Raw genomic sequence first — 111480 nt, forward strand, 5'->3', positions numbered from 1 at the left:
GACACGACCATCATCCAGACGCGAGAACGGCAGGCCCATGTGTTCCAGCTCCAGAATCGCTTCCGGTCCGGTTTTACACATATATTCAATCGCGTCCTGGTCACCGATATAGTCGGAGCCTTTGACGGTGTCGTACATGTGCCATTCCCAGTTATCTTCATGGGTATTACCCAGCGCAACGGTAATACCGCCCTGCGCAGATACGGTGTGGGAACGGGTCGGGAAAACTTTAGATAACAGGGCGCAGCTCTGGCCGGCCTGGGAGATTTGCAGTGCGGCTCGCATTCCTGCGCCACCTGCGCCGATCACCACGGCATCGAACTCTCTGATTGGCAAACTCATTTACACACCCCACACCACAACAAATCCATAAATCGCATACCACAACAGCGCCACCACAATCACAAACTGCAACACCAGACGGGTTGGCAGCGATTTGACGTAGTCTGTTAACACCTGCCACATGCCAATCCAGCCGTGGATCAGAATCGAGAACAGCGTCAGCAGGGTGAACACTTTAGTGAATGCGGAAGCGAAGAAGCCACGCCACAACTCATAGGTCAGCGTGTCAGTCATCACCACAAAACCGAGGATGTAGACGATGTAGAGCGTAATCAGAATTGCGGTTGCCCGCAGCAGCAGCCAGTCCTGGATACCGTTGCGACCCAACGCGGATGCATTGCTTACCATACGAGGACTCCCGCCAGAATTGCCAGCACGACAGTGATTACAAAAGTCATATAAGCTGAACGCTTACCCACCTGCAGGGTTTCAGCCAGATAACCAAAATCCATCAACATATGACGAATCCCGCTCACCGCGTGATAGGCCAGCGCCGTTAAAATGCCCCACATGATAAACTTCGCGAAGAAGCCATCCATGATGGTTGCAGCGTGCTGGAAACCTTCCGGAGAGGAGAGTGAGAGACCGAGTAGCCACAGCAGGATGCCAAGAGCAACCAATGTGATTACGCCGGAGACGCGGTGAAGAATGGACGATATTGCAGTAACGGGAAACCGGATCGTCGAGAGATCCAAGTTGACAGGTCTTTGTTTTTTCACGGTTTTGCCCACACAGCTCTTTTTTATTTTGCTTCCTCCGGACCTGAGGCGGAGTCTAATCACAACGCGTGGCAGACTTTAACCGTCACCAAAAAAGCAACATCCAGTGTTAATTGACGCGGTAGAAACGCTGGGTGGCTCCTGGTGTCAGGGTGTTCCGGAGACCTGGCAGGAGTATAGGAGGATCACATTCTGATTACAATTCCCCTACAAACTCTTTGGTAAATTTTAGATGGAACAGTGATCCTACTCACGATTTTCACAATTGATACAATTTTAATTATCTGATTTGACAATAGTTCAACAATTCAGTTACAAACTAACGCTACAAATTCCTATGATGCACAAAAGTTATGGGGATACACTTTCCCCTAAGCGCAAGTTATGTAACATTGCGAACGTAAGCATTAAAAAGCATCAGGTTATTGGTTACCAAGAAGTTATGTCCTGACCGGATCTTTAACAACCGCGATATGCAGCATGTCCATGGCTCTACGGTTCCTGCTGGGAACGCGCCTCTCACTCTGTACCCTGCACCAGCCATAAGACAGCAGAGTGATGCTGTGAAGTTTTGCCAACCGCAACATGAACGCGTTTCAGGTGTCTAAAGATCTTTACCTGCCTAAGGCGCTATGGAGACGAAAATGACAGATAAAAAAGTGACGCTAACCCTACAAGATGAAACGTCCGTTGAACTGGATGTGCTGCAAGGCACGCTGGGCCAGGATGTGGTTGATGTCCGCGCCCTCGGCTCCAGTGGACTGTTTACCTTCGATCCGGGTTTCACGTCCACTGCATCCTGCGAGTCAAAAATCACCTTTATTGATGGTGATGAAGGTATCCTGTTGCACCGCGGCTTCCCGATCTCCCAGTTGGCGACCCACTCCAACTATCTGGAAGTGTGCTACATCCTGCTGAATGGCGAAGCGCCAAATCAAAAGCAGTTTGAAGAATTCCGTACCACCGTTACCCGTCATACCATGATTCATGAGCAGATTACCCGTCTGTTCCACGGCTTCCGTCGTGATTCACACCCGATGGCGGTGATGTGTGGCGTGACCGGCGCGCTGGCGGCGTTTTATCACGATTCGCTGGACGTTAACAATGAGCGTCACCGCGAAATCGCCGCGTTCCGCCTGCTGTCCAAAATGCCGACCATGGCCGCGATGTGCTACAAATACTCTATCGGTCAGCCGTTTGTTTACCCGCGTAATGACCTCTCTTATGCCGGTAACTTCCTGCACATGATGTTCGCGACGCCGTGCGAAGAGTACAAGGTAAATCCGGTACTGGAACGCGCCATGGACCGTATCCTGATCCTGCATGCTGACCATGAGCAGAACGCCTCGACGTCAACCGTGCGTACCGCCGGTTCTTCTGGTGCTAACCCGTTTGCCTGTATCGCCGCCGGGATCGCCTCCCTGTGGGGACCGGCGCACGGCGGTGCCAACGAAGCGACACTGCGCATGCTGGAAGAGATCAGCACCGTTGAGCACATTCCGGAATTTGTTAAACGTGCCAAAGACAAAAATGACTCCTTCCGTCTGATGGGCTTTGGTCACCGCGTTTACAAAAACTACGATCCACGTGCCACCGTGATGCGCGATACCTGCCATGAAGTCCTGAATGAGCTGGGTATGAAGGATGATCTGCTGGAAGTGGCGATGGAACTGGAACACATTGCGCTGAACGACCCTTACTTCATCGAGCGCAAACTCTATCCAAACGTCGATTTCTACTCCGGTATTATTCTGAAAGCGATGGGAATTCCTTCCTCAATGTTTACCGTGATCTTCGCGATGGCGCGTACCGTTGGCTGGATTGCGCACTGGAAAGAGATGCACGACGAAGGGATGAAAATCGCCCGTCCGCGTCAGCTCTATACCGGTTATACCGAGCGCGAATTCAACTCGCAGCTGGAAAAATAAGCGTTATATTTCAACGCAAAAACGGGGCCATCTGGCCCCGTTTTTTTTATAGCTGCCGTCAGGCACTCAGTGCTGACACCCCGGACACCAGTAAAAAGGCCGTGATGAGAGCGTGCCCTTCTCAATCACCGTGCCGCAGCGCCGGCATTTTTTGCCCTGCCGATGAAACACCTCAAACTGAAACGCCGCTTCCTCATGATATTTCTTCATCGTGCCACGCATCCGATAGGCATGGCGCGGCACTGAAAGCAGCGCCTCGCTGAAAGCAGTCAGCTGATGGTTACTGAGATCCTGCGCCCGATGCTGCGGCAGCAACTGTGCCAGCCAGAGAATTTCGGCACGCAGGTAATTGCCCAGCCCGGCCAGAAAAGCCTGATCCAGCAGCAGACCACTGAACTGCCGCCGCCGGAAACGGGGTGACAGCAGCCGCTCTTTCACCTCATCCACCGTCAGCGTACTGCTCAGCACATCGGGGCCGATGCGGTTAAGAAACGGGTGTGCTGCCAGCGTATCGGCGTTCAGTAACTCAATATCCGACGCGCTATACAGCAGAATAGCCCGATCGGCCGTCGCCAGCCGTACCCGTAACTGTCGGGTGGTCTGTAATTCCGTTTCGGGCGTGACGATGCGCCAGACGCCATACAGCTGATTGTGGCTGTAGAGCGTCAGGCCATTGCTGAAATGTGTCAGCAACGCCTTGCCGCGCGTCTCAATCGCCTGCACCTGTTCGCCAATCAGCGCCGGTTCGTAAGTTTTCAGCGCCGGAAAGGCAAACCACGCTTCGGTTAACGGCTGGCCGACAATCGCGGTCTCGAGCTGATCCGCCACCCGGCGGATCTCTGGTCCTTCAGGCATCGTGGATCCTCTTAGTGTGTGGCACCGCCAGCTATTTTCAGATCTTCACCGGTCTCCAGCGTCACCCGGACCGCAATTTCCAGTGCCTGAATCACACTGGCGACCGACATGCTTGGCGCACCAGGGTGCAACGCCGCCTGCTCCGGCAGGTAAGGGATGTGGATAAAGCCACCGCGCACCGGCGTCTGCTGCTGGGCCAGCCAGTGCAGCAGACCATACATCACCCGGTTACAGGTAAAGGTCCCGGCGGTCTGTGACACCGAGGCGGGAATCCCCGCCTGACGCAGCGCGGCCACAATCGCCTTGATCGGCAGACGCGAGAAATAGGCCGCCGGACCGTCAGCCACAATTGCTTCATCAACCGGCTGATGGCCGGCGTTGTCGGCAATACGCGCATCATCAACGTTGATGCCGATGCGTTCAACGGTAATATCGCTGCGCCCGCCCGCTTGTCCTACCGACAGAATCGCATCCGGTTTCACCTCCTCCAGCGCCTGGTAGAGCACATCCAGCACATCCGCAAACACCACCGGCAACTGACGGATGACGATCCGTGCGCCAGCAATCTCTTTGCCTTCCAGCGCACTGACCGCTTCCCATGATGGGTTAATGCTTTCACCGCCAAACGGTTCAAAGGCGGTCATCAGGACAGTTTTCATTCAGCCTCACAGGAACATCAGGAAATAGAGCAGGAAAATGTTAACGATTAACAGTAGCACACCGGTCGGGACCTGAGCTTTGATCACCGCGTTACGATCCGGCAGCTCCAGCAGCGCCGCCGGCACGATGTTAAAGTTAGCCGCCATCGGCGTCATCAGCGTTCCGCAGTAGCCGGAGAACATGCCGATGGCTGCCATCACCGCCGGATTGCCGCCGTGCTGCAGCACCAGAATCGGAATACCGACGCCCGCTGTGATAATCGGAAACGCAGCAAAGGCGTTGCCCATCACCATGGTCAGCAGCGCCATGCCACCGGCATAAACCGCCACCGCGATAAAGCGACTGTCGACCGCCAGATAGCTTTCGGTCAGATGGGAAATCGCACTGCCGACGCCAGCGCTGGTAAACAGCAGACCCAGGGTGGCGAGGATCTGCGGCAGGATAAATGCCCAGCCAATAGCATCCAGCAGCCGTCGGGTCTCCTGCATCGACTGCACCGGTTTCTCATGCGTCAGTTTCAGCGCCACCAGCCAGCCGATCAGGCAGCCGATCATCATCGAAAACAGCGTCACCAGCGTCGCGTGGTTACCAGGACCAAACACCGTATCCTGCAAGCCCGGGATATGGTTGAACGCCAGCACGCCCGCGACCGTCACCACCGGGATCGCCAGCGCAGGCAGGAACAGTTTATTGCGCAGGCGCAGCGCACTGGCCTGTTTCTCCTCATCACTGCGCTGATGATAGCGGCCCAGCTTTACCCCGCCTAAGCCGGCAATCAGCGCCATCACCACCACTGCGACTCCGACGCTAATGTTCAGCATCCGGGTGCCGGCGGCTGCCGAACCCATCCACTGCGTCATCAGTTGCGTGGTCCAGTCGCCAACCAGGAAAATCAGGCCATACAGCGCCCAGAACAGTCCGGTGGTTAAACGGCGCGGGTTGGCGCGATCGCCCCAGGAGAGGAGCGCCACCACCAGCAGGATCAGCCCTGCCAGCCACATCAGATATTGTTGCTGAAACATTACTGCCCTCCTTTGGCTTTCAGTGCCTGGCCGTTCAGCGCCTGTAATTCACGGGCTAACTGACGATCGAGCCGTACCAGGCGGGCCGAGTGGATCAGGAAGGCCGCCACTGCGGTCGGGATACCCCACAGGGCAATGTGCAGCGGTTCAGTCTGAATCCCGGCCGACTCATGCATAAAGTTGTGCATAAAGATAATCGCGCCAAAGGCGACGAAAATGTCCTCGCCAAAGAACAGCCCGACGTTATCAGTCGCCGCCGACATGGCGCGCAGACGATGGCGCACCTCTGGCGAGACGTCAGCATAACGGTTTTCCGTCGCCCCTTCCGCCATCGGTGCCAGCAGTGGGCGCACCATCTGCGGATGACCACCGAGGCTGGTCAGGCCGAGCGCTGCGGTCAGTTCGCGCACCAGCAGATAGACGATCAGTAAACGTCCGGCGGTGGCGGTTTTAATCTGGGCGATCCACGCCTGCGCCCGCTCTTTCAGCCCGTGACGTTCCAGCAGGCCGATCACTGCCAGCGGCAGCAACAGAATCAGCGGCAGATTACGGGTGTTGAGAAAGCCCGAACCGAGCTTTTCCAGAATGTCGGCCAACGGCATCATGGCCGCGAAGCCGGTGACGAAACCGGCGACAATAACCACCAGCACCGGATTAAACCGTAAAACGAAGCCGATAATGATGGCTGCAATGCCAAGCAGCGGCCAGAGATTTACCACGCTATCCATCTTTTCCCCTTAGAGTATGAAAAAGCCCGGGCACAGCCGGGCTAAGCATTATTATTCAGGCACTGGTGACGCTGATTTGCTGGGCGGCAAAGGCATCACGCAGCCGCCGGGCAAACTGCAACGCATGCGCCCCGTCGCCATGTAAGCAGACGGTTTGCGCTTTAACCGCGACCCATTCCCCGCTGATGCTTTTTACCTTGCCCTGCTGCACCATGCTCAGCGTCTGATCGATCGCCTGCTGTTCATCCTCAATCAGCGCTCCGGGCTGGCTGCGCGGCACCAGCGCACCGCTACTGAGGTAACCGCGATCGGCAAACACCTCTTCACGGGTACGGAGACCATAGTGAGCCGCCGCCCGAATCGATTCGCTGCCCGCCAGCCCGACCACAATCAGCTGGCTGTCCACCGCCTTAATCGCCCGGGCAATGGCGTCGGCCAGCACCGCATCGGCCGCCGCCTGGTTGTAGAGCATGCCGTGCGGCTTAACATGAACCAGCCGCACGCCTTCGCTTTCTACCAGGCTTTTCAACGCCCCAATCTGGTAGATCATCTGGGCATAGACCGTTTCCGGCGGCAGCTGCATCGCGCTGCGGCCAAAGTTTTCGCGGTCGGGAAAAGCCGGATGTGCGCCAATCGCTACTCCGGCTTCTTTCGCCCAGCAGATCGATTGCAGCATGGTCTGGGCATCGCCGGCGTGAAAGCCACAGGCGATGTTGGCCGAGCTGACCAGTTGCAGCAGCGCGCGATCGCTGTCGTAGCCTTCACCGAGATCGGCGTTTAAATCAATTTTCATCAGCGAGTCCCCATACCATCTGGTCCAGCGCACGCTGCTGATGCTGACGCGCCTGCATCGCCTCCGGCAGAGTGCAATGAATGAAGTGAATCGGTTCACCCAGCCGGATTTGCGCCAGGTGATAGAGGTCAGCCTCGATAATACAGGCGATACGCGGATAGCCGCCGGTGGTCTGGGCATCCGCCATCAGCACAATCGGCTGACCGTTAGGCGGCACCTGCACCACGCCCGGTACCAGCCCGTGCGACAGCAGTTCCCGCGGGTTTTCCCGGCTGAGCTGACGTCCCTCCAGTCGGTATCCCATCCGGTTACTTTGCGGACTGAGCTTCCACGCTGTGCGCCAGAACGCCTGCTGCGCCTCGCGGCTGAACTCATGGTATTCCGGACCCGGCAGCGCGCGAATGCGGTTGCCCCACAGCAGTTGCCGGACGCCAGCTTTGCGAGCAAACTGACGGGTCGGTTTGCCCAGCGGAAGGCAGTCGCCATCCTGCAGCGTGCGCCCGTGGAATCCGCCAAATCCGGCTTTCAGATCGGTGCTGACAGAACCGAGCATCGCCGGCAGATCGAACCCGCCCTGCACCGCCAGATAGCTGCGCATGCCGTGTACCGGCATCGCCAGCGACAGCACCTGTCCTTTTTTAACCGGGGTGCGCCAGCCGGTCCATACCGGATTACCGTCCAGTTCTGCGTTACAGCCAGCGCCGGTCAGCGCAAACCAGCCGTCGCGGGTGAACTCCGCCTTAAACTGGCCGAGCACCATCTCCAGCACCGCGCTGTCTGGCGCATTTCCCACCAGCAAATTAGCGGTGGTCATCGCGGGCTGATCCAGCACCCCACCGAGGCTGATACCGTACTGCCGCCAGCCGTGACGACCCGCATCCTGTATCGTGGCGGCCAGTCCGGCTCGCAGGATCCTCAACATATGCCCTCCTTCTGTGGCACGAAGCGCACGGTATCACCGGGTCGGAGCAGCGTCGGCGGTTGCTGCAGCGGATCAAACAGCGCGACAGGCGTCTGGCCGATGAGCTGCCAGCCGCCCGGTGACGCCAGCGGATAGACACCGGTCTGGCTGCCGCCGATACCGACCGATCCGGCGGGCACGGCGACGCGTGGTTCTGCCCGACGAGGAATATGCAGACGCGGATCCAGCCCACCCAGATAGGGAAAGCCGGGCTGAAAACCGATGAAATAGACCACGTAGTCGGTACTGCTGTGCAACTCCACCACCTGATGGATGGAGAGTCCGGCGTGTTCGGCCACTACCGTCAGATCGGGGCCAGCCTCGCCGCCATAAATGACCGGGATCGCCACCTGACGTGATTCCGGTATCTGCACTTCACTCTCTTCCCACCAGCGCTGCAGCCGCTCAATGGCGTCCAGCGCGCTCTGCTGTGGATCACGCAGTATCAGGGTGATGTTGTTCATGCCGGGGATCACCTCCTGAACGCTCGCGACCGCCTGCAGGCGCTGGTTCAGACCCCAGATTCGTTGCTGGCTGGCCAGCGAGATGGGTGGTTCCAGTTCCAGCACCACCGCGCGTTCACCCAGTAAATAACAACGTGCTCGTTGCAACAGCGACCTCCCGTTGAGCTGAAATCTCGCGTGCCAGACCGGTTCTGGCGCACGGCTCAGCCGTTTGCTTATCTACTCAAAGCAAACAGTTATGCGAAAGTGACGGAGATGTGTCAACAGATTTAGGTCCTGCGGCGGGGCGCAGGACCGGGAGTGGGATCAGGCAGGATTCGGAATATCGATGAAGGTCACATCCAGACCGTGGTGTTGTGCCAGCCAGTCGCCCAGCGCTTTGACGCCACCGCGCTCGGTCGCATGGTGTCCGGCAGCGAAGAAGTGCAGTCCCTGTTCACGCGCGCTGTGAATGGTCTGCTCCGACACTTCACCGGTCAGGTAAGCATCCACACCAAAAGCAGCAGCCTGATCGATAAAGCCCTGCCCGCCGCCGCTGCACCAGGCGATGCGGCGAATCAGTTCAGGTGCGTTGTCGCCACAGTGCAGTGGCTCACGTCCCAGCTTATCGGCAATGCGATCGGCCAGTTGCTGGCCGGTGAGTGGCTCGGCCAGTTCACCCCACAACACCAGCGGCATCACTTCGCCACGTACCTCGATATCCAGCAGCTTCGCCAGCTGCGCGTTGTTGCCTAACTGCGGATGGGCGTCGAGCGGCAGATGCCAGCCATAGAGATTAATGTCGTTGGCCAGCAGCGTACGCAAACGACGACGCTTCATGCCTTTTATCGCGGCCGGTTCGTTTTTCCAGAAATAACCATGGTGCACCACTATCGCATCTGCCTGACGTGCTACGGCTTCATCCAGCAGGGCCTGACAGGCGGTAACGCCGGTAATCACCGTTTTCACTTCGCTGCGCCCTTCAACCTGCAAACCGTTTGGGGCGTAATCACTGAAGTTGTGGCTCTCCAGCTGCTGATTGATCAGCGTCTCGAGTTGGTAATGATTCATCGTGGCTCCTTGATCGCCTCAGGCCGCGCTTTTCGCGCGCTCAAAGGCGTCTAATGTCTTTTTACGGGCGCTCTTATGTTCCACGATCGGTGGCGGATAATCGAGTTTCTTATGATTTTTCGCGGCCCACAGCAGCGGCTGATGAATATCGCTGTCCGGCACATCTGCCAGCTCCGGCAGATAGTGGCGGATAAATTCGCCCTGCGGATCAAAGCGTTCACCCTGCGTGGTCGGATTGAAGATGCGAAAATAGGGCGCGGCATCGGTGCCGGTCGAGGCTGCCCACTGCCAGCCGCCATTGTTCGCCGCCAGATCCCCATCAATCAGCTGCTGCATGAAGTAGCGTTCACCGTCGCGCCAGTCAATCAGCAGATCCTTGACCAGAAAACTGGCGGTAATCATTCGTAGGCGGTTATGCATCCAGCCAAGCGCGTTGAGCTGCCGCATCGCCGCATCCACAATCGGATAGCCGGTTTTCCCTGCTTTCCAGGCGTCGAAATGGGCTGCGTCAGTCTGCCATTCCACGTGTCGCGTCCAGCTAATAAAGGGCTGGTGCTTGCACAGCGTCGGATACGCCACCAGCAGATGACGATAAAACTCGCGCCAGATCAGCTCATTCAGCCAGCTAAACGCCCGGCTGTTGTCCAGCGCGTCAGGATGTTCATGCAGCACGCGGTGTAGGCACTGTCGCGGCGATAACAGCCCGGTCGCCAGATATACCGATAACCGGCTGGTGCCGTCCCGAGCCGGCAGATCGCGCTCGGCGGGATAATCCAGCACCGGCTGGGTTGCGAACTGCCGCAGGCGTTTCAGGGCTGCGGCTTCGCCGGGCGGAAACAGCGTCTGGTCAACGCTGTCGGTCGGATAATCAAACGGTGGAATCGCCGGGTTTTCCAGCGGCGCGCCGGGACGCGCTTTCGGCGCGGGCACACACTCCGGCAGGGTTTGCTGCAAGCGGCGGACAAACGCTTTGCTGAACGGGGTAAAAACTTTGTACATCGAGCGGTCACCGCTCTGTACGCTGCCAGGCGGCAACAGCAGGCTGTCATCAAAACCCTGACAGATCACGCCCGCCTGATCGAGACGCTTCTCGGCGTCCGCATCGCGCTGGCGTTCGTTGACTTCATACTGATAGTTGTAGAAAAGCTGGTCGACCTGCTGCTGCTGGCAAAAGCTGACCAGGTAATCGACCGCGTCACCGAAGGTCTCACACGACTGATAATGCAGAGCGATACCCCGCTCGGCCAGCGACGCCGCCAGCAGTTGCAGACTGGCATGAATAAAGGCCGCCTGTCGCGGCGCCATGTCGTGCTGCTGCCACTGTTTCGGCGTGGCGAGATAGAGCGCAATCACCTTTGCCTCGCTGTCGCGGCAGGCAGCATGCAGCGCCAGATTGTCGTTGAGGCGTAAGTCGTTACGCAGCCAGACCAGATGGGTGGTCATAACACTCCTGAATTATTGTCCGTAACGTAAACACAACGCTTCCGGATAGGGATCGAAATAGCGTTGCTCAGCCAGCCATGGATGCGGGAACTCCGCCATGTAGTGCTTCAGAATGGTAATCGGCACCAGCAATGGTTGGGTGCCCTGGCGGTAACGATCAATCAGCGTCGCCAGTTCCTGCCGCTGCGGTGAACTGAGCTGGCGGCGGAAATAACCCTGAACGTGCATCAGAACGTTGGTGTGATTACGACGCGAGGCGGGTCGTGACATCAGCGCCATCATGCGATTACGGTATTCGAAGGCGAATGCTTCCAGTGAGTCCCACTGGTTCATTGAGGCGACAAACGGCCCCAGCTCGCGGTATTTCTCCTGCGAATGGGCCAGCATCAGTAATTTATAGCGGCTGTGGAAGGCAATCAGACGGTGACGGGTCAGGCCGCTTTGCCACATCTGATTGAACTCATGCAGAGCGCAGATACGACCAATGAAATTTTCGCGCAGCGCAGGATCGTGCAGTCGCCCATCCTCTTCCAGCGGTAACCACGGCATTTCGCGCTGCAGGAATTCAGCAAAAATGCCGGTGCCGGCTTTGCGATTGTTGTTGGTGTCTGGCTCGTAAACCCGCACCCGCTCCATGCCGCAGCTGGGGGATTTGGCGCACAGGATATAGCCTGACAGATGATGCAACGATTTCACGCGCTCGGCCGACCAGTCACGCATCCGGTCAGTCACCTCTTCCCCGCCATCTTTGCTGAAGCACAGATGCAGTTCCTCATCACCCTGATTAACCAGGCGTAAGGCTGGGCGCGGCGTCGGCAGACCAATCGCCATTTCAGGGCAGATCGGCTCGAAACGCACAAAAGGCGTGAGGTCTTCGGTAGCGAAAGTAAGGCGCTTGTGTCCACCGTCAAATCTGACGCTTTCACCAAGCAAGCAGGCACTGATTCCGACCGGGATTTTTTCGCTCATACTTGTACAACCTCCGAAATCTTGTAGAGGTTTAAGTGTAGCGTAAATCAGCCAGGAAGACAGCGTTAAGCCAGGGAAAAGCGCGGTTGTTTTAAGAAAAAACGCAAAAAAAAAGCCTGGTCCAATGACCAGGCCGATTCAGCAGATATCCGTCTTACCAGAAAGCGCCGCCAGCGGCTTCTGCTTGCGCCAGCCATACCGGCTTGGCGCTGGTTTTGCACCACATCCGATGCAGATAGCTGTAGAAGCGAGCGCGGTCGCGACGGAACAGCATCACGGGTAACGCAACAACGCCGAGAAGGACCACCAGCGTGCGACGCAAAATGATTTTGGAACGTGGATAAACCTGATACATGGTTATCGCCTCCCGGAGAGTTATAAGGTTCGAATGTGATCTGTGTCTAAGATTACGCCTGATTGTGTAATTTTACTACTCATCAGACCACTTATTTACCCGAAAATATGTCGTTTAAGAATTAACCTGTAATTAAGTTACACAGATGTTATTTCGTGGTTACGCGCAGGTTTAAATCAGCCCGGCGTAACCGGCACGGACGGCAGAAAAATTTGTTGGTAAAGTAGCGCATCACTGTTTATTCAAGGCAGGTTTGCGTGACCACGGTTTTGATCGTTGAAGATGAAAAAGAGATCCGCCGTTTTGTGCGGCTGGCGCTGGAAAATGAGGCACTGAAAGTCTTTGATGCCGATACGCTGCAGCGCGGCTTGATTGAAGCCGCCACCCGTAAACCCGATCTGGTGATCCTCGATTTAGGCCTGCCGGATGGTGATGGTACCGACTTTATCCGCGACCTGCGCCAGTGGAGCGCGATGCCGGTGATTGTGCTGTCAGCACGCAGCGACGAGCAGGATAAAATCGCCGCGCTGGATGCCGGTGCTGATGACTATCTGACCAAACCGTTTGGTATCGGTGAACTGCTGGCTCGCGTCCGGGTCGCACTGCGGCGGCACAGCAGCCAGCAACCCGACGCCCGCGTCACCTTTGCGGATGTGAGTGTTGATTTTGCTGCGCGCCGGGTACAGCGCGGCGGCGAGGAGATTCATCTCACCCCGATTGAGTTTCGCCTGTTGAGTATTCTGCTGAATAACGCGGGCAAAGTGCTGACCCAGCGCCAGCTCCTGAGCCAGGTGTGGGGACCGAATGCGGTGGAGCACAGCCACTATCTGCGCATCTATATGGGGCATCTGCGGCAGAAGCTGGAAGCCAACCCGACCCAGCCGGTGCATCTGCTGACGGAAACCGGTATTGGCTATCGCTTTATGCCATAAAAAAAGGCGCCAGAGGCGCCTTTTTCATTGCCCGATTTCTCAGGCGTTTTTCAGTACTTCGCTGACAATCTCTACCGCTTCTTTCTCAATCTGCGCGCGGTGTTCCGCACCCAGGAAGCTTTCACAGTAGATTTTGTAGGCGTCTTCGGTGCCTGACGGACGCGCGGCGAACCAGCCGTTGTCGGTCATCACTTTCAGGCCACCAATCGACGCGCCATTACCTGGCGCAGCGGTCAGACGCGCGGTAATCGGGTCGCCCGCCAGCGTATCGGCGCTCACCATCTCAGGTGACAGCTTCGACAGCGCGGCTTTCTGGGCAGACGTTGCGGACGCCTGCAGACGGTTATAGCTTGGTGCACCAAAGCGCCCGGCCAGTTCATCGTAATGCTGCTGCGGGTTTTTACCGGTGACAGCAGTGATCTCTGCCGCCAGCAGACACATGATGATGCCGTCTTTATCGGTTGACCATGGCGTGCCATCGAAACGCAGGAAAGAGGCACCGGCGCTCTCTTCGCCGCCGAAACCAAAGCTGCCGTCATACAGACCATCAACAAACCACTTAAAGCCAACCGGCACTTCCACCAGCTTACGGCCGATGTCGTTAACCACGCGGTCGATCATCGCGCTGGATACCAGCGTTTTACCAACGGCGACATCCTGGCCCCACTGTGGACGGTGCTGGAACAGGTAGTTGATTGCCACTGCCAGATAGTGGTTTGGATTCATCAGGCCTGCCGGAGTGACAATACCGTGACGGTCATAATCCGGGTCGTTACCGAACGCCAGATCGAACTTGTCGCGGTAAGCCAGCAGACCGGCCATGGCGCACTCAGAGGAGCAGTCCATGCGGACCACGCCATCTTTATCCAGATGCATAAAGCGGAAAGTCTGATCGACAGCGTCATTTACCAGCGTCAGATCCAGCTTGTAGTGCTCAGCGATACGCTGCCAGTAAGCAATACCAGAACCACCCAGCGGATCAACACCAATTTTCAGACCGGCTTTCTGAATCGCCGGGAAGTCGATGACCTGCGCCAGACCTTCAACGTAAGGCTGGATCAGATCTTTCTCGACCACGTGGCCGCTGGCCAGTGCCTGATCGATTGGCAGACGTTTAACTTCTTTCAGGCCATCTTTGATCAGCTGATTCGCGCGATCTTCAACCACTTTGGTGACGTTGGTATCAGCCGGTCCGCCATTAGGTGGATTGTACTTGATGCCGCCATCTTCCGGTGGGTTGTGTGAAGGCGTGATCACAATGCCGTCGGCCAGTGCGCCACCGGCTTTGTTGTGCTCAAGAATGGCGTTAGAGATGGCAGGGGTCGGCGTATAGCCATTATCCTGCTGCACAATCACATCCACGCCGTTCGCCGCCAGCACTTCCAGCACCGACAGGATCGCCGGCTCGGACAGCGCGTGGGTATCTTTACCCACGTAGCACGGACCGGTGATGCCGTTCTTTTTACGCTCTTCTGCAATCGCCTGCGCAATCGCCAGAATGTGCATCTCGTTGAAGCTTTGACGCCCTGCGCTACCGCGATGGCCAGAGGTGCCAAACTTCACCGCATGTTCCGGGTTCGCCACGTCGGGCTGCAGGACATAATACTGTGAGGTTAATTGTGCAACGTTAATCAAATCGCTCTGCTGGGCGGGTTGCCCGGCACGGGGGTGATTGGCCATTGGCGCTTCTCCCTGACGCTTCAGTTTAAATGGTGCCGCAAACTTTCTCTGTCAGTTCCTGCGGGAACTGCATTGAGAGCATGATGTGTTCGATCATGCTGCATTTGCGACCGGTATTGGTATTGGTGATCACCCAGTACGGTGTGCCGGGTACGTGCTTCGGCTTAGTATGGGTGCCATTTTGCAACAGCGTATGCTCATCACCCGCAAAATAGACGCGGGTACGGCCCTGCAGTGATGCAGTTGCCTCAGCAAAGGCTGCGGTATCAAGACGATAGAGCGTTGACAAGATTAGCATAAAGCGATTAACCGCCCGCTTCTGCTCCGCATATTCATCAGAAAGCATCAGTTCACGCATCGCGCGTACCCGATCCTGCGGACGTGAGCCAGCCACGGCAGGCTGAGTCTCTTTCGCCGCACCGGACGCTGCATTTTGTGCCGGCGCAGCAGGTGCTGTCTGACCGGCCGTGAACTTCAGCATACGACGCAGAATATCGGATGCGCTTTCACCAATGTGTTGCGTGTGGCTGGCAATATAACGGTAGAGCTCTTCGTCAACTTCGATCGTTTTCATCTTATTCCGTACGGTTCTTTCTCATGACAGAACCACTTGTTTCCTGAAAAGCCCTAAGCAAAGTTTGGCGATTCGAAGGGTGAGCGGGTTCTAACATGAGGATTATAAAGTTAAATTCAGGCGGGTTGTTAGCAATCAAACGGTTTACGGGCAAAAGTCAGAATATGTCCTAATGCCGCCGGAACCGGCGCGCCTGAAAAGGTGAATCCATGATAACCTAAGCTTAGGTCTCAAACTTAAGAACTTTGCCATGATTTTGAACGCCCGTCTGCAAACTGAACAATCCCCGACTGATTCCCTGCCCATCCTGCTGATCCACGGCCTGTTCGGAACGCTGGATAACCTTGGCGTGCTGGCTCGCGGGTTAAAAGATGCCGCGCCGGTACTGCAGGTTGATGTCCGCAACCATGGATTATCACCGCGATCCGATCAGATGAACTACGCTGTGATGGCACAGGATATGTTAGAGACGCTGGATGCGCACGGCATCGATCGGGTGGCGGTAATCGGTCATTCGATGGGCGGCAAAATTGCCATGACCATGAGTGCGCTGGCGGCAGATCGTATCGAACGTCTGGTGATGATCGATATCGCACCGGTGGATTATCAGACCCGCCGCCACGACACCATTTTCGCGGCGATCCGCGCGGTAACGGAAGCGGGCGTGACTTCCCGCAGTGAAGCTGCGCAGGTGATGCGTGGCCTGCTCGATGAAGAGGGTGTGATTCAGTTCCTGCTGAAATCTTTCCAGCAGGGTGAATGGCGCTTCAACGTGCCGGTATTGTGGGACAACTACACCACCATTTCTGGCTGGCAGCCGGTTCCCGCCTGGCCGCATCCGGCGCTGTTTATTCGCGGCGGTGACTCCAGCTACTTGGATAATCAGTACCGCGAGGCGTTGATTACGCAGTTCCCGGCGGCTCATGCGCATGTGATCAGCGGCGCGGGACACTGGGTGCACGCCGAAAAACCTGATGCCGTATTACGCAGCGTCCGTCGCTTTTTTGCGCTTTAAAAGCAAATACCTGGCGGCAAATGTTTAGGATTGGCGTCCGGAGTTAGCGTGGAGTATGATGGCGCGCTAAAATTTTGCCGCCGGTCATTTTGCCGCGGTAACGGCCAATAATTTATAATCTGCGCGGCGAGCGTCTGGCGCCCGCACATTCAGTTTCACTAAGCCATGGCAAAAGAACACACTGACCGCACGACGCTCGATCTGTTTGCTGATGAGCGCCGCCCAGGTCGACCCAAAACCAGTCCGCTTTCGCGTGATGAACAGCTGCGCATCAATAAGCGCAATCAACTGAAACGTGACAAAGGGCGCGGGCTTCGTCGTGTCGAACTGAAAATGAACAGTGAAGCCGTCGAAGCGCTCAATACGCTGGCAGAACAGCGCAATCTCAGCCGTAGCGAATTGATTGAACAAATGCTGCTGGCGCAACTCAAACTGGATTAATGCGGGCAAAACGCACGCAGAGGCAAATGTCGAGGCTTTAACCGTTCCGCGGGTTTGTCTCGTCTGCTATTATTCGCTGAAATGTGCTGCGGCACACATCTCATCATCAGGATTTAAGAGGTTATTTTACTCATGGCACTCGTAGGCATCTTCTTTGGCAGCGATACCGGCAACACCGAAAACATTGCAAAAATGATCCAGAAACAGCTGGGTAAAGACGTTGCAGAAGTGCACGACATCGCGAAAAGCACTAAAGAAGATCTGGAAGCGTTTGACATCCTGCTGCTGGGTATTCCGACCTGGTATTACGGTGAAGCGCAGTGCGACTGGGATGACTTTTTCCCGACGCTGGAAGAGATCGATTTTAACGGCAAGCTGGTTGCCCTGTTCGGCTGCGGCGATCAGGAAGATTATGCCGAGTATTTCTGTGATGCGATGGGCACCATCCGCGACATCATTGAGCCGCACGGCGCAGTGATCGTAGGCCACTGGCCGACCGAAGGCTATCACTTCGAAGCGTCAAAAGGCCTGGCTGACGATACCCACTTCCTCGGCCTGGCGATTGACGAAGATCGTCAGCCAGAGCTGACCAATGCGCGCGTCGAGAAATGGGTTAAGCAGATTTTTGATGAACTGCAGCTTAAAGAGATCCTCGAAGCCTGAGGGTAGCCGACTCAATGTGAGCGCCAGCTCACATTGAGGCAACGGAAATTCCTATAGAAATAATAGCCACATTTTTTTAACTTTCTTCGTTTAATCTGTAGAATACCCGCATCGATCTTCCGCTTATTTTCTCTGGCAGCAGATAGGACTAAGCGAAATGTTAACAGACTCCTGCAGAAATCCTCCCCGGCTCGGTGACATATCCCATACAGCCCAGGGTGATTTAGGCACTCCCCTCGGTTTTCATTTCACTGCATCAGTTCTATAATGAGACGCAAATGAGAATGGGTATAGATCGACATTCAAGGCCAAGCGCCACAAAAGTGAATATAAGTAACAGGACAAAATCCGCATGACTGACAACAATACCGCATTAAAGAAGGCTGGCCTGAAAGTCACGCTGCCCAGACTGAAAATTCTGGAAGTGCTTCAGGAACCTGAGTGCCATCACGTCAGCGCGGAAGATTTGTACAAACGCCTGATCGACATCGGCGAAGAGATTGGCCTGGCCACCGTTTACCGCGTGCTGAACCAGTTCGATGATGCCGGTATCGTGACCCGTCACAATTTTGAAGGCGGCAAGTCGGTGTTTGAGCTGACCCAGCAGCATCACCACGATCACCTGATCTGCCTGGACTGCGGTAAAGTGATTGAGTTCAGCGACGAGTCGATTGAAACCCGTCAGCGCGAAATCGCCACCCGCCACGGCATCAAGCTGACCAACCACAGTCTCTATCTGTATGGTCACTGTGCACTGGGCGACTGCCGTGAAGATGAGACGCTGCACGATCAGTAAGTCTGACGCAGGCTGAAATAAAAAAACCGGTGAATTCACCGGTTTTTTTTTGTTCTTTTTTCGCTGTCGGCTCAGGCAACCAGCGTTTCCTGCAGATAACGCCAGCGCGGAATCGAGGTACTGTAATCCAGAATCGCCAGTGCGATGCGGCTCTGATTATTGCCGTTCAGCATCTGCATCTCCCGGTACTGTACGGTGACCTCTTTCTCCTGATGGGAAATGACCACGTGCTCGCAGGTTGCGATACGCATCCCTTCCCGCTGGCCCTGTAGCTGACGGAAAAGATCTTCCACTTCATTCAGGTTCAGCTGAGTTCCGCGCGGGGTAACCATGCGAAAATCGGGATGAAAATAGGACATCATCAGCTCGAAACTGTCATCAGAGCCGGCAGGTTGATTGAAAATACGTTCAATAAGTTGATGTAAAACGACGACACTGTGTTTGGCTTCCTGGGCGAGAACGGTCATTTTTTTTCCTTATATCACTCGCTGAGCTATGTCTGTGAGGGCATAGCCTACCTGAAAGCGGATAATTCACATCTGGTAATTGATTAATTTTTTTAAACTCAGATTTCTCTCACAACTTCGTAACAATCGCTGAAAAAGGCTTGCAGAATAAACCTCGGTGATGGCAAAAATCAGGACAATAAAAAAGGGCGATAAGTCGCCCTTTTGTCATTTTATCAGGTCAGCACCAACGATTATTCGCCGGCTTTAGTCCAGGTATCGCGTAAGCCAACGGTGCGGTTAAACACCAGCTGTGACGGCTTCGAATAGACGCTGTCCGCGCAGAAGTAACCTTCACGCTCAAACTGGTACGGCGTGGTGGCTTCCACATCGCGCAGGCCTGGCTCAACAAAGCCCTGTTTGATGGTCAGCGAGTCTGGATTGATCACCGACAGAAAATCCTCGGCTGCACCCGGATTTGGCACGCTGAACAGGCGATCATACAGGCGGAACTCGGCTGGCTGCGCGTGTTCTGCCGACACCCAATGGATCACGCCTTTGACCTTGCGGCCATCAGCAGGATCTTTACTCAGGGTATCAACATCGCTGGTGCAGTAGATGCAGGTGATGTTGCCGTCTTCATCTTTTGCCACCCGCTCAGCACGGATTACATAGGCGTTGCGCAGGCGAACTTCTTTGCCCAGCACCAGACGCTTATATTGCTTGTTGGCCTCTTCACGGAAATCCGCCCGGTCGATCCAGATCTCACGGCTGAAAGGCACTTCACGCGTGCCCATCTCCGGTTTAGACGGATGGTTAGGCATGGTGATGCTTTCGTAATGGCCAGCCGGCAGATTTTCGATCACGACTTTCAGTGGATCGAGCACCGCCATAGCACGTGGCGCATTCTCATTCAGATCGTCACGGATGCACGATTCCAGCGACGCCATTTCCACAATATTGTCCTGCTTGGTGACGCCAATACGGCGGCAGAACTCGCGGATTGACGCGGCAGTGTAACCGCGACGGCGTAAGCCAGAAACGGTCAGCATGCGCGGATCATCCCAGCCCTCAACGTGCTTCTCTGTCACCAGCTGCGTCAGTTTGCGTTTTGACATCACCGCATACTCAAGATTCAGGCGCGAGAACTCATACTGACGCGGGTGCACCGGAATGGTGATGTTATCCAGCACCCAGTCATACAGACGACGGTTGTCCTGGAACTCCAGCGTACAGAGTGAATGGGTAATTCCTTCCAGCGCATCGGAGATGCAGTGGGTAAAGTCATACATCGGATAGATGCACCACTTGTTACCGGTCTGGTGGTGTTCAGCGAATTTAATTCGATAGAGCACCGGATCGCGCATCACGATAAAGTTAGAAGCCATATCGATTTTGGCGCGCAGGCAGGCAGTGCCTTCGGCAAACTCACCGCTACGCATTTTCTCGAACAGCGCCAGGTTCTCTTCCACGCTGCGATCGCGATACGGGCTGTTTTTACCCGGCGCAGTCAGGGTGCCACGGTATTCGCGGATCGCTTCCGGACTCAGCTCATCGACATAAGCCAGCCCTTTATTGATCAGTTCGATGGCATAGTTGTAGAGCTGATCAAAATAGTTTGATGAGTAACAAACCTCACCGCTCCACTCAAAGCCCAGCCATTTGACGTCACGCTTGATGGATTCAACGAACTCCATATCCTCTTTGACCGGATTGGTATCGTCGAAACGCAGATTGCATTGCCCCTGGTAATCCTGGGCAATGCCAAAATTCAGACAGATCGATTTCGCATGACCAATGTGCAGATAGCCATTGGGCTCCGGCGGAAAACGGGTATGCACGCTGCTGTGCTTACCGCTCGCCAAATCTTCGTCGATGATCTGACGAATAAAGTTAGTTGGGCGGGCTTCAGCCTCACTCATCTCAAAAATCCTCAATACGAATAGCGGGTGATATGTACCACGAAGTAACGGAGTATGATCCACAAAGCGCCAGAGGGAAACAACCGTTTGTTCAGCCTTTAAAACAAAAAAGGCAGGAATCGCTTCCTGCCTTGTGGCTTCTGTTGCGGGGATTAGCCTTTCACTTGGTACAGCGGGGTTTCACCCGCCACGACCTTACCGCTGGCCAGTAACGTCAGGCCGGCAAAATCATCGCTGTTGCTGACCACCACCGGACTGACCATCGAGCGGGCATTGGCGTTCAGGAAATCCAGGTCCATCTCCAGTACCGGCTGACCGGCCGCCACGCTGGCGCCCTCTTCCACCAGACGGGTAAAGCCTTTACCCTCCAGCGCCACGGTGTCCAGCCCCATGTGCACCACAATCTCAACCCCGTTGTCGGTTTCCAGACAGAAAGCGTGATTGGTATTGAAGATTTTCACCAGCGTACCGGCTATCGGTGCAACCACCCATTTGTCGCTCGGCTTGATCGCCAGACCGTCACCCACCGCTTTGCTGGCAAAGGCTTCGTCCGGTACCGCATCCAGCGCAACGACGTCACCACTCACCGGTGCCAGCAGCGTGGCGATAACCCGTGATTCACTGTTCAGTACCGCCTGCGGCTTAACGGCTTCCGGTGCAGCTGCAGCTGCATTGCTGCTGGTGGCGGCTACCGGCCCTTTGGTCAGCACTTTTTTCATCGCCGACGCAATGCCTTCTGCCTGAGTACCGACAATAATCTGTACGCTCTGCTTGTTGAGGCGAATCACTCCGGACGCGCCGAGACGTTTAGCCACGCCCTCATTGACCTGCGCTGAATCATTAACGTTAAGACGCAGACGGGTAATACAGGCATCAATGCTGGTTAAGTTGTCTGAGCCACCCACCGCGCCAATATAGCGACGCGCCAGCGTTTCAGTTGCACTTTCACCGTTATCGGTTTTATCGACGTTGACGTCATAACCATCACTCTCATCACCAGCGACTGCCAGCTCACGGCCCGGCGTCATCAGGTTGAATTTTTTGATGGTGAAACGGAACACCACGTAGTAGATGACGAAGAACACCAGCCCCTGCGGGATCAGCATGTACCAGTGCGTTGCCAGCGGGTTACGGGTCGACAGCACCATATCCACCAGCCCGGCGCTGAAGCCGAAGCCGGCAATCCAATGCATGCTGGCCGCGATGAAGACGGAAATACCGGTCAGCACGGCGTGGATCAGATACAGCACCGGTGCCACGAACATGAAGGAGAACTCCAGCGGCTCAGTGATGCCGGTGAAGAAGGCTGCCACCGCTGCCGCCAGCATGATACCGCCAACTTTGGCGCGGTTTTCCGGCCGTGCACACTGGTAAATTGCCAGCGCCGCACCCGGCAGACCGAACATCATGATGGGGAAGAAGCCCGCCTGATAGCGACCGGTGATGCCGACAGTTGCCGATCCATCAGCCAGTGACTGTGCGCCGCCGAGGAATTTAGGAATATCGTTAATCCCGGCCACATCAAACCAGAACACGGAGTTCAGCGCGTGATGTAAACCTACCGGAATCAGCAGACGGTTAAAGAAGGCGTAGATACCGGCGCCGACTGAACCCAGTTTCTGGATATGCTCGCCAAAACTGACCAGACCGTTGAATACCACCGGCCAGATATACATCAGGATAAAGGCGACTAAGATCATCAGGAACGACACCAGAATCGGTACCAGTCGGCGTCCGCTGAAGAATGAGAGCGCTTTAGGCAGCTCGACGTGGCTGAAGCGGTTATAGACTTCCGCCGATAAAATACCGACCAGGATACCAACAAACTGGTTTTCAATTTTGCCAAAGGCAGCAGGTACCTGCTCCAGCGGTATTTTCTGAATCATCGCCACCGCAGCTGGCGAACAGAGTGTGGTCACTACCAGGAACCCGACGAAGCCGGTCAGCGCTGCTGCGCCATCTTTATCTTTGGACATCCCGTAAGCGATACCGATAGCGAACAGCACTGACATGTGTTCGATGATGGCGGCACCGGATTTGATAAACAGCGCTGCCAGCGCATTGCCTGCGCCCCAGCTGACTGGATCAATCCAGTAACCGACCCCCATTAATATCGCTGCCGCTGGCAGGGTTGCTACCGGCACCATCAGTGCACGGCCAACGCGTTGTAAGTAACCTAACATTTACCCTTTCCCCCTATGAGCCTGGCTTGTCGCTCTGCGCCGCTTAATATTGTTATGTCGGCTGCAAAGACCTTATGACACTTCATATCACGCAGCGAAGTGTAATGATAAATTAATTCGCCTCGCAAATTAAAACCACCATAACTGTGACTTTTATCACCAAAAAACATCGATTACTGCGGCAACATCTGGCTATACCCGCAAACTTATTTTATGATCCGAAATATTAAGGCGCACTCAGGCCGTGGCGGGATGACAGAATCCGTTTAGGCTGATGAGTAACGCATTGGATTCGCGCGCCCCCTTTTCCATTTTCCTAATTGAGGTGAAACATGAGACTGATTCCTTTAGCTACACCAACCCAGGTCGGCAAATGGGCAGCACGCCATATTGTGAACCGGATTAATGCCTTTAACCCAACGGCAGACAAACCCTTTGTGCTGGGCTTACCCACCGGCGGTACGCCGCTTGAAGCTTACAAGCACCTGATTGAGATGCATAAAGCGGGCCAGGTTAGTTTCAGGCATGTTATCACTTTCAATATGGATGAATATGTTGGCCTGCCAAAAGAGCACCCGGAAAGCTACCACAGTTTCATGTATCGCAACTTCTTTGATCACGTTGATATTCAACCAGAAAACATCAATCTTCTGAATGGTAATGCGCCGGATATTGACGCAGAATGTCGCCAGTATGAAGAGAGAATCCGCGCGCTGGGCAAAATTCACCTGTTTATGGGTGGCGTTGGCAACGATGGTCACATCGCCTTTAACGAACCGGCCTCTTCGCTGGCTTCACGTACCCGGATTAAAACCCTGACGCATGACACCCGCGTGGCAAACTCTCGCTTCTTTAACGGCGATGTCGATCAGGTACCAAAATATGCGCTGACGGTGGGTGTCGGCACCCTGCTGGACGCGGAAGAAGTGATGATTCTGGTTACCGGCCACGTTAAAGCTCAGGCGCTACAGGCGGCGGTCGAAGGCAACGTTAATCACATGTGGACCATCAGCTGTCTGCAGCTGCACCCGAAATCGGTGGTGGTGTGTGACGAGCCAGCCACCATGGAACTGAAAGTGAAAACCGTGAAATATTTCCGCGAGATGGAAGCGGAAAATATGAAAGGCGTGTAACTAAAAATTTGTCGTACCTGCTGTTGCCCCGGGCAGCGGCAGGTCAGGACGGGAGAGAAGAGATGTTCGCATTAGTTAATGGCCGGATTTATAGCGGCCACCAGATTCTGGACAATTACGCGGTGGTGATTGCCAACGGGCGCATTGACCGCGTGATCCCACGTGAGTCGCTGCCTGCAGACGTGGAGCAGCGTGATGTATCAGGTGCCATCATTGCGCCCGGCTTTATCGATCTGCAGCTTAATGGCTGTGGCGGCGTTCAGTTTAATGACGACATCGACGCGCTCAGCGTAGAGACGCTGGAAATCATGCAGCGCGCCAACGAAAAGTCAGGCTGCACCAGCTTTTTACCGACGCTGATCACCAGCAGTGACGAATTAATGCAGCGGGCGATCGAAACCATGCGCGCTTACCTGCAAAAACATCAGCATCAGGCGCTCGGGCTGCATCTGGAAGGTCCGTGGCTGAGCAAAGCGAAGAAAGGCACCCATAATCCGGCGCTGATCCGCCTGCCCGACGCCGCCCTGGTGCAATACCTGTGTGAAAATGCGGATGTGATCACAAAAGTGACGCTGGCCCCGGAAAATGCCGGCAGCGACGTGATTCGTCAGCTGACTGAAGCGGGTATCATCGTCTCCGCCGGGCATTCCAACGCCACTTACGAAGAAGCCAAAGCGGGCTTTTCTGCGGGCATCAGCTTCGCCACACACCTGTATAACGCCATGCCGACCTTTGCCGGTCGTGAACCCGGTCTTATCGGTGCGCTGTTTGATTCGCCTGATGTATACTGCGGCATTATTGCGGATGGTTTACATGTCCATTACGCTAACGTTCGCAATGCGAAGCGCATTAAAGGCGACAAGCTGATCCTGGTAACGGATGCCACAGCACCGGCTGGCGCGGCGATTAGCGAGTTTATTTTTGCTGGTAAAACAATCTATTATCGTGACGGGCTGTGCGTTGATGAAAACGGAACGCTGAGCGGTTCTGCCCTCACCATGATTGAAGCAGTACAGAACAGTGTGGAACATGTTGGCATTGCACTGGATGAAGCGTTGCGCATGGCGTCACTTTACCCGGCACGGGCGATGGGCGTGGAAAAGCAGTTAGGCTCGATCGAAGCAGGAAAAATCGCGAACCTGACTGTGTTTACGCGCGACTTTAAAATCATTAAGACGTTTGTCAACGGAGACGACGTCCTGAGCGAGTAAGCACTGAATGACCACTGGCGGCCAGTCACAAATAGGAAATGTCGATCTTGTTAAGCAACTCAATAGTGCGGCCGTTTACCGGCTGATTGATCAACAGGGGCCGATATCGCGCATTCAGATTGCCGAACTCAGCCAGCTTGCGCCCGCCAGCGTCACCAAAATTACCCGTCAATTGATAGAGCGCGGATTGATCAAAGAGGTGGACCAGCAAGCCTCCACCGGCGGTCGCCGCGCCATCTCCATCATCACTGAAACCCGCAACTTCCATACCATCGGCGTCCGACTCGGACGCAACGACGCGACCCTGACGCTGTTTGATCTGAGCGGAAAATCGCTGGCGCAAGAGGATTATGCGCTGCCGGAACGCACTCAGGAGACGTTGCAGCACGCGTTGTTCAACGCCATCAGCGCCTTCATTGAGCAGCACCAGCGCAAGATACGCGAGCTGATCGCGATTTCGGTGATCCTGCCAGGGCTGGTTGACCCGATTAACGGGGTGATCCGCTATATGCCGCACATCGCCGTCAGTCACTGGCCGCTGGTCGCCAGCCTGAAAGAACGCTTTAATGTTACCAGTTTTGTCGGTCACGACATCCGAAGCCTGGCGCTGGCTGAGCACTACTTTGGGGCAAGCCGCGACTGTGCCGACTCCATTCTGGTGCGCTTACATCGCGGCACCGGGGCCGGTATCATCGCCAACGGGCATATTTTTCTCGGCAGCAACGGTAACGTCGGTGAGATTGGCCACATTCAGGTCGATCCGCTGGGCGAACGCTGCCACTGCGGTAACTTTGGCTGCCTCGAAACCATCGCCGCCAACGGCGCGATTGAAAGTCGGGTACGTCATCTGCTGAATCAGGGCTATCCCAGCGTGCTGACGCTGGAGGCGTGCCAGATGCCGCAAATCTGTAAAGCGGCTAATCAGGGTGATGCGCTGGCCTGCGAAGTGATCGAATATGTCGGCCGCTACCTCGGTAAAGCTATCGCGATTGCCATCAACCTGTTTAATCCGCAAAAAGTGGTGCTGGCCGGTGAAATCACCGACGCAGAGAAAGTGCTACTGCCCGCGATTGAAGGCTGCATTAACACTCAGGCGCTCGCCGCCTTCCGCAAAAATCTACCGGTGGTACGTTCGACCTTAGATCATCGTTCGGCAATCGGCGCCTTTGCGCTGGCAAAACGTGCCATGCTTAACGGCATTCTGCTGCAACATCTTCTCGAAGAATAAGCTCAGCCTGCCACTCTGGCGGGCCACATCGGATCTGACTATGACCATTAAAAGCGTAATTTGTGATATTGATGGCGTGCTGATGCACGACAACACGGCGGTTCCCGGCGCACAGGAGTTTTTGCAGCGCATTCTGGCGAAAGAGATGCCGCTGGTGGTGCTGACTAACTACCCTTCGCAAACCGCGCAGGATCTGGCCAACCGTTTCGCCTCGGCGGGCGTAGAAGTGCCGGACTCGGTGTTCTACACCTCGGCGATGGCCACGGCAGACTTTCTTCGCCGTCAGGAAGGCAAAAAAGCCTATGTGATAGGTGAAGGTGCGCTGATCCACGAACTCTACAAAGCCGGCTTTACCATCACCGATATCAACCCTGATTTTGTCATCGTCGGGGAAACGCGCTCGTTTAACTGGGACATGATGCATAAGGCGGCTTTTTTTGTCGCCAATGGCGCGCGGTTCATCGCCACCAACCCCGATACCCATGCGCGCGGCTTTGTTCCGGCCTGTGGCGCGCTGTGTGCCGGTATCGAGAAGATTTCCGGTCGCCGCCCGTTCTACGTCGGCAAACCGAGTCCCTACATTATGCGTGCAGCCCTGAACAAGATGCAGGCGCATTCGGAAGAGACAGTGATAGTCGGTGACAATCTGCGCACCGATATTCTGGCCGGTTTTCAGGCCGGGCTGGAAACGGTGCTGGTGCTATCGGGCGTATCAACCTTAAGCGATATTGATGCCATGCCGTTCCGGCCGGACTGGATCTACCCTTCAGTCGCGGATATTGACCTGTTCTGATGCCTTTTTCTTATGACGCATCGGGCTAAAGCGTGATGCGTCCCCCTCTTTTCGACCGATTACCCGCCCTCTCTTTCGGCTAAAATTCAGCCAGAAAATGCATTTCATTATCGATTCAACAATAAAAACGTTGTTATATTGTCGTTTATTCAATTTTATCGCCATGACAACAATCTTTTTATCAGTAAATCGCGATTCCTCTTGCATTGAATGCACCAAATAGCGCATTTTCTTATACATCACGCAGCGTCAGGCTGCCGGACAAACGCAAAAGATAACATCGCCGTAAGGTGAGCTCAGGAGTCAGTTATGTGTTCAATTTTTGGTGTGCTGGATCTGAAAACCGATCCTGTTGAGCTGCGCAAAAAAGCGCTGGAATGTTCACGCTTAATGCGTCATCGCGGCCCGGACTGGTCTGGTGTCTATGCTGATGACCATGCAATCCTGGCGCATGAACGTCTCTCAATCGTTGACGTCAACAACGGCGCACAGCCGCTGTACAACGCCGACCACACTCATGTTCTGGCGGTTAACGGCGAAATCTATAACCATCAGGCACTGCGCGCAGAATTGAGCGATCGCTATCAGTTCCAGACCGGATCTGACTGTGAAGTCATCCTGGCGCTGTATCAGGAAAAAGGGGTCGATTTCCTCGACGATCTGGAAGGCATGTTCGCTTTTATCCTGTATGACAGTGTAAAAAACACTTACCTGATCGGCCGCGATCACATCGGTATCATCCCGCTCTATATGGGTAACGATGAGCATGGCAACCTGTATGTCGCGTCAGAGATGAAAGCGCTGGTGCCGGTCTGCCGTTCAATCAAAGAGTTCCCGCCGGGCAGCTACCTCTCCAGCACCGATGGCGAAATCCGTCGTTACTGGCAGCGTGACTGGATGGAATACAAAAACGTAGAGCACAACACCACCGACGCTGCGGGCCTGAAGCATGCGCTGGAAGAGTCAGTAAAAAGCCATCTGATGTCAGATGTTCCTTACGGTGTGCTGCTGTCGGGCGGACTCGATTCGTCAATCATTTCTGCCGTCACCAAGCGCTTTGCCGCTAAGCGGGTCGAAGATCAGGATAAAAGTGATGCCTGGTGGCCGCAGCTGCACTCGTTCGCAGTGGGCCTGGAGGGATCGCCCGATCTGAAAGCGGCTAAATCCGTGGCGGAACATCTCGGCACCGTGCACCACGAAATTCATTTCACCGTGCAGGAAGGTCTGGATGCAATTCGCGATGTGATTTATCACATTGAAACCTACGACGTCACCACCATCCGCGCCTCCACGCCGATGTACCTGATGTCACGTAAGATTAAAGCGATGGGCATTAAGATGGTGCTGTCGGGTGAAGGCGCAGATGAAGTCTTCGGCGGCTACCTCTACTTCCATAAAGCGCCGAACGCCAAAGAGTTCCACGAAGAAAACGTGCGTAAACTGCAGGCGCTGCACATGTTCGACTGCGCCCGTGCCAACAAGGCGATGTCAGCCTGGGGCGTGGAAGCGCGTGTCCCCTTCCTGGATAAAAAATTCCTCGATGTGGCGATGCGTATCAACCCGGCCGACAAAATGTGTGGCAGCAACGGCAAAATGGAGAAGCACATCCTGCGTGAATGTTTCTCTTCATACCTGCCGGAAAGCGTGGCATGGCGGCAGAAAGAGCAGTTCTCAGACGGCGTTGGCTATAGCTGGATCGACTCCCTGAAAGAGGTTGCTGCGCAGCAGATCAGCGATCAGCAACTGGCCACTGCGCACTTCCGTTTCCCGTTCAACACGCCGGGTTCGAAAGAGGCTTATCTGTATCGTGAAATCTTTGAAGAGCTGTTCCCGTTACCGAGCGCGGCAGAGTGCGTGCCTGGCGGCCCATCAGTGGCCTGCTCGTCAGCCAAAGCGATTGAATGGGACGAAGCATTCAAAAACATGGACGATCCATCAGGTCGCGCCGTGGGTGTGCATCAGTCAGCCTATAAATAACCGCGTCTGAACTGATGAAAAATGGGCCGTTTATGGCCCATTTTTTTTATCATCTGCGTTGTATTCACTGAAAAATTGTTGAATAAACCGCCAGCCTGGTTATAAGCCGGTCAAACAGCGGTTATCAGCAAAAAAACGGCAAAAAACTTGTTGACGCTGTTAAGTCAACTCCGCATAATGCGCCCCGCAACGCCGATGAAGGTAACGCGAAAAAAAGATGGCTACGTAGCTCAGCTGGTTAGAGCACAGCACTCATAATGCTGGGGTCACAGGTTCGATTCCCGTCGTAGCCACCATCTTTTTTTGCGGGAGTGGCGAAATTGGTAGACGCACCAGATTTAGGTTCTGGCGCCGCAAGGTGTGCGAGTTCAAGTCTCGCCTCCCGCACCATTTCATTATTCGGCAGCATGGATGGGGTATCGCCAAGCGGTAAGGCACCGGTTTTTGATACCGGCATTCCCTGGTTCGAATCCAGGTACCCCAGCCAATTTCGATGAATCTCGTGGCTGCGAGTGGACGAATGGGATATCGCCAAGCGGTAAGGCACCGGTTTTTGATACCGGCATTCCCTGGTTCGAATCCAGGTATCCCAGCCATCATCGAAATGCAGTACAATTTGGCTACGTAGCTCAGCTGGTTAGAGCACAGCACTCATAATGCTGGGGTCACAGGTTCGATTCCCGTCGTAGCCACCATATTATTGGGGTGTCGCCAAGCGGTAAGGCACTGGTTTCTGATACCAGCATTCCGGGGTTCGAATCCCTGCACCCCAGCCACACAAAAGACAATTTGAATTAACACCTATTGGGGTGTCGCCAAGCGGTAAGGCACTGGTTTCTGATACCAGCATTCCGGGGTTCGAATCCCTGCACCCCAGCCAAATTGCACAACAAAGCCCGCTTTTGCGGGCTTTGTTGTTTTTGTGCTTCCCTGTCCAATGACGGTCGATTGTAGCGGCCCGCCTTATAACGAGCCGTACAACGCTTTCAGGCTGATTTACAATCCCAGCGCATAGCGCAACACCTGACGCTTCAGCACCCCGGAATGCTCGGCAGCGATCAACCCAAGGTTACGTGCAAAGCGCAGCGGTGCCAGCTGATTGCTGAAGGCGAAATAGAACAGATCCATCCCGCCCTGCATCAGCATATTGTCGGTGCGACGCTGACGCTGATAGCGCTGCAATATCCGCTCAGCCGCCCAGTCTTCCGCCGCACCGCGCGCGGTCACCAGCACCTCAATTAACGCATCAATATCGCGGTAACCCAGGTTAACGCCCTGCCCCGCCAGTGGGTTGATGGTGTGTGCCGCATCGCCCACCAGCGCCAGTCCTGGCAGCACGTAACGCGCCGCATGACGCCGCACCAGCGGGAACCCGCCCGCAGCATGGGCTTTAAACCGCCCCAGACGCGCCGGGAAGTGGCTGGCAATCTCTTTCTCCAGCTGAGGCAGCGCCATCGCCTGGAGCTGGCGTATCCGCGCTGGGGCGTCATACCACACCAGCGAGGCGCGGTTGTCATACAGCGGCAGAAAGGCGCGTGGCCCCTGCGGAGTAAAATGTTGCCAGGTGGCATCGCCGGCCGGATGTTCACAGGTGACGCTGATCAGCAGGCAAGACTGCGCATAGCTCCAGCCGTGGATGCCAATCCCCGCCATCTGCCGCACCTGTGAGTTAGCGCCATCTGCGCCCACTACCAGCCGGGCATGCAACGTCTCGCCGCCGCTCAGGTCGACGCGCCAGCCGCCATTCTCCTGCTGCAAATTCTCCAGCGTGGCCGGACAGCAGAGCGTAACACCAAGCGCCTGCATCTCTTCCCACAGCGCCCGTTGCAGCACGCTGTTTTCCACCATAAAACCCAGTTCCGGCAGGCCGAGCGAGGCGGCATCGAAGCTGACCTGTGCGGTTTGCCACTCCCAGGTCTCCAGCTTGCGATACGGGGCGCATCGCATCGCCTCAACCCGCGACCAGACGTTAAGCTGCTTCAGTAACGCTACCGACGATGAGCCGATGGCCGAGATCCGCAGATCGGGATCGCTCTCTGCCGCAAACGGGGCCGGCTCAGCGCGCTCAATCACCGCCACGCGGAACTGCTGCTGCGTCAGCCCACACGCCAGCGCGGCTCCCACCATGCCGCCGCCGACGATCACCACATCAAACTGGTTATCCTGCATTGCTTATATCCTTCTTCTTTTCCCGCCAGCCTGCGCAACACGGGTCTGATTGAAGCAAAGTGTACCGGAAAATTCTGGCACGATCAGAAAAGCCCTTAGGCTGGTCACAACAGCATCAAAGCATTACAATACGCGCCCTGCACTCCACTGCACTGAATCAATGGCTAGTTCGATGACAAAAAAACTGCATATCAAAACCTGGGGATGTCAGATGAATGAGTATGATTCATCTAAGATGTCTGACCTGCTGAACAGTACGCACGGCTACACGCTGACCGAGGTCGCTGAAGAGGCGGATATTCTGCTGCTCAACACCTGTTCTATTCGCGAGAAAGCGCAGGAGAAGGTTTTCCACCAGTTGGGGCGCTGGAAAAAGTTAAAAGAGCGTAACCCGGATTTGATCATCGGCGTCGGCGGTTGCGTGGCATCGCAGGAAGGGGATCACATTCGCCAGCGTGCGCCCTGCGTCGATATCGTCTTTGGCCCGCAGACTCTGCACCGTCTGCCGGAAATGATTAACACCGTGCGCGGCAGCAAAAGCCCGGTGGTGGATATCAGCTTCCCGGAAATCGAGAAATTTGACCGTCTGCCCGAGCCGCGTGCAGAAGGTCCGACCGCCTTCGTCTCCATCATGGAAGGCTGCAACAAGTACTGTACCTTCTGCGTGGTGCCTTATACCCGCGGTGAAGAAGTCAGCCGTCCGAGCGACGACATTCTGCTGGAGATCGCCCAACTGGCGGCCCAGGGCGTGCGTGAAGTTAACCTGCTCGGCCAGAACGTTAACGCCTATCGCGGTGCCACTTTTGATGGCGGCATCTGCACCTTCGCTGAACTGCTGCGCCTGGTGGCGGCCATCGACGGCATCGATCGTATTCGCTTCACCACCAGCCACCCGATTGAGTTCACCGATGACATTATCGAGGTTTACCGCGATACGCCGGAGCTGGTGAGCTTCCTGCACCTGCCGGTCCAGAGCGGTGCTGACCGCATCCTGACGCTAATGAAACGGGCGCACACGGCGCTGGAGTATAAGGCGATTATCCGTAAGCTGCGCGCGGCGCGCCCGGATATTGAGATCAGTTCTGACTTCATCATCGGCTTCCCGGGTGAAACTCAGCAGGATTTCGAACAGACCATGAAGCTGATTGCCGATGTCAATTTCGACATCAGCTTTAGCTTTATCTACTCTGCACGTCCGGGCACCCCGGCGGCTGACCTGCCGGATGACGTCAGCGAAGAAGAGAAAAAGCAGCGTCTGTGGATTCTGCAGGATCGCATCAATCAGCAGGCGATGGCTATCAGCCGGCGGATGCTCGGCACGGTGCAGCGTATCCTGGTGGAAGGGATCTCCCGTAAGAACGTCATGGAAGTTTCTGGCCGCACCGAAAATAACCGGGTGGTGAACTTTGAGGGATCGCCTGAGATGATCGGTAAGTTCGTTGATGTCGAAATCGTCGACGTCTACACCAACTCGCTGCGCGGCAAACTGGTGCGTACCGAAGAAGAGATGGGACTGCGTATGGCAGAAAGCCCGGCTTCCGTTATCGCCCGTACCCGTAAAGAGAACGAGATCGGCGTAGGTCTGTTCCAGCCTTGATGCCTGCCATAATTGCGGCAATGCGCGCAGCATTGCCGCCAATTTCACTTTGTTGCACTTGGTTTCTGAAAGTGCCGCCCAAATATCTTTTCTTAAGCTTGCGCCCAGGCGTTACGGCATAAATAATTTCGTTATGGTGCATCCGGTTAAGCCCAACGGTGCGTCAGACACACCTCATAACTGGCCCTGAGTGACCCAAAGGATTCGTTTGAATATCGAAACTCGTGAAATCGCCCTTGAACCGGCCGATAACCGTCGTCTGATGAGCCTGTGCGGTCCATTTGACGATAATGTGAAACAGCTTGAACGTCGTCTGGGCATTGAGATCAACCGTCGGGACAACGTCTTTAAGCTGGTGGGGCGCGCACTCTGCGTGAATGCGGCGGCTGACATTCTGAAAACACTCTATGTGGATACCGCACCGGTACGCGGCGATATTCCGGATATTGAGCCGGACCAGATCCATCTGGCGATCAAAGAGAGCCGGGTACTGGAGCAGACCGCCGAAAGCGTGCCGGAATATGGCAAAGCGGTCAATATCAAGACCAAGCGCGGCGTTATCAAGCCACGCACGCCAAACCAGGCACAGTACATCGCGAACGTGCTCGACCATGACATCACCTTTGGTGTTGGCCCGGCCGGGACCGGTAAAACCTACCTGGCCGTCGCGGCGGCGGTCGATGCGCTGGAACGTCAGGAGATTCGCCGAATCCTGCTGACCCGCCCGGCAGTTGAAGCGGGCGAGAAGCTCGGCTTTCTGCCCGGCGATCTGAGTCAGAAGGTGGACCCTTATCTGCGTCCGCTGTATGACGCACTGTTCGAGATGCTCGGCTTTGAGCGGGTTGAGAAGCTGATGGAGCGCAACGTGATTGAAGTGGCTCCGCTGGCCTATATGCGTGGCCGTACGCTGAATGACGCGTTTATCATTCTCGATGAGAGCCAGAACACCACCATCGAACAGATGAAGATGTTCCTGACGCGTATCGGTTTCAACTCTAAAGCGGTCATTACCGGTGACGTCACTCAGATCGACCTGCCGCGCCACGTTAAATCGGGCCTGCGTCATGCGATTGAAGTGCTGTCGGAAGTGGAAGAGATCAGCTTCAACTTCTTCCACAGTGAAGATGTGGTGCGCCACCCGGTTGTAGCCCGTATCGTCACCGCCTATGAAGCCTGGGAAGCGGCCGATCAGAAACGTCGCGACCAGCAGGCTGAAGAGCGTAAACGCGAGGCGCTGGCCGCCCAGAGCGTAACGCAGGAGAGCAAATGAGCGAGGTGATTCTTGACCTGCAGATCGCCTGTGAAAACAGCGCCGATCTGCCCACTGAAAGCCAGTTTCACCGCTGGCTTTCAGCGGCGGTCACCCCTTTCCAGCCGGAAAGCGAAGTAACGGTGCGTCTGGTTGATGAAGCGGAAAGTCATGAGCTTAATCTGACTTATCGCGGTAAAGATAAACCGACCAACGTGCTCTCTTTCCCGTTTGAAGCGCCGCCTGGCATCGAACTACCGCTGCTCGGTGACCTGATTATTTGTCGTCAGGTGGTCGAGCAGGAGGCGGCTGAGCAGCACAAAAGCACTGAGGCCCACTGGGCACACATGGTGGTACACGGCACGCTTCATCTGCTGGGCTACGACCATATTGAAGACGACGAAGCCGAAGAGATGGAGTCACTGGAGACCGAGATAATGCTTGCTCTTGGTTATCCTGATCCGTACATTTCGGAGAAAGAAGACGCCTGACCTCCGGGTTCCGGCTATCCTGCTGCCAGCGCTGCGCTGGCAGCGTTAATTCCTCACCAGAGAGATCTTTAAAAACCGCCATGAGCGACGACCATTCTCAAAACAGCGATGCACCCAGTAGTAAAAAGGGATTCTTTTCCCTGTTGATCAACCAACTTTTTCACGGTGAACCGAAAAACCGTGATGAGCTACTGGAGCTGATCCGCGACTCAAATCATAAAGACCTGATTGACCAGGATACCCGTGACATGCTCGAAGGGGTGCTGGATATTGCGGAGCAGCGCGTGCGTGACATTATGATCCCGCGCTCGCAAATGATTACCCTGAAACGCAATCAGAACCTCGAAGAGTGTCTGGACGTGATTATCGAGTCGGCGCATTCGCGCTTCCCGGTGATCAGCGAAGACAAAGATCACGTTGAAGGGATCCTGATGGCGAAAGATTTACTGCCGTTTATGAGCAGCGAATCTGAACCGTTCAGCATTGAGAAAGTGCTGCGCCCGGCGGTAGTGGTGCCTGAAAGCAAACGCGTAGACCGGATGCTGAAAGAGTTCCGTTCTCAGCGTTACCACATGGCGATTGTGATCGATGAGTTCGGCGGCGTCTCCGGCCTGGTCACCATCGAAGACATTCTGGAGCTGATCGTCGGTGAGATTGAGGATGAGTATGACGACGAAGAGGATCGTGATATCCGTCAGCTTAACCGCCACACCTTTACGGTGCGGGCGTTAACCGCGATTGAAGATTTCAATGAGGTGTTCGGCACGCAGTTCAGCGATGACGAAGTCGACACCATTGGTGGCCTGGTGATGCAGGGCTTCGGCCATCTGCCCGCGCGCGGTGAGAGCATCGACATCGAAGGTTATCAGTTCAAAGTTGCGATGGCCGACAGCCGCCGTATCATCCAGGTTCATGTCACTATTCCGGATAATTCGCCACAACCTCAACTGGATGACGAATAAGTTTATGGCTTTAGCCTCACTTTACCCGCGTCAGCGGGTTCGCCTGCTGCTGGCTTTATTAACGGGTGCGTCTGGCACCCTCGCCTTCTCTCCTTACGATTTCTGGCCCGCCGCACTGCTGTCGCTGTGCGGCTTACAGCTTCTGACCCTTAATCGCACCAGCCCTCAGGCCAGTGCGATTGGCTTCGTCTGGGGGTTTGGCCTGTTCGGCAGCGGCATCAACTGGGTCTACGTCAGCATTGCGACCTTTGGTGGGATGCCTGGTCCGGTGAACGTCTTTTTGGTGGTGCTGCTGGCGGCCTATCTGGCGATCTATCCGGCGCTGTTTGCCGGGCTGCTCAATCGCCTGTGGCCGCGCACGACGTTATGGCGTCTGGCGCTGGCGGCGCCGGCATTATGGCAGATCACCGAGTTTCTGCGCGGCTGGATCCTCACCGGCTTTCCGTGGCTGCAGTTTGGTTACAGCCAGATCAATGGCCCGCTGAAAGGCGTAGCGCCGCTGGGCGGCGTGGAAACCATTACCTTTCTGCTGATGGTGGTCGCCGGTCTGCTGGTGTATGCCCTGCAACAGCGCAATGTAAAAAGCCTGGTCGCGGCCCTGCTGCTGCTGGCCTTACCCTGGCCGCTGCGCTACGTCCAGTGGGTTCAGCCGTTACCGGCCCGTGCAGTCGATGTGGCCCTGGTACAGGGCGATATTCCGCAGTCGATGAAGTGGGACCCGCAACAGTTGCTGAACACGCTGCGCATTTACAGCGGACTCAGCCAGCCGTTGATCGGCAAAACCCCGATTATCATCTGGCCGGAATCAGCAATTACCGATCTGGAAAGTAATCAGCAGCCGTTCCTGCGCTCGCTGGATGATGAGCTACGCGCGCGCGGCAGTGCTCTGGTGACCGGCATCGTAGACTCGCGCCTCGAGCAGAACCGCTATCACGATTACAACACGGTGATCGTGTTAGGCGGCAACGCGCCTTATAACTACTTCAGCGGCAATCGCTACCAGAAAAATCACCTGGTGCCGTTTGGGGAGTTTGTACCGCTGGCCGATCTGCTGCGCCCACTGGCACCGTTCTTCGATCTGCCAATGTCTGCTTTCAGTCGTGGCGCTTACCTTCAGCCGCAGCTCAGGGTGGCCGGTTACAACCTGACCAGCGCCATCTGCTATGAGATTGTGCTGGGCGAACAGGTGCGCGCCAACTTCCATCCCGACACCAATTTCCTGCTGACGGTCTCTAACGATGCCTGGTTTGGTCACTCGATCGGCCCATGGCAGCATTTCCAGATGGCCCGGATGCGGGCGCTGGAGCTGGGCCGTCCGCTGTTACGCAGCACCAACAACGGCGTGACCGCAGTGGTGAATGCCAGCGGCGAGGTTGAAAAGATGCTGCCGCAGTTCAGCCGCGCAGTGTTAACCGACAAAGTGGTACCGACCACCGGTGAAACTCCTTATGCGCACGCTGGCGTCTGGCCGGTGTGGATTCTGGCTGCGCTGGCCGCCCTGGCGGCGGTGCTGCGTCGCCGACGCTGATTCACCCTGCTCAAAGGCGAAGCGGCTGCTTCGCTTTTTTTATCGCTTTTGCCTGCTATTTTCCCCTTCCCTCACCGCAGACTCTGCTGCGTTAGCGCGCCGGAACCCGTTTCTGGCACGATGATTGCTAATTATTTCAGTGTTTTTCGCAAACAGGCGCACTGCATACGCTGATAGCAGGCCGGTTGCACCAAAATAATCGTTTCGCTTGCACCGTTAACGCGCAGGCAGGAAAAATTGCCTTTTTTTGGTGCGGATCACCTCGCAAAAAAGAAACTTTTTTGTTTCATCGCGTTAACAATCCGCTATGTTAGTGACTATTCTGCGCGCAGCTGCGCTACGGGATAGCCAGAAAAGCAGCAGGAAATACACACAACATCATAATCAGCACAGGTTATATCCTGTGCATTTTCCATACGAAGGAGTTGGAACATGCAACTACGCAAAGTGGCATTATCTCTTCTGCTGATCAGCGCAGCAGCGGGAGCGGCCCAGGCGGAAGATCTCAGCGGCACCCTGAAGAAGATCAATGACAACGGCGTCATTGTGGTCGGGCACCGCGAATCATCAGTTCCCTTTTCTTATTATGACAACCAGCAAAAAGTCGTCGGCTACTCACAAGCCTATTCCGCTGCCATTGTGGACGCCATTAAAGCGAAGCTGAACAGGCCTGATCTGCAGATCAAAATGATCCCGATTACCTCGCAAAACCGTATCCCGCTGCTGCAAAACGGCACCTACGATTTTGAGTGTGGATCTACCACCAACAACCTTGAGCGCCAGAAACAGGCAGCCTTCTCTGACACCATCTTCGTCATTGGTACCCGTCTGCTGGTGAAAAAAGGCGGTCCGATCAAAGATTTCACCGATCTGAAAGGCAAAACCGTGGTGGTGACCTCCGGGACCACTTCTGAAGTGCTGTTACACAAACTGAACGACGAGCAGAAAATGGAAATGCGCATTATCAGCGCGAAGGATCATGGCGACTCGTTCCGTACGCTGGAAACCGGCCGTGCCGTGGCCTTTATGATGGATGATGCTCTGCTGGCCGGTGAACGCGCCAAAGCGAAAAAACCCGACAACTGGGAAATCTTAGGTACGCCGCAGTCCAAAGAGGCTTACGGTTGTATGCTGCGTAAAGACGATCCGCAGTTCAAAACCTTAGTGGATGAAACCATCGCCAAAGCGCAGACCTCAGGCCAGGCTGAAAAATGGTTCGACACCTGGTTCAAACAGCCAATCCCACCGAAGAACCTGAACATGAACTTTGAACTGTCGGATGACATGAAAGCGCTGTTCAAAACGCCGAATGATAAAGCACTGAACTAACAACAAAATACCCAATGGATTTCAGCTTGCATTGAGGCGGCAAGAGAATGAATCCCGATAAGCTTACTCAGGTAAGTGACTCGGGTGAGTAAACGTAGCCAACAAAAATGCAGCCTGAATGACGACGGGTATAACAAGGGCGGCCTGGCTGCCCTCTCGATTGCTGAAACCGCGGCGCGGACAGACAGACTGAACCGGGTCGTTCCCCTGGTCCAGGAGAGAAAACGCCGTTCATCAATCTTCAGGGTAGCTTAGCTACCCTTTTTTACCGGAGCTCGTTATGGGTATCGATTGGAACTGGGGCATATTTCTCGAACAGGCCCCGTTCGGTAACACGACCTATCTCGGCTGGCTGTGGTCCGGTTTTCAGGTGACGATTGCCGTCTCCTGTTGCGCCTGGATTATTGCCTTCTGCGTAGGTTCACTTTTTGGCATTCTGCGTACCGTGCCTAATCGCCTGCTGGCGACCATTGGCACCTGCTATGTCGAACTGTTTCGCAACATTCCACTGATTGTGCAGTTCTTCTTCTGGTATCTGGTGGCCCCGGAACTGGTAGGCGAAAAGCTGGGCATGTGGTTTAAATCTGAGCTGGACCCCAACATTCAGTTCTTCATCTCATCAATGATCTGCCTTGGTCTGTTTACCGCCGCCCGCGTCTGCGAGCAGGTGCGTGCCGCCATTCAGTCACTGCCGCGCGGTCAGAAGAATGCCGGTCTGGCGATGGGTTTAACCCTGCCACAGACCTACCGCTATGTGCTGCTGCCAAACGCCTATCGGGTGATTGTGCCGCCAATGACCTCAGAGATGCTCAACCTGGTCAAGAACTCCGCCATCGCTTCGACCATCGGGCTGGTCGATATGGCGGCGCAGGCGGGCAAACTGCTGGACTACTCCGCACACGCCTATGAATCGTTCACCGCCATTACGCTGGCCTACATCGCGATTAACCTGGTGATCATGTTGTTAATGAGCCTGGTGGAACGCAAAGTGCGTCTGCCTGGCAACGGGGGAGGCAAGTAATGTACGAGTTTGACTGGAGTTCAATTACTCCCAGCCTGCCCTATCTGCTTAACGGCCTGGTGATCACCTTCAAGATCACCATTACCGCAGTGGTATTCGGGATTATCTGGGGCACGCTGCTGGCGGTGATGCGCCTGTCGACCCTCAAGCCAGTCAGCTGGTTCGCCAGACTGTACGTTAACCTGTTCCGCTCGGTGCCGCTGGTGATGGTGCTGCTGTGGTTCTATCTGGTGGTGCCGAGTTTTCTGCAGCAGGTGCTGGGATTATCGCCGAAAACTGATATCCGCCTGATCTCCGCCATGGTGGCCTTCTCACTGTTTGAAGCGGCCTATTACTCCGAAATTATTCGCGCCGGCATCATCAGTATTTCGCGCGGTCAGGGTAACGCGGCTCTGGCGCTGGGCATGACCCAGTGGCAGTCGATGAAACTGATCATCCTGCCGCAGGCGTTTCGTGCCATGGTGCCACTGCTGCTGACTCAGGGGATCGTACTGTTTCAGGATACCTCGCTGGTCTATGTCTTAAGCCTGGCGGACTTCTTCCGGACAGCGTCCACAATTGGTGAACGCGACGGTACCCAGGTTGAAATGGTTCTGTTTGCCGGTCTGGTCTACTTCGTTATCAGCCTGAGCGCGTCACTGCTGGTCAGTTATCTAAAAAGAAAAAGGACGGTTTAAATGATTAGCCTGAAAAACGTTTCTAAGTGGTATGGTCACTTTCAGGTGCTGACCGACTGCTCTACCGAGGTTAAAAAAGGTGAAGTGGTGGTGGTATGCGGACCGTCCGGCTCCGGTAAATCGACCCTGATTAAAACAGTGAACGGCCTGGAGCCGATTCAGCAAGGGGTTATCACGGTGAACGGCACCGAAGTGAACAACAAAAAAACCAATCTCGCCCAGCTACGCAGCAAGGTCGGCATGGTGTTCCAGCACTTCGAACTGTTCCCGCACCTCAGCATTATCAATAATCTGGTGCTGGCGCAGGTGAAAGTGCTGAAGCGCGATAAAGCCGCGGCGCGGGATAAAGGGCTGAAGCTGCTCAATCGGGTGGGGTTATCGGCGCATGCCGATAAGTTTCCCGGTCAGCTGTCGGGCGGCCAGCAGCAGCGTGTGGCGATTGCCCGCGCGCTCTGCATGGACCCGATTGCGATGCTGTTTGATGAACCGACCTCCGCGCTTGATCCCGAGATGATTAACGAAGTGCTGGATGTGATGGTTGAACTGGCGCATGAAGGGATGACGATGATGGTGGTGACGCATGAAATGGGCTTCGCCCGTAAAGTCGCCAATCGCGTGATCTTCATGGATGAAGGCAAAATTATCGAAGACACCAACAAAGATGACTTCTTTAATAACCCGCAATCTGACCGCGCCAAAGACTTCCTCGCAAAAATTCTGCACTGATTTTCTGAACGGGATCTTTTGCACCAGAGAAAGGCGGGCCCGGTTGCCCTGATGCTGGCCAGTTAAAGTTAAATTTGCAAAGGCTGCCACGGTCAAACGTGGCAGCCTTTTTTTACTGCGCGAGCGGGCCGGGGTGTGGGCCTGAGCACCTCTGCTGCTGCCGGGCCCTCCTCCCGCCGCTGACGCAGTGCCTTCGGCTTTGACGTCATGCCGACGAACCGTTCGCGGATCGGCCCTCCCTGGCCGGCCCCGAACTCTCCACGCTTCCCGGCGTGGAGTTCTGGCCCAACGTCACGCCTCAGCGCTGCGGATAGCCCTTTCAGCAGCAGAGGCGCTCAGGCCTCCACTATTTTGCCCTTTTTAACCATACACACTGAAGTTTCAGAGCAGGCAGGGGTCGATCAGGGACAGGCAATCCGCAGCGCTGAGCAGAATGAGTCTGCCAGGAGAGCCCGCAGGACGCGGGCGAAAGGCGGGGCACCACAGGATGTGCCATCCCCGGCGGTCCGTCAGGCAGAGGAATGAAGTGAAGGAACCGCGCAGCGGCGCGAGAACCGCCAGCCCCTGAGCGGCACCAGACTGCGTTATCACCCATCGCTTAACTGCCCAGCATCAGGCCCGGTGCCCGCCAGATTTTCAGGGTTCGAAAGGCTGACGCTGGAACTGATCGTGACCACACTCCGGGCAGCGTGACAGCGTTTCCGGCGTGTAGATCGCCCGGGTGAACTGGCATTTCTCACACACCAGATTACCCAGCCCCACCACTTCGCCGCTCTGATAGACGCCATGGTGATGCAGATCCTGAAACACCTCACGCCACTCAAGCTGGCTTTTATCGGTGATATCCGCCAGCTCTTTCCAGACGCTTTCACGGATGATGCGCATAAACAGCGAATCGGCCAGCGGCTCTTCAACATCGGTATAGCTGCGTGCAAACTCTTCTAAATCGCGGCGCACCGAGCTGAGCGCCTGATCGACCTCAACAGGCGTCAGATCCGGACGTGCCAGCAGCTGGCTGCGTCGCTCGCTAATCAGGCTATCAATATTCCGATCGCCCTGACGCAGACGCTCGGTCAGCACCGCTAACGACTCGCGATATTCCTGAGCCACTTTATTCATTTTGTTCTCCTTTATGTAGGTCATCGCTGGATTAAGTTTAGTCGCTTTGTGGTGTTTGCCGTGTCGTCTGTCAGTTGAATTACAAAAGGGTGAAGGCTTTGACGCTTTCGACACAAATCGCGCCAGCGAAAGTGGGAAATGTTGTTGATGCGCGGCCTTATGGGTATGCTATGCGGATCTTAACGTCAGCAAAGTGTTATTCATTAAGGACCACAGGCAGCCATGCAAGAGCAATACCGCCCGGAAGAGATTGAATCCCGCGTGCAGCAGCACTGGGATGAAAACGAAACGTTTAAAGTGACTGAGCAGGAAGGTAAAGAAAAATACTATTGCCTCTCCATGTTGCCCTATCCTTCTGGCCGCCTGCATATGGGCCACGTTCGTAACTACACCATCGGCGACGTAATCGCGCGTTATCAGCGTATGCTCGGCAAAAACGTGCTACAGCCGATTGGCTGGGATGCTTTCGGTCTGCCTGCGGAAGGCGCGGCGGTCAAAAACAATACCGCACCGGCGCCCTGGACCTACGACAACATCGCCTACATGAAAAACCAGCTTAAGCTGCTGGGTTTTGGTTATGACTGGAGCCGTGAACTGGCGACCTGTCAGCCGGAATATTATCGCTGGGAACAGTGGTTCTTCACCAAACTGTATGAAAAAGGTCTGGTGTATAAGAAAACCTCAGCGGTTAACTGGTGCCCGAACGATCAGACAGTACTGGCTAACGAGCAGGTGATTGACGGCTGCTGCTGGCGCTGCGATACCAAAGTTGAACGCAAAGAGATCCCGCAGTGGTTCATTAAAATCACCGATTACGCGGAAGAGTTACTGAACGATCTCGATACGCTGGAAGAGTGGCCTGAGCAGGTCAAGACCATGCAGCGTAACTGGATTGGCCGCTCTGAAGGGGTTGAGATCACTTTTGACGTCGCGGACAGCGAAGAGAAAGTTACCGTCTACACCACCCGTCCGGACACCTTTATCGGCGCGACCTATGTCGCGGTCGCTGCTGGTCATCCGCTGGCCACTCAGGCGTCGGTGAATAATCCGGCGCTGGCTGACTTTATCGCTGAATGCCGCAACACCAAAGTGGCCGAAGCGGAAATGGCGACCATGGAGAAAAAAGGCATGGCCACCGGCCTGTCCGCTATCCATCCGCTGACCGGCGAGCCAATCCCGGTGTGGGTCGCTAACTTCGTGCTGATGGAATATGGCACCGGTGCGGTGATGGCGGTTCCGGCACACGATCAGCGTGACTGGGAATTTGCCACCAAATACGATCTGCCGATTAAGCCGGTGGTGCTGAACCTTGACGGCAGCGAGCCAGACGTCAGCGCCGCGGCGATGACCGAGAAAGGCGCGCTGTTTAACTCAGGTGAGTTTAACGGTCTGGATCACGCCGCAGGCTTCAATGCGATTGCTGACGCGCTGGCCGCCAAAGGCGTGGGTGTGCGTAAAGTGAACTACCGCCTGCGCGACTGGGGTGTTTCACGTCAGCGTTACTGGGGTGCGCCAATCCCGATGGTCACGCTGGAAGATGGCACGGTTATGCCAGCACCAGAAGATCAGCTGCCGGTGATCCTGCCGGAAGATGTGGTGATGGACGGCATTACCAGCCCGATTAAAGCCGACCCGGAGTGGGCAAAAACTACCGTCAACGGTCAGCCAGCGCTGCGTGAAACCGACACCTTCGACACCTTTATGGAGTCTTCCTGGTACTACGCGCGCTACACCTGCGCCAGCTACAAGGAAGGCATGCTGGATCCGGCGGCGGCGAACTACTGGCTGCCGGTCGATCAGTATGTGGGCGGTATTGAACACGCCATCATGCACCTGATGTATTTCCGCTTCTTCCACAAGCTGCTGCGTGACGCCGGTCTGGTTAACTCTAATGAACCGGCTAAGCGCCTGCTGTGTCAGGGGATGGTACTGGCAGACGCCTTCTATTACCTCGGTGCTAACGGTGAGCGTAACTGGGTATCGCCGGTCGACGTGAACGTGGAACGCGATGAGAAAGGCCGCATCGTCAAGGCGGTTGACACCCAGGGCCGCGAAGTGATCTACGCTGGCATGAGCAAAATGTCGAAGTCGAAGAACAACGGCATCGATCCTCAGCTGATGGTCGAGCGTTACGGCGCGGATACCGTGCGTCTGTTCATGATGTTTGCTTCCCCGGCCGATATGACGCTGGAGTGGCAGGAATCGGGCGTGGAAGGCGCTAACCGCTTCCTGAAACGCGTCTGGAAGCTGGTCTTCGACCACACCCAGAAAGGCACAACCGTAGCGCTTGATGTCGCCAGCCTTAATGATGAGCAGAAGTCACTGCGTCGCGATCTGCACAAAACCATCGCCAAAGTGGCGGATGACATTGGCCGTCGTCAGACCTTCAACACCGCCATCGCCGCAATTATGGAACTGATGAACAAGCTGGCACGTGCGCCGCAGGAAAGCGAGCAGGATCGCGCACTGATGCAGGAAGCGCTGCTGGCGATTGTCCGTCTGCTCTATCCGTTCACTCCGCATGCCAGCTATGTTCTGTGGCAGACGCTGGGCGGCGAAGGGACGATTGATGAAGCCAGCTGGCCGGTTGCTGATGAAGCCGCAATGGTGGAAGATTCACTGCTGGTGGTGGTGCAGGTAAACGGTAAAGTACGCGGTAAAATTACCGTACCGGCCGATGCCACGCAGGAACAGGTTCAGGCACGCGCCGCCCAGGAGCATCTGGTGGCGAAGTACCTGGACGGCGTGACGATTCGTAAAGTCATTTATGTACCGGGCAAACTGCTTAACCTGGTCGTAGGTTAAGTTCAGGAGGAACTGTGCGACATCCGATTATCAGGCTGTTTGTCATGCTGGCGGTGGTGATCACCGCTGGCTGTGGTTTTCATCCGCGCGGCACCACTCAGGTGCCGAGTGAACTGAAAACCCTGATTGTTTCAACCGGCGATCCTTACGGTCCACTGGCGCGTACCGTGCGGCAGCAGCTGCGTATCAACAATGTGCGTATTGTTGAGGACAGCAAGCAGAACCGCACCGATATCCCGACGCTGCGTCTGGGTAGCGAATTGCAGGGCCGCGATACCGCATCGGTCTTTATCAATGGCGGAACCGCTGAGTACCAGCTGGTAATGACCCTGACCGCCCAGGTGCTGCTGCCGGGCAAAGGCATCTATCCGATCAGCACCACGGTTTATCGTTCGTTCTTCGATAACCCGAATGCGGCGCTGGCGAAAGATGCTGAGCAGGACATGATTGTGCAGGAGATGCGCCAGCGTGCTGCCGAGCAGCTGGTGCGTAAACTGCTGACGGTCCATGCGGCACAGCTCAACAATAAAGATACCCTGCGCCAGTCAGCGATTCCGGTGCCGGGTCAGGACTCAGAGGAAGTCCCTTCTTCCTCTGCCACCAGTCTGCAATGATCAGGATTTATCCTGAGCAACTCAGCGCGCAGCTCCGTGAGGGGCTGCGCGCCTGTTATTTGTTGGCCGGTAACGAACCCCTGCTGCTGCAGGAGAGCGCAGACGCGATCCGCGCGGCAGCGACAACTCAGGGATTCGAAGAACACTTCAGCGTCACCCTCGATGCCCAGACCGACTGGGAAAGCCTGTTTGTCAGCTGTCAGTCGCTGAGCCTGTTTGCCCAGCGTCAGACGCTCACCCTGCACTTCCCCGACAATGGTCCGAATGCCGCGATGGCTGAGCAGCTGGTTAAGCTGTCGCAACTGCTGCATGCGGATATTCTGCTGATTTGCCGGATGCCGAAGCTGACCAAAGCGCAGGAAAACAGCGCCTGGTTTAAAGCGCTTTCGGCCTCCGCCGTATTAGTGCCCTGTCAGACTCCAGAGCAGGCGCAGCTGCCGCGCTGGGTAGCGAACCGCGCCAAAGCGCTGAAGCTGGCGGTTGATGACGCGGCGGTGCAGCTATTGTGCTACTGCTATGAGGGCAACCTGCTGGCGCTGGCGCAGGCGCTGGAGCGACTGTCGCTGCAGTGGCCCGACGGCAAACTGACGCTGCCGCGGGTTGAAGAAGCGGTCAGCGATGCGGCGCACTTCACCCCTTTCCACTGGGTCGACGCGGTGCTGGCGGGCAAAAGCCGCCGCGCTCTGCATATCCTGCATCAGCTGGAGCGGGAAGAGAGCGAAGTGGTGATCCTGCTGCGTACCCTGCAACGCGATCTGCTGACGCTGCTGCATCTGCAACGTCACCAGGCGCAACAGCCGCTGCGTAATCTGATGGATCAACAGCGCATCTGGCAGAACCGTCGCGCCCTGTTTACCGATGCGTTACAACGGCTGGATGCGGCGCGTTTGCAGCGGGCAATCCATCTGCTGAGCCAGATTGAGATCACCCTGAAGCAGGATTATGGCCAGCCGGTATGGCCGCAGTTGCAAACCCTGACGCTGCTGCTCAGCAGCCGCGCGTTTCCCGCGAGTTTCGCTCATGTCTGAGTTACACGCGCTGTTTGGCGGCACTTTCGATCCGATCCATTTCGGGCATCTGCGTCCGGTTGAAGCGCTGGCGCAGCAGACCGGGCTGAAAAAAGTCACCCTGCTGCCGAACAATGTGCCGCCGCACCGTCCTCAGCCGGAAGCCAGCGCGACCCAGCGGGTGGCGATGCTGCACTGCGCCATCGCCGGATTGCCGCTGTTTGACATTGATACCCGTGAACTGGAACGCGACACGCCTTCCTGGACCGTGACCACGCTGGAAAATCTGCGTGCCGAACGCGGCGCTCAGCAACCGCTGGGCTTCATCATCGGTCAGGATTCGCTGCTGAACCTGCCAAAGTGGCATCGCTGGCAGGATCTGCTGTCACTCTGCCACCTGCTGGTGTGTCAGCGGCCGGGCTATCCGACCCGGATGTCGTCGCCCGAAATGCAGCGCTGGCTCGATCAGCATCTTGCGCATGACGTAAAACAGCTTCATCTTCAGCCTGCTGGCCATATCTGGCTGGCAGAAACGCCGCTGTATGACATCTCCGCTACCGAGATCCGTCGCCGTCGCCATAACAACCAGTCCTGCGACGCCCTGCTGCCCGCTGCGGTTATCGATTATATCGACCGCGCAGGCTTATATCGCGACTGATCCGGGCATGCTATACTGCGCCGCTTAATTTTTTGGCTGCATAATCCGGGCTTACAGCCGGCTCGTCACCACCAGTTTTAGAGGGGAACCTTTTGCAAGGTAAAGCACTCCAAGAGTTCGTTATTGATAAGATTGATGATCTCAAAGGCCAGGACATTGTCACCATCGACGTTCAGGGCAAATCCAGCATCACCGATTTCATGATCATCTGCACCGGCACCTCCACGCGTCACGTCACCTCGATCGCCGAGCACGTTGAGCAGGAGTCCCGTGCGGCCGGCCTGATGCCGTTAGGCATTGAAGGCAAGAGCGCAGCAGATTGGGTGGTTGTCGATCTCGGTGATGTCATCGTGCATGTGATGCAGGAAGAGAGTCGCCAGCTGTACGAGCTGGAAAAACTCTGGGGCTAACCGGTGAAACTGCAACTTGTTGCCGTCGGCACCAAAATGCCTGACTGGGTGCAGACCGGTTTCATGGAATATCTGCGCCGCTTCCCGAAAGATATGCCGCTGGAGCTGACCGAAGTGACCGCGGGTAAACGCGGCAAAAATGCTGATATCAAACGCATCCTTGAAAAAGAGGGTGAGGCGATGTTAGCGGCGGTCGGCAAAGGCAATCGCATCGTCACGCTGGATATTCCCGGCCATCCGTGGGAAACCCCACAGCTGGCGCAGCAGCTTGAGCGCTGGAAGCTGGATGGTCGCGATGTCAGCCTGTTGATTGGCGGTCCTGAAGGGCTGGCGCCGGCCTGTAAAGCGGCGGCAGAACAGAGCTGGTCACTGTCAGCATTGACGTTGCCCCATCCGCTGGTGCGCGTGCTGGTGGCCGAAAGCCTGTATCGTGCATGGAGCATAACGACAAATCATCCTTATCATCGTGAATGACCGATCAGCCCACATCAGACATGACAAGTAGCGGATGAAATTACAAAGCAACGCCTTTCGCGATTACAGCGCCGAACAAAAACTCTTTGTCCGTCGGGCGTTTATCGCTTTCGTCGGTATCTTACTGCTCTCCTCGGTGCTGGTGGTTAACCTTTACCACCTGCAAATTTTACGCTTCGACGATTACAGCACCCGCTCAAACGAAAACCGCATTAAGCTGGTTCCGGTCGCGCCCAGCCGGGGCATCATCTATGACCGCACCGGCACGCCGCTGGCCCTCAACCGCACCATCTATCAGGCCGAACTGGTGCCGGAAAAAGTTGATAATCTGCAACAGACGCTGGATAACCTGCGTCCGATTCTCGAACTGACCGACGACGACCTCGAAAACTTTCAAAAAGAGCGTAAACGCTCGCGCCGCTTTACCTCTATTCCGGTAAAAACCGGCCTGAATGAGGTGCAGGTCGCGCGCTTTGCGGTGAATCAGTACCGCTTCCCCGGCGTGGAAGTCAAAGGGTATCAGCGCCGTTACTATCCGTTTGGTCAGACCCTGACGCACGTAGTCGGTTACGTGTCCAAAATTAACGATCGTGACGTTGCTCGCCTCGATAAAGAGGGAAAATGGCCTAACTACGCCGCGACCCACGATATTGGTAAGCTCGGCATTGAAGCCTATTACGAAGATCTGCTGCATGGCAAAACCGGCTTTGAAGAGGTTGAAGTGAACAACCGCGGCCGGGTGATCCGTCAGCTGCATGAAGAGTCACCGCAGGCTGGCCGTGATATCTATCTGACCATCGATCTTAAGCTGCAACAGTATATCGAAACGCTGCTGACCGGCAGTCGCGCCGCGGTGGTGGTCAGCGATCCGCGTACCGGCGAAATTCTGGCGATGGTTTCAACGCCGAGCTACGACCCGAATCTGTTTGTCGACGGTATCTCCAGTAAGGATTATCGCGGCCTGCTCAACGATGAAAACCGTCCGCTGTATAATCGCGCCATCCAGGCCGCTTATCCACCGGCCTCAACGGTCAAACCGTACGTCGCGGTCTCAGCCCTGAGTGCCGGCGTGATCAACCGCAATACCAGCCTGTTCGATCCAGGCTGGTGGCAGCTGCCCGGCTCTGAGAAGCGCTTTCGCGACTGGAAAAAATGGGGCCACGGCCGCCTGAACGTCACCAAAGCGCTGGAAGAGTCCGCCGATACCTTCTTCTACCAGGTCGCCTATGACATGGGCATTGACCGGTTGTCGGAGTGGATGAACAAGTTTGGTTACGGCAGTCGCACCGGCATCGATCTGCCACAGGAGAGCGCGGGCAACATGCCGACCCGTGACTGGAAGCTCAGACGCTTTAAAAAGCCGTGGTATCAGGGCGACACCATCCCGGTGGGCATCGGCCAGGGTTACTGGACCGCGACGCCGCTGCAGATGAACAAAGCGATGATGATCCTGATTAACGATGGCGTCATCCGGGTACCGCATATGCTGCGCGCCACCCGCGAAGGGCGCACTCTGGTGCCCTATCGCCAGCCGCCTGCGGCACCGATTGGCGACATCCATTCCGGCTACTGGGAAATTGCCAAAGACGGAATGTATGGCGTGGCAAATCGCCCTAACGGAACCGCGCACAAGAGCTTTGCTGACGCGCCTTATAAAATCGCCGCCAAATCAGGGACGGCTCAGGTGTTTGGCCTGAAAGAGAATGAAACCTATAACGCGCATAAAATTGCCGAACGATTACGCGACCATAAGCTGATGACCGCGTTTGCCCCTTATGACAAACCTCGGGTCGCGGTGACCATTATCCTGGAAAACGGTGGCGCCGGACCGGCTGTCGGTACCGTCATGCGCCAGATTCTGGATCACATCATGTTAGGTGATAACAATACAGTTCTGCCGGACGCAGCCCCTGTGCCGCCCGGCTACGAAGGTGAATAAACATGTCGATGAACGATAGTCCGCAGAAACGATCGATCTGGATGCGCATCCATATCGATCCGCTGTTTATGCTGGTGATTCTCGGCCTGCTGATTTACAGCGCCGTGGTGATCTGGAGCGCCAGTGGCCAGGACCCGGGCATGATGGAGCGTAAAATCGGCCAGATCGCCATGGGCCTGGTGATCATGATTGTGCTGGCGCAGGTGCCGCCGCGCGTCTACGAAGGCTGGGCGCCCTATCTCTATATCATCTGCGTCATTCTGCTGATTGCGGTAGATGCGTTTGGGCAGATCAGTAAAGGTGCTCAGCGCTGGCTTGACCTCGGTATCGTCCGCTTTCAGCCGTCGGAGATCGCAAAAATTGCCGTGCCGCTGATGGTGGCACGCTTTATCAACCGCGATGTCTGTCCGCCGACGCTGAAAAATACCGGCATCGCACTGATCCTGATTTTTGTGCCCACCCTGCTGGTGGCGGCTCAGCCCGATCTCGGTACCTCGATTCTGATTGCCGCCTCCGGACTGTTTGTGCTGTTCCTGTCCGGTATGAGCTGGAAGCTGATTGGCGTTGCGGTGCTGCTGGTGGCGGCGTTTATCCCGATTCTGTGGTTCTTCCTGATGCACGACTATCAGCGTGACCGCGTGATGATGCTGCTCGATCCGGAAAGCGATCCACTGGGTGCCGGTTACCACATCATTCAGTCAAAAATTGCCATCGGATCTGGCGGACTACGCGGCAAAGGCTGGCTGCAGGGCACCCAGTCACAGCTGGAGTTTTTGCCGGAACGCCACACTGACTTTATCTTCGCGGTACTGGCGGAGGAGTTAGGACTGGTTGGGGTACTGGTGCTGCTGGCGCTTTATCTGCTGCTGATCATGCGGGGATTGATTGTGGCAGCCCGCGCCCAGACCACGTTTGGCCGGGTAATGGCGGGCGGTTTAATGCTGATTTTATTCGTTTATGTTTTCGTTAACATTGGCATGGTTAGTGGTATCTTACCGGTAGTTGGCGTGCCGTTGCCGCTGGTCAGTTATGGCGGCTCCGCGCTTATCGTGCTCATGGCGGGATTTGGCATTGTGATGTCGATCCATACTCACCGAAAAATGTTATCTAAAAGTGTTTAAGAGGCAGCAGATGCGTAAGGAATGGCTTGGCGTTGCACTGGCATCACTGGTTCTGGCGGCCTGTACCACGCCCGAACCCCAAAATACCGCGCCGCCGCAACCGGCCTATAATGGTCCGGTGGTAGAAATACCCGGCGTTGAGCCACGCTATGAGCCGATCAATCCCGGCACCAGCCAGGATTACAGCGTCAACGGCAAAAATTATCGCATCATTAAAGATCCGTCGAACTACAGCGAAGTCGGCCTCGCCACCTGGTACGGCGAAGAAGCGCAGGGCAACCGCACCGCCACCGGCGAAGCTTACGATCCTGACGCCCTGACCGCCGCGCACCCTACTCTGCCGCTGCCGAGCTACGTGCGCGTGACCAATATCGCCAATGGCCGCCAGATTGTGGTGCGGGTTAACGATCGTGGCCCGTATACGCCTGGCCGTATCATCGACCTTTCGCGCGCCGCCGGCGATCGCCTGAACATTTCCAACAATTCACGGGTTCGCGTCGATTACATTAAGGTCGCGCCGGATGGTACGCTCTCAGGTCCCGGTACCATCGGGACAGTAGTGGCGAAACAGAGTTATTCGCTGCCGGCTCGCCCGGATCTCAGCGGCGGCTCGGTGATGAGCGGCGGCAGCGCAGCCGCTTCTCAGCCGGTACCACAACAAAATGTTGAGGCGATCAGCAACAGCACTTTGCAGAGCAGTGACAACATGGGCGCGCCGGTCCAGAGCAGTGGTTTTCTCGGCGCACCCCAGCCGTTAGCCAGCGGCGTACTGGAAAGCAATCAACCGCCAGCCAGCGCGCCAGCCGTAACGGCAGCGCCAGCCAGCGCCGCACCCGCTGCGGCCAGCCCGACGCAGACTGCTGCCGGCTATGTGGTGCAGGTCGGCGCGCTGAACGATCCGGCGCGCGCGCAGCAGCTGATGAAAAGCCTGAGCCAGCGTTATGGCGTGCCCGGCACGGTAGAAACGGCGGGCAATGTGTATCGTGTCCAGCTCGGCGGTTATCCGACCCGTGCCGAAGCGGCTGCGCTGCAACAGCGCCTGAGCAGTGACGGCCAGAACGCCTCATTTATTACCAATACGCGTCGCTGATTGAACGGTTACCGTTACGTCTGCTAACAACCCAATCATCATGCCCGATGCCGGAAAGCCAGCCATTGAGTATGATGAGTGACTTTTTTAACCTCAAAACCACGGATGTTGTAGTCCTACACATGAACACGCTGAAATCATCTCGTTTGCTGAAACGCCTGACAGTGGGATCACTGATCGCCTTCTCTCTCAGCCATGCCGCTATTGCTGATGACGTCAATCTCAAGACCATGATTCCGGGCGTACCGGACATTGATGCCGAAGCGTATGTCCTTATCGACTACAACTCGGGCAAAGTGCTGGCAGAGAAAAATGCTGATGCACGCCGCGATCCCGCCAGTCTGACCAAAATGATGACCAGCTACGTGATTGGTCAGGCGGTTAAAGCCGGCAAAATCCATCAGGACGATCTGGTCACCGTCGGTCCCGATGCCTGGGCTACCGGCAACCCGGTGTTTAAAGGTTCATCGCTGATGTTCCTCAAGCCAGGCGATCGGGTTCCGGTTTCGCAGCTGACGCGTGGGATTGTGCTGCAATCGGGTAACGACGCCTGTGTCGCCATGGCGGACTATGTCGCCGGCAGCCAGGATGCGTTCGTCAACCTGATGAACAACTACGTTAAAGCGATTGGCCTGCAGAACACCCATTTCCAGACGGTACACGGCCTGGATGCTGAAGGTCAGTACAGCTCGGCGCGCGATATGGCGCTGATTGGCCAGGCGCTGATCCGCGACGTACCGGAAGAGTACGCCGTTTATAAAGAGAAAGAGTTCACCTTCAACAATATCCGTCAGATGAACCGTAACGGTCTGCTGTGGGATACCAACCTGAACGTGGATGGCATTAAAACCGGCCATACCAATGCAGCAGGTTACAACCTGGTGGCTTCGGCTACCGAAGGCCAGATGCGTCTGATCTCCGCGGTAATGGGAGGTCACACCTACAAAGGCCGCGAGACCGAAAGCAAAAAACTGCTGACCTGGGGCTTCCGTTTCTTTGAAACCGTGGCACCGCTGAAAGCGGGCAAAGAGTTTGCCTCTGAGCCGGTATGGTTTGGTGACAACGATCGCGTTCAGCTTGGGGTTGAAAAAGATGCGTACCTGACCATTCCACGTGGCCGGATGAAGGATCTGAAAGCCAGCTATGTGCTGAACAACACCGAACTGCATGCGCCGCTGAAGAAAAATCAGGTGGTCGGCAGCATCAACTTCCAGCTGGATGGCAAAACCATCGAACAGCGTCCGCTGGTGGTGTTGAATGAGATCCAGGAAGGCGGATTCTTCAGCCGCATCGTTGATTACATCAAACTGATGTTCCATCACTGGTTCGGCTAAGCGTGGCGGGTGATTGAAAAGTCACCCCATCGCCCCCATTACAGGTTATTATGATGCTCCCGCTCAGGCGGGAGTCTGTTTTTTATGCACCGGAGTTAATATGAAAACCAAACTGAATGAACTGCTCGAATTTCCTACCCCGTTTACCTACAAGGTAATGGGTCTGGCGCAACCGGAGCTGGTTGATCAAGTGGTTGAAGTGGTGCAACGCCATGCGCCCGGCGACTACAGTCCTGAAGTTAAGCCGAGCAGCAAGGGCAACTATCACTCCGTAAATATCACCATTACCGCGACCCATATAGAGCAGGTTGAACGCCTGTATGAAGAGCTGGGTAAAATCGAAATCGTACGCATGGTGCTCTGATTTGCCGGGTCGGCGAAGCGCCCTTTCCTGACGGTTTGCCGACGTTATTCTCAGCTTACTTTGTTAAAGCGGGCCATCGTTTTGTCAGTTGATACCCTTCTCGTCCGCCGGTCAGGATTACGCGACTGGCAATCCGTCTCCGACGCCATGCACCACTACACCGATCAGCGCGACAGCCTGAGCCGGGATGAGATCTGGCTGGTGGAGCATCCTCCGGTTTTTACCCAGGGCCAGGCGGGAAAAGCGGAACATCTGCTGATGCCCGGCGATATCCCGGTGGTGCAGAGCGACCGCGGCGGCCAGGTCACCTATCATGGACCGGGTCAGCAGGTTATGTACGTGCTGATTGATATCAAGCGACGCAAAATTGGCGTACGCCAGCTGGTGACGGCGCTGGAAGAGACGGTGATTACCACGCTGGCCGGTTTTGGAGTCAGCGCCCGCGCGCGTCCCGACGCGCCAGGCGTTTATGTCGGCGAGCAAAAAATCTGCTCACTCGGGCTGCGCATCCGCAAAGGCTGCTCGTTTCACGGCCTGGCGCTGAATGTCGCCATGGACCTGGCGCCCTTTTCGCGCATTAATCCCTGTGGCTATGCCGGTATGAGCATGACCCAGTTGCAGCATTTTCAACCGGACGTACGGCTGGATCAGGTGCAGGCCCCGCTGGTGACGGCGTTTGCCCGCCTGACAGGTTATGAAAATGTTGAATGGTCAGACGAAGATTTGCCGATTCAGCCTTAACGCTGAATGCGAATTTACAAATATGTAACTTATCCACGCTAACGGTGGCTGCTTCCCGGGCGATGAGATGATATAATTTTTGCACTTTTTTCAAATAAAGTTGAAAGCACCCTTCTCGGGTTGAGTGAGAACGCTTTCAAATCGCAATCCGACCGGAACCTGCTGATTTATGAGTAAACCAATTCAGATGGAACGCGGCGTCAAATATCGTGACGCAGACAAAATGGCGCTGATCCCGGTGAAAACCGTGGCCGTTGAACGGCAAGAGATGTTGCGTAAGCCGGAATGGATGAAAATCAAGCTGCCTGCTGACTCCAGTCGTATTCAGGGCATTAAAGCCGCGATGCGAAAAAATGGACTTCACTCGGTCTGTGAAGAGGCCTCCTGTCCAAACCTGGCCGAATGCTTCAACCACGGTACCGCCACCTTTATGATCCTTGGCGCTATCTGTACCCGCCGTTGCCCCTTCTGCGATGTCGCGCATGGCCGCCCTAATGCACCCGATGCGAATGAGCCCGGCAAGCTGGCGCAAACCATCGCTGACATGGGCCTGCGTTATGTGGTGATCACCTCGGTTGACCGTGACGATCTGCGTGATGGCGGTGCTCAGCACTTTGCCGACTGCATCAGTGCGATTCGTGAAAAGAACCCGACCATCAAAATCGAAACTCTGGTGCCTGACTTCCGCGGCCGGATGGATCGCGCCCTGGATATTCTGACCGCTACCCCGCCGGATGTGTTTAACCATAACCTGGAGAACGTGCCACGCGTTTATCGTCAGGTTCGTCCGGGTGCTAACTACGAGTGGTCACTGAAGCTGCTGGAGCGTTTCAAAGAAGCGCACCCGCACATTCCGACCAAATCTGGCCTGATGGTAGGTCTGGGTGAAACCAATGCGGAAATCGTCGAAGTAATGCGCGATCTGCGTCGTCACGGCGTCACGATGCTGACCCTCGGCCAGTATCTGCAGCCCAGCCGTCACCACCTGCCGGTTCAGCGCTACGTCAGTCCGGCGGAATTTGATGAGATGAAAGAAGAAGCCATGGCGATGGGCTTTACCCACGCGGCGTGCGGTCCGTTTGTCCGCTCTTCTTATCATGCGGACATGCAGGCCAAAGGGCTCGAAGTTAAATAAGCCGGCTGCCTGTGGCGTAACGTCAGGCGCTCGCCTGAAAACAAAAAAACCAGACTGGAAACAGCCTGGTTTTTTTAATGTCGGTCTGACATAACAAGTAACAATTATTTTCAGTAAATAACTGATTAATCTTTATTGACGACGCGTTCAGCCGGGACTTCTTCAGCCGGAGTTCGGGCTGCGCTGGTGTCTTCATCTTTCATGGCTTTCTTGAAGCCCTTGATTGCGGAGCCCAGATCGCCACCCAGAGAGCGTAACTTGTTGGTGCCAAAAAGCAGTACGATAAGCGCACCGATGATCAGCAGTTTGGCAATACTGATACCTTCCATATTTAACCTTTCAACTTCAGCGAATAACGGTGACTGTTATTTACGCGCAGTTTGCGTGCTGCCACAACTGCAATCTGTAACAGAGTAAGATCGGAGCGGCGATCTTATCAGATAAAACGGCTGAGGAAAGCCTGAGTACGCGGATGCTGCGGATTAGCAATCACCTGTTCCGGCGTCCCCTGTTCCACCACTACGCCGCCATCCATAAACACCACCCGGTCGGCCGCCTCACGGGCGAAGCTGATCTCATGGGTTACCACAATCATCGTCAGTCCCTGATCGGCCAGGGTTCGCATGGTCGCCAGCACTTCACCCACCAGCTCAGGGTCCAGCGCCGAAGTGGGCTCATCAAACAACATTAACTGCGGCTTAATGGCTAAGGCGCGCGCAATCGCCACGCGCTGCTGCTGGCCGCCCGACAGATGACGCGGCCAGGCATCCGCCTTGTCGCTCAATCCCACCGTTGCCAGCAGTGACCGGGCATGCGCCAGCGCCTGCTGACGCGGAAATTTATGCACGCCGATAGGTGCCTCAATAATATTTTGCAGTACCGTCATGTGGGGATAGAGGTTGAACTGCTGAAACACCATGCCAATCTTCTGGCGCTGACGGGCGATCTGACGTGAGGACAGGCGATGCAGCAGGTTGCGTTTCAGCACGTAGCCGATCTGCTGATCGCCGACCCGTATCGATCCGCCATTCATCTCTTCGAGATGGTTGATGCAGCGCAGAAAGGTCGATTTACCCGAGCCTGAAGGTCCGAGGATCACCACCACCTCACCGGGCCAGACATCAAGATCGATCCCTTTCAACACCTGATTGTCGCCATAACGCTTCTGCACGTTACGGGCGCAGACTAACGGCTCAGCCTGGCTCATTGTTCCTCCTTCTGTTGCTGTGCGGTGGCCGCCAGCGCGCCTGGGCGCTTCGCTACGCTGGTCACCCGTCGGGTGCCACGCGCGTAATAGCGCTCAATGGCGGACTGACCCAGGTTGAGGATCGAGGTAATCAGCAGATACCAGATTACCGCGACCATCAGCATTGGAATAATTTCAAAAGTGCGGTTGTAGATCGCCTGCACCGAATAGAGCAGATCGCCCATAGCAATCACGCTCACCAGCGATGTTGCCTTGATCATGCTGATCAGCTGATTACCGGTGGGCGGGATAATCGAACGCATCGCCTGCGGAATAATGATCCGCCGCAGGGCCCGCGCCCGGCTCATACCAAACGCCTGGGTGGTTTCAATCTGACCATTATCCACTGACAGCAGTCCGGCGCGGATAATTTCAGCCATATAGGCCGCTTCGTTAAGCGCCAGCCCGGCGATGGCGGCGGTCAGTGGGGTGATCAGATCGTTGGTATTCCAGCGCGCCAGCGTGATGTCGGTCCACGGTAACGTCAGGGATAACGCAGGAAACAGGGTCGAGAGGTTGTACCAGAAAATCAGCTGCACCAGCAGCGGCGTTCCGCGAAAGAACCAGATATAGAGCCCGGCAATGCCGCGCAACAGTCGGTTGTCCGACAGCCGCCAGACGCCTAACAGCAGCCCCAGCAGCGTACCCAGCACCATCGAAACCAGCGTCAGCCCCAGCGTAACCTGTAGCCCTTTCAGCACCGAGCCTTCGGTGAACCACTTCAGCACCACCTGCCATTCAAAATTGGGGTTGGTCATCACCAGCCACAGCAGGTTAGAGCCAACCACCAGCACCACAATCCAGCTGACCCAGCGTCCATAGGCCGGCGCGCTGCGGGCGAAAGCCACGTCGCGCAACTGCGCCTCATCACGCTGTTGTTCCCTGATCGGCGAATCGTGGCGGCTCAGGCTCATTTAGCCTCCTGTTTTGCCAGGTTCAGCCCTGGCGCAGCGGTCATGTTGTCCTCCAGCTGCCATTTTTTCATGATGGCGGCATAGGTCCCGTTCTGATAGAGCACCTTGTAAGCATCAAGAACCACGCCGCCTAACGGCGATCCTTTCGGCACCACGGTGCCCTGGAAAATGTCACCGAAGCCGTTCTTATGTCCTTTGCCCGCCAGCTCGAGCTGGCCTTTGGCCTGATTGACAAACCAGGTCAGCGGCGCCTGGGAGGAGAAAAAAGCATCCGAGCGTTTCGAGCGCACCGCGAGGATCGACGAAGGCTGATCGGTAAAGGCCTGCACCGTGACTGCCGGTTTGCCGGCGGCGGTACAGCGCGCCGATTGTTGACGGATTACCTGTTCCGCAGAGCCTGCTGCCATCACCGCGATCCGTTTGCCACAGGTATCATCAAGCTGATTGATCTGCGCCGGGTTGCCCTTCTGGACGCCAAACACCACGAATTCCTGCACAAAATCGATGAAGTCCACCTTCTGCTGACGATCCGGATAGTCGCCAATCGGGCCAATCGCCAGCTGATAGCGGCCAGCGTTAATGCCGGTCAGCACGCCGGACAGGCCACTCACCGTGGCGTGATCGATCTTCACGCCCAGCAGCTGCGACAGTGCGGTAGTGAGATCCGCCGAGGCGCCCTCCATCGAATGCGGGCCATTGACGATCTCATACGGCGGGAAAGATCCATTGTTGACCGAAATCATCCGGCCCGCTTTTTTGATCTGATCCGGCAGGCGGTCATGTAAAGCCTGATCGACCGTCTGGGTCGGCAGGGTGTCAGCAGCCTGCGCCAGGCTGGCGGTCAGGCTCAGCGCCAGCGTTAAGGCGGTTACGCGGTTAATCATGGTTCGTCCTCCAGGGTCAGGGGTGTCAGTTCAGCTCGGGACGGGCGAAACGACGATTCTCCAGCACCGGCAGCACGCGGCGGGCGTAGGCGATGCGGTCAGGATCAATATCGGCAAACATCAGCGTCGGCGATTCTGCCGCATTAGCGATCACCACGCCCAGCGGATCGACCACCAGACTGTTGCCGATATTGCGCGGACCACATTCCCCGACAGCCACCACGTAGCAGGTATTTTCCAGCGCCCGGGCGCGGTTCAGCAGTTCCCAGTGCATCTCTTTCAGCGGTCCTTTTACCCACGCGGCAGGCAGCACCAGCAGGTCTGCACCATCCAGCACCAGCCGGCGCGCCAGCTCCGGGAAGCGCACGTCATAACAGGTCATCAGACCGACTTTTAACCCCGCCACCTCGACCAGCGGCGGAATGACATGGCCCGGATTCACCCGCTGCGACTCCTGCATGGCGAAGGCATCGTAGAGATGCAGTTTTTCATAGGCCGCAATGATTTTGCCGTTGCGAATAGCGATCAACACGTTGAGGGCTTTTTGCTCTGCGGCGGGAACATGCACGCTCATCATGGTGGTGAGGGCGTTATGCTGGCTGGCCGCCAGCAGCTGGCTGACAAACGGGCCGTCCAGCGGTTGCGCCGCCTTTAACACTAAATCGGGATCGGTAATATCACGCGCCAGTACCCCTTCCGGCAGCACCAGCAGATCGGCACCGCCCGCAGCGGCCCGCTGCATTAACGTCAGGCAGAGGGTGGCGTTCTCCTGCCATTCACGGCTGACGGCAAATTGTCCCATCGCAACTTTCATCATTTCTCTCCTCCTGCCAGCGGAAATATCGCTTCCGGCGTCAGTAATCTGTGGGTTAATCCCTGCTGGAACAGTTCACGGCCAAAATCCGCAATCATCTTTCTATTAGCGGCAAAACCATTCTCATTCCAGCTGGCCGGTAATTCCTGCGCGGTCCGTCGCAAATCGTCCAGCAGCCACGGCGTGGTGTCGGCATATTTCTCCCTTTTCTGCATCCACAAAGCATAGGAGCGATCGATCACCTCACTGAGTGCGGCAGGCAGCCACGGATGCTGCGCCGCCAGCGCCGGTTTTATCGCCAGAATATGAATGCCGGGCACATAGCCGACGCGGTTGAAGTAGGCCCGCTCAGCCTGATAGAAGTCAGGCTGGAGCTGACGCAGACCGGACGCCGGCAGAAAAAAGCCTTCCGGCATAAACGGGGTAAACACCGCATCCAGCTCACCCGCTTTCAGCAGCTCAATCAGGGGGCGCTCGCCTGGCGCAGGCTCAATCCGGCCCGGTCGGCCAAACCCCGCCAGCCGGTCGACAATCGGATGATCGGCTGTCAGCCGCCCGGCAAACCAGCGGACGTCATCAATCCCGACTCCCGCTTCGCGCAGCACCGTACGCGTCCAGGTATTGCCCGAATCCTGCCAGCCGGTAACACCGATTCTTTTGCCCTTCAGCTCTGCAGGCGTCGTGATGGGACTCTCCGCCGTGGTAATGATGCAGCGCTGACGAAAACCGCGCATCAGGAAGTGCGGTAAGCCCAGCAGTGACGCATCGTCTCTGGCCCGCGCCTGGGCGTAACGGCTGAATGACACTTCGCCGGCGTCATAATCGGGGCTGCTGGCAAGGTCATTAACCAGCGTTCCGACCCGATCGATCTGCAGATCAAAGTCGTCCGGTGTGATATCGCCCAGCGCCAGGGGAGTAAAGTAGTCCCAGTCGCGCACTGCCAGTCTGATACTCAGCCTTGCCATGATCTCTCCGTTTACGCCGTGCCGCGAGGCCGGGCGGGTTAATGCATCAAATAGTGCTTGAATTTGATACTAGATCCGGAATACTGACCTGAACAATCATTAATTTGTTACTGAACAAAGTATTTTCTTATGACGCAAATGGTCGATCTGAACTGGTTTTGTAACCAGATAACTACTCCATCAGTAAAAGGGATTGCTCAGGCGGCATCAGGCCTGATTCGTGACGGGCAGATTGCTGTCGGGATGCAGATGCCGGCGGTACGGGAGATCGCGGAGCGGCTGGGGATCAGCCCGGCAACCGTTTCTGCTGCCTGGTCGCAGCTAAAGAAGCATAAAGTGCTGGCGGGTAAAGGACGCAGCGGTGTCTGGGTCAGCGGCAATAGCGTCATGCCGCGACCGATCCGCTTTGAAAAGATCGGCAATTATGGCGAACACATTCGCGCCGATCTGGCGATGGCCTCCCCCGATCCGGCTTTGTTACCTGAGCTGCAAAATGCACTGCAGGCGGCGTTGCGATCGCCACAGCTGAACAGCTACACCCGTGAAGCCATTTCAGCGCCGCTGCTGCAGGCGATAACGCCGCGCTGGCCTTATCCGGCGGAAGCCTTCCTGGCAACCGACGGCGGCTTCGATGCGATGAATTTGCTGGTGCAGACGCTGGTTTCCCCTGGCGATCGGGTGATCATTGAAGATCCCACCGCCACCCGCCTGCTTGATATGCTGGATAATGTCGGCGCTGAGATTTTGCCGCTGGCCTGTGATGATGAGGGGCCGTTGCCTGAGGTGTTAAGTGCCCTGCTGACACGCGCGCCGGTGATGCTGATTTATCAGCCGCGCACCCATTCCGCCACCGGACGGACAATCAGTGTGGCGCGGCGTCAGGCGCTGGCACAGGTGCTGGCGAACAGCAGCACGCTGATCGTGGAAGATGATGGCATTGGTGATCTTTCGGCCGCGGAGAGCTGGAGTCTGGGGACGCAGTTTCCCGAGCGTACCCTGCACGTCCGCTCCTTTTCCAAAGCCTACGGACCCGATTTGCGGCTGGCGGTATTATCCGCCACGGCGGAGATGGTAAAGCGTATTCAGGCATGGCGAAACTTTGGCGTCAGCTGGACCAGCCGTATTTTGCAGGATGCGGTAGCGTGGTTGCTGGAGGATGAGGTGACCCAGCAGCAGATAGCCACGGCACGACAGGTTTATCATCAGCGTCGCGAGCAACTGCGGCAGGCGCTGGCGCAGCGTGGACTGATGCTGCCGCCACAGGATGGACTGAGTCTCTATATTCCGGTGGCCTCAGAGCAATTTGCCATGATTACGCTGGCCGCGCGCGGTATCGCCGTGCTACCCGGTGAGCGTTGCCGGCTGGGACCGACGCAGTTTATCCGGGTCAGTATTGCCAGCCTGAAAGATGAACAGCGTGAAATGATCGCTGAAGCGCTGGTCATCGCGTCCGGCCGTGAAGCTAGCGCGCGGGCAGATCTTTAACGTGGTAGCGCGGCGATTCAACATAACCCTCACGGGCATAAAACTGATTCGCCTTGAGGCGGGATTGATGACAATGCACTTCCATCCGATCGCATCCGCGCTGAGTTGCCAGTGATTCGGCGTGCTGTAACAGCTGCTGGCCGACCCCTTTGCTGCGCTCACCTTCCGCAATGCAGAAGTAGCTGATGCGGGCAAAATCCCCGGCCAGCGCCAGTTGCGGGATAAAGTGCATCGATAAAAAGCCGAGCACCTGATTGCCGAACTCGGCCACCAGCAATGCTTCACTGCGATCGCTGCTCAACTGCGCCAGACGCTGCTCAATGAAATTTTCGGTGCCGCCATAACCTAACTCACTCAGCAGTGCACTGAGCGCAAAACTGTCTTTTAAATTCGCCTGACGTATATTCATCCTGTTTCCTCAGTCGCCCGCTGCCGTCACCTTGTTATATAGCGTTGGACAATAAAAAGCTGCAAGTAAGGTTGTTAGGATTATGTTACGAGGATTTATTGTGAAGCGCCGCGCAGTTTGTGCGGCCAGCACGCCGCTGCAGGGGCTTTTGATGCGGAGGTGTCGCGGATGGCAGCCATAAAAAAACCCGCCATAAGGCGGGTTTTTAGAATTCTGACTGTTAACTTACAGACTGATAACGTTAGCAGCAGATGGGCCTTTCGCGCCGTCGGTGATTTCAAACTCAACGCGCTGACCTTCAGCCAGAGTTTTGAAGCCGTTGCTCTGGATTGCAGAGAAATGTACGAATACATCTTTGCTGCCATCTTCAGGAGTAATGAAACCGAATCCTTTAGATTCATTAAACCACTTAACGTTACCTTTGATCTTAGACATCTATATTACCTTTACATGAAAAATGGACACTAAACTGTGTCGCCATCTAGTACAGCAATTGCGGAGGGATTTGTCCAGTGCGATTTGATGAAAAAGTGATAAATTTCGACTTTCTGCTTACCCATCACACTTTCCTACTTTTTACCTTGCCAAAAAAACCCTTTTTGTTGCAGGGGAATAGTCATCAAGCCGGCGGTAACCTGCTGGAAACTGGATGATTTTCCGCTCAGTGATCCAGGTTGAGTTCAGGCTTAGCTCAGATTAAGCATTAAAATCCATTTTGCTGATAAGCAGACCATCCGGCGATAAGGATCGCCTTTACGCCGCCATTTCAGCCGATGACATCGCCGCCGGTCAGGCCGTTTTTGTCATTTTTATCCGCTTTTCAGCCCATTTTCCTCTTCCGGCCCGCCTGCGGCAGCAATCACCTGCCAGAGATGCGACTTAAGCGCTGGCGTCACTGTCAGTTAAATCTGCTTTTTACCTGTTCCAGATCAGGCTGTGGTGCCGCAGGAGACCCCACAGACCGCCTGCCTGCTCATATTTCAGGCTAAAGATTAAAAACATTGATTCAAATCAAAGAAATGCCTTTCTGCTATTCCATACGCATTTGGCAACAAACAATAGCGGTCATAAGACACTATTTTTTTCTGCACCCGGCAGGATAATATTGGCAGGGAATAAATAAGGAATGTTTACCTGTCGGATTGATCAGCGGCTAAATCCACCTTTGTGACTAACAGGGAGAAGAGCATCAGGATGGTAATGAAAATTCGTTGTAACCAATGCGGAAGTGCCCGGTTTATTTTTACTGAACGCGATGGTGAAGCTTTCACTTTCCACGGTGCCTGTTGTGCACACTGTAAGAAGCGACTGGAGGCGAAAGATCTGCTGCCTGAAACGCCGATGGACCCGATCGCCCATTGCCTGATTGATCAGCATAAAAATGCCTCGGGCACCTGAGTAAGGTGCCCGCTGAAGCTGAAACCGAAAAGCGCGATCAGAAAATCAGTTTGAAGACCCCTGTCAGGGTGAGCAGACCCACGATAAAAATGATGGCAATAATCCACAGAATAATTTTCATTTCCTTCTCCCTCTCCAATAAAAAACCTTTCCCGTAAACAGTATAGCCAAAAAAATGACCTTTGCCGCTTCCCTTGCCCGGCCTTCATTCTGACGGCGGCTTATCGCTGCTTTAATCGAAATTCTGCGGAGCGGATCGCAACGCGAAATTTTTGCGGCGGCTGTTTTTCGATTTGCAGATAAATCCTGGCTAAAATTTAACCGGCAAGGCAGGCCTCTTTGGTTATCACCTGAATATGCTTAGCAAGGAGATCTTATGACCACCATTAATACCAGCATGGGCCGCTACAGCCTAAAGGCAAAAAACAGCGGCGATCACATCAAAGGCTCTTTCGCCATCAATGATGAAGGCGGCACTCAACTCACGATGCAGGAGTTTGAGGAGCATTACCTTGATGATGTGGTGAACAACGTGATTTATCCGGTCACTGGCGGCAACCGCGAGATTGCGCGTGCGCTGCGGGAACAAATGATTAAAGCCGGTTTTGAACAGCCACATTAAGCTGTTCTGCCGCATTCTGAGAGAAATTCCGGGCCGCACACTGCGGCCCTTTTCCGGCTTAAAAACTGACTTGCCGTTGTCCCTTTTTCGCCGCAGGATGACCTATCCCACTGAAAAGGAGTACAACGTGAGCACCCTACTTCACATTAATGCCACGCGCCTGCATCAGTTCACCGAAGCGATCTGGCTTGCTGCCGGTAGTCAGCAGGAAGAGGCGCGTCTGGTGGCCGATCATCTGGTGGCCGCCAACCTGGCCGGACACGATTCGCACGGCGTCGGCATGATCCCCAGCTACATGGCGTCACTGAAACAGGGACATCTGCAACTCAATCAGCGTCCCACGCTGGATAAAGACAACGGTGCGGTGCTGACGCTGAATGCCCATCAGGGCTTTGGTCAGGTCGCCGCCTGGGAAGCGATGAAGCTCGGTATCGAACGGGCGGAGAAACTGGGCATCGCCGCAGTCGGTCTGCACCATTCGCACCACATCGGCCGTATCGGTCACTGGGCCGAGCAATGCGCGGCGGCGGGTTTCGTCTCCTTCCATTTCGTTAACGTGATGGGCGACCCGATGGTCGCGCCATTCGGCGGCAGCGATCGGCGCTTTGGCACCAATCCATTCTGCGCCATTTTCCCGCGCCCGCATGCCCGGCCACTGCTGCTCGATTTCGCCACCAGCGGCATTGCCTATGGCAAAACCCGGGTGGCATGGAACAAGGGTGTCGAAGTCGCACCGGGTTACCTGATCGATGCGCAGGGTCAGCCGACGACCGACCCGGGCGTGATGCACCAGTCACCGCATGGTTCGCTGCTGCCCTTTGGTCTGCACAAGGGCTATGCGCTGGCGACGCTGTGTGAAATTCTCGGCGGAGCGTTGTCGGGTGGACGCACCACGCATCAGGCCACCTTGCAAAGCGGCAATGACGCCATTTTTAACTGCATGACCACCATTATCCTCAATCCGGCGGCGTTTGATGCGCCCGCGATGCAGGATGAGGCGGAAGCTTTTCTTGACTGGGTTAAAGCGTCGCCACCCAGTGGTGATGCGCCGATTCAGGTACCGGGTGAATGGGAAGAGGCCAATCGTATTGCCCGCGATCGTGAGGGCATTCCGCTGGATAGCACCAGCTGGCAGCAGATCTGTCAGGCAGCAACAGAGGCGGGAATGTCGGCGGAGGAACTGGCGGCTTTCCGCGCGCTGGCGGTGTAACGCAGGCGGGAACAGCACGCCGCTGGCAGATTGTCTGCCAGCGGCTGCGGGTTAAATCACCATCGACAGCAGTAAGCAGCCAATCAGGCCGCAGACGGAAATGATGGTTTCCAGCGCTGACCACGACCGAATGGTTTCACCGATCGTCAGGTTGAAATACTCCTTAAACAGCCAGAAGCCAGGATCGTTGACGTGAGAGAAAATCACGCTGCCTGAACCAACCGCAATCACCATCAGTTCCGGGCTGGCACCGCTGGTGACAATCAGCGGCGCAACAATACCACCGGCGGTGATCGCCGCAACCGTTGCCGACCCCAGCGCAATGCGCAGTACTGCCGCAATCGACCACGCCATAAAGATCGGCGAGAGCTGGGTAGAGTGCATCATGTTAGCGATATATTTATCCACGCCGCTGTCGACCAGCACCTGCTTAAAGGCACCGCCACCACCGATAATTAACAGCATCATGGCGATGATTTTGATCGAATCGCTCAGGGTCTCCATCACCTGATCCATGCTGCGGCCGCGGTTCAGACCGAAAGTGAAGATCGCAATCAGTACCGCAATCAGCGTAGCCATCACCGGATCGCCGAAGAACTCGGCGTAAGGCAGCAGCACATGGCCTTTCGGCAACAGCATCTCGGCCACCGCACGCAACGCCATCAGCACCACCGGAACCAGTGAGGTCCAGACGCTGACGCCAAAGCCCGGCATCTCTGCTTCGGTAAAGGTTTTCGGGTTGTAGAGCCCCTGCGGGATCGGTTTATCAATGCCTTTCAGGAAGCGGGCATAGACCGGACCGGCCAGAATTACGGTAGGAATGCCGAGCAGCGTACCGAACAGCAACGTTTTTCCCATATCCGCATTGAACAGCGTGGCAATGGCGGTCGGACCCGGATGCGGCGGTAAAAAGCCGTGCGTCACCGAGAGCGCGGCGGCCATCGGCACCCCGACATAGAGCAGCGGGACGCGCGCCGATGCGGCCACGCTGAACACCAGCGGCAGCATCAGTACAAAGCCCACTTCATAGAACAGCGCAAAGCCGACGATAAAGCCGGTCAGCACCAGCGCCCACTGAATATGCTTTGTGCCAAACTTTTCGATTAAGGTGGTGGCAATCCGCTGCGCGCCCCCGCAATCGGCCAGCATCTTACCGAGCATGGCACCAAAGCCCATGATCAGCGCCAGGCTGCCGAGCGTGCCGCCCACACCGGTTTTAATCGAGGTAATCACTTTATTGACCGGCATGCCCTGCATCACACCGACCGCCAGCGCCACCAGAATGAGCGCGATAAATCCATTAAGCTTAAAGCGAATCATCAGCAGCAGCAGTAACGCGACGCCGATCGCCACATAGAGTAATGGCATAGGTTTTCTCCACCTTGCGCACTGAACGGCGTTCAGTGCCGGTTTGTTATCATCATCCCCTGAGGGCTACAAAACAGTGCGCTTGTAAGAGTTTTTAACATTCCGACAACCGCTGTTACCGATAACATGTTAAGGGTAACATCCGCAGGAAAGCACCACCCCGCCGCCAGTGAATTTCTGTTTTGCGAAGGTGATCAACTTTTTGCCGCGGCGTTATCAGAAAGTTTGCCAGCGCTGGCGGCGCGCTTTTCGTTACACTCTGATTTTAGCGAAAATGTAAAAGGATGCGCTGGTGAGTGAGAATCTGAGTGAGCTGTACAGTAATCAACGAACCCTGTTCGGACGCGGCAGTCTTGATAAGCTGGTGCCGCTGCTGGCTGCGCAGTCTCAGCCTACCCTGCTGTTTTGTGGACAATCGTTTTTACAGAGCGCGGCCTATGACCGCCTGAAAGCGGAGCTTAACCGTCAGATTATTGGCTATGAGATTGTCAGCCATGAAGCTTCGCCTGCTGACATTGACGGCTGGGTCGCGCGCTGGCGCGGCCATGTGGACCGGGTGGTGGCGATTGGCGGCGGCAGCGTGCTGGATGCGGCCAAAGCCTTTAGTGCCATGATGCAGCATCCGCTGCCGACCGCGCGTTATCTGGAAAAAGTCGGCGACACGCCGGTCCAGCCGGTGACGCTGCCGCTGATCGCCATCCCGACCACCGCCGGTACCGGCAGTGAAGTAACGCAAAATGCGGTGGTCACCGACCAGCACGATATCCAGGTGAAAGCCTCACTGCGCCATGCGATGTTTGTGCCGCAGGTGGCAATTCTCGACCCGGACCTGCTGAAGGGGGCGCCCGACCCGGTACTGGCGACCTGTGGCATTGATGCCTTCACCCATCTGTTTGAAGCCTGGCTCTCCAGCAAGGGCAATCTGTTTACCCGCCAGCTGGCGCTGACCGGCTTACGCCAGTTTGTTCAGGCCTGGCCCAACCTCAACCGACAGGATGCCGACGGCGACCGGGCGCGTGAAGCGATGATGATGGCGTCATGGCTGGGCGGCGTCAGTCTCAGCAGCGCCGGACTGGGAGTGATCCACGGTATTGCCGGCGAGCTGGGAGCAATAAAACCGTTTCACCATGGCGAAGTGTGCGGACGCCTGCTGTTTCCGTTCCTCGACCAGCTGGCTGACAGCACACATCCGCAGCAGCGTGCGTTGATGGATGAGCTGCATCCGCAGCTTTTCAGCGAACCGACCGATTCACCGGCCAGCTACCTCAAGCAGTGGCTGCAGCAGCAGGCGATTACCCCGTTCTGGCGCGGTGGGCCCAGCCTGACCGCCGACGAGGTGGAGTGGATCCTGGCTCGTGCTAACAGCAAAAATTCGCTGGTGAACTACAGTCGCGAACAGATGCACGCCATGCTTACACAGGCGTGGCCCCTGACCCACTGATCCACGCGACGTAGCTGGCCTTGCCCGGCCGCGCCGGGCATATCCGGCCGCGCCGGGCATATCCGACCGCGCCGGGTCGCGACCTTAGTCCGCCGGAGCGGCGAACGGTCCCTCGCCTGCCAGCATCTGCTCAATCACCTGCAGTACCCCCTGCTGATTATTGGTCGGGGCCAGATAGCGGGCAGCCTGCTTTACCCGCTCCGGCGCATTGCCCATGGCAAAGCTGAAGCCTGACTGTTTCAGCATCTCCAGATCGTTACCGCCATCGCCAAACGCCAGCACCTGGTGGTGGCCGATGCCCCAACGCTGTGCCAGTAAGTCCAGGCCATGAGCTTTATGGTTACCCGGCACAATCAGATCAACAGAACCATGTCCGCTGGAGGTCGCTGCGACTTTGCCCTGATGCAGCCGTTCGATATCGGCCATCAGCGGTTCGATGTAGTCATCCGACAGATTAAGCGCGAACTTAAACAGCCGGTCATCCTGGGTCTCCTCCAGGCTGCGAATCGGCCTGAGCCGGTGACAGTAGTGCCGCATCTTAACCAGCCACGTCTCTTCCATGCCCTCAAAGTAATAAGCGCTGTTACGCCCACACAACAGATAACGCAGGCCGGGATAGTGACCGTTTTGCAGCGTGTCGATCACCGCCCCGACATCGTGACGGTCAAAAGCGCCGCAAAACAGCTCTTCATCCCGATCGATAATCCACGCGCCGTTCTCCGCCACAAAGGCGATGTCGCTGGCGATCTGCGGGAAGAAGGATTTGAGCTGGTAGTACTGGTTGCCGCTGGCAACGACAAATTTAATCTCACGGGCGGTGAGCTGCTGATAGCAGTCGAGAAAGCGGGATCGATTATACTGCTTCTGGTCATCCAGAAAGGTGCCATCCATATCTACCGCAACCATCTTAACCGTCGTCATCATGACTCCTTACATGCCGGGGTTCTGTGAGTGGACTGTCAGGATAGCCGCTGACGCGGCAAAACGGAAAGTGTAACGGAAGGCCAGGGCCAACCGCTGGACGCCCTTCCCTGGGCGAAGTGGGGTGCAGCATGTTCGATGGACGGGTGTCGTTGCGTGACTTTTGCTACGCGCTTTTCGTTACGTAATTAGTTCAGCGCGCTGCTCAGAATCAGCGAGGTAATCACGCCCGTGGCAGCAGCGATCAGCACATAGTTGCCGTCGATGTAGGCCCAGTGTTCGCCACGCGGCGGTTCACGTAAACCCCGGTCATGCCAGTCGTTGATGCGGTAACGATCGCCACGATATTCTGCCGGAATCGGATGGCCGCGACGGAAATCGTGGCCGTTCCAGGCGAAATGATCGCGATCGGCACGCGGGCCATCGTTATGCCGGCCATTATTGCCGCGGTTGTCGTGTCCTTTATCGCGGTCGTGTCCCTTGTCGCGGTCGTGGCCGCGATTGTCAGCGTGCGATTGATCGCCTTGCTGCCATCGCTGACCGTGCCCGTCGCCCGGACCATCCGCCAGTGCGGTGTGAGAAAAAAGCGTGCTGCATGCAAAAAGTGAAGCGATAACGGTTAAGGTTGTTTTTTTCATGGTACTGCCTCCGAAGATAACGGTTATTCAGGCACCGTTGAGCATCATAGTGGCAATAATCTGGCGGGTCAGCATCAGTAAAAGTCTTAAAAACCGGTAACTTACACACTATTACGCTTGCTTAGCGCTTTCTTAACACTGGCCCGATTTCTCTCCATATTCTGGCCCTGAGCTGGCTAACGCTGTATTAACTGGCAAACAGCGGATATCCAGCGCGGCTCGGGCTTCCTTGAGAATATTCTTAATTCATCGCCCGGTGACAAATTGGATCGTTATTTAACGCGCGCGATCAAACTGAAGCGGGAATCAGGCCAGCTGGCTAACGCCATATATAAAAAAAACCGATCGAAAGCGATCGGTAATTAACACGCCACACCAGCAGATGAGGTGAAACCCTTAATAAAATCAAGCAATAACCTGAGCACGCAACACCACATCACCAGTGCTGCCCGTCAAACATAGCATTGTCTGGCTATTTTTATCGTGATGATAAATCCTGTTTTACAGAATATTATTTATTTTCCTCGCCACTTCTTAAATTAATCTTTCGGCAGGCGAAAAAGTCAGGAATAAGGACAAACGTCTGGCAGAGAGGATGGTGGAAATAGATCGCAATGCTGACCGGTTCAGGCCCACTGATAAGCAGGGCACTCACCGGTGCCCTGCAGCGTGCAGCGTCAGGGAGTACTCAGCACGATCGGCGCGTCGGGTAAGCGGGTAAAGTGGCTCACGATATGATGATAATCCGCGGTCGGATCGAGATCGCTGAAGGTCTGCGGATAGAGATCTTTCGCCAGGATCTCCATGCCAATAATGTTATACGGATGGTTATAAAAATGATGATACACACCGTAAACCCGCTGTTGTTTCACCGGGGCGATCTGCGCCAGCCCGGTACGGGACAGCAACCGGCTGAAGGTGGCATTAATCTCTGGCTGGCTGGCCGCGTAACCAAACGGCAGTACGTTGCTGTTGGGCCGTTTTGAGCCGGTCATGATGTAGACATCCGGCTTCATGGCGATGATTTTTTCCAGTGAGACGAAACCGGAACTGCCTGGCAGCAGCGCTGAGCCGATATTTTTGCCGCCCACCGCTTCCACCAGTGCACCCCAGCCGTTATGACCGTGAGTGAAGCAACAGTTATCGCTGTTACCGGCTATCGGCTCGATAAACACCGTCGGCTTGTGCTGCACCTGCGCCACGCCCTGCTGAATCCGCTGCCAGCGCTGCTGATAAAAATCGGTATAGGCTTTGGCCTCGGCTTCGCGGTTCAGCACTTTACCGAGCAGGGTGATGCCCGGCACCGTGTTCTGCTTCGGCTGCAGCTCATCGTCGAGGAACAGCACCGGAATATGCAGATTTTTTAACGTTGCCAGCACGCCCGATTGGGTCAGCGCCGGTTTAGCACGCAGCTGAGCAATCATCAGATCGGGCTGTTTCGCCAGCACGCTCTCCAGATCAACCTGCCCCTGATCGTTAAAGCCCATGTCAACGATGGAAGAAGCCTGCGGCCAGCGCTGCTTCAGCAGATCCCAGGTCTGGGTATCCTGCTTTTTGGGCAGATTATTCCACGCCACCACCCGCTGGAACGGATTTTGTCGGTCCAGCAAGGCCAGCGCCAGAATGTCGCGTCCATCCTGCAAAATCACATGCTGCGGCTCTTTTTGCAGCGTAATGGTTTGCCCATCAAGATCGGTCACCGTGACCGGATACGTAGTGGCCGCGCAGGCGGTTGACAACAAAATTGTGGTGGCAGCAAGCAGCCTGGTTTTCATTTTTCAGCACCCGGTTAAGGAATAATAATTATTCGCGTTAACTCTAACATGCTAATAAGTAACAAAAGTAAACCATTGCTGAATAGATACGTCAGCCCGGAGGCCGCTGAGCATGCAGAAGCGCGGTGAGAAGATATTGATTAGCGCCTGCCTGATGGGCTTTCGGGTGCGCTACAACGGCAGTGACAAAAAGCAGGTGCTGGCCGCGCTGACGCAGTGGCAGCGCGAGCAGCGGCTGGTGCTGCACTGCCCTGAGCTTGCTGCCGGTTTACCCACTCCGCGCCTGCCGGCTGAGATTGTCGGCGGCAGCGGTGCCGATGTGCTGGCGGGACGGGCCAGGGTAGTGGAATCAGACGGACGGGATATGACGCAGACTTATCTGCTCGCCGCGTGGCTGGCACTCGAGACCGCGCAGCAGCAAGGATGCCGCTTTGCCCTGCTCAGCGATGGCAGCCCGACCTGTGGCAGTCAGGCCATATACGACGGCAGCTTCAGCGGCCAGCGTCAACCCGGTGCGGGTGTCGCCGCCGCCCTGTTACGCCAGCACAACATTGCGGTGTACGCTGAACAGCAGGCGGGCGAACTGCTGGCCCACCTCAACCGGATTGCGCCGCGGCTACCCGGTTAAACCGCTCAGTGCGCCAGTGAGTAGAAGATGGCAGAGATGGCGATCAGGCCGGTCAGCACCACAAACAGGTTACTGATTTTGCCACTGTACTGACGCATCGCCGGGACTTTCTGAATCGCGTACATCGGCATCAGGAACAGGATCATCGCAATCACCGGGCCACCGAGCGTCTCAATCATCCCGAGAATATTGGGATCGAGGGTCGCCACCAGCCAGGTAGTCAGCAACATAAACAGTGAGGTCAGGCGGTTCAGCCGGGCGGGCGCGATCTGTTTGCCGCGGCTGCGCAGCGCCTTATTTACCATGCCGTTAAAGCCTTCACGCGCGCCAAGATAGTGCCCGAGGAACGATTTGGTGATCGCCACAATCGCAATTATCGGGCCAAGCCAGGCGATGACCGGCACCTGAAAGTGGTTAGCCAGATAGGAAAGAATGGTGATGTTCTGCGCCTTGGCCGCGTGCAGGTCGGCGGACGACAGGCTCAGCACGCAGCTGAAGACAAAAAACATCACCGTCACCACCATCAGCAGATGGGCACAGGCCAGAATGCGGGAACACTTTTTTTCTGCCGCCTCGCCATACTCTTCACGCTTCGCCACGGCAAACGACGAGATGATCGGCGAGTGATTGAAGGAGAAGACCATCACCGGGATCGCCAGCCACAGCGTCATCAATAAACCGTTGCCGCCAGGCGCAGCGCTGTTCAGCGTGGTCAGCGCGGCGCCGTGCCAGTGCGGGATCAGATAGCAGGCCATCAGCATCAATACCGCCACAAAAGGATAAACCAGCACGCTCATCGCTTTGACGATCATCTGCTCACCAAAACGCACAATCATCATCAGGCCGACAATCAGCAACAGCGACAGCAGGATGCGCGGTGGCGGCACCAGTCCCAGCTGATTGACCATCAGGCTCTCAACCGTGTTGGTAATGGCAACGCTGTACATCAGCAGAATCGGGTAGATGGCAAAGAAGTAGAGCAGCGTAATCAGCTTACCGGCGCCGGTGCCAAAATGCTCTTCGACCACGTCGGTGATGTCGCCCGCCGGATTTTTTCCGGAGAGCACAAAGCGCGTCAGGGCGCGGTGCGCAAAGAAGGTCAGCGGAAAAGCCAGTATCGCCATAATGATCAGCGGGATCAGTCCACCCACGCCGGCATTAATCGGCAGAAACAGTACGCCGGTACCAATCGCGGTGCCGTATAAGCCCAGCATCCATAGGGTATCGGTTTTACGCCATGCCGTATCGACGTCACTTTCAAGCGCGCCCAGCGTGCCTGTTTGCGTGGTTTTCATCTGCCCTTCCCGTTTAAAAGCCGCCAGTCATCTGACTGCCAGAGCAGAAAGCGCCAGCTTGCCGCGTCCGCTCCGGGCCAGACATCACTGCGTCAGCTTGTTTGCCAGGATGGCTTCCTGACCCGCTGACGCACAGGTAATCGATTGCGTGCGCCTCTTTTTACACTACCTGACGATAAAAGTTCAAGCTATGCGGATTAATGCGCATAAATCGCTGAAAAAACCGTCAGGTTGTGCGCCACGTCACTGCCCGATAATGCCACTTTTACGCCGCTTTTACCGCACTGACGTCGCCGGGCGGCGCGATGAGTGAGCCTGCCGGGCTACGCTTTGGCTATGCTTGAGGCATCGGCTGACACACGACACAGGAGAACAGAATGAAAATTGCCTGCCTTGGATGGGGATCGCTGATTTGGAAATCGGGTGCGTTGCCGGTGGCCAGCCCCTGGCATTGTGATGGCCCGCGGGTGCCGATTGAATTTGTCCGCATCAGTGAAGGCGGTGAACTGGCAACGGCCATCTGCCTCAATGCCACACCGGTACCGGTGTTGTGGGCCTGGCTGAATACCGCCTCACTGGAGACCGCCTGTCGCGCGCTGCGTGAGCGGGAAGGCATTCCGGACAGCCGGGAGGATGGGCTGGGCATTCTGACGGTCACCGACACGTCGGCGGGACCGCTGGCGGACTGGGCGCGTGCCAGAGGCATTGAAGGCCTGATCTGGACCGCATTACCCGCCTGCATGGCGGGCGTAGAAGGCCGTATTCCTGCCCTTGATGAGGCAGTGGCATACCTGCAGCGGCTGGAGGGTGACACGCGTGAACATGCGCGTCGCTACATTGAACAGGTGCCGGCCCAAATCGACACTGCTTACCGACGGGCATTTGCCGCCCTGCCCGGCTGGCAGCGCATCATCCCGGACTGATCGGCCATCTCGCGGCGCAATCTGTCACCTTATCAACCAGGCTGGACCGTTTCATCTGACCCTGCCGCTCTGCTTACTGCCTGCAGGCTGGCTACACTTCAGGCAGGTTTCGGTTTCAGGTTTCCTGAATCTCTCCGCTTTGTCGCCGCGTGCCAGCACATGGCCACAGTCCACTAATCCGCAGGAGTGCAACAGATGAAAGCATTAACCTATCACGGTCCGCATAAAGTCAGCGTTGATAACGTGCCCGATCCGGGACTTGAAGCCGCCGATGACATCATTTTGCGCGTCACCGCCACCGCCATTTGTGGCTCCGACCTGCACCTCTATCGCGGCAAGATCCCCGGTACCGGCCATGGCGATATTTTCGGTCATGAGTTTATGGGTGAAGTGGTGGAAACAGGCAGCGCCGTCACGGCCGTCGCCAAAGGCGATCGGGTGGTGATCCCGTTTGTTATCGCCTGTGGCGACTGTTTCTTCTGCCATCTGCATCAGTACGCTGCCTGCGAAACCACCAACAGCGGTCGGGGCGCCATTCTCAATCGTAAAAACATCACCCCGCCCGCAGCGCTGTTTGGTTTCAGCAAACTGTATGGCGGCGTGCCGGGCGGACAGGCGGAATATGTCCGGGTGCCGAAAGCCAATACCGGCCCGTTCAAAGTGCCTTCACTGTTGTCGGATGAGAAAGTGCTGTTCCTCTCCGATATCCTGCCTACCGCGTGGCAGGCGGTTAAAAATGCCGAAGTTAAACCGGGCTCCAGCGTGGCGATTTTTGGTGCCGGTCCGGTGGGATTACTCAGCGCCGCCTGTGCCCGCCTGGAAGGTGCCGAACAGATCTACATGATCGACCATAACGACTATCGCCTGAACTTTGCCTGCGATCGCTACGGGGTGATTCCGATCAACTTCGATCAAATCAACGACCCGGCCGGCTGGATCATCGAGCACAGCGAAGGCCACCGTGGCGTTGATGCGGTGATTGATGCGGTCGGGTTTGAGGCCAAAGGCAGCCTGACGGAAACCGTGCTCAGCAATCTCAAGCTGGAAGGCAGCAGCGGTAAGGCGCTGCGTCAGTGTATTGCGGCGGTGCGTCGTGGCGGGATCGTCAGCGTGCCGGGTGTCTACGCTGGCTTTATTCACGGCTTCCTGTTCGGCGATGCGTTTGATAAAGGACTGACCTTTAAGATGGGCCAGACCCACGTTCACGCCTACCTGCCGGACCTGCTTAAACTGATCGAACAGGGTCACCTTAAGCCGGAAGAGATTGTTACCCATCATCTGCCGCTGGAAGACGCCGCCCGGGGTTATGAGATTTTTGAGAAGCGACAGGAAGAGTGCCGCAAAGTGATTCTGGTGCCCGGCATGACGGCTACTCAGGCCACACTGTAACCTGTACGCCTCGGCGCACCGGCTGCTTTCTCCGCCGGTTGCGCCGGACGCTACATCCGCCACGGCTTGCATTGCAGGCTGACCCGCCGCTCCGGCCGCTCCTGCAGATGTTCATCCGGGGTATCGGCGGTATCCGCCAGGCTCCCCTGCTCCAGTAACCGTGCGCTGTGTGAGTGAGGATGACTCTCGCTCATCAGCTGCTGTGAAAACGCGCCAAACGATAACAGCAAAAACAGTAACGCACTGGCCAGCCTGATGCGCATCGGTGACTCCTGCAGAGGGATGGAGGTCGCTATGCTGCCCGAATCTGTTTGATTTTCTGTCAGTGGCAGGCAAAGTTATGTGGTAACCGGAAACACCTCGCGACCGGTTTAACCGCCGTTCAACCACAGTAGATCCAGCAAAAACGTACCCTCAGCACCTGTTTCGCTGCGGTTCAGATCAGTGGCTGTAGCCCGACAGCGGCTAAATAAAGTCCCAGCCCATAAACCAGATGAGTCACAGCGCTATTCAGCCTGGCTTTGCCAGGCACGGGCGTCTTCGATGCGGCAATCCCCCACCCGAGGGCGGGTTGCATGATGAAAAAGGGAGCCATCAGGCTAAGAAGACCGCTTATCACTGCGCTTAATAGATCGGGATGTTCTGGCCACTGCTGGCCTCGCCATAACAGTGGAATAAAGGCAAAGGCCATTCCTGTGAGGTAGTGGACGGCCCATCCTGTAAAGGTTTCGCCTTTGACTGCAGGCGTATCGTGAATGGTGTGGTGAAAGTAACGTCCTTTACTCATCCACAGTATCCAGCGGCCAACGAGGGCGTAATTAAGGGAAGGTACCGCGAACAGGTAGCGTCGGGCCAGGCTCCAGCCATCCATAATCAGGGTCGCCAGCAGCCCGGTAAGCAGTATCTCAGTCACGTGAATTCTCCTGTGATAATCAGATGGTATGCTGATTCAGAGGATGCAACGTGAAGTGAGGTTTAAGTCAATGATAAAAGAACTCGATATTGCTGATGTCGCCGATCGCAGCGGGCTTGCGCCTTCAGCGCTGCGTTTTTATGAAAAGAAGGGGCTGATCAAATCGATTGGCCGCAAAGGATTACGTCGGCAATACTGCGCCAGCGTGCTTGAAAAACTGGCGCTGATCACACTGGGCCGCAGCGCCGGTTTTACTCTGGATGAGATTGCCAGTCTGTTTGATGCACAGGGTAAACTCTCGCTGGATCGACTCTTGCTCATCGCTAAAGCCGACGAGATCGATAACACGATTCGTCAGTTGAAAAAGGTCCGTGATGGTTTGAGACACGTCGCGCACTGTCCTGCCAGCGATCACCTGCTATGCCCGGAATTTCAGAAAATTGTCCGGCGTATGCAATCCCGGTCAGATCGCACAACGGGTTATTACTCCAATTCACCCGCAGCCCTGACCTGACCTGACGCCCGTCGTCAGTGCAGGCGGCGGGTTTGCAGCGCAACCGACCAGCGCTGGCGCTGGCAACGCGGGCAGACCGCTTGCTGCTGACCGGCGATCTGCTGCGTCTGGCCGCAGTGGGTACAGGCATAGAGTCCGCTGTGCGGCACGGTATCGAAATCCTGGCGGTGTTCGGGCGGTAATACGCTTAAACCGGCACGCATCTCATCGTCGTTGTAAAAGTAGATGCTCAGCTGACCATCTACTTCCACCAGCGCCAGCCGGATCTGCCCCAGATGCTCTACCCCACTCTGTCGCAACTCCATGTAGAACTCATCTTCCGAAATGTTCAGATGATCGAGACTCTCCAGCACGTACAGCCCCTGTTTGATCAGCGTAATCACATCGCCCTGAATCAGACGTGAAAAGCGCGGGCTGCGCGCAGTCAGCATGGTGGTCAGCCGGTAGAGCGTCAGCAACACCACAAACACCATGATCACCGGCAACACCGGCACATCGTCATAGAAAGTGACATCACCTGAGGCGGACCCGAGCGTCAGAATGACCACCAGTTCGAACAGCGACAGCTGACGCACTCCGCGGCGACCCGAGACTTTCAAAAAGGTGAACACCACCAGATAAGCGATCAGCACCCGCGCTACCACCTCAAACAGAAAAGTGGCGGGTTGATCGTTGAGTAAGAAACGGTGCCAGTCGAATGAGAACATAAGCTGTGAAACATCCTGTCAGTCAAAAGGAGCCGCGATGCCGTGGCCGGTCGGTTAACCGCCTGCCGATCGAGGCCAGTGATAAATTAATCTTGCTGGTGGAAGATGAAAAGGCAAGCGAAGCAGCACCTTCCCCGGCCGCTGAGTCTGCCCGCTTTGCATCTCATGGAAAAGGTTCACAAAGCTTAAAATCGCCCGTTACCGGTGACGTTTCGCTTATCGTCTTACGCTAAATTTCAAAGCTTAAATTTTCCTGATTTATAATGGCTATATTCTGCCGCTGTGCTTTTTCTTTTTACATCAATACATTGCGAAGAACCTCGCCTTACCTATACTTTCCAGTAAGGCTTCCATAACCCTCAGTAACACTACGAGAAGCCAGCAGTTTTCCCGCCGATAGCGCTGCGTGTTGTTACCCGCTATCCCTCACTCGTCGTCAATGCGTCAGGCCCTGCTGCCTGCAACGCTGCGACGGCTGATTCTGGCAAGGAGCGCCCGCCAGTGCAGAGTGGCCACACCGGCCAGTCTGTTTTACATACTGCCCCCCTCACCTGACCCGTTCTGCTACGGCTTGTCAGCGGGATAAGTGTTGCTGTTTTACGGGAGATGCCATGACCCCCTTTACCAGTTTCTGGCAGGCCGGCTATGAAGGTGCCGATCACATCAATCCTGCGGGCGTCGCGCTGTCGATGAACGACCTGAACCAGCATCAGGCGCGTGCGGCAGAGGATTATGCCGCGCTGGCACCGTTCGCTATCCGAACCGTGCGCGAAAGCGTCGGCTGGCGACTGTGCGAACGGGATGGCCGCTATGACTTTTCAACCGTCGCCGCCCGGATGCAGGCGGCCCAACAACAGGGCATCCAGCTAAGCTGGACCTTCTGCCATTACGGCTGGCCCGACGACCTGAGCCTGTTTGACCACGACTTTGTCAGCCGTTTCGCCGCCTTTTGCGGCGCGCTGGCGCGCTTTCTGGCTCCCTGGTATCACAGCGCACCGGTCTATTCGCCGATGAATGAAATCTCTTTTCTCAGCTGGGGTATCTCGGTTGGCGTATTTGCCTGCGCCAGTTGCCCACAACCGGATTGCGCCGATGCCGCTAAACAGCAGCTGGTGCGGGCCACGCTGGCGGCCTGCGATGCGATCTGGCAGGCCGATCCGCGGGCGCGTCTGCTGCATTGCGATCCGCTGATCCATATCGTGCCCGATCCGGCCGATCCCGACAGCGTTCAGACCGCCGCGCTGATGCGTGAAACCCAGTATCAGGCGTGGGACATGCTGAGCGGCAGGCTGCATCCCGAACTCGGAGGCGCAGAACGTTATCTCGACCTGATCGGCGTGAATTACTACCACGATAATCAGTGGGAGCAGGGATCGAATCAGCGCCTCTATTGGCACCTTGGCGATCCCCGTCGAGCGCCGTTACATCAGCTGCTCCGGCAGGTGTATCAGCGCTATCAGCGCCCGCTGCTGCTGGCGGAAACCAGCCACGTCGGCAGCGGACGCGGTGCCTGGATCGGCCAGATTGGCGCCCAGGTCGCGCAGGCGCTGCTGGCAGGCGTCGACCTGCTCGGCATCTGCCTCTATCCCATCCTTGATCGGCCTTTATGGGAGCAACCCACCTTCTGGACCCGCAGCGGCCTGTGGGATCTCGATTGGCTGGGACCCGATCCTTACGCCCGTCAGTTACAGCACCCTTACGCTGACGCTTTGCGCCAGGCGCAGCAATCTTTGCAACACATCCAACTATCACAACGGCATTGTCAGGAGTCCGCTATGAACAACCCACCAGTACTCATTGTTTTCAGCCATTTACGTTGGGGCTTTGTTTTTCAGCGTCCGCAGCAGTTACTGACGCGCCTGGCGCAGCACTATCGGGTGCTGTTTGTCGAAGAGCCGGTCTGGCAGGCCGAGCCGCCAGGACTGCATCAGAGTCAGCCGGCCGCCAATATTACGGTGATCCAGCCGCATACCGATATTCAGGCTGCCGGGTTTCACGACAGCCAGATCGCCCCGCTGCAACTGCTGCTGGCTCCGCTGATGGACGAAGATCAACAACCGCTGGTGTGGTTTTATACGCCGATGGCGCTGCCGTTGCTGACGCCGTTTAATCCGGCGCTGGTAATTTACGACTGCATGGATGAGCTTTCCGCCTTTCACAATGCTCCGCGCCAGCTTCAGCAGCGCGAGTCAGCACTGATGACCCGCGCCGATCTGGTGTTTACCGGCGGCTCCAGCCTGTATGAAGCCAAACGTGATAAACATCCGCAGGTGTACTGCTTCCCGAGCAGCGTGGATGCCGTCCATTTTGAGCAGGCGCGCGATCGCAGCAACCGCCATCCGTTGCAGGATTCGATTCCCGCCCGGCGTCTTGGCTACTATGGCGTGCTGGATGAGCGCATCGATCTGCCGCTGATCGCCGCGCTGGCTGACAGTCATCCCGACTGGCAGATTATTATGGTCGGCCCGGTGGTGAAAATAGATCCGGCCAGCCTGCCGCAGCGTGTCAATATTCACTGGCTCGGCCAGCAGCCTTATCAGGCGCTGCCGCAGTTCCTCGCGGGCTGGGATGTCTGCCTGATGCCGTTCGCGCTCAACGCCTCAACCCGCTACATTTCGCCGACCAAAGTGCTGGAGTATATGGCGGCGCAACTGCCGATTGTCAGTACCGCCATTACCGACGTCGCCCGCCACTATGCCGATGAGGTCGCCGTCGCCGGTGATCATCAGCAGTTTATCGCCGCCTGTGAACGGGCAATCGCCCTCAGCGCGGCCGACCGGCTGGCGCTGGCGGGAAACATGCAGGCAAAAGTCGCTGCCACCTCGTGGGACAGCACGGTGGAACAGGTACACGCGCTGATCCAGCAGGCGCTGACACGCAAACAGACACTGACAACGGCCAGCCCGCCGCTGACCGAACCGCAGCAGGCTAACGTCAGCGCGTTAACCCCGGCGATGCTGGAGAGTGCCGCGGTGGAGTGCCTGATTATCGGTGCCGGGCCGACCGGCCTGAGCGCCGGTTATCACTACGGTGAAGGCGCGGTGCTGCTGGAAAAAAATGCCACACTTGGCGGCTGGTGCCGGTCGGTTGAGGATCAGGGATTCACCTTCGATTACGCCGGCCACATTATGTTTTCGCAGGACTCTTACGTCCTGCAGCTGTATCAGATGCTGCTGGGCGACAACCTGCACTGGCAGGCGCGTGAAGCCTGGGTCTATACCGACGGCGTCTTTACCCGCTATCCGTTCCAGTCTGCGCTGCATGGTCTGCCGGTTGAGGTGGTGAAGGAGTGCGTGCTGGGGGCGATTGAAGCACGTTATGGCGAAAGCGCGCCCGTAGCCGTACCGCTGGAACGGGCACGTCAGCGGCGTGACTGCTGCGCCGACGGTGCGCTGCCTGATGAGGGCAACGGCGTTGGCGAGGTGCAGGATCAGGAAGATTTCCATCACTTTATCCTGCGCACCTGGGGCAAAGGCATCGCACGACACTTCGCCCTGCCCTACAACCAGAAGCTGTGGAAAGTGCCGCTGACCGATATGGAAACCTCGTGGCTGGGCGGACGGGTGCCGTTACCGGATCTGGCGCAGATTATTGATGGCGCGCTACAGCCGCTGGCGAAACCGGTTGGTCCGAATGCCCGCTTTGGCTATCCGCTGCGGGGCGGCTTCCAGGCATTGATGTCCGGTTTTCTGCCACATCTGAAGTGCCAGCTCGAGACCGGGGCGCGCTTAATCCGGCTTCATCCGCAGGCGCACGTCGCGCTGCTGGCCGACGGACGCCACTATCGCTATCAACAGCTGATCAGCACTATGCCGCTGCCGGAGCTGATTAAACTGATGGGTGATGAGGTACCGGATACGGTGCAGCAGGCGGCGGCGCAGCTGCAGTTTGTCTCAGTCCGCTGCGTCAATCTGGGGATCGGTCGCGCCGGGCTGACGGATAAACACTGGATTTACTATCCCGGCGATACCCTGTTTCATCGCATCTTCGTGCAGGGCAATGCCAGTCCGCACTGTAATCCGCCCGGCGGTTTCGGCTTAACCTGCGAGATCACCTACAATGCCGCTAACCCGCTGCCGCTGGAGGGCGAGGCGCTGATTGAGCGCTGCCGTCAGGACTGCATCCGGGTCGGGATGATTCGCGATGACGATCGGCTGCTGTGCGCGTCGCAGGTTGATATGCCCTACGCCTATGTGGTGTATGACCATGCACGCAGCCGTAACGTGGCGCTGATCCGGCAGTGGCTGCTGACGCAGGATATTCACTTATCCGGCCGATACAGCGAGTGGGAGTATTACAACTCTGACCACGCCTTTCTCGCCGGTAAACGCGCGGCTGAAAATGTCAGGATGCAGCATCTCAGCCAGCGCACGCGCGGTTAACCCCGGTCAGGCAGCCAGCGGCTCAGGCCACGCGCTGGCTGCACTTCGCCGCTTTCAGCGACTGCAACTGCTGCAGTCGCGAATCCGCCTTATGGCTGGCGTTGAGCTTCGCAATGCCGTTACCGATACCAAAATCCCCGATGAAGCCCATCACGGTCAGCGCATCGAAGCGGCCGGTTTGATCAATCTCACTCTGCACGCTGTGGGCTTTGACGATCTCCTGATCCAGCAGTCTGCAATCCAGCACCGCCGTCTCTTCAGGCGTTACCGCGGACGCCTGCGGATACTGTTTGGTGGCGCAGCCGCTTAACAGCATCACCAGCACGCCTGACATCACTATTCTGTTCATTATTCACCGCCATCGTTTCATTGCGCTCAGAGATATATCGGCAGCGCAGCCAGCGATCGTGAATCTGTTTGCTACCAATAATGGGCGAAACCGCTACGCTAAGGTAGGATTTAGCGCGCCGCAACAAAGCCAGGCCCTGCCTGCAGCCCAGGTCAGGCTGCGAGCGGCATCGGCGGGTTAAGTATTTGCGCCTTATCTTTCAATTTGTTAGTCAGAATGGTGCTGTAGCTGGCACCCTTAACAGAGTAAAATCCTGACGCGAAAGCTGCCCGATAGCGCTCGTCTGAACGAGGCTACGCGCAGCACACGCGGCAATCAGGATTATCAGGGGACGTTTACCATGAGGTTTTTCCATGCGTTTTAAAGGATTGAACATCGGTTTTTTCATTCTGATTCTGGCGATTGCTACCCTCGCCTTTTTTGAGGTGCTGTCACCCTATTTTTCGCCGATTTTATGGGCGGCGATTCTGGCGGTGATTTTCCATCCGCTAAAAACCTACCTGCGGACCCGAATGGGCGAGCGCAATGGTCTGGCGGCGTTGCTGACCCTGCTCTGTATCTGCCTGATCGTCTTCACGCCGCTGGCGATAATCGCCTCCTCGCTGGTGGTCGAAACTAACGCGGTTTACCACAAGCTCCAGACAAACTCGGCGCAGTTCCCGGTGGTGTTTGCTGACCTGTTGCAGCATTTGCCGCGCTGGGCGAAACATTTCCTCGCCGAAAATAATCTGGATAACGCCACGCAGATTCAGGAGAAACTCTCCTCATTCGCCCTGAAGGGAGGCCAGTACGTAGCAGGCAGCGCCTTCATCATCGGTAAAGGCACCTTTAGCTTTACCGTGGGCTTTGGCGTGATGCTCTATCTGCTGTTTTTCCTGCTGAAAGATGGCTCTTACCTGGTGCATCTGATCCTGGAAGCGTTGCCGCTGTCGACCTACGTTAAGCATCACCTGCTGGTGAAATTTGCTGCGGTCGCGCGTGCCACGGTGAAAGGCACCGTGGTGGTCGGGGTGGTTCAGGGGATACTCGGCGGTCTGGCGTTCTGGTTTACCGGCATTGACGGCAGCCTGCTGTGGGGTGCGCTGATGGCGTTCCTGTCACTGATACCGGCGGTCGGTTCCGCCATCATCTGGGTGCCGGCAGCGGTATTCTTCTTTGCCACCGGCGCGCTGTGGAAAGGTCTGTTCCTGGTGGGCTTCTTTGTGGTGATTGTGGGCCTGGTGGATAACATTCTGCGTCCGCTGCTGGTCGGCAAAGATACCAAAATGCCTGACTACCTGATCCTGATCGCCACGCTGGGCGGTATGGAAATCTACGGCATTAATGGCTTTGTGATCGGTCCGGTGATTGCCGCGCTGTTTATCGCCTGCTGGAATCTGCTGTCAGGCCGCGATAACCGCGAAAACATCGAAGAGATTGATGAAGAGGTGATCGAGGAAGGCAAGAAACAGTCAGACACCGCAGCCGAAGCCGCGGCTGAAGCCGCCGCTGCGGCTGCGGATGCGGCAGCTGAAGCCGAAATCAAAGTCTCGGCATTAGCCGCCGCCGAGGCGGAGAAAACGGCCAGCGCCAGCAAAAAGTAAATAAAAAAACCCACCTGACGGTGGGTTTCTTTTTTAATCTGACAGACTGTTTAATCTGGCAACAGGCGGCTTAGTTAGTCGCTTTGTTTTTCAGATCTTCAGCACCCTGCTTGGTTTTATCCCAGCCTTTCTCGGTGCCTTCTTTGGTCTTGTTCCAGCCTTTCTGCGCGCCTTCAGTCACTTTGCTGCTGGTGGCATCGCTTTTGCCTTCAGCCGCATGCTGAGACTTGAGCTTTAACTCTTCGCCCTGATGCTGCGTCTGATGCAGTTTTTCTTTCGCGGTATCCGCGCCTTTATGCGCTTCTGCAACGGTGTTGTCTGTGGTGGTCGCGGCAAAGACTGGCGAAGCCAGTAAAATAGCAGACAGTGCAATAATTGTTTTCTTCATAATTCCCTCTGTATTGAATAGTTGCCGTGTCAGGTCTTAATCCTGGCATAGCGCGGCCAGGAAAGATTTAAGAATAAACCAGGAATGAAAAAGGGCCAGTTTGCGCCAGAAAAATCGCTATCCGCCCGATATTCACGCCCTCACCATAACGCCAGCTGCGGATCGTCATCCGGTTTTGCCTTCGCTTTTTGCGGTCGGGCAGGCGGTGCCGGTCGCTGCATCTGCTGGTCAATCCACTGCAACAACACCGCCACCAGATACGCCTGCTGCCCGGCGTTCAGCGGCTGGTCCGGCGCAATGTGGTGCCATTTACTCAGGCAGCCGCGGCAACAGATGGCGGTCGCATGCTGGGCGATAAACACCGGATGCCCGCGCATCGGCGTCTGTTTGCCGTCATTGGCCGGCCGGGCCGGGGCCAGCCGCTGGGCAATAAACTCCGCCGCATGCTGGCGCAGTACCGCTTCGCCTTTGCTGCTGGCGTAGTCATATTCTGCCCGTCCCAGCCGGAAACGCTGGCGAAACGGCGACTGTGCCAGACGGGTAAAAAGATCGTCAGAAGAGGTCATAAAGTCTCAGATCGGGCCTTAATCGTATTTGCGCCCCGCCAGATAACGCACGCCCTGCGGGCCAAACGCCTCACGGTGCAGTTCGTTGGATTGAAGATGGAACGTCTCTCCGGGGTGATAGGTGATGTCACTCTGCTCGGTGCTGATGGTGATGTCGCCACTGAGAATCAGGGCTAGCGCCTCAAAGGGATGGACATGATTATCGAGCTGGGTGGCGGCTGCGCGCTCGACCAGTACCGGTTCATCAAAACCCTGTTCGGCTAACAACGTTCTGAATTCGTGTTCCGTCATTGTTCCTCCTGCGTGTGGACCTGAACATTAGCAGTGTAGACGATCTTTATTATCTGTCGGTATGCCTGTCGCGCTGCGTAAAGTAGCGCAAGGCCGGTTGTGAGCCGGTGGTGCCAGTGCTGTACTTGCCGCTCCGTCACCACCAGGAGAGACCACAGGTATGCCTGCACCGCTTAATACCGCCCTGCTACTGATCAATCAGCGCTCGCGTAAAGGGCGGACCGACGCCAGCCGGGCGAGAACGCTGCTTACCGATAGCGGCATCGCCCTGCTGCAGCCGCCCGACGAGGATGCGCGCAGCTACCCTGAGCTGATTAACGCTTACGCCGATCGCGTTGATGCGGTCATCGTCGGAGGCGGCGACGGTACGCTCAATGCTGCCGCGCCCGGCCTGATGCAGACCGGTCTGCCGCTCGGTATTTTACCGCTCGGTACCGCCAACGATTTTGCCCGCACCCTGGGCATCGGTGCCAGTCTGGAGCAGGCGGTGAAGGTTATTGCTGACGGTAACCTGCGCCCGGTCGATCTCGGCGAAGTGAATCAGCACCTGTTCCTCAACGTCTGCAGCATCGGCTTTTCAGCGGAACTGGCACGGAATCTGACGGCGGAATCGAAAAAACGCTGGGGTATCGGCGGCTATGCGCTGGCCGCCCTGCGGCTGTTACGCCAGAGTCGCCCGTTCAGCGCCACGCTGATCCATCAGGGTGAGCGGACGCCAGTCAAAACCGTGCAGGTTTCGGTCGGCAATGGTCGGTTTTATGGTGGTGGTATGACGGTGGAACAGCGCGCGACTCCGGATGACGGCCTGCTGGATGTTTACAGTCTGGAGTTGCAGCGAAGCTGGCAGCTGATCGCCCTGCTGCCTGCGCTGCGACGCGGCACCCACGGGCGCTGGCGTAACGTGCGGGCGTTCAGCACCACTGAATTGATCATTGAGACGCGTCGTCCTCATTACATCAATGCGGACGGCGAGATTATCGGGCAGACGCCAGCGCATTTTCGCCTGATTGCGCAGGCACTGCGGGTTTATGCGCCATCCGCTGGAGCGGGGAAATAGGGAGTCACACTTAATCGCCTGCAGCCACCGTCCGAATCAGGACTCTGTTGCGTGTTGCTCAGCATAATCAATGTGTTCTGACAGATTAACCACCAGCTTTTTCGCCATCTCCAGGGTCATGCCGAAATAGAGAGACTCCTGCTGGCGTTTGGTGAACGGGGCTTTGGGATCGTGGTAACCAAACTGCAGCACCAGCGCCTGATGACCGGTAAGCGGCCCGATGTGCCAGCCGGTGACCGGATAGAAGGTAAAACTGTTAAATTTATTCACTTTGAACCTGACCGTGAAAGCATAACGCTGATTGGGAGTCAGGCCAGCTCTGGTTATAAAAACGTGAGTGGAGAGCTGAGTCTGAACTAAATCCGCAAAATCACAAGGGGAACGGCAGAATAAGCGAAGCGTGACGCTCGCCGGGCAGGTATACGCTAACGCGCTGACCGAACAGGAAAAATCACCTGCAGACGCCGGACCGCAACGCCTGCAGGGCCTGACAGCGCGCTGCCAATTATTTTTGCGGCAGCGGAATAATTGAAATGTGGCCGTTTACCTCCAGCACCGCATATTTAATCTGGTCAAACCGTTCCAGTCCCTGACTCGATCGCGCCGCTTCCAGCACATCATCAGGGCTGATGCCGGTCATTTTCATCCGTTCAGTCAGTAAATTGCCATTCTCAACCAGGATCACCGGACCGCCATCAATCGCCTGCTCGACCACCGGGAAACGGTTTTTCAGTTTTCCCAGCACGATATCGATGGTCACCAGCGTAATGATGGTCAGGGCGGCACCGGTAACCGAAAAGTCGTCGCCCAGCAGCGCCTGCTGGGTCGCTTCACTGATGATCAGCAGCAGGATTAAATCAAACGAGGTCATCTGCAACAGCGTGCGTCTGCCGGCGATTTTGATCACCACCATCAGCACCAGATAGATACCCGCCGCACGTAATACCGTTTCCATAAAGCGCTCCTGTCAGGGATAAATCCATTGGGTGAAACGGGCCGGCGGATGCTCGCCGCTGCTGACGCTGACGGCAATGCGGCCTGGACTGCGTGGCTGCAGGCCGAGCCAGATGGCGTGATCCGGGCCGGTATCGCGCGACGAGAAGGTCAGCCGCAGATCGCTGCCGAGGGTAATCGCCTCCAGCGGCTGCGGCTGCAGCGTCTGAATTTGCAGATTATCCAGCGCCCCGTGACCGAGGGTGACGCTGAACCGCTCCGCCGTCGGTGATTTGATGCGGATCGTCATGTCCATATTGCTCTGGACCCGGCCAAAACGCTCATACTCCACCCGAATCGCGCCATCCGGCGACACGGCGCTGCCGTTACTCAGCACCCCTTTTGAAAACAGCCCGCACGCGCCGAGAATCACCAGAAGGATCAGGAGATACTCGCCGACGCGCTGAATCAGCCATTCACGGCGTATCCAGCGGACATCTTCTTTTATCGGGTAATCCCGACTGCTGATTTGCTCTTTTTTCACCGTTGCCTCGCCTCCTGTCAGTACCACCCGCCAAACTGCATCCTGCCTAAAGCATAGCGGGCGTCGGTTTATTTACCGCGTCGTTCAATCCAGAACGACCAGCTGTGATAAAGCAGCGTCAGCGGCATGGCGATGGCCGCGCCCACCAGCACAAACCCCTGGGTGACCGGTGATGACGCGCTCTCACTGAGGGTAAATTGGTGCGGCACTAACCACGGATAAAGACCACACAGCAGGCCGATAAACACTGCGCCGATCAGCATCAGCGTCACCAGAAGCTGCACCAGCGGCCGGGCGCGCCACAGCGCCAGCGGCAAGGCGATCCACAGGATGACGATCGCCGCACCGGCCACTTTCCCCAGCGGGCGCTGCCAGCTTTGCTGCCAGAGGTCGGCGTTAAGATAGAGTTCGATCAGAAACACCAGCAGCGCCAGCAGCCACCACAGCCAGCTCTGTGCTTCGGCCAGCGGCTGCACCTTGTCGCCAATCCGCCAGCCGATCCAGCAGCAGGCCAGCAGCGAATTAATCGCCATTAAGCCCACGCCGCTGATCAGCGGAACCATGCTCAGTCCATCGGGCAGGCCGGTGTGCGGCTGGGCGCTGATGATCATTCCGGCGCACCAGCCCTGAATAAAGGTCGCCAGCGCCGAACTGCTGGCCATAATGCGGTCCAGCCAGTGACGTAAGCGGGTGCTGCTCTGGGCGCGATACTCTAGCGCCATCGCCCGCACCACCAGCGCCAGTAACATGGCGAACAGCGGCGCGCTCAGCTCGCTGAGCAGCAGGCTGTAGACCGGCGGAAACAGCGCCAGCAAGCCGCCCGCGGCCAGCACCAGCCAGGTTTCATTGGCATCCCACACCGGCAAAATGCTGTGGGTCATCAGTTCACGCTGCTGGTCGTCGTGAAACCAGAAAAACAGCATCCCCACGCCGAGGTCGGTGCCATCCAGCAGCAGATAGAGCAGCAGCGAAAGACAGATGATCAGCGCAGAAAGATCGGCCATGGCGGACTCCTAATTGGGCGTTTTCAGCTGAATAACCACCGGTTTTCCCGACGGCAGTTCACCCTTAATCCGGCGCAGCAGATAGTGTAAGCCGAGGGCGAACACCAGCCCGTAGATCAGCAGTACCGCGAGGAAAATACCGAGCGTGGTGCTGAGCGCCAGCGGCGACACGCTCTGTGCGGTGCGCACCATGCCATAGACCGTCCACGGCTGACGCCCGACTTCGGTTACGACCCAGCCTGACAGCAGCGCGACAAAGCCGGCTGGCGAGAGCCAGGTCAGCCAGCGCAGCAAGCGCGCTGAGACCGGTAATCGCCCGCGCCAGCGCTGCACATTGGCTACTAGCGTGGTCAGCAGGATCACCCCGCCTAAGCCCACCATCAGGCGAAAGGCGAAAAAGACCGGCAGCACCGGCGGGATCGCATCGGCGGGAAATTCGCTGAGACTTTTGATGTGGCCGGTAAGATTGTGCCGCAGATAGAGCGAGCCGAGATTGGGCTGGCTGATCTCCAGATGGTTGCGCTGCGCCTGCTGATCCGGCAGCGCAAACAGCCGCAGCGGTTCGCCCTCGCCGGGTGCCGGCGGATGCCAGCCGCCTTCGATGGCCGCCAGTTTGGCTGGCTGATAGTCGCGGGTATTTTCACCGTGCAGATCGCCCAGAACGATCTGCAGCGGCACGGCAAACAGCAGAAAGGTCAGCGCACTGTTGAGCATCAGGCGTGAAGCAGCCTCAGCTTTAAAATGGCGCAGCCGCCAGGCCGCCACGCCCATCACCAGCACCGCCACGGCAATCAGTGATGCCATCACCATATGGCTGAAGCGCCACGGAAAGGAGGGGGATAGTAAGATCGATCGCCAGCTTTCGGCCAGAAACACGCCGTTCTCATCACGGCTGAAACCGACCGGCGTATGCATCCACGAATTAGCGGCCAGAATCCAGAAGGCGCTAAGAAACGCCCCGGCCGCCACCAGACAGGTCACCGCGAAATGCACCGCCGGACGAATTTTATTGAAGCCAAACAGCATTACGCCGGTCAGCGCCGATTCGAGAAAAAAGGCGATCAGCACCTCATAAAACATCAACGGCCCGATAACGCCGCCGACCTGATGTGAAAAGCGCGCCCAGTGAGTGCCGAACTGAAACTCCATCACCACGCCAGAGACCGCGCCGATTGCCACCGTCAGGGAAAAGATTGTCAGCCAGAAGTGCAGCGCATCGCGGGCGGCCTGCTGTTTGCCCCACAGCCAGCGCGCTTCAAACCACACCAGAAAAGGGGCCAGCCCCAGCGTCAGCGCCGCGAGGGTAATGTGCATGCCCATGGTTAGCGCGAACTGCGTCCGGGCTATGATTAAAACCCAGTCGGCGTCAGTCACGATCGGGCTTACCCTTAGCGCCCCGCACAGGACGCGGTGGATGAGCGTCAGACGTTAATAAGCGCGGAGGGTTAATCCGTTCTGTCATCTGAATTTCTCCGGATGTAAATGCGTCGCCGCATATCAGCGCTGCAAATCAGCAGTGCAAACTCTATTTCGCCAGGGCGGCGGTGTTATACGATTGTATTATCAGCGTAGCGAACAAATAAAAAAGCGGCCAGTTAAGCCGTGCGCCGGATATAGAAACAGGACCAGGCCAGGCTTATTTCCACTGCAGAATAATCTGGCCTTACTGAAAAAATAGTTATTATTCGCCGTGGTTGTCGCTGCGCTTAAATAAGGCTAAGCGCAGCGCGTAAATAAACTACCGGGTAATTGTCCGCAACGTTACAGCCAGCCTGAACGGCGTAATTTCGCCCACAGTCCGCCGCAGGCCAGCAGGGTTATGCCGACCGCCAGCGGATAGCCATACAGCGACTTAAGCTCGGGCATATGTTCGAAGTTCATGCCGTACATGCTGAATATCACGGTCGGGATCACCAGTATCGCCCCCCAGCCCGCCAGCTTTTTCACCACCTCATTCTGCTGTACCGTCACCAGCGCCAGATTGACCTGCATGGCGCTGGTCAGCATCTCGCGCATATCCTCGGCGTCGGTCACCACATGACGGGCGTGATCCTGCACGTCACGGATATAGGCCCGCAGCGGGCGCGGGATCAGATCTTCATGCAGGTGAATCAGCTGATTACAGATCTCCTCCAGCGGCAGCGCGGCATTGCGCAGCGTCAGCAGATGACGGCGCAGAGTGTAGACCGCCTGCACCGACTGACGATCAAATTCGCTTTTGAACAGATCGTTCTCCATCTGGCCGACCCGTTCATTCAGTGAGGTCGAGAGTTCCGCATAGCGATCGACAATAAAGTCGAGCAGGCAATAGAGCGGATAACCCGGTCCGAGCTTAAGCAGCGCCGGGTTTTCTGCTGCCCGCTCACGCACCGGTGAATAGCTTTCTGACGCGCCGTGACGGATGCTGATCAGGAAATTTTTCCCGACAAAGAAATGGGTTTCGCCGAGTTCGCAGCTGTCATCTTTTGCCCGCACCGTCTTAACCACAATAAACAGCGATTCGCCGTAATGCTCAATCTTGGGCCGCTGATGGGCATAGAGAGCATCCTCGACTGCCAGTTCGTGCAGCCCGAACTCCTCTTTGATTTTCTCCATGAACGCCGGATCGGGCTGCCACAGGCCAAGCCAGATAAACGCATCCGGCTGCTTAATCACCTCACTGATTTTCTCGACATCCACCTCTTCGCCCGCACATCCCGGACGATAGCCCCTGCTGCTTACGATCATCTTCTGCACTCTCCCTTTGTCGGTATCAGCAGCTTAGTCAAAGCCGTGCCGGGATCGTAAGAAAAACGGTAAAACTTTGCTGCAATCTCCCCTGCCCGATGCCTTACCACTTCACGCCCAGGCCGGTTGAGAAAGTCCCTTCGTTGAGGGTATCCGGCGTGCCGTTCACCAGGTTGCGGTGATAGCCGAGATGCAGGGTTGACCACGAGGTCAGGGTGTAACGCAGGCCGACTTCGGCATCCAGGGTAAAGACACCATCGTCATCCAGCGAATGGCCAACGTCACCGTTGCTGTAGAGCGTGACCGATTTGCCCAACAGATAACGCTGATAGCTCCAGCGTACCGAGGCACCAAAGTGTTTCTCTTCCCGCCCGTCGCTGTAGCCATAACCAAACGCCCCGCCCAGTATCGATACCGAGAAGGAACTGAGTTCGGTATCCCACAGCTGGTAGCCCGGTCCGGTGCCTATCAGCGCCTGACGCGACAGATCTTCGACCCAGTCGCGTTTGTAGGTAGCGCGGGTTTGCCAGAAAAATTGCTCCCGGAACAGGTAATCAAAAGCATAACGCAGGCTGTAGTTGTCGGTATTGACGTCTTCATTCTCCTGCTCGCGGTTATAGGTCGCGCCGATATCGTGACGCCATTTGCCCTGCGCCAGTTTGGTATTGAGGGAGAAATTGTAATCGTCGGTTTTGGTCGAGGCTTTTTTGACCTTCATGCCGGCGTCGATGTTGCCGGTCCACGACAGCTGATCGGTGCGGACTTTGGCTTTCATAAACTCGTCGATACGCTTTACCGAGATCTTCTCTTCACGCTCATTGCGCTCCACCCAGATATAGCCGGGATCGGAGGCGGAGAGCCGGACCTGATAGCGCTCGCCGGTTTTCTTGTTTTCGACATTGACCGGATTTTCGCTCGCCAGGGTACTGACCACGTTCCAGTCGAGGGTGACCGTTCCGGCATAGGCAGTTTCTATCGCCAGTTTGCCATCGCTCAGGTAGCGCACCGTGCCGATCAGCCGGTCGCCATTGTTCAGCCAGACGGTATCAGCAGCGGCCTGGTCTGCCCATCCGAGAGCGAGGCCCACCGTCAGTAGCGGACTGATCAGGTGTCGTATCGGGCCGATGGTGCGATGCATAGCGTTCCCTGTTAAGGCGTCGGTCGTCTTCCACGGGCAATAAGGCACCGCTGATTGAGGCTTAATAATTAAGACTATAACGGGCAGATATGCAATGCCGGTCAGCGCACACCGGCTCAGAATGCTGCCCGCGCGCTGGAATAAGCGAAGTGCGGAAAAGATGATTAACTTATTCGCTGTTTGCATAATCAGCGTTCTTTTCCAGGCTTAAACAGGCAAACCCACATAAGGAGGCAACATGAACGACGAATTTAAAAAGTGCATTGAGGCCTGTTATCTGTGTGCCACAGCCTGCGATCACTGTGCGGCATCCTGCCTGCAGGAAGAGAACCTTGAGATGATGCGCAACTGTATCCGGCTGGACATGCAGTGTGCCAGTCTCTGTCGGCTGGCAGCGCAGTTTATGGCGCTGCAGAGCGAATCAGCCCGCCCGCTTTGCCAGCTGTGCGCCGACCTGTGTCAGCAGTGCGGCGACGAGTGCGGTCAGCACCAGCACGATCACTGCCAGCAGTGCGCTAAGGCCTGCCATCACTGCGCTGAAGCGTGCCGCCGCATGGCCGCCTGACAGCCCCGCCATCGCCCCCGGAGCCCGCCAGCCGGGGGCGAAAATCCCTGCCCGTTCCCGCAAAGGCGAAACCGCACAAATTACCTGCTGACAGCGCTTTAATCGCGGCGTCGCTTGTCCTACACTTTTATCTGTTGCACTAGATAATCAAACACAAGGTAAATCATGAGTTGCGAGTCACGTGCCGACATCGGCAAACAACTGTCGTTCGCCCTGTATGGCGCCGCCAGCCGGATGAACCGGATGCACAAACCTTTTCTGGATCCGCTGGGCCTGACCTTCCCGCAATATCTGGTAATGCTGGAGCTGTTCAGCGAGACGCCACGCAGCGTCGGCGATCTGGGGAACCGGCTGGGCATGGATACCGGCACCATTACGCCGGTTCTCAAGCGGCTGGAAGCGGCCGGGCGGATTGTCCGCACCCGCGACCGTAATGATGAACGACGGGTGTTGATCACGCTGACCGCGCAGGGTGCCGCCCTGCAGCAAACCTTGTGGACGATTACCGACAGCATTAAATCCGCCTGCAACCTGTCGGATCAGGAGCTGGCCGCGCTACGCGACACCCTGCTCGACTTCGCCCATCCGGCGCAACAATAACGCCCATCGACAAAGAGGAAACAGATGAATATCAGCATCATTGGCGCAGGCAATATCGGCGCAACCCTGGCACGCAAACTGGCCGCCGCCGGTCACACCATCCGACTGGCAAACTCACGTGGTCCTGACTCGATTCAGACGCTGGCCAGAGAAGTGGGTGCCACGGCGGTAACCCGCGAAGACGCCGTTCAGGACGCCGAAGTGATCATCCTGGCGATACCTTTCGATAAGCACCCGGCGCTGGCCAGCCTGTTAAACGCTGCACCTGCGGACGCCATCATCATTGATACCAGCAACTACTATCCGTTCCGCGACGGCGATATTGCGGCACTGCAGCAGGGGCAGACAGAAAGCCAGTGGGCCAGCGAACAGCTGCACCGTCCGGTGATTAAAGCGTGGAATGCGGTACTGGCGGCGACGCTGGCCGAAAAAGGCCAGCCGGCGGGTCAGCCCGATCGCCTGGCGATACCGGTTGCCGGTGACGATGCGCAGGCGAAAGCCGTGGCAATGACGCTGGTCAACGTGACCGGTTTTGATGCGGTTGACGCGGGTTCGCTGAGCGACTCATGGCGTCAGCAGCCGGGTACGCCCGCCTACTGCACTGAACTGTCCCAGCCCGCGCTGATTAGCGCGCTACAGGCGGCCGACCGCGACCGCGCACCGCACAACCGCGATGCGCTGATCAACGAGTTCATGTCAGCCGGAGAGCTGACGCATGCGGCGATCGTGGCGCGCAACCGTGCCGTCACCGCCTGAAAAAGTGCTAAGAAGCAGACTCCTGCACACCGTCCGACGCCGGTGAGCTGAGTTTCAGGCAGACGGTGCGGCAAGGTCGCTGTTACCGTCGATCCCTGCCAGCGCCGGTGCCTCAGCAGACGCTGCGATCGGTGCCGGAACAGGCCCGGCGCGCGCCGTCGGACAGCAATACTCAGCGGTGGCAGGTGATCTCAGCCAATCGATCACCTTTCACGGCCAGGCGCCGTTTATGGCAGATGTTCAGGACAAATCGTGCAGCTCTTTGCCGAGTGGCGGGCTGAGCGTGAAGTGTGCGATGCGAATCGCCAGCCCGGCACGTTCGGGTGAGCAGCCCATCACCCCGACAAAGCGCCGCCCACGGCCGGGCCACGGACAGAGGCGTAACAGCGGCCACTGCTCGCCGTCGGTTGAGTACTGAATGCGCAGCGCCTCATTAACCAGCGTAGCCCGCAGCCAGAAGCTGCGCGGATCGCCGGGAAACAGGCCGGTTGACCAGTCTGATCTCTCGCGCGTAACCACGCAGCCTAACGCCGGCTGGTCATCATTAAATTCAATGCCCGCCTTAACCCAGTGCGTCTCATCATCCTGAATAAACAGCCCGGCCTGATCGTACAGCTGGCTGAAATCCGCCCTGACCTGCACCTGTACCGTAAAGTCCTCATCGATCCAGAATCCATAAGCGTGTCCGCTGTGCCGGGCAAAACCGTACCAGGTGCGCTGCCAGAAATCGCTGTTAAACGCCGTCTCAAAGCGTAATTCACCCTGCTCAAGATGATGTACCGGCGGCGGATTGATCCAGACGCCGCCGTCGGTGGAAATTGAATCGATCGCTGACATACCTTCTCCTGTAGACGTTGCACTTGTTGCCGTCGGGTGCGGCCTGATTTGACCAGCATAGCGCGCTTACTGGAGATGCGGCGACGACAGGCAGCGTATTTAATAGCGAAACGCCTTCTGGCAATAATTTAAACCCGTGCCGATACACAGCTATTCAGGCCGGGAAACAGGCGGCGCGCCCGGCAATATAATCGGTTTATTAACGCTATTTTTGGATAACAAGACATCCAGACTTTAATAAAAACCATACCGTCATAAGTCATAACTACGGTAAACGAGGCCGCGCCCCACAAAGGATTAAATAAGGCGTTCACTGCCCACAGGTTATTTTTACTCAACTTAACCGGGCGGCGGCGCTCTATCTTTGCATTCTCGCCTGGCAGTTCTGGCATTATGTTCCGCATGCCATCAATATTGACCAGCGGGCGAGTCGAAAAGCGCTGATTTCGGCATGGCTTTCAGGCCTGACTATTACGCTGGGTAATCCCAAAACCATTGCCTTTTATCTGGCTATTTTGCCGCTGGTGATCTCCGTGGATAGGGTTTCACTGCAAACCTGGGCCATGATGCTGGTGCCGTTGACTATTCTGGTCCTGCTGCTGGTGGGCGCGATTTTTATTCTGGCTGCGCTGCGGATTCGGCACTTTTTAACCCGCCCCCGCGCCCAGCGCATATTGTTCCGCTCGGCGGGTAGCATTATGTTGCTGGCGGCCATCGGCATGGTCGCAAAATCCGTCTGAACGCTGACCGGGCCTGCTTTTCAGCGAACTATGAGTCCGGGGGGCACGGCAGTCAGCAAGGGCAGCGACCGATATTCTGGCGCTACGCCGATCAGGACCATAATTAACTGATTTATTCAGCTAACTGACGAAGCCGTTATTTTCTCCGGCAGCCCGTAAAATATTTCATTTTGTTAATATGCTGGCGTAATTCAGCTTCAGCAACCAGGATTAATCGGTCTGAGGCAATGACCTCACAAATGAATAAGGAGGAAATTTCCATGGTAGATAAATCACAAATTTTAGACCACGCTCAGGTCGTTGATGTTAATGGTGAACACGTAGGGGTTGTTGATCATTTTGAAGGTGACGATAAAATCAAGCTGGCAAAAAGCGATCCTGAAGCGGGCGGGCAACACCATATTATTCCCTTTAGCTGGGTAAAAGAGGTGGATGATAATAAAGTCATTCTCTCTAAAGCGAAGGCAGATGTTGAAAGCGAGTGGCAGATTGCATAATTTTCTGGCCGTGGCGCACGCCACGGCTCTGTTTTATCCGTTAACTTGCTGCTTATTGTCGCTCACGTTCCAGTTTGATAAATAATCCCACCCTCTAGAAAACCCAGCATGATTCACGGTATTTAGCCAGGATAAAACACAGTTTACTCAACCATTTTTTGCTAATGGAAAGTGTTCAGTAATAAACAGCCATGCTGTCTAATTTTTTATCAAACCTGCACCGCAACAAACCATCATTCAGAGCAGTCATTCCTGCGGAAAAATATCCCTGTACTAACCAAAGCGGAAAGCAGGATATCTTCATTGCGTCCAGCATTCTGAATGCCGCTGAATGTACCGTCAGGTTTAACGGCTAGCGGGTCCTGTCACGCCCGTTCTGTCCGCCAGACACCCATGCCGGGCTGTCAGTAGCGCGGCCGGTTACCAAACCCGGCGGAATCTATCAGACCCGCTGCCGGCATCGCTCCGGTATCACCTGGTGACCCGCTCAGCTGGCTCAGGAAGCGCGCTGACCACCAGTGGCTGTCATGAATATGCAGTTCCTTTATCAGCTGCTGGTGATACGCCTGCCTGACGGATAAAGGCAGGCGCAGCGCGGTATGAATAGCCGCCGCAATCTCATCAGAATCATACGGATTAACAATAATCGCCCCCTTCATCTGTTCAGCCGCGCCGGCAAAGCGAGAGAGTATCGATTGCCCGCTGATCCGGGCGCTGCATTTGAATGCTGACAGGGCGACCGTAAAAACGGTATCCCCCCTCGCCTTCTCCGATCTCAGCCGGTCTTCAGCGTGACTGAATCGTGAAGGTTACTGAGCAGACAGTTAACCGGATGGCAGATAAAAAAGGCGTAAAGAGTGCGAAGCGGAATATAAAAATGCAGTAAATAGGGTGCAGTCGATCGTGGATATGATCAGGCGGGGAAGTGATAAACCGGGGAGCCGGCCAGGTTGTGCAGCGGTGATGCGGACGGTTGAGAAAAGAGAGGATGAACGCTGCCCGCAGATGAACGGACGACACCCGGCCGCCGCCCGTGATGAACGGCAGACGCCTTGCCCGCTCCGGCAGAACACTCACCTGCTCTGCCGGACACGGCGCGGCGTGATGTTGGTCGAGACTCTTGCCTGAACGGCATTAATACCGGCTTTCCGTCAGCGGCCTCCTGACCGGCCGTAAAACCGGCTTACCCGCGCTCCATCACTTTAATCCCTTCTTCAGGCTCCCATACCGCCCAAATTTCCCAGAATAAATCGTTAACCGTTTCTTTAAGCGCTTCCGGGTGAAAGCGGGTGCTGCGATAAACTGAACCGAGTCTGGCATCAATGTGTGCGTCACCGTTAGCGGTACCGATATTCATCGCAAAGGCATCGCAGTTCATCGAAAGCCAGATAATCCGGGCACAGGTACAGGAGGGAGGATTGTGCAGCGTAATATGACTAACTACTGCGTCTTCAGAAGTGTTCATAACAGGACCTATTGGCAAGTTAAATAGCGGTCAGAAGCCGGCAGGATCGCGTCTGACATCCGCTGCACCGTGGGAAGCGTGCAGCGGTCTGGTGTATCGTGCCGGCGTTACCGATGCGGTTAAGTGGCTGCTGGGGTGTTTAACGCCTTCAGCAGGCTGAACGCCACCTTCATGTGATCTTCACTGACCACAAAAGCGCGCATCACCCCGTCCGGGTCATAACCTTTCGCGATCACGCCGTCTGAAGAGAACGCCATCTGCCAGTTGTAGGCCGGATTAGCCGGATCGCCCGCCAGCTGAAGCGGCATATCCGGTGTTTTGACCTTGATCAGCATCGGAGGCAGCGTCAGGTTAGCGGCCTGTCCGGTCAGATTTTTGGCCAGGGTGATCGCCGCCAGCGTCGCCGGCTGCAGGTAAGGCATCAGTTTTCCCTCTATCTCTGCGCAGTCGCCCAGCGCATAAATATCGGGAACCGAGGTGGCGAGCGTGCGATCAACGACAATGCCATGACGCACCTCGATACCCGCTCTTTTTGCCAGCCCTGAATCGGGACGTAAGCCGATGGCGCACACCACCGCGTCAAAACACTTTTTCTCTCCGTCGCTGAAGGTAGCTGCAACAGAATCTGCCTGGCGGGCAAGTTCAGTCACTTCAGTCTGGAACATCATCTGCACGCCGCTGTTGATTAATCGGTGTTGCAGACGACCGCTGATTTCCGGCGGCAACAGCGCGGCGAGCAGACCTGCACTGCGATCAATAATCGTTACCTGTTTACCGGCACGATTAAGATCCATTGCCAGTTCGGTACCGATCAGCCCGGCTCCGATGATCAGCACCCGTGCCGCATTCATCAGCCCGGTGGCGCACTGGCGATATTCCTGCTGACTGTTGAGCGTGTAGATCAGTTCACTGCCCGGCATCGCCGGAATCACAGGCCGGGCACCGGTGGCCAGCACCAGCTTTCCGTAAGCAAAATCGCCTGCGCTGCTGTTCACCCTGCGCGCCAGCGTGTCGATGTCGCTAACCACAGTGCAAGGATGCAGCATGATGTTCTGGCTTTCGGCCCACTCCGCTGCCGTCTGACGGGTTAAGTCATCGGCCGCGCAGCGCAGGCTGATCACATGGCTCAGCTCAGGCTTGTTGTACTCATCGCAGCTGTCGGCCGCGAGAACCCGAATCGGTACCGTTTTATCCTGCTGACGAAGGTGCTTAACCAGCTGCCGGGCGGCGAACCCGGAGCCGATAATCACAATATCTTCAGACATTCGCTTAGCCCTCGAAAGGATCAAACACAGATTTACCCAGTGCGCATCCCGGACATAAGAAATCGTCAGGTACCTCTTGCCATGCGGTGCCAGGTTCAACGCCCTGATTTGGTTCACCGTCTGCCGGGTCGTACACCCACTGGCAGACGGTACAGATCATTTTCTGTTCAGCGCCTTCGCCCGCTTCTGCCATCGCCACGCCATCACGGTTTACCGCTGCGGCGGCTGCAATCGCGGCTGGCACTGCTTCCTCAGCGGGCTTTGGCGCTGAGTCAGGCAGCGGAGAGAGCGCCCATTCACGGGCGATTTTGCGGCCGTGTTCGCGACACGCTTCCAGCGCGGAGAGATCGGGACGCCACTTCGCTTTAAGCGCGATGGTCATATCGAAACCGGCATCCTGCAGTCGGGTGGCGACCCGGTCCACGGCACCGCCGGTCCAGCCATAAGAACCGAACGCTGAGGCGCGTTTATTGCGGAATTTCAGGCCAGTCATCTCTTCCAGCATGCCGGCGATTTTCGGCATCATCACGTTATTCATGGTGGAAGAACCGACCAGAATGCCTTTTGAGCGGAAGCAGGAGGTGATGATTTCATTTTTGTCGTGGGTGGAGACGTTATAAACCTTCACTGCCACCCGCGGATCGGTCTCGCGGATGCCTTCGGCAATCGCATCGGCCATCATGCGGGTATTATTCGACATCGCGTCGTAGAACAGCGTGATGCGATCTTCCTGATAATCGGCTGCCCATTTCAGATACAGCTCAACGATCTGTACCGGGTTGTCGCGCCACACCACGCCGTGCGAGGTTGCGATCATGCTAACCGGCAGGCCGAAGCTGAGAATCTCGGTGATTTTCGCGGTGACCAGGCGAGCAAACGGGGTCAGGATGTTAGAGAAGTAACGCTGGCACTGGTCGAATAATTCGTTCTGATCAACTTCATCGTTGAACAGATGTTCATCGCAGTAATGCTGACCAAAGGCATCGTTACTGAATAACACCGCATCTTCCGTCATGTAGGTCATCATGCTGTCTGGCCAGTGCAGCATCGGAGTTTCAATGAAGATCAGCTTTTTACCGTTGCCGATATCCAGTGAGTCACCGGTTTTAACAATGTTGAAATTCCATTCTGGATGGTGATGATGCCCGTTGATGGAGTCGACGCCGTTTGCCGTACAGTAAATCGGGGTGCCGGGGATCAGCGCCAGTAACTCGGCCAGCGCGCCACAGTGATCTTCTTCAGCGTGGTTAATGACGATGGCGTCGATTTTTTTCAGATCGATCTCTTCAGCCAGGTTTTTGACAAAATCGGAGCGGAATCTGAGATCGACCGTATCGATCAGCACCGTCTTTTCTTCACGAATCAGGTAGCTGTTATAGCTGGTGCCACGCTGCATTTTGTACTCTTTACCGTGAAAATGCTCGACTTCCCAGTCACGTTTACCCACCCAGGAAATGTTATTTTTAACATGGATATTCATCAGAAATTCTCGCAGTGTAAGTGATAGTCCCGTATCTCTTTGCATCTGCCGTGCCAACTTTTAACTCATTGTTTTATATAAAATTAAATTATAAACATTGTTTTAAAGACATGGGTGTAAATTGTTTTGTTCACAATGCATTGTTTTAATGACAAGGCTACGGGCAATAAAAAACCCGCCGCAGCGAGTCTGAAGAAAATTAATTTTTTGTCCTGGGCGGGATATGTACCTCACGCTCAAATCCGTTGCCGGTTAAGGCGACATCCGGATCGGCAAAAAAATCGATATTGAAGTAAGTGTCGTCAGTTAAAAGCGCAATCCGATGCCAGTATTGCGGCGGGCTGATACCAAACTGCCCGGCGTTAATGGTGACTTCCATTTCGTGGGTTGTCTCATTTTCACTGGCAAAACCAAAATATTTTACCGCACCGCGCATCACCGATAGCCGGCCATAGACGCCTGCGCGGGTGTTGTGATGGGTTAACAGTGCTTTTGGCACACTTTCCCGGTTCCAGAAAGGCGTGGAGCGGGTATGAACAAAATGTTGTGGGATGCTCTGGGTCATCGTCAATCTCCGGTTAGCCAATGATTCCGCCGCGAGTAAGCCAGTTACGGCGTTGTTCAGCGAGTTCCTGTTTTTCGGTACTGTGTTTAAACACCGCCATCCGCAGGCGCTGTTGCTGGCTATAGCGCTCTTCCCGGCTCAGTTCGGGATCTTCACTCAGCGCACACAGCAGCGTATTCATCTCGCGAATGACATTGTTCGCTAAGGCGGCCTCGACCGCCCTGTTCACCTCTTCTCTATGGTTCATGGCATTACCCCATATAAGTATTAAGCTGTTGGAGCAGCAGTGCGCCTGCGACGATAAGGGAGACCGGGGTGTAGGGAATATCTAAATCGACCCAGGCTTTGCGTCCGTTATACACCGTTTCGAAATGCAGCCGGTCCGGGGCACTCTGTCGGTAAGTAAACACCGGTCCACGCGGACCGCCGAACGCCGCCCAGCGCAATGAATTGGCGGCGGTTTCGAGCTGTTCTGTGGTAAGCACGTGCGTCGTTTTCAGGTCGGACATGGTTCTGCTCCTTAAAAAGTCTCTGTATGAGATAGAGCAAACTTTGTGCCATTTTTTAAGTGCTTGATATTCCTCATCAGGTCAACGTGATATTGTGTTTATAACAACGTAATACATTGTTATTAAGACAACCCGTGTGCAGGTGACTATATGGCTTTATCTGTTGAGACGCTGGCTGGGCTGGCAGTGGATATTCAAAAAGGCGTAAGCGGCCGCGATCGCTTTAGCCAGATGATTAAGAGTATCCACGCCGCGCTGCACTGCGACGCTACCGCGCTGTTACGCTATGAAAAACAGCAGTTCAGACCGCTGGCCACCGCTGGCCTGGCACCTGACGTGATGGGACGCCGGTTTAAACTTGACGCCCATCCCCGGCTTGAGGCGATTGCGCGCGCCGGTGATGTGGTGCGTTTCCCGGCCGACAGCACGCTGCCCGATCCCTATGACGGCCTGATCCCCGAACAGGGTGAATTACATGTGCATGCCTGCGTCGGGATGCCGCTCTTTTCGGGACAGCGGCTGATCGGGGCGCTGACCCTCGACGGCATTAACGCTACCCAGTTTGATAATTTTAGCGATGAAGAGCTGCGCGTGCTGGCAAGCCTGACCGCCGGTGCGTTAAATAATGCTTTGCTGATGGAACAGTTAGAAAAGCCGGCCTCCTCTTTTACCCCGCTGCCCTTCCGGCCTGAAGAGGATCAGGAGATGCAGATCATCGGTGAATCTGCCGCGCTGCTGCATCTGAAAAAAGAGATCGGCGTGGTTGCGCCCTCTGACCTCATCGTGCTGATCATGGGCGAAACCGGAACCGGCAAGGAACTCATCGCGCAGGCGATCCATCGCCATTCTCATCGCGCGGCCCGGCCGCTGATCTATCTCAATTGCGCAGCGCTTCCGGAAACCGTAGCGGAAAGTGAGCTTTTTGGTCACGTAAAAGGGGCCTTTACCGGCGCGATTCACGATCGTCCGGGTAAGTTTGAGCTGGCGGATAAAGGAACCTTATTTCTGGATGAAATTGGCGAACTGTCGCTTTCGCTGCAGGCCAAACTGCTACGCGTGCTTCAGTACGGCGACCTGCAGCGGGTCGGCGAGGACAAAGCGCTGACCGTTGATGTGCGGATTATTGCTGCGACCAACATGGATATGCGTAAAGCGGTCACCGAGGGGCGATTCCGGGCGGACCTGTTCCACCGCTTAAGCGTTTTCCCGCTGTTTGTTCCGTCGCTGAATGAGCGCCGCGACGATATCGTGCTGCTGGCCGGTTACTTCTGCGAGCAATGCCGGATGAAGTTCGGGCTGATGAGCGTGGCCCTGAGTCCGGCGGCCAGCAGCCTGCTTGAAGCGGCGGACTGGCCAGGCAACGTTCGCGAACTGGAGCATGCAATTTATCGGGCGGCGGTTATCGCCCAGGCTGAATCGCCAACCGGCGAAGTGATCCTGTTTCCCCAGCATTTCAGCTTCGAGAATCAGGCGCCGCCTGAGTCACGATTGACCGAATCGGTTAACAGCATGCCAATGATGAGTCTCAACGATGCCACCCGTAAATTCCAGTATGACTACATCCGCCATGTCTATGAAAGTAATGGCAAAGTCTGGGCCAGAGTGGCGCGCCAGCTGGAGCTTGATCCCGGTAACCTTCATCGTCTGGCCCGCAAGCTGGGCCTGAAATAGCAATAACGACGGCTGAGTGCCGGCAATTTTCTCACTACGATATCTGCCAGCGCGCCTTGCCATGACGGCGCGCTGGCACAGCCATTGCCACTGCTGCTGCTGTTGTTGTTGTTGTTGTTGCCACTTTTGCCGCGGTTGCCGCTGCTGCTGTCGTTGTTGCCACTTTTGCCGCGGTTGCCGCTGCTGCTGTTACTGTTGCTGCTGTTGTTGCCACTGCTGTCGCTGTTGCAATACAGCTCCCCGCCTCGCCTCAGCCTGAAAAGTCAGTTTCCCCTGTTGCTCCGCCGCCTGCTTCAACTCAACGGTAAAACGCGAGGCATGAGGTTGGCCTGATGTCATCGTTTAATGGCTGGCGGGCAACTCACGCCACTGCACGGTACGCTTTACACTCTTCGCTATACCAGACAGGTCGGCTCGATTCATCCGGCGGGATGCGGCTTTCTGCCCACGGACCGGCTGTCAGCCTGCCTGATCTTCTGTTGCGGAGCGTTAATCACAATGAAAAATATCCATCGCCCGGTGCTGATACTGGCTGGCTCCCAGGCGATATTTCAGACCATTTCTATCCTGACAATGACGATTGGCGGTCTGGCCGGTGACCTGCTGGCCCCTTCGCCCGCCCTGATCACCTTGCCGTTGTCGATGGCCAGCCTCGGCACCGCTCTTGTCATGTTTCCGGCGTCATTGTGGATGAGCAAAGTCGGCAGAAAAACCGGCTTTATCAGCGGTGCGCTGAGCGGAATTGTTGCCGCCGCCGTTTCAATGACAGCAATGGCACTGCACTCTTTTCTGCTGCTGTGTCTGGGCATGTTTTTCCTCGGCGTTTATCAGGCTTTCGCACAGTTTTACCGCTTTGCGGCAAGCGAAGCGGCGCTGCCCGCGTTACGGGCGAAAGCGATTTCGCTGGTGCTGGCCGGTGGCGTCGTCGCCGCCCTGCTGGGGCCGCTGCTGGCGCGCAGTGGCAGCGCCCTGTTCGCGATCCCTTACCTCGGCTCGTTTCTTTTTATGGGGATTATGGCGTTACTCGGCGTGGTGGTGCTTTCCGGTCTGCAGATGCCGCCGCCGCAGAGCGCCGTGCCGGATCCGGTCGCAGCCCGGCCGTGGAAAACCGTGCTGTCCCAGCCCGCGTATCTGGTGGCACTTTTCTCCGCCGCCTCCGGATTCGGCATTATGGTACTTGCGATGACGGCGACGCCAATTGCAATGCATCATCATGCGTTTGACCTTAGCCAGAGCGCTGAAGTGATCCAGCTGCACGTGCTGGGTATGTTTCTGCCCTCCTTCTTTACCGGCAAACTGATTGCGCGCTTTGGTGTGATTAGCATCATGCTGACCGGCGTCCTGCTTATGCTGGGTTACATTGGGCTGGCCTGTACCGGGGTCAGCTGGGGAGGATTTGCCGGTGCGTTAATCCTGGTCGGCACCGGCTGGAACTTTCTCTACATCGGCGGAACCACCCTGCTTGCGACGACCTATACCACCAGTGAAAAAGGGGTGGCGCAGGCGGTCAACGACATGAGCGTGTTTATCTTCTCTCTTATTTGTTCACTGAGTGCCGGATCGCTGCTCAGTCTGTACGGCTGGAAAACCATGAACCTGCTGTTACTGCCGTGGGTGCTGCTGCTTGCGCTGCCGCTGCTGTGGCTGGCCTGGCATCAGAAACGGCTGACGGCTGCAACTACGTCATAATATGACAATGGATGAACGCGCCATTCAGCCGGCCGCAGGGGTAAGCGACCAGCAGCCCGCAGGCTGGCTGAGGCCACCGAGTAACGCGTTACGCCTGCCCGATCAATGAGCAGGTAATGTGATCGGGTCGCCGATAAGGATATTCATAACGCAGATGATCGTGATATGGCTGACTGACGATAACACCACGCTCTTCCTTCCCTGTTAATAAAGGATCCACCATGAAAAATGCCCTGATCGTGATTGATATTCAGAATGACTACTTCCCCGGCGGGGCCTTTCCGCTTGAAGCAGCAGATGAGGCGTGTAAGGCGGCCGTTAAAGCGATTAACGACGCGCAGCAAAAAGGATGGCTGATTGTCGGCGTTCAGCATATCGCCACCGCTGAGGCACCTTTTTTCCGCCCGGAGAGCGAAGGCGCAGCGTTTCATCCGGATATTGCTGCGGCGCTGGGCAATGCGCCGGTGGTGGTTAAGGCTGAAGCGGACAGCTTTTTTAACACGAATCTCGAACCGTTACTCAGCGAGCACGGTATTACCGATATCTATCTCACCGGCATGATGACGCAGCACTGTGTCACGCATACGGCGCTTTCTCCCCAAAGCCAGCCAATGAAAGTCCACATTATCGCCGCGGGTTGCGCAGCACCGACCCGTGCGCTGAGCGATCTCGCCCTCTCCGGCCTGCGGGTGCGCTGTAGCGTGGAACAGGCAATCCTGAACTAAGCGGCGCCCTTTACCGCCTGCAGAGGCCGGTAAGGGTGATCGTCGCGGCGCGTCATAAGCCCCGATATCGCACCGATCAGACTGCCGGCTTTGTCGTAGCCGGCTTTATCTCTCCCGCTGAAGCGGCCTCTTTTTACAACAGCTCGGCCGGCTGACTCAGTGGTTATCCGCCGCTTCAGGTACCCGCGCAATCACTTTGATTTCAAAATCAAAGCCCGCCAGCCAGTTGACGCCGACCGCCGTCCAGTTCGGGTAAGGCGCCTGCCGCCATATTTCATTTTTAATCGCCAGCACCGTGGCGAACTGGTTTTCCGGATCGGTATGAAATGTGGTGACGTCTATCAGATCATCCAGCGTACAGCCCGCTGCAGCCAGCGTGGCTTGCAGGTTACGAAACGCCAGTCGGACCTGCTCAGCCAGTTCAGGTTCAACCGAACCGTCGGCGCGACTGCCAACCTGTCCGGAAACAAACAGCAAATCACCGGATTTAATCGCCGCAGAATAGCCATGCTTTTCGTATAGCGCATGACGCCCTGCCGGGAAAATCACTTCACGCTGCATCATAAAATCGCCTTATTGTGGATTGACGTGACGGCGCATGGAAAACCACGCCCCGATTCAGATACGAACCGTATATGAATAAATCATGCATACGCCTCGTATGTCAATTAATATACGCAGCGTATCAACGAGGGAGGAAATATGGCTGCAGGTCGTCGTGCTGAAACAATGAAAGAGAATCGCAGTAAACTGATCTTTGCTGCCCGCAAGGCCTTTGCCGAGCGGGGATTCGCCGAGGCATCGATGGATGACCTGACGGCCAGCGTCGGGCTTACCCGGGGGGCGCTGTACCACAATTTTGGCGATAAAAAAGGCTTACTGGCTGCGGTAGTGGCGCAGGTGGACAGCGAGATAGCGCTGCGTGCCAGAGACGTTGCCGCCGCCGCTGATACCGCATGGGAAAAGCTGATGCTGGAGGGGGCCGCGTACATTGAAATGGCGCTCGACCCGGAAGTGCAGCGTATCGTATTGCTTGATGGGCCGGCCTTTCTTGGCGATCCCACCCGCTGGCCCAGCCAGAATGCCTGCCTGGAAGCCACCCGCAGCGCCTTAGCGCAAATGGCGGCGAGCGGCACGCTCAGGCCGGTCGATGTGGAAGCTGCGGCACGCCTGCTCAACGGCAGCGCATTTAATGCTGCACTCTGGGTGGCAGCCAGCGATAATCCCAGACAAACGCTGCCCAAAGCGATTGAGGCGTTCAGGCTGCTGGCAGGTGGATTGCTGTCGGCTGATTAAGGCCGGTTCCGAAACAGACCGGCGACCTGAGCCGCCGGGTTTAACTGTTTTCCCGATGATCCGGCGGAGTGGATAGCGCCTCGCCAGCGTAACCGATCGATCCTTGCCGTTACACCACGGGCAAACCCAGGTTCTCGCGTAGCGTGGCAAACGGGTAATCGTCATGGAACAGCCCACGGCGGCGCAGTTCCGGGATCACCCGTTCGACAAACAGGTCGAGCTGTTCCGGCATGATGGCGGGCATGATGTTAAAGCCATCCGCGCCGCCCTGTTCCAGCCACAGCTGGAAATCATCAGCAATATCCTGCGCGGTACCGACAATCACCCGGTGCCCACGTGAACCCGCCGCAATGGCTGCCAGCTCACGCAGCGTCAGGTTTTCACGTTTTGCCATTTCGGTCATCAGCTTAACGCGACTCTGGTTCCCTTCACCCGGCGGCACCTCCGGCACCGGGCCATCCAGCGGATACTGGCTGAGATCCATGCTGAATCGCAGCGAAAGCTGACGCAGCCCATTATCAATATCCACCAGCGTATTCAGCTCCTTCCACAGCGCCTGCGCCTCTTCGCGCGTGCGGCCGACAATCGGCATCACGCCAGGCATGATCACCACATGATCCGGATTACGTCCGGCAGCAACCACCTGCTCTTTCTGGCTGCGGTAGAAGGTTTGCGCTTCCTCAAGGCTGGCGGCGGCGGTGAAGATCACCTCTGCGGTCTCAGCCGCCAGCTTCTGACCATCGGCAGAGGAACCGGCCTCAATAATCACCGGACGCCCCTGCGGAGAACGGGTGATGTTAAGCGGGCCCTGTACCTGGAAATGCTCGCCCTGATGGTTGATCGGCTTGATTTTGTCATCGACAAAATATTCACCGGTCTGCTTGTTGGGCTGAACCGCACCCTCTTCCCAGCCTTGCCATAACTTGTTGGTGACCTCGAGGAACTCGCGCGCCCGGGCATAGCGTGCGGCGTGGTCGGGCATATCGCTGCGGCTGAAGTTACGGGCAACATCGTCTGAAAACGAGGTCACGACGTTCCAGGCTGCGCGCCCCCGGCTGATGTGATCCAGCGATGAGAAGCTGCGCGCCAGGGTAAAGGGATCGCTAAAGGTGGTAGAGGCGGTCGCCGCCAGGCCAATGCGACGGGTATTGACCGCCAGCGCGGAGAGCATCGTCAGCGGTTCCAGTCGGGCCATGGTCGACGGCAGTCGGTACATGCTGGTTGCCAGCGCATCGCCGACAAAAAACAGGTCGAACTTACCCGCTTCCGCTTTTTTGGCGAGGGTGATCAGCCAGTCGATGTCCGTGGGATCGCCGAGCTGCTGGGTCAGACGCCAGCCGCTGACGTGTTGTCCCACCGGCTGAACGAAAAGACCGAGTCGCAGGCGACGTGATGATGTTGGCTGTTGCATAAAAGATTCCTGGTCGGTAAAGGTGAAAAGTCGGGCCGCAGCCCGGCTTAAACAAGGTGGTCAGTCGCCAGCAGTGCCTGCTCCAGCGTCGCCGCGGTCATGGTAAACGGCAGGCGTTCTGCACTGGCTTGGGGAAACTTAATCTGCTGCGCGAGAGTGTGCAGACGTGCAGCGCGATCGCCACTCAGGGCCGGCAGCGTTAGCGGCATCGCATATTGACGTAACAGTGCCAGCAGCCCGGCATCAGGCTCACCGTGATGTTCAATCAGCGACTGCACCAGCAGGCTGTACCCGACTTTCTCGCCGTGCAGCCAGTGGTGCAGCTCCGGCTGGTGGGTCAGTTGATTATGAATGGCATGGGCAACGCCCGGCGTAGGCAGCACGTCACGCACGCTGTTCGCCAGTCCGGCCAGCACGATACTGGCATCAATCACCCTGACCAGTGCCGGCGTGACCTGCTGCTGCTGGTTGGCTGCCACCGCCGCGTCACCCCACTGCTGAAAGGTTTCCAGCGCCCGCCGTGCGGTCATCACTTTAAGATCCAGCGCCAGGTCGTCCGGGTTGTGACGCTGATACGGCTGGAATTCGTAATATTTTGCCAGCGCATCAACAATGCCCGCTTTCAGGTAACGCACGTCGCTGCGCGCGATCACTTCGCTGTCTACCAGCACCAGCTCGGGCATTTTCCCCAGCGGCTGACTGCGCAGATGCTCTCCCCGATCGCTGTAGATGATGGCAAGCGGCGACCAGGCGGCGCAGGTGGCGGCCAGGGTGGCAAAGTTAACCAGCGTGACGGCCGGGAGCTGGCTGGCTGCGGCTTTAGCGGCATCCAGTACCCGTCCACCGCCAATCGCCAGCAGCAGCTCAGCCCCCTGCTGTTCGGTATTGTGTTTTAAGTGGGCGATCGCCTGTTCAGTACATTCACCGGGTAAATACTCCAGCTGCCAGCTAATTCCGCTGGTCTCAAGACTCTGGCTTAATTCCGGATTAACCGCCTGCCAGGCGTGCGGCGAGGTAAATATACGAATATGCGTGGCGTAAGGTTTAATAAATTCACCGGCACGGGCGCGCAGGCCAGCCTCATGCGCGTAGGCGCGCGGAGATTTAATCGCTAACACGTTTCTATCCTGTTTATAGGTAAGGCCGGTTACAGGTAACGCCGGTTTATAAGGGAGGCTATAACCGATAAAGTTAATTTATTACATGGAGTTAATGGCGTTTTGTTATAGCGTCATTTGTTTTTTTCATACTACGGCAACCACCAATTTAAGCAATCAAAAACCGGCCAATTCAATTTCACAAATAGGCATTAGGATAGTTATTTTTCAGATATAGCCACCGGGTTTTAACTGTTAATCTCATTAACCTTAAACGCTGACTTAATTATCCGCCCGCCGGGTGGCTATTCCGGGAAATATTATGCAACTCGACTTTCGTCAGGTGAGAGCAGATGAAATCACTCTCTATCTGGCGCTGATGCACGCCGCTTATGCGCCGGTAAAAGCACTCGGCATCCATTTCGATGCCGCCACGGCCGATCGGGATAAGGCGCTGCGCCATCTGCAAAGTCACGGAGTTTATGCGCTGTATGCCGACGGTGTAATGGTCTCCTCAGTGACCCTGCGTTATCCCTGGGGGCCGCTGCCCGGTCCGTTTGGCCTGCCGCACATCGGCTGGTTTGGCGCGCATCCGGATTATGCTGGCCAGCATTTTGGCCGGCAGATTCTCCATCGGCTGGAGCAGGAGATCCTGATTGGTCAGCTGCGCGCACCGGCCGTCTCTCTCGGTACCGCCCTCAGCCATCCGTGGCTGCAACAGCTCTACCTCAAGCGTGGCTTCCAGCCGATGCATACCACTGACCTCGGTAAAGGCCACATCACCCTCTATATGAAGAAAGTGCTGGATGAAGCGGCACACCATGCCTGGCTGAGCCGTCAGGTACCACCACAAGGGAACATCGCATGAGCACCTTAGATCAGGCGGCGCTGGGCGAACGGTTGATCGCGTTGCGCCATGAACTGCATCGTTTTCCGGAACTGTCGAACCAGGAATTTGAAACCACCGCCCGCTTGCGGCAGCAGCTGGAGCAGCATCAGATCCGCATCCTCGATCTACCGCTGAAAACCGGCCTGGTGGCGGAGATAG

Annotated in this window: 118 protein-coding genes, 7 tRNA genes and 1 pseudogene (2 of these 126 cut by a window edge); 65 read left to right on the forward strand and 61 right to left on the reverse strand. The window is 56.3% G+C overall.

All coding sequences use genetic code 11. From position 1 onward, the window contains the following. The 3 genes in view from sdhA to sdhC are tightly spaced (each overlapping or abutting the next) and all read right to left on the reverse strand, a layout consistent with a single transcriptional unit that may run on beyond the window. Positions 1-342, reverse strand: the start of a protein-coding gene (gene sdhA, locus ABIB18_RS02515; protein WP_031374823.1) for a succinate dehydrogenase flavoprotein subunit. The gene continues 1425 nt to the left of window position 1, outside the view; only the first 342 of its 1767 coding nucleotides appear in the window; its start codon is at positions 340-342; the stop codon falls past the left edge of the window. After that, positions 343-690, reverse strand: coding sequence for a succinate dehydrogenase membrane anchor subunit (sdhD, locus tag ABIB18_RS02520; RefSeq protein WP_031374822.1), 348 nt, complete (start codon positions 688-690; stop codon positions 343-345). Next, positions 684-1073 carry a succinate dehydrogenase cytochrome b556 subunit gene (gene sdhC, locus ABIB18_RS02525; RefSeq protein WP_046288454.1) on the reverse strand — a complete coding sequence of 130 codons (390 nt, stop codon included), beginning with the start codon at positions 1071-1073 and terminating at the stop codon, positions 684-686. The genes sdhD and sdhC overlap by 7 nt, the downstream gene beginning before the upstream one ends. A gap of 632 nt (positions 1074-1705) precedes the next feature. Between sdhC and ABIB18_RS02530 the strand changes: the two genes are divergently transcribed. Then, on the forward strand, positions 1706-2989 hold the full coding sequence (locus ABIB18_RS02530; protein WP_031374820.1) for a citrate synthase: 1284 nt from the start codon (positions 1706-1708) through the stop codon (positions 2987-2989). A 66-nt stretch (positions 2990-3055) separates the two neighbouring features. Here ABIB18_RS02530 and nei read toward each other — a convergent pair whose 3' ends face one another. The 11 genes from nei to ABIB18_RS02585 all read right to left on the reverse strand — a co-directional run bounded on the left by nei (position 3056) and on the right by ABIB18_RS02585 (position 12289). Beyond that, on the reverse strand, positions 3056-3844 hold the full coding sequence (gene nei, locus ABIB18_RS02535) for an endonuclease VIII (protein ID WP_316552095.1): 789 nt from the start codon (positions 3842-3844) through the stop codon (positions 3056-3058). 11 nt (positions 3845-3855) lie between these two features. Then, a complete protein-coding gene (pcp, locus tag ABIB18_RS02540) occupies positions 3856-4503 on the reverse strand; it encodes a pyroglutamyl-peptidase I (RefSeq protein WP_046288455.1) in 648 nt (215 codons plus the stop codon). A 6-nt stretch (positions 4504-4509) separates the two neighbouring features. Beyond that, the gene (locus ABIB18_RS02545; protein WP_069728035.1) at positions 4510-5526 is read right to left on the reverse strand and encodes a DUF979 domain-containing protein; all 1017 of its coding nucleotides are present in this window, start codon (positions 5524-5526) and stop codon (positions 4510-4512) included. Further along, positions 5526-6254: a DUF969 domain-containing protein gene (locus ABIB18_RS02550; protein WP_354473596.1), complete on the reverse strand. Its 729-nt coding sequence runs from the start codon at positions 6252-6254 to the stop codon at positions 5526-5528. The genes ABIB18_RS02545 and ABIB18_RS02550 overlap by 1 nt, the downstream gene beginning before the upstream one ends. A gap of 55 nt (positions 6255-6309) precedes the next feature. After that, positions 6310-7047, reverse strand: a complete 738-nt coding sequence (gene pxpA, locus ABIB18_RS02555; protein ID WP_354473597.1) for a 5-oxoprolinase subunit PxpA — start codon at positions 7045-7047, stop codon at positions 6310-6312. After that, a complete protein-coding gene (gene pxpC, locus ABIB18_RS02560; RefSeq protein ID WP_316552093.1) occupies positions 7037-7969 on the reverse strand; it encodes a 5-oxoprolinase subunit PxpC in 933 nt (310 codons plus the stop codon). Before pxpC ends, pxpA begins: the two co-directional genes overlap by 11 nt. Continuing rightward, positions 7963-8619 carry a 5-oxoprolinase subunit PxpB gene (gene pxpB / locus ABIB18_RS02565; RefSeq protein ID WP_354473598.1) on the reverse strand — a complete coding sequence of 219 codons (657 nt, stop codon included), beginning with the start codon at positions 8617-8619 and terminating at the stop codon, positions 7963-7965. The genes pxpC and pxpB overlap by 7 nt, the downstream gene beginning before the upstream one ends. Before the next feature lie 159 nt (positions 8620-8778). Continuing rightward, on the reverse strand, positions 8779-9522 hold the full coding sequence (locus ABIB18_RS02570; RefSeq protein ID WP_031374815.1) for a type 2 GTP cyclohydrolase I: 744 nt from the start codon (positions 9520-9522) through the stop codon (positions 8779-8781). Positions 9523-9540: 18 nt separating this feature from the next. After that, positions 9541-10965, reverse strand: coding sequence for a deoxyribodipyrimidine photo-lyase (phrB, locus tag ABIB18_RS02575; protein ID WP_354473599.1), 1425 nt, complete (start codon positions 10963-10965; stop codon positions 9541-9543). Positions 10966-10977: 12 nt separating this feature from the next. Next, positions 10978-11934 (reverse strand): YbgA family protein, encoded by a 957-nt coding sequence (locus tag ABIB18_RS02580; protein WP_031374813.1) that lies wholly within the window; start codon positions 11932-11934, stop codon positions 10978-10980. 154 nt (positions 11935-12088) lie between these two features. Next, on the reverse strand, positions 12089-12289 hold the full coding sequence (locus ABIB18_RS02585; RefSeq protein ID WP_069728029.1) for a DUF2517 family protein: 201 nt from the start codon (positions 12287-12289) through the stop codon (positions 12089-12091). 257 nt (positions 12290-12546) lie between these two features. Between ABIB18_RS02585 and kdpE the strand changes: the two genes are divergently transcribed. Continuing rightward, positions 12547-13221 (forward strand): two-component system response regulator KdpE, encoded by a 675-nt coding sequence (gene kdpE / locus ABIB18_RS02590; RefSeq protein ID WP_031374811.1) that lies wholly within the window; start codon positions 12547-12549, stop codon positions 13219-13221. A 39-nt stretch (positions 13222-13260) separates the two neighbouring features. Here the strand turns inward: kdpE and pgm are convergent, their stop codons facing one another. Together pgm and seqA are read right to left on the reverse strand one after the other, a co-directional pair. Next, positions 13261-14901, reverse strand: a complete 1641-nt coding sequence (gene pgm / locus ABIB18_RS02595) for a phosphoglucomutase (alpha-D-glucose-1,6-bisphosphate-dependent) (RefSeq protein ID WP_031374810.1) — start codon at positions 14899-14901, stop codon at positions 13261-13263. A gap of 25 nt (positions 14902-14926) precedes the next feature. Then, positions 14927-15475, reverse strand: a complete 549-nt coding sequence (gene seqA / locus ABIB18_RS02600; RefSeq protein ID WP_031374809.1) for a replication initiation negative regulator SeqA — start codon at positions 15473-15475, stop codon at positions 14927-14929. A 250-nt stretch (positions 15476-15725) separates the two neighbouring features. Between seqA and ybfF the strand changes: the two genes are divergently transcribed. The 4 genes from ybfF (at position 15726) to fur (ending at position 18390) form a co-directional block, all read left to right on the forward strand. Continuing rightward, positions 15726-16490, forward strand: coding sequence for an esterase (gene ybfF, locus ABIB18_RS02605; RefSeq protein WP_031374808.1), 765 nt, complete (start codon positions 15726-15728; stop codon positions 16488-16490). A gap of 165 nt (positions 16491-16655) precedes the next feature. Continuing rightward, positions 16656-16931 carry a LexA regulated protein gene (ybfE, locus tag ABIB18_RS02610; RefSeq protein WP_069728027.1) on the forward strand — a complete coding sequence of 92 codons (276 nt, stop codon included), beginning with the start codon at positions 16656-16658 and terminating at the stop codon, positions 16929-16931. 132 nt (positions 16932-17063) lie between these two features. Further along, positions 17064-17594: a flavodoxin FldA gene (gene fldA, locus ABIB18_RS02615; protein ID WP_031374806.1), complete on the forward strand. Its 531-nt coding sequence runs from the start codon at positions 17064-17066 to the stop codon at positions 17592-17594. A 352-nt stretch (positions 17595-17946) separates the two neighbouring features. Beyond that, the gene (gene fur / locus ABIB18_RS02620; RefSeq protein WP_031374805.1) at positions 17947-18390 is read left to right on the forward strand and encodes a ferric iron uptake transcriptional regulator; all 444 of its coding nucleotides are present in this window, start codon (positions 17947-17949) and stop codon (positions 18388-18390) included. 71 nt (positions 18391-18461) lie between these two features. Here the strand turns inward: fur and ABIB18_RS02625 are convergent, their stop codons facing one another. The 3 genes from ABIB18_RS02625 to nagE form a co-directional block, all read right to left on the reverse strand. Beyond that, complete coding sequence (locus ABIB18_RS02625; RefSeq protein WP_031374804.1) at positions 18462-18857, reverse strand: hypothetical protein; 396 nt, start codon at positions 18855-18857, stop codon at positions 18462-18464. Positions 18858-19090: 233 nt separating this feature from the next. After that, on the reverse strand, positions 19091-20758 hold the full coding sequence (gene glnS / locus ABIB18_RS02630) for a glutamine--tRNA ligase (RefSeq protein WP_354473600.1): 1668 nt from the start codon (positions 20756-20758) through the stop codon (positions 19091-19093). A gap of 152 nt (positions 20759-20910) precedes the next feature. Then, entirely contained in the window at positions 20911-22941 is a 2031-nt protein-coding gene (nagE, locus tag ABIB18_RS02635) for an N-acetylglucosamine-specific PTS transporter subunit IIBC (RefSeq protein WP_089561143.1), read from the reverse strand. 332 nt (positions 22942-23273) lie between these two features. On the opposite strand from nagE, the gene nagB reads away from it, so the two are divergent. From nagB to ABIB18_RS02695, 12 genes are all read left to right on the forward strand, one after another. Beyond that, positions 23274-24074 (forward strand): glucosamine-6-phosphate deaminase, encoded by an 801-nt coding sequence (nagB, locus tag ABIB18_RS02640; RefSeq protein ID WP_031374802.1) that lies wholly within the window; start codon positions 23274-23276, stop codon positions 24072-24074. A 62-nt stretch (positions 24075-24136) separates the two neighbouring features. Then, positions 24137-25285: an N-acetylglucosamine-6-phosphate deacetylase gene (nagA, locus tag ABIB18_RS02645; RefSeq protein ID WP_354473601.1), complete on the forward strand. Its 1149-nt coding sequence runs from the start codon at positions 24137-24139 to the stop codon at positions 25283-25285. A gap of 7 nt (positions 25286-25292) precedes the next feature. Next, the gene (gene nagC / locus ABIB18_RS02650) at positions 25293-26513 is read left to right on the forward strand and encodes a DNA-binding transcriptional regulator NagC (RefSeq protein WP_031374800.1); all 1221 of its coding nucleotides are present in this window, start codon (positions 25293-25295) and stop codon (positions 26511-26513) included. A gap of 40 nt (positions 26514-26553) precedes the next feature. Beyond that, positions 26554-27306: an HAD-IIA family hydrolase gene (locus ABIB18_RS02655; protein WP_031374799.1), complete on the forward strand. Its 753-nt coding sequence runs from the start codon at positions 26554-26556 to the stop codon at positions 27304-27306. Positions 27307-27615: 309 nt separating this feature from the next. Continuing rightward, positions 27616-29283 (forward strand): asparagine synthase B, encoded by a 1668-nt coding sequence (gene asnB, locus ABIB18_RS02660; protein ID WP_031374797.1) that lies wholly within the window; start codon positions 27616-27618, stop codon positions 29281-29283. Positions 29284-29502: 219 nt separating this feature from the next. Continuing rightward, positions 29503-29579 (forward strand) — tRNA-Met (locus ABIB18_RS02665). Positions 29580-29588: 9 nt separating this feature from the next. Then, positions 29589-29673, forward strand: a tRNA-Leu gene (locus ABIB18_RS02670). 22 nt (positions 29674-29695) lie between these two features. Next, a tRNA-Gln gene (locus ABIB18_RS02675) sits at positions 29696-29770 on the forward strand. Positions 29771-29804: 34 nt separating this feature from the next. Further along, positions 29805-29879, forward strand: a tRNA-Gln gene (locus ABIB18_RS02680). A gap of 22 nt (positions 29880-29901) precedes the next feature. Continuing rightward, positions 29902-29978: transfer RNA gene (locus tag ABIB18_RS02685), tRNA-Met, on the forward strand. 6 nt (positions 29979-29984) lie between these two features. Further along, positions 29985-30059, forward strand: a tRNA-Gln gene (locus tag ABIB18_RS02690). Between the two features lie 29 nt (positions 30060-30088). After that, positions 30089-30163, forward strand: a tRNA-Gln gene (locus ABIB18_RS02695). A gap of 116 nt (positions 30164-30279) precedes the next feature. Here the strand turns inward: ABIB18_RS02695 and ubiF are convergent. Next, on the reverse strand, positions 30280-31452 hold the full coding sequence (gene ubiF, locus ABIB18_RS02700) for a 3-demethoxyubiquinol 3-hydroxylase (RefSeq protein WP_031374796.1): 1173 nt from the start codon (positions 31450-31452) through the stop codon (positions 30280-30282). A gap of 172 nt (positions 31453-31624) precedes the next feature. Here ubiF and miaB point away from each other — a divergent pair, with 172 nt between their 5' ends. The 9 genes from miaB to ABIB18_RS02745 all read left to right on the forward strand — a co-directional run bounded on the left by miaB (position 31625) and on the right by ABIB18_RS02745 (position 41032). Continuing rightward, positions 31625-33049: a tRNA (N6-isopentenyl adenosine(37)-C2)-methylthiotransferase MiaB gene (gene miaB, locus ABIB18_RS02705; RefSeq protein WP_046288459.1), complete on the forward strand. Its 1425-nt coding sequence runs from the start codon at positions 31625-31627 to the stop codon at positions 33047-33049. 208 nt (positions 33050-33257) lie between these two features. Beyond that, positions 33258-34319, forward strand: coding sequence for a PhoH family protein (locus tag ABIB18_RS02710; RefSeq protein ID WP_031374794.1), 1062 nt, complete (start codon positions 33258-33260; stop codon positions 34317-34319). Beyond that, positions 34316-34789, forward strand: coding sequence for an rRNA maturation RNase YbeY (gene ybeY / locus ABIB18_RS02715; RefSeq protein WP_031374793.1), 474 nt, complete (start codon positions 34316-34318; stop codon positions 34787-34789). Before ABIB18_RS02710 ends, ybeY begins: the two co-directional genes overlap by 4 nt. 80 nt (positions 34790-34869) lie before the next feature. Continuing rightward, positions 34870-35751 (forward strand): CNNM family magnesium/cobalt transport protein CorC, encoded by an 882-nt coding sequence (corC, locus tag ABIB18_RS02720; RefSeq protein ID WP_031374792.1) that lies wholly within the window; start codon positions 34870-34872, stop codon positions 35749-35751. Between the two features lie 4 nt (positions 35752-35755). Further along, positions 35756-37279 carry an apolipoprotein N-acyltransferase gene (gene lnt, locus ABIB18_RS02725; protein ID WP_354473602.1) on the forward strand — a complete coding sequence of 508 codons (1524 nt, stop codon included), beginning with the start codon at positions 35756-35758 and terminating at the stop codon, positions 37277-37279. Positions 37280-37711: 432 nt separating this feature from the next. Beyond that, the gene (locus tag ABIB18_RS02730; RefSeq protein WP_354473603.1) at positions 37712-38608 is read left to right on the forward strand and encodes an amino acid ABC transporter substrate-binding protein; all 897 of its coding nucleotides are present in this window, start codon (positions 37712-37714) and stop codon (positions 38606-38608) included. 280 nt (positions 38609-38888) lie between these two features. Beyond that, positions 38889-39629, forward strand: coding sequence for an amino acid ABC transporter permease (locus tag ABIB18_RS02735; RefSeq protein ID WP_031374790.1), 741 nt, complete (start codon positions 38889-38891; stop codon positions 39627-39629). Then, on the forward strand, positions 39629-40306 hold the full coding sequence (gene gltK / locus ABIB18_RS02740) for a glutamate/aspartate ABC transporter permease GltK (protein WP_031374789.1): 678 nt from the start codon (positions 39629-39631) through the stop codon (positions 40304-40306). The genes ABIB18_RS02735 and gltK overlap by 1 nt, the downstream gene beginning before the upstream one ends. Further along, entirely contained in the window at positions 40307-41032 is a 726-nt protein-coding gene (locus tag ABIB18_RS02745; protein ID WP_031374788.1) for an amino acid ABC transporter ATP-binding protein, read from the forward strand. It begins immediately after the preceding gene. 636 nt (positions 41033-41668) lie between these two features. Here ABIB18_RS02745 and ABIB18_RS02750 read toward each other — a convergent pair. Further along, a complete protein-coding gene (locus tag ABIB18_RS02750) occupies positions 41669-42151 on the reverse strand; it encodes a zinc ribbon-containing protein (protein ID WP_031377203.1) in 483 nt (160 codons plus the stop codon). Between the two features lie 222 nt (positions 42152-42373). Here ABIB18_RS02750 and leuS point away from each other — a divergent pair, with 222 nt between their 5' ends. From leuS to lipA, 13 genes are all read left to right on the forward strand, one after another. Then, entirely contained in the window at positions 42374-44956 is a 2583-nt protein-coding gene (leuS, locus tag ABIB18_RS02755; RefSeq protein ID WP_279809452.1) for a leucine--tRNA ligase, read from the forward strand. A gap of 14 nt (positions 44957-44970) precedes the next feature. Continuing rightward, entirely contained in the window at positions 44971-45570 is a 600-nt protein-coding gene (gene lptE, locus ABIB18_RS02760; protein WP_069728022.1) for an LPS assembly lipoprotein LptE, read from the forward strand. Next, positions 45567-46598, forward strand: a complete 1032-nt coding sequence (gene holA, locus ABIB18_RS02765) for a DNA polymerase III subunit delta (protein ID WP_031377200.1) — start codon at positions 45567-45569, stop codon at positions 46596-46598. The genes lptE and holA overlap by 4 nt, the downstream gene beginning before the upstream one ends. Then, a complete protein-coding gene (gene nadD, locus ABIB18_RS02770) occupies positions 46591-47235 on the forward strand; it encodes a nicotinate-nucleotide adenylyltransferase (protein WP_354473604.1) in 645 nt (214 codons plus the stop codon). The genes holA and nadD overlap by 8 nt, the downstream gene beginning before the upstream one ends. A 92-nt stretch (positions 47236-47327) precedes the next feature. Continuing rightward, positions 47328-47645, forward strand: a complete 318-nt coding sequence (gene rsfS / locus ABIB18_RS02775) for a ribosome silencing factor (RefSeq protein ID WP_031377198.1) — start codon at positions 47328-47330, stop codon at positions 47643-47645. A gap of 3 nt (positions 47646-47648) precedes the next feature. Further along, positions 47649-48119, forward strand: coding sequence for a 23S rRNA (pseudouridine(1915)-N(3))-methyltransferase RlmH (gene rlmH, locus ABIB18_RS02780; RefSeq protein WP_031377197.1), 471 nt, complete (start codon positions 47649-47651; stop codon positions 48117-48119). A 34-nt stretch (positions 48120-48153) separates the two neighbouring features. Continuing rightward, the gene (gene mrdA, locus ABIB18_RS02785; RefSeq protein WP_046288460.1) at positions 48154-50058 is read left to right on the forward strand and encodes a peptidoglycan DD-transpeptidase MrdA; all 1905 of its coding nucleotides are present in this window, start codon (positions 48154-48156) and stop codon (positions 50056-50058) included. A gap of 8 nt (positions 50059-50066) precedes the next feature. Next, positions 50067-51179, forward strand: coding sequence for a peptidoglycan glycosyltransferase MrdB (gene mrdB, locus ABIB18_RS02790; protein WP_046288546.1), 1113 nt, complete (start codon positions 50067-50069; stop codon positions 51177-51179). A 10-nt stretch (positions 51180-51189) separates the two neighbouring features. Further along, on the forward strand, positions 51190-52269 hold the full coding sequence (rlpA, locus tag ABIB18_RS02795) for an endolytic peptidoglycan transglycosylase RlpA (protein WP_046288461.1): 1080 nt from the start codon (positions 51190-51192) through the stop codon (positions 52267-52269). A 122-nt stretch (positions 52270-52391) separates the two neighbouring features. After that, complete coding sequence (gene dacA, locus ABIB18_RS02800) at positions 52392-53603, forward strand: D-alanyl-D-alanine carboxypeptidase DacA (protein ID WP_031377759.1); 1212 nt, start codon at positions 52392-52394, stop codon at positions 53601-53603. Between the two features lie 100 nt (positions 53604-53703). Then, positions 53704-53967 carry a DUF493 family protein YbeD gene (gene ybeD, locus ABIB18_RS02805; RefSeq protein ID WP_031377758.1) on the forward strand — a complete coding sequence of 88 codons (264 nt, stop codon included), beginning with the start codon at positions 53704-53706 and terminating at the stop codon, positions 53965-53967. Positions 53968-54048: 81 nt separating this feature from the next. Next, a complete protein-coding gene (gene lipB / locus ABIB18_RS02810) occupies positions 54049-54708 on the forward strand; it encodes a lipoyl(octanoyl) transferase LipB (RefSeq protein ID WP_031377757.1) in 660 nt (219 codons plus the stop codon). A gap of 169 nt (positions 54709-54877) precedes the next feature. Continuing rightward, positions 54878-55843, forward strand: a complete 966-nt coding sequence (gene lipA / locus ABIB18_RS02815) for a lipoyl synthase (protein ID WP_046288462.1) — start codon at positions 54878-54880, stop codon at positions 55841-55843. Between the two features lie 125 nt (positions 55844-55968). On the opposite strand, the gene tatE is transcribed toward lipA, so the two are convergent. The 6 genes from tatE to ABIB18_RS02845 form a co-directional block, all read right to left on the reverse strand. After that, entirely contained in the window at positions 55969-56172 is a 204-nt protein-coding gene (tatE, locus tag ABIB18_RS02820; RefSeq protein WP_354473605.1) for a twin-arginine translocase subunit TatE, read from the reverse strand. 107 nt (positions 56173-56279) lie between these two features. Further along, positions 56280-57050: an amino acid ABC transporter ATP-binding protein gene (locus ABIB18_RS02825; protein ID WP_031377755.1), complete on the reverse strand. Its 771-nt coding sequence runs from the start codon at positions 57048-57050 to the stop codon at positions 56280-56282. Next, positions 57047-58003, reverse strand: a complete 957-nt coding sequence (locus ABIB18_RS02830) for an amino acid ABC transporter permease (protein WP_031377754.1) — start codon at positions 58001-58003, stop codon at positions 57047-57049. Before ABIB18_RS02830 ends, ABIB18_RS02825 begins: the two co-directional genes overlap by 4 nt. After that, positions 58000-58887: an ABC transporter substrate-binding protein gene (locus ABIB18_RS02835; RefSeq protein ID WP_046288463.1), complete on the reverse strand. Its 888-nt coding sequence runs from the start codon at positions 58885-58887 to the stop codon at positions 58000-58002. Before ABIB18_RS02835 ends, ABIB18_RS02830 begins: the two co-directional genes overlap by 4 nt. A gap of 25 nt (positions 58888-58912) precedes the next feature. Then, entirely contained in the window at positions 58913-59701 is a 789-nt protein-coding gene (locus ABIB18_RS02840) for a deaminated glutathione amidase (RefSeq protein WP_031377753.1), read from the reverse strand. Continuing rightward, entirely contained in the window at positions 59701-60666 is a 966-nt protein-coding gene (locus tag ABIB18_RS02845; protein ID WP_031377752.1) for an ABC transporter substrate-binding protein, read from the reverse strand. The genes ABIB18_RS02840 and ABIB18_RS02845 overlap by 1 nt, the downstream gene beginning before the upstream one ends. 129 nt (positions 60667-60795) lie before the next feature. Between ABIB18_RS02845 and ABIB18_RS02850 the strand changes: the two genes are divergently transcribed. Continuing rightward, entirely contained in the window at positions 60796-62151 is a 1356-nt protein-coding gene (locus ABIB18_RS02850) for an aminotransferase-like domain-containing protein (RefSeq protein ID WP_354473606.1), read from the forward strand. Here the strand turns inward: ABIB18_RS02850 and ABIB18_RS02855 are convergent. Continuing rightward, positions 62129-62560, reverse strand: a complete 432-nt coding sequence (locus ABIB18_RS02855) for a GNAT family N-acetyltransferase (RefSeq protein ID WP_354473607.1) — start codon at positions 62558-62560, stop codon at positions 62129-62131. The genes ABIB18_RS02850 and ABIB18_RS02855 overlap by 23 nt on opposite strands. Before the next feature lie 225 nt (positions 62561-62785). After that, positions 62786-62995: a transcription antiterminator/RNA stability regulator CspE gene (gene cspE / locus ABIB18_RS02860; RefSeq protein ID WP_006118399.1), complete on the reverse strand. Its 210-nt coding sequence runs from the start codon at positions 62993-62995 to the stop codon at positions 62786-62788. A gap of 765 nt (positions 62996-63760) precedes the next feature. Here cspE and ABIB18_RS02865 point away from each other — a divergent pair. Beyond that, positions 63761-63958 carry a hypothetical protein gene (locus ABIB18_RS02865; protein ID WP_227021875.1) on the forward strand — a complete coding sequence of 66 codons (198 nt, stop codon included), beginning with the start codon at positions 63761-63763 and terminating at the stop codon, positions 63956-63958. A 37-nt stretch (positions 63959-63995) separates the two neighbouring features. On the opposite strand, the gene ABIB18_RS23750 is transcribed toward ABIB18_RS02865, so the two are convergent. Beyond that, positions 63996-64079, reverse strand: a complete 84-nt coding sequence (locus ABIB18_RS23750; RefSeq protein WP_019105993.1) for a small membrane protein YohP — start codon at positions 64077-64079, stop codon at positions 63996-63998. Between the two features lie 255 nt (positions 64080-64334). Here ABIB18_RS23750 and ABIB18_RS02870 point away from each other — a divergent pair, with 255 nt between their 5' ends. Further along, a complete protein-coding gene (locus ABIB18_RS02870) occupies positions 64335-64580 on the forward strand; it encodes a hypothetical protein (protein WP_031377748.1) in 246 nt (81 codons plus the stop codon). 127 nt (positions 64581-64707) lie between these two features. Continuing rightward, the gene (locus tag ABIB18_RS02875; protein WP_094106465.1) at positions 64708-65790 is read left to right on the forward strand and encodes a malate/lactate/ureidoglycolate dehydrogenase; all 1083 of its coding nucleotides are present in this window, start codon (positions 64708-64710) and stop codon (positions 65788-65790) included. A 51-nt stretch (positions 65791-65841) separates the two neighbouring features. Here the strand turns inward: ABIB18_RS02875 and gntT are convergent, their stop codons facing one another. Then, positions 65842-67158 carry a gluconate transporter gene (gene gntT / locus ABIB18_RS02880; RefSeq protein ID WP_031377746.1) on the reverse strand — a complete coding sequence of 439 codons (1317 nt, stop codon included), beginning with the start codon at positions 67156-67158 and terminating at the stop codon, positions 65842-65844. Between the two features lie 292 nt (positions 67159-67450). On the opposite strand from gntT, the gene ABIB18_RS02885 reads away from it, so the two are divergent. After that, a complete protein-coding gene (locus ABIB18_RS02885) occupies positions 67451-68599 on the forward strand; it encodes an iron-containing alcohol dehydrogenase (protein WP_354473608.1) in 1149 nt (382 codons plus the stop codon). Between the two features lie 84 nt (positions 68600-68683). On the opposite strand, the gene ABIB18_RS02890 is transcribed toward ABIB18_RS02885, so the two are convergent. From ABIB18_RS02890 to ABIB18_RS02900, 3 genes are all read right to left on the reverse strand, one after another. Then, on the reverse strand, positions 68684-69520 hold the full coding sequence (locus ABIB18_RS02890) for a Cof-type HAD-IIB family hydrolase (RefSeq protein WP_031377744.1): 837 nt from the start codon (positions 69518-69520) through the stop codon (positions 68684-68686). Between the two features lie 188 nt (positions 69521-69708). Further along, positions 69709-70158 carry an RcnB family protein gene (locus ABIB18_RS02895; protein ID WP_069728012.1) on the reverse strand — a complete coding sequence of 150 codons (450 nt, stop codon included), beginning with the start codon at positions 70156-70158 and terminating at the stop codon, positions 69709-69711. A gap of 677 nt (positions 70159-70835) precedes the next feature. Beyond that, entirely contained in the window at positions 70836-71933 is a 1098-nt protein-coding gene (locus ABIB18_RS02900; protein ID WP_069728011.1) for an ABC transporter substrate-binding protein, read from the reverse strand. Between the two features lie 112 nt (positions 71934-72045). Between ABIB18_RS02900 and ABIB18_RS02905 the strand changes: the two genes are divergently transcribed. Beyond that, entirely contained in the window at positions 72046-72561 is a 516-nt protein-coding gene (locus ABIB18_RS02905; RefSeq protein WP_069728010.1) for a 2-thiouracil desulfurase family protein, read from the forward strand. Between the two features lie 5 nt (positions 72562-72566). On the opposite strand, the gene ABIB18_RS02910 is transcribed toward ABIB18_RS02905, so the two are convergent. After that, on the reverse strand, positions 72567-73856 hold the full coding sequence (locus ABIB18_RS02910) for an HAAAP family serine/threonine permease (RefSeq protein WP_354473609.1): 1290 nt from the start codon (positions 73854-73856) through the stop codon (positions 72567-72569). 377 nt (positions 73857-74233) lie between these two features. Here ABIB18_RS02910 and ABIB18_RS02915 point away from each other — a divergent pair, with 377 nt between their 5' ends. Together ABIB18_RS02915 and ABIB18_RS02920 are read left to right on the forward strand one after the other, a co-directional pair. Beyond that, a complete protein-coding gene (locus tag ABIB18_RS02915; protein ID WP_031377739.1) occupies positions 74234-74779 on the forward strand; it encodes a hypothetical protein in 546 nt (181 codons plus the stop codon). A 195-nt stretch (positions 74780-74974) separates the two neighbouring features. Next, positions 74975-76168, forward strand: coding sequence for a zinc-dependent alcohol dehydrogenase (locus tag ABIB18_RS02920; RefSeq protein WP_354473610.1), 1194 nt, complete (start codon positions 74975-74977; stop codon positions 76166-76168). Positions 76169-76218: 50 nt separating this feature from the next. Here ABIB18_RS02920 and ABIB18_RS02925 read toward each other — a convergent pair whose 3' ends face one another. Together ABIB18_RS02925 and ABIB18_RS02930 are read right to left on the reverse strand one after the other, a co-directional pair. After that, positions 76219-76431 (reverse strand): hypothetical protein, encoded by a 213-nt coding sequence (locus ABIB18_RS02925; protein ID WP_031377737.1) that lies wholly within the window; start codon positions 76429-76431, stop codon positions 76219-76221. 173 nt (positions 76432-76604) lie between these two features. Beyond that, the gene (locus ABIB18_RS02930; RefSeq protein WP_031377736.1) at positions 76605-77081 is read right to left on the reverse strand and encodes a DUF2938 domain-containing protein; all 477 of its coding nucleotides are present in this window, start codon (positions 77079-77081) and stop codon (positions 76605-76607) included. 73 nt (positions 77082-77154) lie between these two features. On the opposite strand from ABIB18_RS02930, the gene ABIB18_RS02935 reads away from it, so the two are divergent. Continuing rightward, the gene (locus ABIB18_RS02935) at positions 77155-77595 is read left to right on the forward strand and encodes a helix-turn-helix domain-containing protein (RefSeq protein ID WP_354473680.1); all 441 of its coding nucleotides are present in this window, start codon (positions 77155-77157) and stop codon (positions 77593-77595) included. Positions 77596-77609: 14 nt separating this feature from the next. Here ABIB18_RS02935 and ABIB18_RS02940 read toward each other — a convergent pair whose 3' ends face one another. Continuing rightward, the gene (locus ABIB18_RS02940; RefSeq protein WP_031377734.1) at positions 77610-78302 is read right to left on the reverse strand and encodes a DUF421 domain-containing protein; all 693 of its coding nucleotides are present in this window, start codon (positions 78300-78302) and stop codon (positions 77610-77612) included. A gap of 611 nt (positions 78303-78913) precedes the next feature. Between ABIB18_RS02940 and ABIB18_RS02945 the strand changes: the two genes are divergently transcribed. Beyond that, positions 78914-82684: an FAD-dependent oxidoreductase gene (locus tag ABIB18_RS02945; protein WP_354473611.1), complete on the forward strand. Its 3771-nt coding sequence runs from the start codon at positions 78914-78916 to the stop codon at positions 82682-82684. 22 nt (positions 82685-82706) lie between these two features. Here the strand turns inward: ABIB18_RS02945 and ABIB18_RS02950 are convergent, their stop codons facing one another. Beyond that, positions 82707-83033 (reverse strand): hypothetical protein, encoded by a 327-nt coding sequence (locus tag ABIB18_RS02950; protein ID WP_069728005.1) that lies wholly within the window; start codon positions 83031-83033, stop codon positions 82707-82709. 353 nt (positions 83034-83386) lie between these two features. On the opposite strand from ABIB18_RS02950, the gene ABIB18_RS02955 reads away from it, so the two are divergent. Continuing rightward, positions 83387-84616, forward strand: coding sequence for an AI-2E family transporter (locus ABIB18_RS02955; protein ID WP_031377285.1), 1230 nt, complete (start codon positions 83387-83389; stop codon positions 84614-84616). Between the two features lie 70 nt (positions 84617-84686). Here ABIB18_RS02955 and ABIB18_RS02960 read toward each other — a convergent pair whose 3' ends face one another. The 3 genes from ABIB18_RS02960 to ABIB18_RS02970 all read right to left on the reverse strand — a co-directional run bounded on the left by ABIB18_RS02960 (position 84687) and on the right by ABIB18_RS02970 (position 85861). Further along, the gene (locus ABIB18_RS02960; protein ID WP_031377286.1) at positions 84687-85004 is read right to left on the reverse strand and encodes a KPN_00521 family repetitive protein; all 318 of its coding nucleotides are present in this window, start codon (positions 85002-85004) and stop codon (positions 84687-84689) included. Positions 85005-85144: 140 nt separating this feature from the next. After that, positions 85145-85570: a DUF4186 domain-containing protein gene (locus tag ABIB18_RS02965; protein WP_031377287.1), complete on the reverse strand. Its 426-nt coding sequence runs from the start codon at positions 85568-85570 to the stop codon at positions 85145-85147. A gap of 18 nt (positions 85571-85588) precedes the next feature. Then, positions 85589-85861 carry a cupin domain-containing protein gene (locus tag ABIB18_RS02970; protein ID WP_031377288.1) on the reverse strand — a complete coding sequence of 91 codons (273 nt, stop codon included), beginning with the start codon at positions 85859-85861 and terminating at the stop codon, positions 85589-85591. A gap of 160 nt (positions 85862-86021) precedes the next feature. Here ABIB18_RS02970 and ABIB18_RS02975 point away from each other — a divergent pair, with 160 nt between their 5' ends. Further along, positions 86022-86918 (forward strand): lipid kinase, encoded by an 897-nt coding sequence (locus ABIB18_RS02975; protein WP_031377289.1) that lies wholly within the window; start codon positions 86022-86024, stop codon positions 86916-86918. A gap of 36 nt (positions 86919-86954) precedes the next feature. Here ABIB18_RS02975 and ABIB18_RS02980 read toward each other — a convergent pair whose 3' ends face one another. From ABIB18_RS02980 to ABIB18_RS03010, 7 genes are all read right to left on the reverse strand, one after another. Further along, the gene (locus ABIB18_RS02980) at positions 86955-87188 is read right to left on the reverse strand and encodes a hypothetical protein (RefSeq protein WP_031377290.1); all 234 of its coding nucleotides are present in this window, start codon (positions 87186-87188) and stop codon (positions 86955-86957) included. A gap of 235 nt (positions 87189-87423) precedes the next feature. Next, positions 87424-87873 carry a DUF421 domain-containing protein gene (locus tag ABIB18_RS02985; protein ID WP_046288466.1) on the reverse strand — a complete coding sequence of 150 codons (450 nt, stop codon included), beginning with the start codon at positions 87871-87873 and terminating at the stop codon, positions 87424-87426. 12 nt (positions 87874-87885) lie between these two features. Beyond that, on the reverse strand, positions 87886-88395 hold the full coding sequence (locus ABIB18_RS02990) for a hypothetical protein (protein WP_031377291.1): 510 nt from the start codon (positions 88393-88395) through the stop codon (positions 87886-87888). A gap of 68 nt (positions 88396-88463) precedes the next feature. Beyond that, positions 88464-89399, reverse strand: a complete 936-nt coding sequence (locus tag ABIB18_RS02995) for a cytochrome d ubiquinol oxidase subunit II (RefSeq protein WP_046288467.1) — start codon at positions 89397-89399, stop codon at positions 88464-88466. Between the two features lie 9 nt (positions 89400-89408). Continuing rightward, the gene (locus ABIB18_RS03000) at positions 89409-90773 is read right to left on the reverse strand and encodes a cytochrome ubiquinol oxidase subunit I (RefSeq protein WP_354473612.1); all 1365 of its coding nucleotides are present in this window, start codon (positions 90771-90773) and stop codon (positions 89409-89411) included. A gap of 387 nt (positions 90774-91160) precedes the next feature. Beyond that, on the reverse strand, positions 91161-92126 hold the full coding sequence (locus tag ABIB18_RS03005) for a magnesium and cobalt transport protein CorA (protein ID WP_354473613.1): 966 nt from the start codon (positions 92124-92126) through the stop codon (positions 91161-91163). 103 nt (positions 92127-92229) lie between these two features. Next, complete coding sequence (locus tag ABIB18_RS03010; RefSeq protein ID WP_354473614.1) at positions 92230-93264, reverse strand: DUF481 domain-containing protein; 1035 nt, start codon at positions 93262-93264, stop codon at positions 92230-92232. Positions 93265-93502: 238 nt separating this feature from the next. Here ABIB18_RS03010 and ABIB18_RS03015 point away from each other — a divergent pair, with 238 nt between their 5' ends. From ABIB18_RS03015 to ABIB18_RS03030, 4 genes are all read left to right on the forward strand, one after another. Further along, positions 93503-93829 (forward strand): four-helix bundle copper-binding protein, encoded by a 327-nt coding sequence (locus ABIB18_RS03015; protein WP_354473615.1) that lies wholly within the window; start codon positions 93503-93505, stop codon positions 93827-93829. A gap of 165 nt (positions 93830-93994) precedes the next feature. Next, a complete protein-coding gene (locus ABIB18_RS03020) occupies positions 93995-94429 on the forward strand; it encodes a MarR family winged helix-turn-helix transcriptional regulator (protein ID WP_031377298.1) in 435 nt (144 codons plus the stop codon). A 24-nt stretch (positions 94430-94453) separates the two neighbouring features. Then, a complete protein-coding gene (locus ABIB18_RS03025) occupies positions 94454-95185 on the forward strand; it encodes an NADPH-dependent F420 reductase (RefSeq protein WP_502922704.1) in 732 nt (243 codons plus the stop codon). A 65-nt stretch (positions 95186-95250) separates the two neighbouring features. Then, complete coding sequence (locus ABIB18_RS03030; RefSeq protein ID WP_353933830.1) at positions 95251-95466, forward strand: nitroreductase family protein; 216 nt, start codon at positions 95251-95253, stop codon at positions 95464-95466. Here ABIB18_RS03030 and ABIB18_RS03035 read toward each other — a convergent pair. Continuing rightward, positions 95426-96022: a DUF1349 domain-containing protein gene (locus ABIB18_RS03035; protein WP_316552072.1), complete on the reverse strand. Its 597-nt coding sequence runs from the start codon at positions 96020-96022 to the stop codon at positions 95426-95428. The two genes, ABIB18_RS03030 and ABIB18_RS03035, sit on opposite strands and share 41 nt — an antisense overlap. Before the next feature lie 128 nt (positions 96023-96150). Next, the gene (locus ABIB18_RS03040; RefSeq protein WP_316552071.1) at positions 96151-96414 is read right to left on the reverse strand and encodes a hypothetical protein; all 264 of its coding nucleotides are present in this window, start codon (positions 96412-96414) and stop codon (positions 96151-96153) included. Between ABIB18_RS03040 and ABIB18_RS03045 the strand changes: the two are divergent. Further along, positions 96349-96762 (forward strand): annotated as a pseudogene (locus ABIB18_RS03045) (LysE family translocator); the annotation flags it as partial. The gene ABIB18_RS03040 and the pseudogene ABIB18_RS03045 sit on opposite strands and share 66 nt — an antisense overlap. Before the next feature lie 260 nt (positions 96763-97022). Further along, entirely contained in the window at positions 97023-97259 is a 237-nt protein-coding gene (locus ABIB18_RS03050) for a DUF2171 domain-containing protein (RefSeq protein ID WP_354473616.1), read from the forward strand. A 404-nt stretch (positions 97260-97663) separates the two neighbouring features. Here the strand turns inward: ABIB18_RS03050 and ABIB18_RS03055 are convergent, their stop codons facing one another. From ABIB18_RS03055 to ABIB18_RS03085, 7 genes are all read right to left on the reverse strand, one after another. After that, a complete protein-coding gene (locus tag ABIB18_RS03055; protein WP_354473681.1) occupies positions 97664-98038 on the reverse strand; it encodes a trehalose-6-phosphate synthase in 375 nt (124 codons plus the stop codon). Between the two features lie 404 nt (positions 98039-98442). After that, complete coding sequence (locus tag ABIB18_RS03060; protein ID WP_128088281.1) at positions 98443-98724, reverse strand: hypothetical protein; 282 nt, start codon at positions 98722-98724, stop codon at positions 98443-98445. 119 nt (positions 98725-98843) lie between these two features. Then, complete coding sequence (gene norW / locus ABIB18_RS03065) at positions 98844-99989, reverse strand: NADH:flavorubredoxin reductase NorW (protein WP_031377305.1); 1146 nt, start codon at positions 99987-99989, stop codon at positions 98844-98846. A gap of 4 nt (positions 99990-99993) precedes the next feature. Then, entirely contained in the window at positions 99994-101469 is a 1476-nt protein-coding gene (gene norV, locus ABIB18_RS03070; RefSeq protein ID WP_069727995.1) for an anaerobic nitric oxide reductase flavorubredoxin, read from the reverse strand. Between the two features lie 199 nt (positions 101470-101668). Next, positions 101669-102034: a TehB family protein gene (locus ABIB18_RS03075; RefSeq protein WP_354473617.1), complete on the reverse strand. Its 366-nt coding sequence runs from the start codon at positions 102032-102034 to the stop codon at positions 101669-101671. Positions 102035-102047: 13 nt separating this feature from the next. Beyond that, positions 102048-102281, reverse strand: a complete 234-nt coding sequence (locus ABIB18_RS03080) for a DUF2526 family protein (RefSeq protein ID WP_031377308.1) — start codon at positions 102279-102281, stop codon at positions 102048-102050. A gap of 4 nt (positions 102282-102285) precedes the next feature. Further along, positions 102286-102543 carry a hypothetical protein gene (locus tag ABIB18_RS03085; protein ID WP_031377309.1) on the reverse strand — a complete coding sequence of 86 codons (258 nt, stop codon included), beginning with the start codon at positions 102541-102543 and terminating at the stop codon, positions 102286-102288. Between the two features lie 150 nt (positions 102544-102693). Here ABIB18_RS03085 and norR point away from each other — a divergent pair, with 150 nt between their 5' ends. From norR to ABIB18_RS03105, 4 genes are all read left to right on the forward strand, one after another. After that, positions 102694-104214, forward strand: coding sequence for a nitric oxide reductase transcriptional regulator NorR (gene norR / locus ABIB18_RS03090; protein WP_354473618.1), 1521 nt, complete (start codon positions 102694-102696; stop codon positions 104212-104214). Positions 104215-104298: 84 nt separating this feature from the next. Further along, positions 104299-104547, forward strand: a complete 249-nt coding sequence (locus ABIB18_RS03095; protein WP_354473619.1) for a hypothetical protein — start codon at positions 104299-104301, stop codon at positions 104545-104547. 165 nt (positions 104548-104712) lie between these two features. After that, a complete protein-coding gene (locus ABIB18_RS03100) occupies positions 104713-105903 on the forward strand; it encodes an MFS transporter (RefSeq protein ID WP_046288470.1) in 1191 nt (396 codons plus the stop codon). Between the two features lie 221 nt (positions 105904-106124). Beyond that, positions 106125-106628, forward strand: coding sequence for an isochorismatase family protein (locus ABIB18_RS03105; protein WP_031377984.1), 504 nt, complete (start codon positions 106125-106127; stop codon positions 106626-106628). Positions 106629-106784: 156 nt separating this feature from the next. On the opposite strand, the gene ABIB18_RS03110 is transcribed toward ABIB18_RS03105, so the two are convergent. Further along, the gene (locus tag ABIB18_RS03110) at positions 106785-107192 is read right to left on the reverse strand and encodes a RidA family protein (RefSeq protein WP_031377985.1); all 408 of its coding nucleotides are present in this window, start codon (positions 107190-107192) and stop codon (positions 106785-106787) included. Positions 107193-107330: 138 nt separating this feature from the next. Between ABIB18_RS03110 and ABIB18_RS03115 the strand changes: the two genes are divergently transcribed. Then, positions 107331-107924: a TetR/AcrR family transcriptional regulator gene (locus ABIB18_RS03115; protein WP_354473620.1), complete on the forward strand. Its 594-nt coding sequence runs from the start codon at positions 107331-107333 to the stop codon at positions 107922-107924. 109 nt (positions 107925-108033) lie between these two features. On the opposite strand, the gene ABIB18_RS03120 is transcribed toward ABIB18_RS03115, so the two are convergent. Beyond that, entirely contained in the window at positions 108034-109335 is a 1302-nt protein-coding gene (locus ABIB18_RS03120; RefSeq protein WP_354473621.1) for an LLM class flavin-dependent oxidoreductase, read from the reverse strand. 47 nt (positions 109336-109382) lie between these two features. Then, the gene (locus ABIB18_RS03125; RefSeq protein ID WP_354473622.1) at positions 109383-110453 is read right to left on the reverse strand and encodes an iron-containing alcohol dehydrogenase family protein; all 1071 of its coding nucleotides are present in this window, start codon (positions 110451-110453) and stop codon (positions 109383-109385) included. Between the two features lie 301 nt (positions 110454-110754). Here ABIB18_RS03125 and ABIB18_RS03130 point away from each other — a divergent pair, with 301 nt between their 5' ends. After that, complete coding sequence (locus tag ABIB18_RS03130; protein WP_031377989.1) at positions 110755-111300, forward strand: GNAT family N-acetyltransferase; 546 nt, start codon at positions 110755-110757, stop codon at positions 111298-111300. After that, positions 111297-111480, forward strand: the 5' end (the start) of a protein-coding gene (locus ABIB18_RS03135; protein WP_069727989.1) for an amidohydrolase. It continues 968 nt past the right edge of the window; the window shows 184 of its 1152 coding nt (coding positions 1-184); its start codon is at positions 111297-111299; its stop codon lies off the right edge, out of view. The genes ABIB18_RS03130 and ABIB18_RS03135 overlap by 4 nt, the downstream gene beginning before the upstream one ends.

Origin of the sequence: Pantoea sp. UYEF8 (genome assembly GCF_040546285.1) — a bacterium.
In the GTDB taxonomy this organism is placed as follows: Bacteria; Pseudomonadota; Gammaproteobacteria; order Enterobacterales; family Enterobacteriaceae; genus Pantoea; species Pantoea brenneri.

Bases quoted from the DNA above. Each gene is read 5' to 3' on its own strand.
- mrdB (WP_046288546.1), top strand. From the start codon at position 50,067: ATGAACGATAGTCCGCAGAAACGATCGATCTGGATGCGCATCCATATC.
- ybfF (WP_031374808.1), top strand. From the start codon at position 15,726: ATGATTTTGAACGCCCGTCTGCAAACTGAACAATCCCCGACTGATTCC.
- corC (WP_031374792.1), top strand. From the start codon at position 34,870: ATGAGCGACGACCATTCTCAAAACAGCGATGCACCCAGTAGTAAAAAG.
- ABIB18_RS03130 (WP_031377989.1), top strand. From the start codon at position 110,755: ATGCAACTCGACTTTCGTCAGGTGAGAGCAGATGAAATCACTCTCTAT.
- ABIB18_RS02975 (WP_031377289.1), top strand. From the start codon at position 86,022: ATGCCTGCACCGCTTAATACCGCCCTGCTACTGATCAATCAGCGCTCG.
- ABIB18_RS02825 (WP_031377755.1), bottom strand. From the start codon at position 57,050: ATGAGCCAGGCTGAGCCGTTAGTCTGCGCCCGTAACGTGCAGAAGCGT.
- ABIB18_RS02890 (WP_031377744.1), bottom strand. From the start codon at position 69,520: ATGACGACGGTTAAGATGGTTGCGGTAGATATGGATGGCACCTTTCTG.
- ABIB18_RS02905 (WP_069728010.1), top strand. From the start codon at position 72,046: ATGCAGAAGCGCGGTGAGAAGATATTGATTAGCGCCTGCCTGATGGGC.
- tatE (WP_354473605.1), bottom strand. From the start codon at position 56,172: ATGGAAGGTATCAGTATTGCCAAACTGCTGATCATCGGTGCGCTTATC.
- ABIB18_RS02550 (WP_354473596.1), bottom strand. From the start codon at position 6,254: ATGGATAGCGTGGTAAATCTCTGGCCGCTGCTTGGCATTGCAGCCATC.
- ABIB18_RS02985 (WP_046288466.1), bottom strand. From the start codon at position 87,873: ATGGAAACGGTATTACGTGCGGCGGGTATCTATCTGGTGCTGATGGTG.
- dacA (WP_031377759.1), top strand. From the start codon at position 52,392: ATGAACACGCTGAAATCATCTCGTTTGCTGAAACGCCTGACAGTGGGA.
- nei (WP_316552095.1), bottom strand. From the start codon at position 3,844: ATGCCTGAAGGACCAGAGATCCGCCGGGTGGCGGATCAGCTCGAGACC.
- nagB (WP_031374802.1), top strand. From the start codon at position 23,274: ATGAGACTGATTCCTTTAGCTACACCAACCCAGGTCGGCAAATGGGCA.
- ABIB18_RS02945 (WP_354473611.1), top strand. From the start codon at position 78,914: ATGACCCCCTTTACCAGTTTCTGGCAGGCCGGCTATGAAGGTGCCGAT.
- norW (WP_031377305.1), bottom strand. From the start codon at position 99,989: ATGTCTGAAGATATTGTGATTATCGGCTCCGGGTTCGCCGCCCGGCAG.
- ABIB18_RS02915 (WP_031377739.1), top strand. From the start codon at position 74,234: ATGAAAATTGCCTGCCTTGGATGGGGATCGCTGATTTGGAAATCGGGT.
- sdhD (WP_031374822.1), bottom strand. From the start codon at position 690: ATGGTAAGCAATGCATCCGCGTTGGGTCGCAACGGTATCCAGGACTGG.
- ABIB18_RS02895 (WP_069728012.1), bottom strand. From the start codon at position 70,158: ATGAAAAAAACAACCTTAACCGTTATCGCTTCACTTTTTGCATGCAGC.
- ABIB18_RS02900 (WP_069728011.1), bottom strand. From the start codon at position 71,933: ATGAAAACCAGGCTGCTTGCTGCCACCACAATTTTGTTGTCAACCGCC.
- norV (WP_069727995.1), bottom strand. From the start codon at position 101,469: ATGAATATCCATGTTAAAAATAACATTTCCTGGGTGGGTAAACGTGAC.
- ABIB18_RS02965 (WP_031377287.1), bottom strand. From the start codon at position 85,570: ATGACCTCTTCTGACGATCTTTTTACCCGTCTGGCACAGTCGCCGTTT.
- ABIB18_RS03115 (WP_354473620.1), top strand. From the start codon at position 107,331: ATGGCTGCAGGTCGTCGTGCTGAAACAATGAAAGAGAATCGCAGTAAA.
- ABIB18_RS02865 (WP_227021875.1), top strand. From the start codon at position 63,761: ATGAAAATTCGTTGTAACCAATGCGGAAGTGCCCGGTTTATTTTTACT.
- nagA (WP_354473601.1), top strand. From the start codon at position 24,137: ATGTTCGCATTAGTTAATGGCCGGATTTATAGCGGCCACCAGATTCTG.
- ABIB18_RS02745 (WP_031374788.1), top strand. From the start codon at position 40,307: ATGATTAGCCTGAAAAACGTTTCTAAGTGGTATGGTCACTTTCAGGTG.
- ABIB18_RS02580 (WP_031374813.1), bottom strand. From the start codon at position 11,934: ATGAGCGAAAAAATCCCGGTCGGAATCAGTGCCTGCTTGCTTGGTGAA.
- ABIB18_RS02735 (WP_031374790.1), top strand. From the start codon at position 38,889: ATGGGTATCGATTGGAACTGGGGCATATTTCTCGAACAGGCCCCGTTC.
- pcp (WP_046288455.1), bottom strand. From the start codon at position 4,503: ATGAAAACTGTCCTGATGACCGCCTTTGAACCGTTTGGCGGTGAAAGC.
- cspE (WP_006118399.1), bottom strand. From the start codon at position 62,995: ATGTCTAAGATCAAAGGTAACGTTAAGTGGTTTAATGAATCTAAAGGA.
- gltK (WP_031374789.1), top strand. From the start codon at position 39,629: ATGTACGAGTTTGACTGGAGTTCAATTACTCCCAGCCTGCCCTATCTG.
- pgm (WP_031374810.1), bottom strand. From the start codon at position 14,901: ATGGCCAATCACCCCCGTGCCGGGCAACCCGCCCAGCAGAGCGATTTG.
- ABIB18_RS02955 (WP_031377285.1), top strand. From the start codon at position 83,387: ATGCGTTTTAAAGGATTGAACATCGGTTTTTTCATTCTGATTCTGGCG.
- ABIB18_RS03020 (WP_031377298.1), top strand. From the start codon at position 93,995: ATGAGTTGCGAGTCACGTGCCGACATCGGCAAACAACTGTCGTTCGCC.
- lnt (WP_354473602.1), top strand. From the start codon at position 35,756: ATGGCTTTAGCCTCACTTTACCCGCGTCAGCGGGTTCGCCTGCTGCTG.
- ABIB18_RS02870 (WP_031377748.1), top strand. From the start codon at position 64,335: ATGACCACCATTAATACCAGCATGGGCCGCTACAGCCTAAAGGCAAAA.
- ABIB18_RS03050 (WP_354473616.1), top strand. From the start codon at position 97,023: ATGGTAGATAAATCACAAATTTTAGACCACGCTCAGGTCGTTGATGTT.
- norR (WP_354473618.1), top strand. From the start codon at position 102,694: ATGGCTTTATCTGTTGAGACGCTGGCTGGGCTGGCAGTGGATATTCAA.
- miaB (WP_046288459.1), top strand. From the start codon at position 31,625: ATGACAAAAAAACTGCATATCAAAACCTGGGGATGTCAGATGAATGAG.
- nagC (WP_031374800.1), top strand. From the start codon at position 25,293: ATGACCACTGGCGGCCAGTCACAAATAGGAAATGTCGATCTTGTTAAG.
- mrdA (WP_046288460.1), top strand. From the start codon at position 48,154: ATGAAATTACAAAGCAACGCCTTTCGCGATTACAGCGCCGAACAAAAA.
- ABIB18_RS03035 (WP_316552072.1), bottom strand. From the start codon at position 96,022: ATGTCAGCGATCGATTCAATTTCCACCGACGGCGGCGTCTGGATCAAT.
- ABIB18_RS02970 (WP_031377288.1), bottom strand. From the start codon at position 85,861: ATGACGGAACACGAATTCAGAACGTTGTTAGCCGAACAGGGTTTTGAT.
- ybeD (WP_031377758.1), top strand. From the start codon at position 53,704: ATGAAAACCAAACTGAATGAACTGCTCGAATTTCCTACCCCGTTTACC.
- pxpC (WP_316552093.1), bottom strand. From the start codon at position 7,969: ATGTTGAGGATCCTGCGAGCCGGACTGGCCGCCACGATACAGGATGCG.
- holA (WP_031377200.1), top strand. From the start codon at position 45,567: ATGATCAGGATTTATCCTGAGCAACTCAGCGCGCAGCTCCGTGAGGGG.
- ABIB18_RS03075 (WP_354473617.1), bottom strand. From the start codon at position 102,034: ATGACCCAGAGCATCCCACAACATTTTGTTCATACCCGCTCCACGCCT.
- ABIB18_RS02545 (WP_069728035.1), bottom strand. From the start codon at position 5,526: ATGTTTCAGCAACAATATCTGATGTGGCTGGCAGGGCTGATCCTGCTG.
- ABIB18_RS02995 (WP_046288467.1), bottom strand. From the start codon at position 89,399: ATGGCCGATCTTTCTGCGCTGATCATCTGTCTTTCGCTGCTGCTCTAT.
- nagE (WP_089561143.1), bottom strand. From the start codon at position 22,941: ATGTTAGGTTACTTACAACGCGTTGGCCGTGCACTGATGGTGCCGGTA.
- fur (WP_031374805.1), top strand. From the start codon at position 17,947: ATGACTGACAACAATACCGCATTAAAGAAGGCTGGCCTGAAAGTCACG.
- ABIB18_RS03120 (WP_354473621.1), bottom strand. From the start codon at position 109,335: ATGCAACAGCCAACATCATCACGTCGCCTGCGACTCGGTCTTTTCGTT.
- ABIB18_RS02840 (WP_031377753.1), bottom strand. From the start codon at position 59,701: ATGAAAGTTGCGATGGGACAATTTGCCGTCAGCCGTGAATGGCAGGAG.
- ABIB18_RS02830 (WP_031377754.1), bottom strand. From the start codon at position 58,003: ATGAGCCTGAGCCGCCACGATTCGCCGATCAGGGAACAACAGCGTGAT.
- glnS (WP_354473600.1), bottom strand. From the start codon at position 20,758: ATGAGTGAGGCTGAAGCCCGCCCAACTAACTTTATTCGTCAGATCATC.
- ABIB18_RS02585 (WP_069728029.1), bottom strand. From the start codon at position 12,289: ATGTATCAGGTTTATCCACGTTCCAAAATCATTTTGCGTCGCACGCTG.
- ABIB18_RS03100 (WP_046288470.1), top strand. From the start codon at position 104,713: ATGAAAAATATCCATCGCCCGGTGCTGATACTGGCTGGCTCCCAGGCG.
- ABIB18_RS02530 (WP_031374820.1), top strand. From the start codon at position 1,706: ATGACAGATAAAAAAGTGACGCTAACCCTACAAGATGAAACGTCCGTT.
- gntT (WP_031377746.1), bottom strand. From the start codon at position 67,158: ATGCCATTACTCTATGTGGCGATCGGCGTCGCGTTACTGCTGCTGCTG.
- ABIB18_RS02940 (WP_031377734.1), bottom strand. From the start codon at position 78,302: ATGTTCTCATTCGACTGGCACCGTTTCTTACTCAACGATCAACCCGCC.
- leuS (WP_279809452.1), top strand. From the start codon at position 42,374: ATGCAAGAGCAATACCGCCCGGAAGAGATTGAATCCCGCGTGCAGCAG.
- ABIB18_RS02925 (WP_031377737.1), bottom strand. From the start codon at position 76,431: ATGCGCATCAGGCTGGCCAGTGCGTTACTGTTTTTGCTGTTATCGTTT.
- ABIB18_RS03080 (WP_031377308.1), bottom strand. From the start codon at position 102,281: ATGAACCATAGAGAAGAGGTGAACAGGGCGGTCGAGGCCGCCTTAGCG.
- seqA (WP_031374809.1), bottom strand. From the start codon at position 15,475: ATGAAAACGATCGAAGTTGACGAAGAGCTCTACCGTTATATTGCCAGC.
- ABIB18_RS02750 (WP_031377203.1), bottom strand. From the start codon at position 42,151: ATGAATAAAGTGGCTCAGGAATATCGCGAGTCGTTAGCGGTGCTGACC.
- lipA (WP_046288462.1), top strand. From the start codon at position 54,878: ATGAGTAAACCAATTCAGATGGAACGCGGCGTCAAATATCGTGACGCA.
- ABIB18_RS03015 (WP_354473615.1), top strand. From the start codon at position 93,503: ATGAACGACGAATTTAAAAAGTGCATTGAGGCCTGTTATCTGTGTGCC.
- ABIB18_RS02570 (WP_031374815.1), bottom strand. From the start codon at position 9,522: ATGAATCATTACCAACTCGAGACGCTGATCAATCAGCAGCTGGAGAGC.
- ABIB18_RS02850 (WP_354473606.1), top strand. From the start codon at position 60,796: ATGACGCAAATGGTCGATCTGAACTGGTTTTGTAACCAGATAACTACT.
- ABIB18_RS03085 (WP_031377309.1), bottom strand. From the start codon at position 102,543: ATGTCCGACCTGAAAACGACGCACGTGCTTACCACAGAACAGCTCGAA.
- ybfE (WP_069728027.1), top strand. From the start codon at position 16,656: ATGGCAAAAGAACACACTGACCGCACGACGCTCGATCTGTTTGCTGAT.
- ABIB18_RS02910 (WP_354473609.1), bottom strand. From the start codon at position 73,856: ATGAAAACCACGCAAACAGGCACGCTGGGCGCGCTTGAAAGTGACGTC.
- ABIB18_RS02625 (WP_031374804.1), bottom strand. From the start codon at position 18,857: ATGACCGTTCTCGCCCAGGAAGCCAAACACAGTGTCGTCGTTTTACAT.
- ABIB18_RS03010 (WP_354473614.1), bottom strand. From the start codon at position 93,264: ATGCATCGCACCATCGGCCCGATACGACACCTGATCAGTCCGCTACTG.
- ybeY (WP_031374793.1), top strand. From the start codon at position 34,316: ATGAGCGAGGTGATTCTTGACCTGCAGATCGCCTGTGAAAACAGCGCC.
- ABIB18_RS23750 (WP_019105993.1), bottom strand. From the start codon at position 64,079: ATGAAAATTATTCTGTGGATTATTGCCATCATTTTTATCGTGGGTCTG.
- ABIB18_RS02960 (WP_031377286.1), bottom strand. From the start codon at position 85,004: ATGAAGAAAACAATTATTGCACTGTCTGCTATTTTACTGGCTTCGCCA.
- ubiF (WP_031374796.1), bottom strand. From the start codon at position 31,452: ATGCAGGATAACCAGTTTGATGTGGTGATCGTCGGCGGCGGCATGGTG.
- ABIB18_RS02835 (WP_046288463.1), bottom strand. From the start codon at position 58,887: ATGATTAACCGCGTAACCGCCTTAACGCTGGCGCTGAGCCTGACCGCC.
- ABIB18_RS03025 (WP_502922704.1), top strand. From the start codon at position 94,454: ATGAATATCAGCATCATTGGCGCAGGCAATATCGGCGCAACCCTGGCA.
- ABIB18_RS03105 (WP_031377984.1), top strand. From the start codon at position 106,125: ATGAAAAATGCCCTGATCGTGATTGATATTCAGAATGACTACTTCCCC.
- ABIB18_RS03005 (WP_354473613.1), bottom strand. From the start codon at position 92,126: ATGATCGTAAGCAGCAGGGGCTATCGTCCGGGATGTGCGGGCGAAGAG.
- ABIB18_RS02950 (WP_069728005.1), bottom strand. From the start codon at position 83,033: ATGAACAGAATAGTGATGTCAGGCGTGCTGGTGATGCTGTTAAGCGGC.
- nadD (WP_354473604.1), top strand. From the start codon at position 46,591: ATGTCTGAGTTACACGCGCTGTTTGGCGGCACTTTCGATCCGATCCAT.
- asnB (WP_031374797.1), top strand. From the start codon at position 27,616: ATGTGTTCAATTTTTGGTGTGCTGGATCTGAAAACCGATCCTGTTGAG.
- ABIB18_RS02730 (WP_354473603.1), top strand. From the start codon at position 37,712: ATGCAACTACGCAAAGTGGCATTATCTCTTCTGCTGATCAGCGCAGCA.
- ABIB18_RS03060 (WP_128088281.1), bottom strand. From the start codon at position 98,724: ATGAACACTTCTGAAGACGCAGTAGTTAGTCATATTACGCTGCACAAT.
- ABIB18_RS02855 (WP_354473607.1), bottom strand. From the start codon at position 62,560: ATGAATATACGTCAGGCGAATTTAAAAGACAGTTTTGCGCTCAGTGCA.
- ABIB18_RS03040 (WP_316552071.1), bottom strand. From the start codon at position 96,414: ATGCCAGAACTGCCAGGCGAGAATGCAAAGATAGAGCGCCGCCGCCCG.
- fldA (WP_031374806.1), top strand. From the start codon at position 17,064: ATGGCACTCGTAGGCATCTTCTTTGGCAGCGATACCGGCAACACCGAA.
- rlpA (WP_046288461.1), top strand. From the start codon at position 51,190: ATGCGTAAGGAATGGCTTGGCGTTGCACTGGCATCACTGGTTCTGGCG.
- ABIB18_RS02845 (WP_031377752.1), bottom strand. From the start codon at position 60,666: ATGGCAAGGCTGAGTATCAGACTGGCAGTGCGCGACTGGGACTACTTT.
- phrB (WP_354473599.1), bottom strand. From the start codon at position 10,965: ATGACCACCCATCTGGTCTGGCTGCGTAACGACTTACGCCTCAACGAC.
- ABIB18_RS02655 (WP_031374799.1), top strand. From the start codon at position 26,554: ATGACCATTAAAAGCGTAATTTGTGATATTGATGGCGTGCTGATGCAC.
- ABIB18_RS03110 (WP_031377985.1), bottom strand. From the start codon at position 107,192: ATGATGCAGCGTGAAGTGATTTTCCCGGCAGGGCGTCATGCGCTATAC.
- pxpA (WP_354473597.1), bottom strand. From the start codon at position 7,047: ATGAAAATTGATTTAAACGCCGATCTCGGTGAAGGCTACGACAGCGAT.
- ABIB18_RS02920 (WP_354473610.1), top strand. From the start codon at position 74,975: ATGAAAGCATTAACCTATCACGGTCCGCATAAAGTCAGCGTTGATAAC.